This window comes from Kitasatospora sp. NPDC051702 (assembly GCF_040681575.1).
Classification (GTDB): Bacteria; Actinomycetota; Actinomycetes; order Streptomycetales; family Streptomycetaceae; genus Kitasatospora.
The window spans coordinates 1-112,071 of record NZ_JBFAZB010000026.1; the positions used below are offsets into that span (position 1 = coordinate 1).

Genomic DNA, 112,071 nt, shown 5'->3' on the forward strand with positions numbered 1-112,071 from the left:
GCGTCCCCCCCCCAAACGCGGCCCCCCCCACCCCCCCCGGGGGCGGCGCCCGGGGGGGGGGGGGGGGCCCGGGGGGGGGGGGGGGGGGGGGCGGCGGCCCCCCCCCCCCCCCACGCTCGTGGCCCGCGTCGTGACGGAGTCCGGTGCCGACCGACGCTACCGGTCACGGTGTGAACGGCGGGCGAGGGTGCCGAGGCCGACCACCGTGAGGGCGGTGGTGAGCAGGACCGCGGTGGCCCAGAACAGGTCGGTGCCGAGGTCGATCTCCTCGGGCCGCTTCGGTCTCGCGGTGCCGTCGAGGGCGAGACGGACGGTGACCTGGTCGCCGACCCGCAGGGTCTGGACGCGCTGGTTGAGGCGCCCGCCGGGGACGGGGGTGCCGTCGGCGGTCACCAGGGCGTAGTCCCAGGAGGGGTTGCGGGTGCCCGGGGTGCGTTCCACGCCGGTGATGCGGGCGGTCACCGTCGGCCCGCTGCTCAGCACCACGTCGTCGCGGACGTTTCCCGCCGCGGCGGCGGCCACCAGGAGCACGAGCGGGGCGATCAGGGCGGCGAGGCAACCCGGGGTCCCGCCGGCGAGCCTGCCGAGGCCCGCCGACAGGCCGGCCGTGCACAGGAGCAGGACGCCCAGGCCGGCCGGCCAGCCGTGGGACCCGTAGGCGGCCGCGGTGGCGACGATCGACAGCGGTGCGGCCAGTGCGAGGACGATGGTCAGCCCGACGGAGCCGCGGCGGGGTCCGGGCCCGGGACGCGGGGCGGCGGCCGTCATCCGAAGGCCTGGCGGATGGTGTCCCACTGGTCGGGGGGCAGGGCGTCGCGGCTCTCGTCGCGGGGAGGGTGGAAGGAGATCCCGCGGAGGGCGGTGGCCAGGAGGGGCAGCCACTCGTCCCAGTGGTCGACGTCCTCGGTGGTGAAGACGGCGGCGACGACGTGCGGGCTCCACGGGTGGGGGAGGAGCAGTTCGAGCTGACGCACCGTGCTGACGGTGGACTCGGTCACCCCCCAGACCGCGCCGGGGACGGGGACGGCGACCTGGCGGGCGCTGAGGGCGGCGCGGCCGGCCGGGTGGTCGACGACCCCGACGTCGGCGCCGGGCCAGAGCTCGGCCAACTCCTCGGCCACGCGGGCGGGGTAGCTTCCGACCGGGCCCGTGTCCTCGGGGCGGAGGAAGACGGTGAGCACGCCGTGGAGGGGTTCGCCGTCCACGGCCCGGACCAGACAGCTGGAGACGTGGACGGCGCCCTCGCGCAGCTGGGCCTGCAGGGCGGTCTCGGCGGCGATCACCGCGCCGAGTTTCTGCTCGGCGCCGACGCCGGGGAAGAGGGTGTCCAGTCGTTCGGCCGAGCGGGCCATCCGGTCGCCGGGGTCCTCGTCGAGGTCGATGGCGGTGAAGCCCCCGGGCAGGGTGATCCAGAGCGGCGGGGTGGCCTCATCGTCCATATCCGGCCGCCCATCCGCCGAGGCCCAGCAGGTTGCCGACCGTGGACACGGTGCCGATGACGGCGTTGGCCTTCCCCCCGCCGACGGCGGTGCCGGCCGAGCCGAGGACGGTGTTGCCACCGGTGGTGTAGTTGACGGCGCTGGTGAGACCGTCGCTCGGGTCGTCCTGGGTGAGCGCGTACGCGGTCGGGGCGTTGAGCCCGGCGGTGGTGACGGCCTGGACGCCGTCGGAGACGTCCATCGCGGTGGCCTTGGAGACCCCGAGCTTGACGGCCGGCTTCTCGATCGCCGCGGTGAAGAGCGGGTTGGCGGGGTCGACGGCGCGGGCGGCGGCCCTGGTCTCGGTCGTTCCGGCGCTGATGGTCCCGCGCAGGCCCGCGCCGGTGAGGCGGGCCTCGCGGGCGGCGGTCACGCCCTTGGCGGCGACGCCCACCCCGGGGATCGCGCCGAGCACGTCGCCGCCGAGGGTCAGCCAGTTGCCGATGTTCTTCTGCGGCGGCCACAGCTGGCCCTTGGCGGCGTACTGGGTCGCGTGCGCGCCCGCGGCAGCGGCGCTCAGCAGGATGGCGGGCAGTGCGAAGGCGGGGAAGAAGATCGCCGCGATCCCGCAGACTCCGGCCGCGACGGTGAGCAGGTCGGCGCCGTGGTTCTTGAGCCAGTTGCCGACCTTGCTGAGCCAGCCGGGCTCCGGTGGGGCCTTGCTGTCGGCGGCCTTGCGGATGGCGTCGGCGGCGTGGCGGGCGTCCCGCTCGTGCCCTTCGGCGAGTTCGTGGGCCTGTCCCCTGATGCCGGCGAGGTCGGCGGTGGCGCCGGCGACGAGTGCCGCGGCCGCGTCGAGGTGGCCCTTCGCCGTGGTGTAGCGCTGTTCGGCGGCGGCGAGGCTCGCGTCGTCGGGGAAGGTCCGGCCGGCCAGCCGGAGGTCGGGGGCGGCGGCCGCGGTGGCGTGTTCCCGGTCGGCCTGCGCCTTCTGTTCCGTGGCGGCCTTGGCGGCGCGCTCCAGCTCGGCGGCCTTGGGCCGGTGCTCGTTGAGCGCCCGGTACCAGGCGTCGAGTGCCTGGTAGGCGGCGGTGATCGAGTCGGCGGCGTCCTGGAGGTACCCGGGGAGCTTGCCGAACTGGTCGGCGAAGGCCTTGGCGGCCTCTCCCGTCCACTGGCCCTGGTCGGCGGAGATCTGGGCGAGGGTGGTGTGGACGTCGATCAGGTGTTGGGAGACCCTGCGCAGGCTCCCGCTGAGGCCGGAGACGGCGGACGGCTCGCCCGGGGCGGGGTTGAAGCCGAGCCCGGACCAGTCGGGCGCGGGGGTGGTCACGACTGCCCGGTCGGGGTGAGCGCCTTGGTGATGCTCCGTTCGGTGCCGTCGTAGCCCTGCTGCACCTTCTCCAGGCCGCCGTCGAGCACCTTGACGCACTCGCGGACCTTCTTGAGGCCGTACTCCCAGGTGCTCTGGAAGTGCCCGCAGGCCTCGTCGAGGAAGTCGTGGCCCAGCCCGCTGCGGCCCGCCTCCTTGAGGGCCTTCAGGCCCTGGTCGAGTTCGTCGCCGCAGCCCTTGAGGTCAGTGGCCAGTTTGGCGAGGAACTCCGTACTGACCGTGAAGTCGGCCATCTTCTCCCCCGGTGATCGCCGTGTCGGACCGGGTGAGCATAGTCGTGCTCCGCGGGCGGGCGAGGGGCTTCGGGGGCGGGTTCCGGCGGGTGTGACGGGATCTTTACGGGCCTTCGACGGAGCCTTTGCGTCCGCGGGGCCCGGGGTGCGTCGTGGGGGCGGGGTGGCGGACGGGCCGGGGCGGGGCGTCGGGTGGTCCGGCGCCCCGCTCCGGCCCGGGTCCGGTGCGGGCGGTTCAGCGGTGACGGGCCGTCACGTGGCCGGTCAGTGGCTGTTGCGGAGGTTGAGCACGACGACGCCGACGATCACCAGCGCGATCCCCAGCCACTGCAGGCGGCCCAGGGACTCGCCGAAGGCGACCACGCCGATCCCGGCGACCGCGGCCGTCCCGGCCCCCGACCAGACGGCGTAGGCGACCGAGACCGGGATGTGCTTGAGCGCCCGGCCGAGCAGGACGAAGGACAGCACGTAGCCGATCGCGACCCCGACGCTCGGCCAGAGGCGGGAGAACCCTTCGGTGAGCTTCAGGCAGCTGGTGGCGCAGACCTCGCTCACGATGGCGAGGGCGAGCAGGAGGTAGGGCATGGCGTCAGACGGCCCGGTCGGTGCCGAGCCGCCCGAGCAGCGCGAGGTCGGCCTGCTCGAGGCTGCCGAGCAGCGTGATCCGGGCGCCGTCCGGCATGGGCGTCGCGGTGGAGGGCACGGCGAGCACGGCGCAGCCGGCCGCGGAGGCGGAGGCGACCCCGGTGGGGGTGTCCTCGACGGCGACGCAGACGGCCGGGTCCAGGCCGAGCCGCTCGGCGGCGGCCAGGTACGGGTCCGGTGCGGGCTTGGTGCGCGGGGTGTCCTCGGCGGCGAGGGTGACGGCGAACCAGTCCCGGCCGATGGCGGACAGCACCAGTTCGACCACCCGGCGCGGCGAGGCGGAGACCAGCGCGGTGGGCACCCGGGCGTCCCGCAGCGAGGCGAGCAGGGTGAGCGCGCCGGGGCGCGGGACCGTCTCGGCGGCGACCTTGCCGGCGAAGGACTCGCCGAGGCGGTCGGCGAGTTCGGCCTCGCTGAGGTCGGTGCCGCTGACCCTGTGCAGGTGGGCGGCGGTGTGCTCGACGGCCTGGCCGAGCACCTCGGGGGCGTCCTGGTCGGTGAGCGGGCGGTGCAGCTCCTCGGCGAGCTCGGCGGCGGCCTGCCACCAGAGCTGTTCGGTGTCGACCAGGGTGCCGTCCATGTCGAACAGGACGGCGGCGGGCAGGACGGTCCCGGGGGGCGTCCCGGGGGCGGTTTCAGGCATGGCGGTACCTTCGGTGGTCCATCGGGTGGCGGTACGAGGGTTTCAGACGGCCGCGCGGCGGGCCATCCGGCCCCCCGGTGGGGGCTCGGCGGGGCCGGGCCGGGGGCCGGGCGGCCCCGCGGTCGGGCGCAGCGGTCGGGCAGGTCGGTCAGGCGCGGCGGTCCACCAGCACCGGGCGCTCCGGCAGGGACAGCTCGGCGCGCGAGCCGGCCGGCAGGGCGGCGGTGGCCTCGGTGGGCAGGTCGGCCTTGACCTCGGTGCCGTCGTCGAGGCGGACGGTGAGCCGGGTGACGGCGCCCAGGAAGGAGGCGGCGACGACCAGCGCCGGGCCGTGCTCGGCCGGCGTCAGGGTGACGTTCTCCGGGCGGACCAGCACCTGCAGCTCGCCGTCGCCCGGCAGCTCGCCGTCCACGGCGTGCCGGCGGCCGAGCACCTCGACGCCGTCGGAGGTGCGGGTGCACGGGATGCGGCTCATGGTGCCGACGAACTCGGCGACGAAGGCGGTGGCCGGGCGGCCGTACAGCTCGGACGGCGTGGCGCACTGCTCCAGCCGGCCGGCGCGCAGCACCGCGACGCGGTCGGCCATCGACAGCGCCTCCTCCTGGTCGTGGGTGACGAACAGGGTGGTGATCCCCAGCTCCTGCTGGAGACGGCGGATCTCCTCGCGCAGCTGGAGCCGGACCTTGGCGTCCAGGGCGGACAACGGCTCGTCGAGCAGCAGGACGCGCGGCTGCAGGGCGAGCGCCCGGGCGAGCGCGATGCGCTGCTGCTGGCCGCCGGACATCTGGTGCGGGTAGTGCTCGGCGCGGTGCGGCAGGCCGACCAGTTCCAGCAGTTCCTGGGCGCGCTTGCGGCGGTCGGCCTTGCCGGCGCCGCGCATCCGCAGGCCGAAGGCGACGTTGTCCAGGGCGCTCAGGTGCGGGAAGAGGCTGTACGACTGGAAGACCATGCCGGCGTCGCGCTTGTGCGCGGGGATCGCGGTGATGTCCTGGCCGTCGACCAGGACCTCGCCCGAGTCGTGCTGCTCGAAGCCGGCCAGGATGCGCAGCGCGGTGGTCTTGCCGCAGCCGGAGGGGCCGAGGAGGGCGAGCAGTTCGCCGGGGTGGACGGTGAGGTCCAGGCCGTCCAGGGCCGTGGTGGTGCCGAACGCGCGGCGCAGCGAGCGGAACTCGACGGTGGCGCCGCCGGGGGCGAGCGCGACTCCGGCGACGGGGGCGGGGGCCGTGGTCATGGCTGGTAACTCCTGGAAGGCGTGGGGTGGTTCGGGGTTCCTCGGACAAGCCCTAGGGGGGTGGTGCCTAGGAGCGGGCGGCCTTGCGGCCGCGGCCCGCGGCGGACATCAGCAGCAGGACGACCCAGACGATCAGCAGGCTGAGCATCGAGACGGCGACGGACATCTGGCCGTCGCTCTTGCCGTTGGAGTTGATCCACACCGAGAAGGGGGCGAAGCCGAGGATGGAGGCGGTGGTGAACTCGCCGAGCACCAGGGCGACGGTGAGCACGGCCGCGTTCAGCAGCGCGCTGCGCAGGTTGGGCAGCACGACGGTGAACACGGCGCGCAGCCAGCCGGCGCCGCAGTTGCGGGCGGCCTCGACCAGGGTGGTGACGTCCACGCCGCGCAGGCCCGCGTCCAGCGCCCGGTAGGCGAACGGCAGGGCCATCAGCACGTAGGCGATGACCAGCACGATCGGGAAGGCCGGGTCCTGGATGGCCACGATGGTCTGGAAGAACGGGGTGTCCTGCAGGTAGTCCGGGCCCCAGCGCAGCACGCCGATGATGCCGGTGGTGAGCGCGACCACCGGGACGACCAGCGGCATCGAGCACATCACCTCGATCACCGGGCGCAGCTTCGGCGCGCCGAGCCGGGCCGCGAGCATCGCGGGGACGAGCAGGAGCAGCAGCACCGCCACGGTGACGCCGGCCAGTTCGAGGCTCAGCACCAGGCTGTCCGTGAAGCCGGGGGCGTTCAGCAGTTCGGTGTAGGCGCGGAAGGTGACCCCGCCCTTGGTGTCGTCGACGCTGAAGTACACCGACGCGGCCATCGGGACGGCGAAGTAGACGCCGCAGAGCAGCAGGACGAGGCCGCGGCCGGGACGGATGCGGTTGATCAGGCGAGCCACTTGGCACTCCGGCGCTGAAGGGGCAGGTACACGGCCATCACCAGGCAGGCGACCACGATCATGTCGAGGCCGAGGGCGAGGGCGAGGTTGCCCTGGCCGACCAGGACGTTGCCGGACAGCGCGTCGCCGATCTGCATCGAGATCAGCGGCACCGAGCTGCCGACCATGGCCTCGGCGGTGGCGTACGCGGCGAAGGAGGCGCCGAACAGCAGCACGAAGCCGCCGAGCAGCGAGGGCACCAGCACCGGCAGGGCCACGTGCCGCCAGTACTGCACGACGGTGGCGCCGTTGTTGTACGCGGCCTCGCGCCACTGCACCCGCAGGCCTTCCAGGGCGGGGGTGATGGTGATGACCATCAGCGGGACGAGGAAGTACAGGTAGACCACCGAGAGGCCGGAGAAGGTGTAGAGGTTCCAGCCGTGCTTGGTCAGGCCGAGCCGCTTGGTGACCTCGCCGGAGTTGCCGAGGGTGGCGACGAACATGAAGGCGAGCGGCACGCCGCCGAAGTTGGCGAGCACCCCGGAGGCGGAGAGCACGGCCTCGCGGAAGACCCGGAACCGGGAGGTGGCGACGGCCTGGGCCAGCGGCAGGCCGACCACGGTGGCGATCAGCGCGGTCAGCAGGGAGAGCTTGACGCTGCCCCACAGGGCGGTGAAGTAGGCGCCCTGGAGCGAACCGGTGAGGTTGTCGGTGGTGAAGGTGCCGCCGCCGTCGGGGGCGTCGGTGGAGGTGGTGAACGCGCCGATGGCGATCGCGACGGCGGGCAGTCCGAAGCCGATCACGAAGAACAGCAGCAGGGGCAGGGCGGCCAGCCAGGCCCGGCTGCGGCCGGCCCGGCCCCTGGCGGGGCGGGGGGACCGGCGCCCGGCGGCGGTCCCGGTGGTGGTCGTGGGGGCGGGGGCCGCCGTGGCGGCCGGGGAGCTGGGGGAGACGGGGCCGGGGGCGCCCCCGCCGCGCTGGGCGGCGGAGGCGCTGGCCGGCACCGGGGTGGGAGCCGTGGTCATCGTCAGGTCAGCCCGCGATCGCCTTGGCCCAGTTCTCGGTCACGACCTTCTTGGCCGCGTCGGTCTGGTCCGGGGTCGGGAAGGTGGTGAAGGGCTTCTCGACCGGCGGCAGCTTCGAGGCGGCGTCGGCGTCGAGGGTGCCGGCGGTCTTCATGGCGTCGAACAGGGCCGGGGTGGCGAAGCCGCCCATGAAGCCGTTCTGGCCGGCGGCGCTGTAGAGGTACTCCTCCCACAGGCGGGCGGCGGCCGGGTGCGGCGCGTCCTTGTTGATGGCCTGGTTGTAGTACTGGGCGTAGGAGCCGTCCGACGGGATGGCCACCTGCCAGTCGAGGCCCTTGTCCTTGAACTTCACGGCGTAGCCGGCGTTCAGGTACGACCAGTCGATGCTGATCGGGGTCTCGCCCTTCTCGATGGTCGCCGGGGTGACCTCGACCGGGTTGAAGTTCCCGGCCTGCTTCACCTTGCCGAAGAAGTCGACGCCGGGCTGGATGTTGTCCAGCGAGCCGCCGTTGGCGAGGGCCGCGGCGTAGACGGCGCCGAACGCGGCACCGGCCTTGGTCGGGTTGCCGTTCAGGGCGACCATGCCCTTGTACTCGGGCTTGAGCAGGTCGGCGAAGGTCTTCGGGCAGGCGGCGACCTTCTTGGCGTCGCAGCCGATCGACATGTAGCCGCCGTAGTCGTTGTAGCTCAGACCGTTGGCGTCCTTCATGGTGGCCGGGATCTTGTCGAAGTCGACGACCTTGTAGGGGGCCAGCAGGCCCTGCTTGCCGGCGCTGATCGCGAAGGCGGAGCCGAGGTCGACGACGTCGGGGGCGCGGTCCTGGCCCTTGCGGGAGGTGATCGCGTTGATCTCGTCCTGGCTGGAGCCGTCCGGGTTCTCGTCCTCGATCTCGATGCCGTACTTCGCCTTGAAGTCGTCCATCAGCTTGCCGTAGTTCGCCCAGTCGCGGGGCAGCGTGATGACGTGCAGCTTGCCCTCCTTCTTGGCGGCGGCGACCAGGGCGTCCATCCCGCCGAAGTCGGCGATCGAGGTGGCGGTCTTGGCGCTCTTGCCGCCCGCGGCGTCGCCGGACTTCGCGGAGGAGCCGGCGGAACCGCAGGCGGTGAGGGACAGCGCAGCGGCGGTCAGGACGGCCGCGAAGGCGGCGGAACGGGCGCGGTGCACGGACACGGGTCAGTCTCCTGAGAAGGGGGAACTGCAGGGGGTGTCTTGATCGGGGGATCTGGCGAGTGGCCGTCCGGGTGAGGGGGGGTGAGCCGCCCGGAGCCGTCCCGGACTGCCGTTCGAGGCCGTCCGAGTTGACTAGCCAACTTCGCTGACGGAGGTAAGTACGCCGGAGTCCGGTGACGGGAAGGTGAACGGACGGCCCAGAACCGGGGTCGGCTGCGGGAACGGTGGAATCCGGCCGCCGGAGCGTGATCCGTTCGGTGCGATGCTTCGAAGGCGCAGCCGGATAGGGTCGGCCTGTCCGCGCCGGCACGGTTGCGCAGGACACCGCCCCAGGAGGGACATTGACTGACGTGGCACTTGAGCCCGAGCGCCCCGCGGCCGAGCAGCGCCCCGCCCCCGAGCGGCGGCCCGCCGCGACCGGGGACCGTGCGTCCGGCGCCCTGTACCGGAAGGTGGCCGCCGACCTGCGCGAGGCCATCACCACCGGCGCGTTCGGCGAGGCCGGGCGCCTGCCCGCCGAGGGCGCCCTCGCCGAGCAGTACGGCGTCTCCCGCGGCACCGTCCGCCAGGCGCTCGCCGTCCTGCGCTCCGACGGGCTGGTCACCTCCCGCCGCGGCACCCGGCGGGTGGTGCTGGGCGGCGCCCGGGTGCAGAGCTTCTCCGAGCTGCTCAGCTTCACGCACTGGGCCTACTCGATGGGCGAGGAGCCCGGCGGCATCCTGGACTCGCTGGTCCGCCGCCCGGCGGACGCCGCCGAGCGCGAGCAGCTGCGCCTGGAGCCCGGCGCCGACGTGTACGTGACGGTCCGCCTGCGGACCCTCTCCGGCGCGCCGGTGATGGTCGAGCGGACGGTCTACCCGCCGCGGGTCGGCGAGATCGTCGCCGAGCTGCCGCCGGACGTCGTCTCGCACACCGAGGTCCTGCGCGAGCACGGCATCCTGTTCACCGACGCCGACCACACCATCGACATCGTGGCCGCCAACGCCGAGGACGCCCGGCTGCTGGGCTGCCGGCGCGGCAGCCCGCTGCTGCGCGAGCGGCGGCGCACCACGGACCCGACCGGCACGCCGGTGGAGTGGTCCCAGGACCGCTACCTGCCCGGGACGGTGGCCTTCAGCGTGCACAACTCGCTGGCCACGTCGGCGCTCTCGCGGCACGCCCGGGAAGGGGACTGAGCCCCCTCCCGGGCTCCGGCCGGGCGGTCGGGCCGTGCACCCGGCGCATCAGCGTGCGGGCGCACCGCCACCGGGTGCGTCGCGGGCACCGGCGTCAGCGCATCAGGGCGGCGAGCAGCGGGCGGTAGTGGTCGAAGCCGGGCGTCCCGGCGCCGGCCACCTTCGCCTGCTCGTCCCAGCGGCGGACGGCCACCGCGTCGGCCGCGCCGGGCAGTTCGGCGAAGGCGGCGGCCTGCGGGCCGTCCATCGGGCCGCCCTGGACGGTGAGGGTGTACTCGGACGCCTCGGACAGCCGCTCCCGGTAGCCCGGCTCGACCGCGCACAGGTAGCGCTTGGCGGCGACGTGCAGCCGGACCGGCTCCGTCACCTCCGGGCCGAACCACTGGGCCAGCCAGTCGGCACCGGTGTCGCTGTGCCGGTTGTCCCGCCCCTCCATCAGGTCCCGCCCGTGCAGGGTGCCCCGGAAGTGGCCGAGGTCGTGCAGCAGTGCGGCGGCGACCAGGTGCTCCGGCGCGCCGGCCGCCTCCGCCGCGGCGGCGGCCTGCAGCATGTGCTCGGCCATGGTGACCTCCTCGCCCAGGTACTCCCCGGCACCCTCGTCGGCGAACAGGGCGGCGATCGCGTCCAGTGCGGCGGAGCGGCGGTGCAGCACGGCGAGGGTGCTGGCGAGCGAGTCCAGGTCGGCGTAGCAGCCCTGGAGGTGCCGGTGGCCGTCCTGCCGGAAGGCCGTCCGGGCGTGCAGCAGGCGGGTGTTGTCGAAGACCAGGCAGTCGCCGGGGCCGAGCCGGAAGGCGAGCTGCAGCTCGGGGCGCAGGGTGATCGCGGCGAACCGGCGGTACGCGGCGTAGAAGGCCTCCCGGTCGCCGACGCGCAGGGTGCCGATCGAGCGGTTGTTGAAGCGCACCTCGCGGATCCGGCCGAGCGCGTCCACGTCGATCAGCGGGCGGTCGGCGCGCAGCTCGGTGCGGCGGTCGCGGAAGACGAAGGGGACGGGTGTGCCGGTCAGCAGGGCGAAGTCGGCCGGTGACTCCGCGCGCAGCACGGCGGCCGCCTTGAACCCGTCGACCAGGCCGGAGTCGCCGCCGGTCGCCGAGTTCTCGAGGCAGTGCAGCAGCTGGAGCGTCGGCACCGGGTCGCGGTAGGGGTTGTCGGTGTGCGGGGCGATGGCGGCGCTGGTGAAGGCGAGGTTGTTCGGGTCCGGCTCGACCCGGACGTCGAACAGTTCGCCGTAGTTGGTGACCCGGACGTACCCGAAGCTCTCGGCGACCCGCAGGACCTGTCCCTCCACCGCGGGCACCCCGCGCAGCACGGCGAACCCGCTGTGCCGGACGGCGGCGAGGACGGCGGCCCGTTCGGCGGGGTCGGTCAGGTACTCCTCCCAGCCGGCCTCCGGGATGCCGCGGGCGAAGTCCGCCGCCGCCCAGAGCCGCTTGCCCTCCTCCGTCCGCCCGTCGCCGTGGTCGGTCTCCCCGAGCCAGGCCAGCGGGTAGCGCGACCGGTGCCCGTCCGACCAGAGCACCTCGAGGTCCGGACCGATCTCCTTGCTCGCGGCGATGGTCAGGTCCTCCGGCAGGTCGCCGACCCGGAACAGCTTCTGTCCGTTGCGGTGGTCCCGGCACTCGGTGCACGGGCAGTTGTCGCGCAGCCAGTAGGGCGGCAGCTCGGACATGGTGGTCTCCTCCTCGACGGTGGCCCAGCGGGCAAAGTTGTATAGCCAACTTTGCCCGTCGGCCTGGAGCCTGCCGCCCTTCGGTGAGTTCTGCGTGCCCGCCGGGTGAACGGCCGGGGAACTGTCCGTCGAGACCGTCCCCAAATCCCTTGCGCCCATCGCCCCGACCTGGTCGGATGTGCCGGTGCTCGATCAAGATCAGAATCCGGCCGAGGCCCTGGTGGACGTCACCCCGGCCGCTCCGCCCCTCCCCGCCGCCCCCCGCTCCCGCCGTCGGCTCTGGCTGACCCTGGCGGCGCTCGGCGTCGCCGCCGTCACCACCGCCGCGGTCGCCCTCGCCGACAACATCGCCGCCTTCGGCGAGTACCGCTACGAGCAGCCCGGGGAGTTCCTCGGGCTCCCCGGCGTCCCCGTGGACCAGGTGGTCAAGGCGTCGCCCCAGCTGCGCGACGTGAAGGTCGGCGGCTACCAGGCCGCGGACAAGTCCCGGAGCGTCGTCCTCACCGTCCGCGAGCTGCCCACCCTCGCCCCCTCGGGGCAGATCGACAGCGTGATCTCCGAGGCGACCAGGAACCTCCCCGTCGCGGACCTGCACGAGATCGACCCGGGCCCCCGCGGCGGCGTCCTGAAGTGCGGCCACACCACCGCGATCAGGAAGGCCGGCAAGGCCCAGGACGTCGGCTTCTGCGCCTGGGTCGACGGCAGCATGTGGGCCGTCTACGTCGAGCACATCGAGGACGTCACGATCACCGCGGAGAAGCTGGCCGACGACGTCCGCGCGTTCCGCGAGCTCGCCGAGGTGAAGGCATGACGACCGAGCCGACCGACCCGACCGGCGAGCCCGGCGCGTCCGACCGGACCGTGCCGCCCGGCGGGCAGCAGGGAGTCGCCGACGCCGACCTCGTCGTCGACGTCACGCCCGCCGCCCCGCAGCCGCGCTCCCGCCGCACGCTCTGGCTGACCGTCGCGGCCGTCCTCGTCCTCGGCGCCGGCGGCTTCGGCGTCGCCTTCGCCGACAACTTCGCGAACCTGGGCGCGTACGCGTACAGCGCGCCGAAGGAGTTCGACGGACTGGCACTCGTTCCGAAGGCGTCGGTGACCAGGAGGAGCCTCCGCGCGGGCTCCGAGTCCGGGGTCTCGGTCACCAACTACCGCAGCGCCGACGAGGAACGGGTCGTCATCGTCACCGTCTACGAGAAGCACATCTTCACGCCCTCCTCGGAACTCGACGACCTCCTGGCCCGTCAGCGCGCCAGTGGGGCGACCGTCACCGACCTGCACGACGTCGACCCCGGCGAACGCGGCGGTGTGATGAAGTGCGGCAACACCGACGACGACGGCCAGCAGCTCGGCTTCTGCGACTGGTCCGACGGCAGCATGTGGGCCACCTACCAGGAGGCGGTCCGGGACACCACCGTCGCGCCCGACACCGCCGCCTCCCACGCCCGAGCGTTCCGCGCGCTCGCCGAGGTGCCCTCCTCGTGACCTGAGTCGGACCGGCCCCGGGCCCGGCGCGGCCGTTCGGGTGAGGCGGCGGGCCCGGGGCGCGTCTCGCGGCGGGGGAGCCGTGCCACTGCGGCACTGTCGGGGTGGATTCCCCTGACGTGAGAGGCGATCGGCCCATGGCTCATCCCACTACTGAGGCCCCGACGGGTTCGGGGCACACCGGACTCAAACGCGAAGTCGGCGTGATCGGGCTGCTCTGGGCCTCGGTCGGGGCGATCATCGGCTCCGGCTGGCTGTTCGGGGCGCAGAAGGCCGCGGTGGCGGCGGGCCCCGCGGCGCTGGTGTCGTGGGGGGTCGGCGCGCTGGCGATCATCCTGCTGGCGCTGGTGCACGCCGAGCTGGGCGGGCTGTTCCCCGTGGCGGGCGGCACCGCACGCTACCCGCACTACGCCTTCGGCGGCTTCGCCGGGATGTCCTTCGGCTGGTTCACCTGGCTGCAGGCGGCGACCATCGCACCGATCGAGGTGCAGGCGATGATCAACTACGCCCAGCACTGGTCCTGGGCGGACGGCCTGCTGAACGAGAACCTGACCCTCACCGGCACCGGCTTCGTCGTCGCGGCCGCGCTGATGGGGCTCTTCGTCGCGATCAACTTCCTCGGCGTCCGGCTCCTCGCGCACACCAACAGCGTGGCCACGGTGTGGAAGGTCGCCATCCCCGTCCTGACCATCTTCGCGCTCGGGTTCACCGAGTTCCACGGCTCCAACTTCAGCGTGCACGGCTTCGCGCCGGAGGGTGCCAAGGGCGTGCTCGCCGCGATCAGCACCAGCGGGGTGATCTTCGCCCTGCTCGGCTTCGAACAGGCCATCCAGTGGGCCGGCGAGAGCCGCAACCCCCGCCGGGACATCCCGCGGGCCGTCCTCGGCTCGGTCGTCATCGGCACGATCGTCTACGTCATGCTGCAGGTGGTCTTCATCGGCGCGCTGCCCCCGGAGACCTTCGCCGGCGGCTGGGGGACGCTCACCTACCCCGGCATCAGCGGGCCCTTCGCGGGCCTGTCGACGCTGATCGGGCTGGGCTGGCTGGCCACCCTGCTCTTCATCGACGCGATCATCTCGCCGGCCGGCACCGGCCTGGTCTACATCACCTCCAGCTCCCGGGTGACGTACGGCCTGAGCCGCAACGGCTACGCGCCGCAGGCGCTGCAGTACACCGACAAGCGCTCGGTGCCCTGGCTCGGCCTGATCATCGCCTGGGTCGCCGGCGTGATCTGCTTCCTGCCCTTCCCGAGCTGGCAGCGGCTGGTCGGGTTCATCACCTCGGCCGTCGTGCTGATGTACGCGGGCGCGCCGCTGGCCTTCGGCGTGCTGCGCAAGCGGCTGCCGTCGATGGAGCGCTCGTACCACCTGCCCGGCGGCACGATCATCTCGCCGCTGGCCTTCGTGGTGGCCAGCCTGGTCATCTACTGGTCGGGCTGGGACACCCTGTGGCGGCTCGGCCTGGCGATCGTCATCGGCTACGCGCTGCTCGGCGGGTACTCGGTGTACGCCGCGCGGACCGGGGTCCCGAACGCGCCGCGGATGGACTTCCGGGCGGGGCAGTGGCTGCCGGTCTACCTGGTCGGCATGGGTCTGATCTCCTGGCAGGGCACCTTCGGCGAGGGCGCCCGGGGCAACCTGCCGCTCTGGTGGGACATCCTCGTCGTGGTGGTGTTCTCGCTGGTGATCTACTACTGGGCGCTGGCGATCGCGCTGCCGGCGGAGGAGATCGAGCGGAACATCCGCGGCGTCGAGGTGGTGGACGCGGGCGGGCACTGAGCCGACGCGGCGCGGCGGCCCCCGGGGACCTCTCCCCGGGGGCCGCCGCGCGTGCGTCACACGGCGGCCGTCCAGGCCTCCCCGGCGGCGGCGAGGGCGGGGGCCGCCGCGGCGCCGGTGGCGGCGGCGAGGGCGGTCAGGCAGGCCAGGACGGTGTCCAGCGAGGCGGCCGCCCCGTAGTGGTTGACGCGCAGCATCGACGCCGCGAGCGCGCCGCCGCCCGGCTGGAGGGGCAGGGCCGGCTCGAGCCGGGCGGCGAGGGCGGTGGCGTCGACGCCGTCCGGGGTGCGAAGGGTGGTGGCGACGGGGGCGGCGTGGGCGTCGTCCGGGACGAACGGGCTGAGGGTGCCGAGGGCGCGGACGCCGGCCCGGGTGGCGGCGGAGGCGGCGCGGTGGCGGGCGATCACGGCGGGCAGGCCGTCTGCGGCGATGCGGTCGAGGCAGGCGCCGAGCGCGAGCATCTCCAACTGGGCCGGGGCGTGCGGGAGCACGGTGCGTCCGGCGTCCGTCCAGCGCTCCTTCCAGTCCAGCAGGGAGAGGTAGGAGCGGCGCGGTGCGGCCGGGTTGGCGGCGATCCGCTCCCAGGCGCGCCCGGACACCGAGACCGCGGAGACCCCGGCGGGGCCGCCCATGGCCTTCTGCCCGCCGATCACGCAGAGGTCGACGCCCCACTCGTCGGTGAGCAGCGGCTCGGCGGCGACGGAGGCCACCGCGTCCAGCATCAGCAGGGCGCCGTGCTCGCGGACGACGGCCGCGATCTCCGCGACCGGGTTGGTGTTGCCGGTGGCGGCCTCCGCGTGGACCAGGGAGACGAAGTCGATCTCCGGGTGGGCCTCCAGCGCCCCGGCCACCTGCTGCGCGCTCACCGCGCCGTGGAAGGGGACGGCGAGGTCGACGACCTCGGCCCCGCAGGAGCGCAGCCAGCCGCCGAAGGTCTGCCCGTACGGGCCGGTGACGATGTTGAGCGCGGTGGAGCCCGGGTGCGCGGCGCCGCGGATCGCCGCTTCCAGCGGCAGCAGGGCCTCGCCCTGGGTGACGATGACGTCGGCGCCGGTGTGCAGCAGCGCGGCCACCTTGTCCTCGATCGCGGCGAAGTCGGCGGCGCCGAGCGGGGGGAGGTCGAGGAAGGCGCTCATGCTCCCGCCCCGCTTCGCTCGGCAGGGGCGTTCGCCCGTGCGCGCCTTTCCATGAATCGCTCGCTGCGCTCGCTCACGTCGCGGGGCCTCTCACACGGGTGGTTGGGACGGGAACGAGTCTGCCGCATGCGCACCGGTCACGGGGAACGCCCCCGTCGGTAGAGTGCGGCCATGAGCGATGGCGCGGTGCTGCACGTGCGGGGTCGGGTGCTGGTCGGTCCGGAGGACGTCCGGGACGAACTCTGGGTGGTGGACGGCCGGGTGAGCTTCACCCGCCCGCCCGGTGCCGAGGACGTCCGGACGGTGACCGGATGGGTGCTGCCCGGCCTGGTGGACGCCCACTGCCACGTCGGCCTGGACGCGCACGGCGCCGTCGACGCGGAGACCAGCGAGAAGCAGGCGCTCACCGACCGGGACGCCGGCACCCTGCTGATCCGCGACGCCGGCTCGGCCGCCGACACCCGCTGGATCGACGAGCGCGAGGACCTGCCGCGGATCATCCGGGCCGGCCGGCACATCGCCCGCACCCGCCGCTACATCCGCAACTACGCGCACGAGATCGAGCCCGGGGACCTCGCCGCGTACGTGCGGGCGGAGGCCCGGCGCGGCGACGGCTGGGTCAAGCTGGTCGGCGACTGGATCGACCGCGAGCGCGGGGACCTGGCCGCCTGCTGGCCGGGCGACGCGCTGGTCGAGGCGATCGCGGCGGCGCACGAGGAGGGTGCGCGGGTCACGGCGCACTGCTTCGCCGCCGAGTCGCTGCCGGACCTGCTGGCGGCCGGTATCGACTGCGTCGAGCACGCCACCGGGCTGACCGAGGAGCTGATCCCGGTCTTCGCCGAGCGCGGGGTCGCCATCGTCCCGACGCTGGTCAACATCGCGACCTTCCCGGGCCTGGCGGCGGGCGGCGAGGCCCGGTTCCCGGCCTGGGCGGCCCACATGCGGCGGCTGCACGAGCGCCGGTACGACACCGTGGGCGCGGCGCGCGACGCGGGCGTCCCGATCTTCGTCGGCACGGACGCGGGCGGCTCGCTCGCGCACGGGCTGGTCGCCGACGAGGTGGCGGAGCTGGTGAAGGCCGGGCTGAGCCCGGCCGAGGCGCTGTCGGCGGCGAGTTGGGGCGCCCGGGAGTGGCTGGGGAGGCCGGGGCTGGAGGAGGGCGCGCCGGCGGACCTCGTGGTGTACGGGGAGGACCCGAGGGCGGACGTCCGGGTGCTCGCCGACCCGCGGCTGGTGGTGCTGCGCGGGCGGCCCGTCGGGTAGGGCGGGTCCGACGACCGCCGCCGGGTGTGCGACGCGACCGGCCGGGCCCTCCCGGGGGCCGCGGCGCCGCCCGCGCCCGCGGCGGTCCTGGCCCCGGCATGATCATCCGCTGAACGCGCTGTCGGGGTAGGCCGATAGGGTGCCGTCATGGCACCGCGTCCACTGAACGAGATCGTCGAGCCCGGTTGGGCCACCGCCCTGGAGCCCGTCGCCGGGCGGGTCGCCGCCATGGGCGACTTCCTGCGCGCCGAGCTGGCCGCCGGCCGCACCTACCTGCCGTCCGGGCCGAACGTGCTGCGGGCCTTCCAGCAGCCCTTCGCCGACGTGCGGGTGCTGATCGTCGGGCAGGACCCGTACCCGACCCCGGGCCACGCCGTGGGGCTGAGCTTCTCGGTGGCGCCGGAGGTCCGGCCCGTCCCGGCGAGCCTGATCAACATCTTCCAGGAGTACGGCACCGACCTCGGCCTCCCGCAGCCGTCCAACGGTGACCTCACCCCGTGGACGCGGCAGGGCGTGCTGCTGCTCAACCGTGCGCTGACCACCGCGCCGCGCAAACCCGCCGCGCACCGCGGCAAGGGCTGGGAGGAGGTCACCGAGCAGGCGATCCGGGCGCTGACGGCGCGCGGCGGCCCGCTGGTGGCGATCCTGTGGGGGCGCGACGCCCGCAACCTGCGGCCGCTGCTCGGGGAGGTGCCGGCGATCGAGTCGGCGCACCCGAGCCCGTACTCGGCCAGTGGCGGCTTCTTCGGGTCGCGGCCGTTCAGCCGGGCGAACGAGCTGCTGGCGCGGCAGGGGGCGCAGCCGGTGGACTGGCGGCTGCCGTAGGGCGTGTCCCGGGCGGGCAGGTCCTGACAGAGTCCGGTCATCTGCGAACGTCGATCTCACTCCAACGGGTGAAATGGCGTTCTGTGTCACTCATATGACGGATCGTTTGAGAAGACTGGCGGCTCATCCTTTCAGCCCTGTGGGGGTACCGCCATGTCTGCTCGCCGAATCGTTTCCGCAGTCGCCGTCGCCGGAGTCTGCACCCTGCTCACCGTCCCGCCCGCCCAGGCCGCCCCGACGGCGCCCGCGCCCACCCCGTCACCCGGCAGGGCGCGGGCCGTCACCGCGGAGCTCGACCTGGACGTCAGCCTGCTGAACAAGGCCGTGGACGTCCCGGTGAACATCGCGCTCAACAAGGTCGAGACACCCGCACAGCGGACGGCCTCCCCGCGGCCCGTCACCGGCGGCGGTTCGATGCTCACCGCCACGGTGGACGGCGTCGACCAGCAGGGCCCGGTCACCCTGGTCAAGGCCGACGTCGGCACCTCCGTGGTGCGGGCCGACGCCCGGGGCACCGCCGCCTCCGTCAAGCTGGTCAACGCCGACGTGCACGCCCCCGGTCTGCCCGCCACCGCCCTGCTCGGCCTGGAGGCGATGAGCGCCGAGGCGACCTGCCCGGTCGACGGGCAGCCGACCGCCGAGGTCGTCGCCCCCGTCCGGCTGACGGTGCTCGGCAAGCCCGTCACCGTCGGCCTCTACGGCCCGACCAAGGTGGACGTGCCGCTGGTCGGCAGCGTGTCGGTGGAGTTCTCCAAGCGGACCACCACCTCGACCACCGCCGCCGCCTCCGCGCTGGAGGTGCGGGTGGAGGTGAACCCGCTGAACCTGAACGTCGCCAAGGTCACCGGCACGGTCACCGTCGCCTCGGTGAGCTGTGAGAAGCCCACCGCACCGCCCGCCACCCCGACCCCCACCGCCACGGCCGCGCCCACCACGGACGCCCCCGTCACCGCCGGGCCGACCACCGCTCCCGCCGTCCAGCCGGTCGCCGACACCACCACGGGCGCGGCCGCTCCCCGGAGCGCCCCGGCGAGCACCGGCAGGCCCGCCGAGGGCCTGGCCACCACCGGCGGCGGCAGCGCCACCGGCCCGCTGGCCGCCGGGGCCGCCGCGCTGGTCGCCGGCGGGGCGGGCGCCCTGTGGGCCACCCGGCGCCGCCGCGCCGCGCACGCCCGCCGGCACTGACCGACCGGGCCGGGCGGCGGGGCCGCCGCCCGGTGGCACCACGGGCCGCGGGAGTGCCGGGCCCGGCACTCCCGCACCGTAACCGTGCCGACGCGGACGGTTGGTTCACATGCGCGTTACACGAGAGGAACAACCGGGAAACGGCGGCTTGCGACGCTACGCGGGCACCCACCACCCAGCAATGCGAGGTACACCGCCGTGGCAATCAAGGCCGAGTACATCTGGATCGACGGCACCAAGCCGACCGCGAAGCTCCGTTCCAAGACTCGCGTCCTGCCCAACGCCGACAAGATCCCCACCTGGGGCTTCGACGGCTCCTCCACCAACCAGGCGGAGGGTCACGCGTCGGACCGCGTGCTGGAGCCGGTGAAGGTCGTCAAGGACCCGATCCGCGGCGGTGACAACATCCTCGTCCTGTGCGAGGTCCTGGAGACGGACGGCACCCCGCACGAGTCCAACACCCGCGCCCTGCTGCGCGAGGTCGAGGAGAAGTACACCGCGCAGGAGTCGATCTTCGGCATCGAGCAGGAGTACACCTTCTTCAAGGGCTCCCGCCCGCTCGGCTTCCCCGAGGGCGGCTTCCCGGCCCCGCAGGGCGGCTACTACTGCGGCGTCGGCGCCGAGGAGGTCTTCGGCCGCGAGATCGTCGAGCTGCACCTCGACCGCTGCATCGACGCCGGCCTGGCGATCTGCGGCATCAACGCCGAGGTCATGCCCGGCCAGTGGGAGTTCCAGATCGGCCCGGTCGACGCCCTGACCGTCTCCGACGACCTGTGGATCGCGCGCTACCTGCTCTACCGCACCGCCGAGGAGTTCGGCATCGACGCCACCCTCGACGCCAAGCCGGCCAGGGGCGACTGGAACGGTGCGGGCGCGCACACCAACTTCTCCACCAAGGCGATGCGCGAGGGCTACGAGGCCATCATCACCGCCTGCGAGTCGCTCGGCGCCTCGCAGGAGAAGGTCCTGGAGCACGTCAGCCAGTACGGCGACGACATCCAGTCCCGCCTGACCGGCAAGCACGAGACCGCCCCGTGGAACGTCTACAGCTACGGCGTGTCCAACCGCGGCGCCTCGGTCCGCATCCCGTGGCAGGTCGAGGTGGAGCAGAAGGGCTACATCGAGGACCGCCGCCCGAACGCGAACGTCGACCCCTACGTCGTCACCCGCCTCCTGATCAACACCTGCTGCGAAGCGCTGGAGAAGGCCGGCCAGGTCTGATCCGCCGCTCCCCGAGCAACCCGCCGGGCCTCCCCTCCACGCGAGGGGAGGCCCGGCCTCGTTCCGCCCCGGCCGTGACAAATTGGTGGCGAACCTCCGGGGGCCGCAACACAATTCACCCATGACACGGCCCCTGCTGCTCCTCGACGTGGACGGACCGCTCAATCCGTACGCCGCGCCGGCCACCCGCCGGCCGGACGGCTACGACACCCACCGGATGCTGCCCCCGTCGTGGCTGGCGCGCCGCCCGCCGTGGTCCGAGCGGCGGGTGCGGTCGCTGCGGGTCTGGCTGAACCCGGCACACGGGCCGGAGTTGCTGGCCCTGCCGTACGAACTGGTCTGGGCGACCACCTGGATGGACGAGGCGAACACCTACATAGCCCCCCTGATCGGCCTGCCCGAACTCCCCTACATCCGGTGGACGGAGGTCTTCGGCGCGGATCCGGACGGCCTGCACTGGAAGACCCGGGACGTGGTGGCCTGGGCGGCCGGGCGGCCCTTCGTCTGGGTGGACGACGAACTCGGCCCGCAGGACGCCGAGTGGATCGCCGCCCACCACCCCGGTCCGGCGCTCGCCCTCCACGTCAACCCCCGGATCGGCCTGCGCGCGGGCGACTTCGCGACCCTGCGGGACTGGGCGGCCGGTGACGGGGCGCTCGGCGGCGGGGTGGACGGCGGCGGGGCGGTCGGCGGAGGGGCGGCCGGCCGGTGATCGGGACGGTCGAACGGCTGCGGCGCTACCCGGTGAAGTCGCTGCTGGGGGAGGAGCTCGGCGGGTCCGTCGAGGTGACCGCGCGCGGCCTGGCCGGGGACCGCGGCCGCGCCCTGCTGGACGTCGCGACCGGCCGGGTCGCCAGCGCCAAGAACCCGCGCCGGTGGGCCGGACTGCTCGACTACACCGCGACGGCCACCGCGGGCGGCGGCGTGGCCGTCACCGGTCCGGACGGGCGGCCGGTGGACGAGGCGGAGCTGTCCGAGGCGCTCGGCCGCAAGGTCGTGCTGATCGCCGACCGGCCGCCCGGCGCGGCGATCGAGCGGGCGGTGCCCGAGGAGGTGCTGGCGCGCGGCGTCGCGGCCGAGGTCGAGGTCACCGTCAACGAGTTGGGCCGTGCCGCGCCGGAGGGCACCTTCTTCGACTTCGCCCCCGTGCACCTGATCACCACGGCCACGCTCGCCGCGACCGGCACCGGCGGGGAGGCGGAGCGCTACCGCCCGAACCTGGTGATCCGCGTCGAGGGCGAGGGCTACGTCGAGAACGCCTGGGTGGGGCGGGAGTTGGCGATCGGCCCGACGCTGCGGCTGCGCGTCCTGGTGCCGACCCCGCGCTGCGCCGTCCCCACCCTGCGGCACGGCCCACTGCCCCGCCGCACCGCGGCCCTGCGGGTGCCCGCCGAGCAGAACCGGCTGGTCCCGCTGGAGGGCATGCCCGCGCTGCCCTGCGCCGGGGTGTACGCGCAGGTGCTGGTGCCCGGGCGGATCGGGCCGGGCGACGCGGTAGGGCTGGTGGGTTAGGGCTGGTGGCGGAGAGCCTGGCTGCGTCGGGGCGTCGGGGTACGGGACCGGGGGAGCGGCCCGGGTCGGCGGCTCAGGCCTCGGTGAGCACCGCGGCGAGCGCGTCCAGGAAGCGGTCGGTGGTGGCCTCGTCCCGGACGGCGATGCGCAGCCACTCCTCGCCCAGCCCGGGGAAGGTGTCCCCGCGCCGGACCGCGAAGCCGTGCGCGCGCAGCCGCTCCCGGACGGCCGCCGCGCCCGGCAGCCGCACCAGCACGAAGGACGCGGCCGGCTCGCCGTACATCCGCACGGACGGGAACGCGGCCAGGCCCTTGCACAGGTGGGCGCGCCACAGCGCCAGTTCGGCGGCGGCCCGCTCCGCCTCGGCCAGTGCCGCCGCGGTGCTGCAGGCCTCGGCGGCCGCGAGGGCCGGGGTGGAGACCGGCCAGAGCGGCTGGGCGGCGCCGAGCGCGGCGATCAGCGGGGCCGGCCCGAGCACGTAGCCGATCCGCAGTCCGGCCAGGCCCCAGGTCTTGGTGAGGCTGCGCAGGACGACGACCCGTCCGGGCAGCCCGCGGGCGGCGGCGAGGGACTCCCGCTCGCCCGGCACGGTGTCCATGAACGCCTCGTCCACCACGAGGGTGCGCCCGGGCCGGGCGAGGGCGGCGACGGCCTCGGCGGGGTGCAGGACGGAGGTCGGGTTGGTCGGGTTGCCGAGCACGACGAGGTCGGCCTCCTCGGGCACGGCGCCCAGCCGGAACCCGTCCCCGGGGGAGAGCAGCACCCGGTGCACCCGGTGCCCGGCGTCCCGCAGCGCCGCCTCCGGCTCGGTGAACTGCGGGTGCACCACGGCGATGTGACGTGCCATCAGGACGCGCGCCAGCAGGACGAAGGCCTCGGCGGCCCCGGAGGTGAGCAGCACCTCGTTCGCCGGCCGCCGGTGCCGGGCGGCCACCGCGGCGCGGGCGGCGCCCTGGTCGGGGTAGGCGGCGAGGTCGCCGAGGGTGGCCGCGAGGCGCTCGCGCAGCCAGGCCGGCGGCGTGCCGGTGCGGACGTTGACGGCCAGGTCGACCAGGCCGAGCCCGTCGGCGCGCACCTCGGCGTCACCGTGGTGGCGCAGGTCGGGTTCGGTCGCGGTCACGCGGGGTCTCCTTGCGGGTGGCCGGGCAGGCCGGGGACGCGGTGGACGTCGTACGGGCCGGGCGGGACGGCGAGCCCGGTGCCGTCGCCGAGTGCGACCAGGGCGACGGCCTGTCCGAGCGAGGCGAGGTCGACGGCCGTCCGGGCGTGGTCCCCGGCGGTGATCCGCCGGGTGCCGGGCCGCAGCAGTCCGGCGATCGACTCGACTGCTCCGACGGCCTCGACGGGGCCCACGACGCTGTGGGCGCGCCGCAGTTCGGCCGCCGCGCGCGGCACCAGGAGGTCCGGTTCCCCGGGGCCGAGGCCGACCAGGGCGAGCCGCCCGCGCACCGCGGACCGCGCGACCGCGACCGTCGCCAGGGCCGACTTCCGCTTGGCGACGACGAGTTCACCGCCGGGCGCGCTGGCCAGTGCCGCCGCCTCGGCGACGCTGGGGGTGCCGACGGCCGCCCCGACCAGGTCGGAGGGGTTCGGCACCGCCACCGTGGCCAGGACGTCCGCCGGGTGTTCGTCCACGGGGACGGAGCCGAGGCAGAACGCCGCCCAGCGCACCGCCGGGTGGTCCGCCTTGCCCGTCACCGTCGCCAGCCGGGCGACCGACCCGCGGGACAGGCCCGCGTCCCGGAGCGCGTCCAGCAGCAGCCGGATCACCTCGGTCTGCTCGGCGCGGGCGCCCGCGCCGACCCCGACGACGAGGCTGCGCGGCTGCGTCGGGAGCCCGCCCTCGGCCGGGCGGGTCCGGTCGCCGTGCTGCTGGTCGCCGTGGTGCTGGTCGCGGTGCTGCCGGGCGCCGTGCTGCTGGTCGCCGTGCCGCCGGTCGGTCTGGCGCAGGCCGGAGGCGGGGGGTGCGTCGGCGGGTGCGTCGCCGCCGGCCGGAGCCGGCGTGCCGGTCAGGACCGCCCGCACGCCCAGCAGCGCGGCCAGTTCCACCGCCAGCTCCTCGGCACCGGTGTCGCGCCTGGTCAGCGGGACGGCGTACCGCAGGTCGAGGTCCAGGCTGACCAGGCCGGGGCGGCGCCGGCCTGGCGGGAGGCCGTCCGCGTACAGCCGCACGGTAACGGCTACGGGGGCGAGGCAGACCACCAGGTCGTGCCGGTCCAGGGCGTACGCCAGGGCCTCGGTCGGGCCGAAGCAGGCGGAGACGCGGGCCTGGTGGATGCGGGTGGTGTCGGGCCAGGCGGCGTGGATCTCCTCGGCCAGCAGGCGTCCGGACGCGCCGAGGGCGACCAGTCCGATCACGTACCGCTCTCCTTCGTCCCGGGGGCAGGATCCGCCGGGCGGGCCCGAGCCCCCGTGATCCCACCACGCCCGGGCGGAACGGGTCAATCCGGACGACTGTGACGTCGACCGCCCGCGGGCGGCAGGTGTTCGTCTGTTCTTCACCTGCCTTGTGCCGTACACGACACCGGCGCGATCCTACTGTTCTCGGCGCTCCAGCCAGGCAGCCCCGACGCACGGAGGACCCGATGGCCTTCGCACGACTCCGCACCCCCGGTACCGCCAACGCCACGGCCACCGCCGCCGTCGTCACCGACCTCCGGAACTGACGCCCGTGTACGTCGCGGACTCCCGCAGCTCCAAGGCTCCCGCCGGCCCTGGCCCTGGCCCCGGCCCTGCGCCCGGCCCCGGCCCGGCCGCCGCCCCCGGCCTCCCGGGGCGGCGCGGCGCCGCCTGGCGCGCCGTGCCGGGCACCGTCCTCGCCCTCGGCGCCGTCAGCCTGGTCACCGACGTCTCCTCCGAGATGGTCAGCGCCGTGCTGCCGCTCTACCTGCTCACCGGCCTCGGTCTCTCCCCGCTCGGCTTCGGCCTGCTGGACGGCATCCAGAACGGCTTCAGCGCCCTCGTCCGGCTCGCGGGCGGCCACCTCGCCGACCGTCGCGGCCGCGACGGGGCCGCCCGGCACAAGGCCGTCGCCGCCGTCGGCTACGGGCTGTCGGCGCTCTGCAAACCGCTGCTGCTGCTCGCCCACACCGTGCCGCTGATCGGCGCCGTGATCGCCGTCGACCGCACCGGCAAGGGCCTGCGCACCGCCCCCCGGGACGCGATGATCTCGCTCGCCACCGAACCCGCCCACCGCGGCCGGGCGTTCGGCGTCCACCGGGCGATGGACACCGCCGGCGCCCTGCTCGGCCCGCTCACCGCCTTCCTGGTGCTGCGGCTGGCCGGTGGCCCGCTGCTCGCCGACGGCGGCGAACGACACGGCTACGACGCGGTGTTCACGGTCAGCGCCTGCATCGCCGTCCTGGGCGTGCTGATCCTGCTGCTGTTCGTGCCCGGCCGGCAGCCGGCCGACGAACCGTCGGCCGCCGCCCCCTCGTTGCGCGACAGCCTCACCCTGCTGCGCCTGCCCGGGCTCCGCCGGCTCACCCTCTGCGCCGTACTGCTCGGCCTCACCACCGTCAGCGACTCCTTCCTCTACCTGCTCGTCCAGCGGCGGCTCGACCTCCCCACCCACCTCTTCCCGCTGCTGCCGCTCGGCACCGCCGCGGCCTTCCTGCTGCTCGCCGTCCCGCTCGGCGCGCTGGCCGACCGGATCGGCCGCCGCCGGCTCTTCCTCGCCGGGCACGCGCTCCTGCTGCTCGCGTACGGGCTACTGCTGTTCTCGCCGGTCAGCGGGGTGCCCGCGGTGGTCTGCGTGCTGCTGCTGCACGGCGCCTTCTACGCCGCCACCGACGGGGTGCTGGCCGCCGCGGCGGCGGACGCCGTCCCGGCCGAGCAGCGCGGCGCCGGGCTCGCGCTGGTCGGCACCGGGCAGGCGCTGGCCCGGTTCGCCTGCTCGCTGCTGTTCGGCGCGCTGTGGAGCGCGGTCGGCGGGACCGCCGCGCTGGGCTGGTCGGCCGGCGCGCTCGCGCTGTGCGTGCTCGGTGCGACGGCGGTGCTGCGCGAGGCCGGGGGGCCCGACGAGCCCGGGACGGCCGCGTCCACGCCGACCACGTCCGCGCCGCCCGCGTCCGCTCCGATTCCGTCCGAGACCGCCGCATCCGAGACCGTCGCCCCCGAGGACCCCAGGTGAACCGACTCCAGAACCGGACCAGAGTGCTCGTCCTGCTGGTCGCCGTGCTGCTGCTCGGGGCCGTCGGCACCGGGGCCGTCCTCCGCGCGGCCGACCGCACCGCCCGCCGCGACCAGGACCAGCCCGGCGGCCCCGCCGTCACCGAGGGCACCGTCACGCTCGGGGATCCCGCGGGCGGGCGACGACTCGTCTTCCGCAACATGGCCTGGGGGCCGCACCGCGACGAGCTGACCGCCGTCCCCGCGGACCGGCCCGACGGCCCGCGCACCGCCTCCGGCGTCCGGTGCCTGCGCTTCTACGCCGCCGCCGGCACCGGCATCTGCCTCCAGGCCCAGCACGGCGCCCTGGAGGACACCTACCGCGCGGTCGTCCTCGACGACCACCTGCGCGAGCGCCGCGCCTTCCCGGCCGCCGGCATCCCCACCCGCTCCCGGGTCTCGCCGTCCGGCCACCTCGCCGCCTGGACGGTCTTCGTCAGCGGCGACTCGTACGCGGGGACCGACTTCTCCACCCGCACCTCCATCGTCGACGTCCGCGACTGGAACCTGCGGGAGAACCTCGAGGAGTTCGCCGTCGTCAAGGACGGCAAGCCGTACCAGGCCCACGACGTCAACATCTGGGGCGTCACCTTCGCCGACGACGAAGCCTTCTACGCCACCCTCGCCAGCGGGGGCCGGACCTACCTGGTCCGCGGCGACCTCGCCGCCCGCACCCTCACCACCCTGCACGAGAACGTCGAGTGCCCCTCGCTCTCCCCGGACGGCACCCGCATCGCCTACAAGAAGCGCGTGCCCGGCCTGTCCGCCGACGCGCCCTGGCGCCTCTACGTCCTCGACCTCGCCACCATGACCGAGACCGCCACCGCCGAGCAGCGCAACATCGACGACCAAGCGGTCTGGTCCGGCCGGGGCGACCTGCTCTACGCCCTGCCCGGTGACTACGGCGCCGACCTGTGGACCGTCCCCGCCGACGGGAGCGGCGCCGCGCGGCGGGTCACCGAGGCGGCTCTAGCCCCCGCCTACCAGGGCTGAGGAACTCTCGGATACGGTCCCTCGTCGAGCACAATGACGTCCTGATCGAACGGGGGAACGAGAACCGTGGACGGCATCCCACCGGAGCGGACGGTCACCGACTCCTGGCCGGTCCTGCACGGCCGACCGGTCCTGCGGCGCACCGTCGCCGTCGGGCTGGTGCTCTGCGTCTCCGTCGCGGCGGCCCTGGTCGTGCGCGGCGTCAACTCGCTGACGATCGGGCTGGACGGCCGCGAGACGGACCGCGACCGCGCCGAACTGCTCGCCGGCCTCCACCCCTCCCAGCACCCGGGCGCCGACCGGTACTACGTCCCGGTCGGTGCCGTGTACACGCGCACCGCGGACGGCGCCCCCGTCGCCTACCTGCACTACCGGGTCACCGGCCGGGGCGTCGGCCTCGGCGACTTCCTGCGCACCTACGACCTCCCCGCCCCCGGCGCCGCGGCCCCGCTGCCGCCCGACCTCGCCGAGGCCCTCGGCGGCGACGAGCCGGTCGAGGCGCCGGAGCTCCCGGAGACCGCCGCGGACGTCCCGCCGCCCTCGCCGACCCCGGCGCCCACGCCCACGGCCATGCCCTCGCCGACCCTGACGCCCACGGCCACGCCGGCCCCGCTGGTCGCGGCGACGGTCACGCCCGGCTCGTCCCCGGCCACGGTGGCCGACGCGGCGTCCCCCGGCCTCCTGGCGGCCGACACCGATCCGGGTGCCCCGGACGGGGATCCGACCGGAGACCCGGACGCGGACCCGGATCCGGGCGCGGATCCGGACGCCGCCCCGGACTCCGAGCCCCGGACGGACACCGAGCCCCGGCCGGGCCCCGACGCCGGGACGGCCGACCCGGTGCCGCCCACCCCCGACCCGTCACCCACCCCCGCCCCTGAAGTGACGGTGACACCCTCGCCGGCGCCCACGACGACCGCCGGGCCGAGGCCGACGCCCGCCCGCACCCCGGCCACCGCCCGCCGCATCTACGTCGCCACCATCCCGGGCGGCCCCCCGGGCGCGGCCGACATCTACGTCCGGGCCAGCGGCTGAGCGCGGCACCACCCGCACGCCCGAGGCCCCGCCGGTGAACGGCGGGGCCTCGGGCTGTTCTGAGGGGGGGGTGGCGCGGGGGTGGGCCGTCCGGTGTCCGGCCGGGCGGCTCAGCCGGTCAGGCCGGCGACGGCCGCGACGGTGACGGGGTGTCCCATGGTCTCGATGCGCCAGGCCGCGAGGGCCTGGTAGGCGGGGGAGCCGTACCAGCCGTGGGCGTCGGCCTCGGTGGGGAACTCCAGGATCGCGGTCCTGGTGTACGCGGTGTCCCCCTCCAGCCGGGCCGGGGCGCCGAAGGCGAGCAGTCGGCCCCGGTAGGGCTCCATCGTGGCGCCGACGTTGGCGAGGTAGTGGCCGAGGGCGGCGTCGGGGGTCAGGTCGGTGCGGGTGATGACGACGTAGTGCACGGTGTGTTCCTCGTGTTCCTTGATCCGGGTCAGTCGGTCAGTCGGTCAGTGGGGCGGCGGGTCAGCGGGCGGCGGGTACGACGGGGGTGACGGGTACGGCGGGTGTGCGGGGCGCGGCGGCCGTGCGGGGGGTGACCCGTTCGGCGGTGCCGGTCGCTGCGGCGGCCTCGCCCGGTGCCGCGGGGGCCGGCCGCCGGGCCGGTGCCTGGCCCGCGAACATCGCGCCGAGGGCGAGCAGCAGCCCGAGGAGCTGCCATCCGGTGAGGGTCTGGCCGAGGACGACGAGGCCGCCGACGGTCGCGACCACCGGGTTGACCAGTCCGAGGAAGGAGGTCGGCCCGGCACCCAGCCGTTCGATGCCGCGGAACCAGAGCACGTACCCGAGGGCGGTGCTGAACAGTCCGAGGTAGGCGAAGCCGGCCAGGTTGGCGGCGCTCAGTGCGGGCGGCGCACCCTCGACCAGGCCGGCGAGCGGTACCAGGAAGAGCGAGCCGGCCAGCAGCTGCCAGGCCGTCAGGTCGAGCAGCGTGGCACCCTCGGGGCGGCCCCAGCGCCGGGTGAGGACGGTCCCCGTGGCCATCAGCGCGATCGCGGTGACCATCGCGGCGATCCCGACGCCGTCCAGCCGGGCGCCGGCCTTCAGCACCAGCAGGGCGACGCCGCCGAGGCCGGCCAGCCCGGCGAGCAGTGCCCGCCGCCCCGGCCGCACCCCGAGCACGCCGGCCGAGAGCCCGGCGACGAGCAGGGGCTGGATCGCCCCGATGGTGGCCGCGACGCCGCCGGGGAGCCGGTAGGCGCCGACGAAGGTGAGCGGGAAGAACAGTCCGATGTTCAGCATGCCGAGCACCGCCGCCCGCCCCCACCAGCGCCCCTTGGGCAGTCTGCGGCCGATCAGCAGCAGGAGCAGCCCGGCCGGCAGGGCGCGCAGGGCGGCGAGCAGCAGCGGCCGACCGTCGGGCAGCAGCTGGGTCGTCACCAGGTAGGTCGTGCCCCAGGCCGCCGGTGCGAGCGCCGCGGTGACCGCTACTCCTGCTCGGGTCCCGAACATGGAATCCCCCTCAACGTTGATTATCTGAACGTTGAGATAAGTTCTACGCCCCGAAGTGAGTGAACGTCAAGTATGTGAATGTTAAGATAGTTGTCGGCGGTCCGCCCGGGCCGTAGGGAGGTGGCCGACCATGCAGCAGCGCGACACCGTCGACGACATCGTGGACCAGTGGACCAGGACCCGCCCGGACCTCAACGCCGAGGCCATCGGTCTGATCGGCCGGATGCGACGCCTCAACATCCGGGTCGACGGCGCCCTGCGGGAGTACTTCGCCTCCTGCGGTCTGGACTCCTCCGAGTTCGACGTCCTGGCCACCCTCCGCCGCTCCGGCGAGCCCTACGAGCTCAACGCCCGCGCCCTGCTCAAGGCCGCGATGGTCACCTCCGGTGCCATCACCAACCGGGTCGACCGGCTGTCCGCCAAGGGCCTGGTCGAGCGCGGCCCCTGCCCGGACGACCGCCGCGCCGTCCTGGTGCGCCTCACTCCGGCGGGCAAGGAGCTCATCGACTCCGCCCTGGACGGCCACGTCCGCAACGAGGAGCGCATCCTCGCCGCCCTCGACCCCGCCGAGCGCGCCCGGCTCGACGCCCTGCTGCGCAAACTCCTCATCGCCCACGGCGACACCGAGCCCCTCTAGCCGCACCCTCCGCGGCGGCGCACGGGTCGTCCACCCGCGCGCCGCAATCGCGATTGACTTCGGATCGTGTTCCGAACTAGCGTCGATGCATGGCGACCCTCACCGTGTCCTTCTCCGACCTGTCGAAGAACTCCAAGCGCGTCGCGGACACCGTGGCGCGGGCCCAGCGCGTGCACGTCACGCGGCGTGACGGCGAGGACCTGTACCTCACCACGGAGCGTCATGACCGTCAGCGCGAGGAGACGGCGGACGTCACCGCCCGGCTGTTCACCGCGCTGATCGGCAGCGACGAGGGCGCGCGGGCCGTGCTCCTGGCCCTGCCCGCCGTCTTCCCCTGGGTCAGGCACCTGTCCGCGCAGGAGGTGCGCGAGTTCGTCGTCGACCTGGTCGACGCCACGCGCGACGTCGTCGAGCTCGACGTGCACGCCAATCTGCACCGCGTGATAGCGGAATGGCGCGCCACCGCCAGAGTGCTGGCGGATCCCGACCTGGCCGCCGAGCTCGGCAGCCCCCTGCCCGGCCTCGATCACGGAGAGGTGATCGAGCCGTGAGCCCCAAGCGAGGAGAAGACGTCGCACCGCCGGCGGTCGGCGCCGAGTGGCGGCTGCGCTTCGGCACCAGCGAGGCGGCCAAGGGCTGGGGCGAGCTGTGCGCCGAGGCCCCGGGCAACACCCGCCGCTGCTTCGAGGCGCTGCGGGCGAACCCCCTCGCCAGGTCCGACCCCGATCGGCAGCACCGCCTCCGTGGGCGCCTGGCGACCCGGGTCTTCGGGGGTGTCGAGCTGCCGCAGTGGGAGTACGAGGTGACCGCCGGCGGCCGGGTGCGGTACCTGGTGGACGAGGCGGCCCGCACCGTGCACCTCGTCTACGCCTCGCCCCGGCACCCGAAGGACACCGACACGTAATCGGCCGCCGGGGCAGGCCGCCTGACGGGAAGTCGACAGGGGTGGGTCTGGGGTCGCCCGGGAGCCCTATACTCCGGGTGCGCGATCGGCCAAGGGGGAGAGCATGAGCGTGGTCGTCCTCGTCGTACCGGTGGTCCTGCTGCTCGTGCTGCTGGTGGTGCGGGTGGTGTCGCTGCCGCTGCTGGTCTGGATCCAGCGGGGGGAGCGGCAGCGGGCGGCGGCCGCCGTGGGCGCGGGTGCGCCGGCCAGTCTGGCGCCGTTCATCGCCGCGCCCGTCGTGGGGCTCGTCTGCGTGGTGGGGCTGGAAGTTCTGCTGTTCGCCGGCGAAACGCCCCTCCTGCGGATGCTGCGGGAGCCGATCGACCCCGACAACGCGCGCTACCTGGGCGTGGCGGCGCACCTGGCGCTGCACACGGCGGAGCCCTGGTACCTCGCCCCGGCGGTCTCGGCCCTGGTGCTCTGGTTGCTGTTCTGGTACCTGACCCAGCGCAACCTGCTGACCCGCCGCATGCCGGCACGGGTCTGGGCGGCACGCGCCACCCGGCTCCGGGTCCTGGCCCTGCTCGCCGCCCGTGCGGTGATCGGCGCGTTCGTCCTGCCGTACTGGCTGATCCTGGCCGTCATGCTGTTCCAGATCGGCGCGACGGTCACCAGCAGGAAGCACGAGCCGGTCGTCGCCGGGCCGGACACCGCCGCGCCGGCCGCACCGACCGCGCCGACGGCACCCGTGAGCCACGCGGTCGCGGCCACCCCGCCGCCGCCGTACGTCCCGACGCAGCACGTTCCGGCGGCCCAGCCCGCCCAGCCCGCCCAGCCGTTCGCGGCGCCCGCCCAGCCGGCCCGGCCTCTCGCCGGGCAGCCCCTCGGGCAGCACGAGCCGCGGACGATCGGCGGCTACCAGCTGCTCGGGCGGATCGGCTCCGGCGGCATGGGCACGGTGTACCTGGCGCAGCGCCAGGGCTCCGCCACGCAGGTCGCGCTGAAGACCATCAACCTCGAACTGCTCACCGACACCGAGCTGTTGCGCCGCTTCCAACGGGAGTCCGAGGTGCTGGCGATGGTGCCCGGCGCCTACACCGCCCGGGTGCTCGACTCCGGGGTGGACGCCGGCCGGCCCTTCCTGGCCATGGAGCTCCTGGACGGCCGCCCGCTGGACGTCCACCTGCGCGAGCAGGGGCCGATCCGTTCCGCGGAGGCGTTGCGCGCCCTCGCGCTGGCGCTGGCGGTGGCCCTGTCCGGAGTGCACCGGCTCGGGCTCGTCCACCGGGACCTCAAGCCCGCCAACATCATGCTGACCACGGCCGGCCCGCGGCTGCTCGACTTCGGCATCGCGGCGATCGTGGACGGCACCCGGCTGACGATGACCGGCGGCGGGCCGGGCACGCTGACGTACATGGCGCCGGAGCAGTTCGGGGACGAGCCGGTCGGCACGGCCGCCGACGTGTGGGCCTGGGCGTGCTGCGTGGTGTGCGCGGCGCACGGCGCCAGCCCGTTCGCGGCGACCAGCACGGGGGCGGTGATCCGCCGGATCGTGGACACCGGGCCCGAACCGGCCGCGCTGGCGGCGGTCCAGGCCCTCGACCCGGCGCTCGCGGCCGTCGTCACCCGTGCCCTGGCCGTCGACCCGGCGGAGCGCCCGGCGGACGGCACCGGCCTGCTGGCCGCGCTGGAGGCGGCCCGGTCGACGGCGCCGGACCCGGCGGCCCTCCACGAGCAGATCACCCGGGGCTGGCGGACCCTCGCGCTGTAGGGTCCGACCTCAGGCTTGCGCGGGTGCGGCCAGTCGTGCGGCGATCAGCCCGGCGCAGTCGCCGGGTGCGGTCCGGGAGGTGTCCACGAGCAGGTCGTACGAGACGCCCCGGTGGACGGACTCGGCCTGGGCGGCCGCCATGCCGGGGACCCGGTCGCCGCGCGCGGCCTCCCGGGCGGCGGCCACGGCCGGCTCGCAGCGCACGCCGACCCAGAGCACGTCCAGGCCGTCCAGCGCGGCGCGCCACCGCTGCTGCGAGGCGGCGCCGCCGAGGAAGACCTCGTCCACCACGATCCGCGCCCCGGCCCGGGCCATCGCCGCGACGCCGAGCGTCCAGGCGGCGTCCAGGGCCGCGAAGGCCGCTCCGACGCCGACCGTGCCGTCGCCGTCCGCCAGGCCGCCGATGCCCTCGCCGCCGTCCCGCAGCCGGGCCGGCAGCGCGTCGACCAGGGTGTCCGCGCCGAGGTGCAGCCACGGGTCCGGGAGCCGTTCCTGGAGGAGCCGGGCGATGCTGGACTTGCCGGAGCTGGAGCCGCCGTTGAGGACGATCACGTGCATGCCCACATCCTAAGGACGCTCCCTAGGGGCGGGCGTCCCGTTCCGTCCCGGCGTCGAACGCCGCCGCGGCCGCCGCGAACGAGGCCGCCAGGGCGGGCGATCCGGCCCAGTGCAGGTGGAGGTAGGAGGCGTGCACGGTGCCGCCGGCGAAGCCCTCGGTGCGCGGGCCGGTGGGCAGGTGCCAGCCCCAGGCGGGGTGGTCGCCGGCGCCCGGTTCGCAGACCGTCCGGTGGAACTCGTGGCCGCGCAGGCGGGTGCCGGCCGGGGCGAGCGGGGAGTCGTGCAGGGCGACGGCCTCCCGGTAGCCGAGGGTGAGGCGTTCGGTCATCCGGGCGCCGGTGTCCAGGACGCCGCACATCGGCAGGCCGTCCAGTTCCCGCCCCAGGTAGAGCAGTCCGGCGCACTCGGCGGCGATCGGGCCGCCGTCCGCGGCGAACGCGGCGATGGCGCCGCGCAGTTCGGCGTTCCCGCTGAGCTCCCGCACGTAGAGTTCGGGGAACCCGCCGCCGATGACGAGGCCGGCGGTGCCCTCCGGCAGCGCGGAGGCGTGCAGCGGGTCGAACGGGACGACCTGCGCGCCCGCGGCGGTGAGCAGTTCGGCGTTCTCGGCGTACGAGAAGGAGAACGCGGCCCCGCCGGCCACGGCGATCCGCGGCGCCCCGGGGACGGGTGCGACCTCGGCGGTCGGGTCCCACGGGTCGGCGGCCAGGTCGGGTGCGGTGCGGGCGAGTTCGAGCAGCGCGTCCAGGTCGACGGAGGAGGCGACGAGCTCGCCCATGTCGGCGACGGCCTTGAGGGCCTCCGCCGAGCGTTCCACCGCGGGGATCAGCCCGAGGTGGCGGGAGGGCGTGGCGACGGCGGCGGAGCGGCGCAGCGCGCCGAGGACGGGGACGCCGGAGCCCTCCTCCAGGGCCTCCCGCAGGAGGTGCTCGTGCCGGTCGGAGGCGACCCGGTTGAGGATCACCCCGGCCAGCCGGACCTCCGGGTCCCAGGAGGCGAAGCCGTGCACCAGCGCGGCCACCGAGCGGGACTGCGAGGAGCCGTCGACCACCAGCACCACCGGGGCCCGCAGGAGCTTGGCGACGTGGGCGGTGGAGGCCAGCTCGCCGCGCCCGGACGCCCCGTCGAACAGGCCCATGACCCCCTCGACCACCGCCACGTCCGCCCCGGCCGCGCCGTGCAGGAACAGCGGTGCGACCCGTTCCGGCCCGCAGAGGAAGGCGTCCAGGTTGCGGCCCGGGCGCCCGGCGGCGAGCGCGTGGTAGCCCGGGTCGATGTAGTCGGGGCCGACCTTGTGCGGGGACACCGCCAGCCCGCGCGCGGCGAGTGCCGCGATCAGGCCGGTGGCGACGGTGGTCTTGCCGGCGCCCGAGGAGGGCGCGGCGATGACGAGGCGGGGGATGTTCACGTTCTCGGGGCTACCACTCGATACCGCGCTGGCCCTTGCGGCCGGCGTCCATGGGGTGCTTCACCTTGGTCATCTCGGTGACCAGGTCGGCGGCGCCGGTCAGCGCCTCGGGTGCGTACCGGCCGGTGATGACGACGTGCTGGCTGCCGGGGCGGTCCTCGAGCACGGCCACCACCTCGGCCGGGTCGATCCACCCCCAGTGCATCGGGTAGGTGAACTCGTCCAGCACGTAGAAGCGGTAGGTCTCGGCGGCGAGGTCGCGCTTGACCTGCTCCCAGCCCTCCTTGGCCGCCTCCTCGCTGGTCATCTCCTGCTCGGCGGAGCGCTGGATCCAGGACCAGCCGGAGCCCATCTTGTGCCAGTCGACGGTGCCGCCCTCGCCGGAGGCGCCGAGGACGCGCAGTGCGTTCTCCTCGCCGACCTTCCACTTGGCGGACTTCACGAACTGGAACACCCCGACCGACCAGCCCTGGTTCCAGGCCCGCAGCGCCATGCCGAAGGCGGCCGTGGACTTGCCCTTCCCGGGGCCGGTGTGCACGGCGGTGATCGGCTGGGTACGGCGCTGACGGGTCGTCAGGCCGTCGTCGGGGACGCTTTCGGGGACACCCTTGGGCATGTCGGCTCAGGCCGCCTTTCGCATCGAGGTGGTGACGGGTCGGTTGGCGCGGACGAGCGAGGCGACGCCCTCGGCGCGCAGCTCGTCCAGGCTGACGGCGCTGCCGCCGAGCAGCCCGGCCAGGGTGCGGGCGAGGCCGAGGCGGACGGGGCCGGACTCGCAGTCCAGCACGACGCTGGCGGTGCGCTGGGCGGCGAGGAGCCCGGCGGCACGCCGGGAGTCGGCGAGCGCGTCGCGTCCGCCGGTGGCGCGGCCGTCGGTCACCAGGACCAGCAGCGGCCGGCGGTCGGGGTCGCGGAGCCGTTCCACCCGCAGCACCTCGTGCGCGCGCAGCAGCCCGGCGGCCAGCGGGGTCCGGCCGCCGGTGGGCAGCGACTCCAGCCGGGCCGCGCCGACCTCCACGGACGAGGTGGGCGGCAGGGCCAGCTCGGCGCCGGTGCCGCGGAAGGTGATCATGCCGATCTTGTCGCGGCGCTGGTAGGCGTCCATCAGCAGGGACAGCACGGCGCCCTTGACGGCGGTCATCCGCTGCCGGGCCGCCATCGAGCCGGAGGCGTCCACGACGAACAGCACCAGGTTGGACTCGCGGCCGCGGCGCACCTGCTCCCGGAAGTCGTCCTTGTGCAGCACCAGGGCGCGGCCGTCGCGCCCGCGGGCGACCTGGTGCGGCGCGGCGGCCTGCAGGGTGGCGGTGAGGTGCAGCCGGCTGAGGGTGCCCTGCGGCCGGCGGGCGCGCACGGTGTGGCCGGCGCTGGTCTCGGCGGGGGAGCGGCGGCCCTGGGCGCCGCGGCCGGTGCCCTGGACGGTGAACAGCCGGGTCCGGTACGGGTCGCCGGCCGCGACCGGCGCCGACTCCCGGGCGGGGGCGGGGTGCTGGGCCGGGACGGGCTGCGGCTCGGGTGCTCCGGCCTCCGCCGGGGCGTCCGCGGGGGCGGGCTCCGGGGCGGAGGTCTCCGGGGCCGCGTCGCCGGTCGGCTCGGGTGCGCCGCCGCCGTCGGGGCCGCCGTCGCCCGGGCCGCCGTCACCGCCGCCGTCCGGGCCGTCCCCGTCCGGGTCGCCGCCGTCGGGGCCGTCGCCCTCCGGCTCGGGTTCGGGCTCGGTCTCCGGCTGGGCGTGCTCCTCCAGCGTCCGTTCCAGCTGCTCCTCGTCCAGCCCCGGGGCGTCGAAGGGGTTGCGGCGGCGCCGGTGCGGCAGGGCCAGCCGGGCGGCCTTGCGGACGTCCTCCTCCAGCACCTCCGTGCGTCCGTCCCAGGCGGCGAGCGCGACGGCGGTGCGGGCCATCACGATGTCGGCGCGCAGCCCGTCCACCTCGAACGCGGCGCACACCGCGGTGATCTGCCGCAGTGCGGTGTCGGTCAGCTCGACCTCCGGGAGCAGCTCCCGGGCGGCGGTGATGCGCCCGGCGAGCGCCCGCTCGTCCTCGGCGAACCGCGCGGCGAAGCCGGCCGGGTCCGCGTCGTAGGCGAGCCGGCGGCGGACCACCTCGGCCCGCTCGGCGGGCTCCCGGGTGGCGGCGATCTCGACGGTGAGGCCGAAGCGGTCGAGCAGCTGCGGCCGCAGCTCGCCCTCCTCCGGGTTCATCGTGCCGACCAGCAGGAAGCGGGCCGCGTGCCGCACCGACACGCCCTCGCGCTCGACGTAGGAGCGGCCCATCGCGGCGGCGTCCAGCAGCAGGTCCACCACGTGGTCCTGCAGCAGGTTGACCTCGTCGATGTAGAGCACGCCGCGGTGCGCCTTGGCGAGCAGCCCCGGCTCGTACGCCTTGACGCCCTCGGCCAGCGCCCGCTCGAGGTCGAGCGAGCCGACGATCCGGTCCTCGGCCACGCCGACCGGCAACTCGACCAGCTGGGACGGGCGTTCGTGGCTGCCGGCGGCCGGGTGCGGGCCGTCCGGGCACTGCGGGTCCGGCCCGGCCGGGTCGCAGGCGAAGCGGCAGCCGTCGACGGCGGCGATGGACGGCAGCAGGCCGGCCAGGGCGCGCACCATCGTCGACTTCGCGGTGCCCTTCTCGCCGCGCACGAGCACGCCGCCCACGGCCGGGGAGACCGCGTTGAGCAGCAGCCCGAGCCGCAGGTCGGCCATGCCGACGATCGCGGTGAACGGATAGCGGACGTCACTCATGCATACTCCCCAGGTGCCCCGGGCGCCAGGAACGGCAGCGATCCGGCCGCCGGCACCCCGCCCTCGATCAGCTTCCAGAGCGCGTCGGTGTCCGCGTGCTCCTCGATCAGGTCGCCCAGCCGGTCCAGCCGGGCCTCGCGCGCCTCGGCGAAGGACGTGTCCGGCGCGGGCACGAACGCGCGGCCCGCCGATCCGGCGACCTCGCGCAGGAGTTCGCGGCGGAACCCGTCGTTCTCCAGCGCGCCGTGCCAGGTGGTGCCCCAGACCTGGCCGACCCGGCAGCCGTCCAGGAAGGGCTCGCCGCCCTCCACCTCGACCACCCCGTGGTGGATCTCGTAGCCCTCGACCCGGTGCCCGTACGCCTCGCCGACCGGCCGGCCGAGCACCTTCTCGGCGCCGAACCGCACGCGCGTCGGCAGCAGTCCGAGACCGGCGACCTCGCCGGCCCCGGACTCCACCTCGTCGACGATCGAGCCCGCCAGCATCTGGTAGCCGCCGCAGACCCCGAGCACCGGCAGCCCGGCCGCCGCGCGGGCCTTCAGCGCCGGTTCCAGGCCGCGCTCGCGCAGCCAGGCCAGGTCGGCGACGGTGGCCCGGGTGCCGGGCAGCACCACCAGGTCGGCGTCGGCCAGCTCCTCCGGCCGGGTCGCCCAGCGCACCAGCACGCCCGGCTCCTGCGCGAGCGCGTCCACGTCGGTGAAGTTGGAGAGCCGGGGGAAGCGCACCACGGCCACCCGCAGCACGTCCGCGCCGAGCGGGCCGCGGCCGTCCACCCGGTCCACCACGGTCGACAGGTCCAGCGAGTCCTCGGCGTCCAGCCACAGGCCCGGCAGCATCGGCAGGGTGCCCAGCACCGGGCGGCCGGTCAGCCCGTGGAGCATCTCCAGCCCGGGGGCGAGCAGCCGGGCGTCGCCGCGGAACTTGTTGACGAACCAGCCGGCCACGTGCCGCTGGTCCTCCGCGGACAGCAACGCCAGCGTCCCGTACATGGCCGCGAAGACGCCGCCGCGGTCGATGTCGCCGACCACCACCACGGGCAGTCCGGCCGCGGTGGCCAGGCCCATGTTGGCGATGTCCCGGTCGCGCAGGTTGATCTCGGCGGGCGAGCCGGCGCCCTCGCAGACCACCACGTCGTAGCGGCGGCGCAGGTCCGCCAGGCACTCCAGGGCCCGCTCCAGCAGGACGGGCTTGCGCTCGCGGTAGTCCAGCGCACCGACCTCGGCGACCGGCCGGCCGAGCAGCACGACCTGGCTGCGGCCGTCGGCGCCGGGCTTGAGCAGCACCGGGTTCATGGCCGCCTCCGGCTCCACCCGGGCGGCCTGCGCCTGCATCGCCTGGGCCCGGCCGATCTCGGCGCCGTCGGCGGTGACGAAGGAGTTCAGCGACATGTTCTGCGCCTTGAACGGCGCCACCGCGACCCCGCGGCGGGCCAGCCAGCGGCAGATGCCCGCCGTCACCACGCTCTTGCCCGCGTCCGAGGTCGTCCCTGCGACCAGCAGCGCGTTGCTCATGCCCGTCCCTTTCCGCTTCTGCTTCCGCGGCCGGCCAGCAGTCGCAGTGCGACGTGCCCCGCCACGGTCGTACCCAGGGCCAGCGCGCCCACCCTCCGGGAGAGCACGCAGGCCCGCTCGATGTCGTCCACCGTGACCGGCCGCAGTTCGGCGCCCAGGACGGGTCGGTGCTCGACCCGCTCGCCGTACTGCAGGGTGCCGCCCAGCCGGACGCCGACCGCGCCCGCGAAGGCGGACTCGGCCTGGCCGGCGTTCGGGCTCGGGTGCGCCGAGCCGTCCCGGCGCCAGACCCGCCAGGCGGTGCGCGGCTGCGGCGCGGCGGCGACGGTCAGCAGGGCGGTCAGCCGGGCGCCCGGCCAGCCCGCCACGTCGTCCAGCCGGGCCGAGGCCCAGCCGAACCGGGCGTGGCGCGGCGAGCGGTGGCCGACCATGGCGTCCAGGGTGTTCACCGCGCGGAACGCCAGCAGCCCCGGCGTGCCCGCCAGCGCGCCCCAGACGAGCGCGTTGACGACGGCGTCGGCGGTGTTCTCGGCCACCGACTCGACCACCGCGCGGGCGATCTGCTGCTCGTCCAGCGCGCTCGGGTCGCGGCCGCACAGGTGCGGCAGCCGGGCCCGGGCCGCCGTCAGGTCGCCCGCGGCCAGCGAGCGGCCGATGGTGCGGGCCTCCCGGGTCAGCGAGGTGCCGCCGAGCACCGTCCAGGTCGCGGCGGCGGCCAGGGCCGCGCGGCCGAGCGGGCGCCGGCCCGCGGTGCGGTCCAGGGCCACCGCGGCGGCGGCCACGGTGCCCGCGCACAGGGCCGTGTAGCCGGCGCCGGTCGCCCGGTCGTCCCGCCAGAGCCGGCGCTCGAGCCTGGCCGCGGCGGAGCCGAAGACGGCCACCGGGTGGCCGCGGCGGGGGTCGGCGTAGCGGGCGTCGGCGGCGTAGCCCGCGAGGGCGCCCAGCGCGAACGCCGCCGCGCGGGTCAGCGGGCGCACGTCGGGTGCGGCGGGTTCGCGGGGGCGGCGGCCGGGTGCGGCGGGACCGGGGGGTGCGGCGGAAGGCAGCGTCGGGTCCGGCGGGGCGGGGCAGCCTGCATCGCGTGCGTGTCCTCACTCAGGGTCCGCGCCCTGGCTCGACGTAGCGGGGGCGAGAGTCTCCTGGCTTCCGGGTCGGACGCACCCCCGGGCCTTCCAGCGGCTTCTGACGGCGCGCCGTGGCAACCTGCCGAGCGTGCTCCCCGGTGACAGTGGCGGGACCGCGCCGGACTCGCACCGGCTTCCTCTGCATGCCTCCGTTTGGCCCCCGGATCCCATCACGCGGCCGAACCGGGAGTCAACCGAGGTCACGGAGGGGTTGGTCACACGGGACCGGGGGCCGCGGGGCGGCCGCGGGCTCCCGGCCGGGCGGCGGCGACGGGCGGCGGGGCCCGCGTCGGCACCTCCGTCGGTACCTCCGATCCGCCCGCCCGCAGGGGCATGACACCCTGTGCGATCGTCCAGCGGTCCGTAGGGACCTCCAGGGCCGCTTCGTGTGTTCGGCGGCTGGGGCCCGCCGCCACCCGCACCTACCGTTCGTTCCCATGCGACGCAGACAGCCCCCCGCCCTGCCCCCGGTGCCGTTCTCGCCGGGCGCCGCCCGAGCCCACCGGGCCGGCCTCGGCCTGACCCCCGACCAGGTCGTCGGCGGGATGGCCGCGCACGGCGTCCGCCTGCTGCCCACCCACGTCCTCGCCTGGGAGAGCGGCGAGCTGCGGCCGACCGAGGAGGAGTTCATCGCGCTGGCCCGCGCGCTCTGGTGCCCCGCCGTCCAGTTGATGGGCACCCGCCCCACCCGGCTGCGGGACTTCCGGGTCGCCCGCGAACTCCACCAGGACGCCGCCGCCCGCCGGATCGGGGTCGCCCTGCGCCGCTACCAGGACGCCGAGCTGACCGGCCGGTGGGACGGCGACGAGGCCCAGACCCACGCGCTCGCCCAGGTGCTCGGCCTGCGGCTGCGCGAGCTCGTCGACGTCACCGGCCGCCGCGAGGAGCTCGACCGGTGCCTGCGCCAGTGCGTGGACGGCCGCTGGCAGGCCCACGTCCGGGCCGTCGCCCGGATCGTGCCGGTCCACGAGGACGACCTGGCGGCCGTGCTGACGGCCCTCCAGCAGGAGAACCAGGTCTCCTCCCACTGGGGCAGCGGCAGCTGGGGCTCCCCGGCCGCCGCGGTGCCGGACCCGGTCCGCGAGCAGCCGTTGGCGGAGCGCTTCTGGGAGCTGCTCGGGCGGCGCCGGACCGACATCCCGGTCTGACGCCGCGGCCCGCCCCCGCCCGCCCCCGCCTGCCCGCGCCGAACCGCCGCCCGTACCCCTCCAGCCCGCCCGTCTCCCGCCCGCCGCCCACACCCCCGCCGGCCGCCCCGTCGTGCCCCGGACGGCCCAGCCCGGTGGCCGCCCGCCCGCCCTCCCGGTGAACTGGTGCTCGAACACCGTCCGGTCCAAGACCGTCCGACCGTCAGAGCGGGGAGCGATATGCGTTGGGGAACCGCGGCCGTCGTGGCCGCCGCCGCCGTCGGTGCCGGGGCCGCCGTCCTGGTCATCGGCCGCCGGGCCTCCGAACGGACGGTCCGCCCGGCCGCCGCCGTCGAGGGCTCCGGCCCCGTCCTGGTGCAGAGCCTGGCGGCCGGCCGGATCACCTTCACCCGGCGCCCCGCGAGCCTGCGCCCGGGCCGCTGGGCGGTCGAGTGGGACGACCACGGCCACGCCGTCGTCGAGGACGTCCTGCACAGCGACGAGCAGGGCGTGACCCGCAAGCTCCTGCGCGCCGACCGCGGCACCCTCACACCCGGCACCGAGGTCCGCTTCACCCCGCGCGTCCACCTCGGCGACCCGACCGCGGCGCTCGGCCTCCCGTACCGCGAGACCGCCGCGGACGGCGAGCTCGGCGCGCTGCCGGTCTGGTTCCTCGGCGGCAAGCGCGGCACCTGGGTGATCCTGGTGCACGGCCCCGGCGGCGACCGGCAGCAGACCCTCCCGGTGCTCCCCGTCCTGGACCGGCTCTCGCTGCCCGCCCTGGCGGTCACCTACCGGGGTGACGAGGGCGCCCCGGCCTCGCCGGACGGGCTCAGCCACTTCGGCGAGACGGAGTGGCGCGACGTCGAGTCGGCGATGCGCCTGGCGCTGGACAACGGGGCCGGCCGGGTCATCCTGTACGGCTGGTCGGTGGGCGCCACCATGGTCCTGCAGGCGGCGGCCCGCTCCTCCTGGGCGCACGCGATCAGCGGGATCGTGCTCGACTCGCCCGTCCTGGACCTGCCCGCCACCGCCCGCCGCCGCGCCGCGCGGGCCGGGTACACCGGCCCCGCCGCCGAGCTCGGCGCGCTGGCCGCGGAGGGCCGCACGGGGGTCGACCTCGCCGACTTCACCCGGATCGCCGAGGGTGCCGACCTACGGGTGCCCACCCTCCTGATGCACAGCCCGGACGACCAGCTCGCCCCCTTCCGCAGCGCGGAGCGCCTCGCCGGGCTCCGCCAGGACGTGGTCAGCCTGCAAACCTTCCCGGGGGCCGACCACGCCGCGCTCTGGAACTCGGCCCCCACCCACTACACCGAACTCCTGCGCCGCTGGCTCACCCCCCTGCTCTGATCCGTCCGGGCGGCGACCGCCCCCCGCGGCCGCCCGCGGGAGGCGCGGCCGGTGCGGAAACGCCGGCGCGCAAAGGCGGCTGCGGAAAGGCGGGGTGGAGAGGCGGGGTGGACGCGGCCGGCGGCACCCCGGGGCCGGTGTCGTTCGAACGGCCGACTTCCGACGGCACCCGCTCCCCGCCGGCCCTCGTCGGCCGTGTGCGGAAAGTCGGCCGGGCCGACTTTCCACGCCATTCCCGGTGGTCGCGCCGGGCCGTTCCGGCGGCTCCGGAATTCCTCGCGGCGGCCGGTTCCGGACGGGTGCGGAATGCCGTTTCAGCCGGATTTCCGCACCGTCACCCGCATGATCGGCAAACGCCGTCAATCGTCCCCGAAGATCCTCGCCGCGGCCCGTGCCGGGGTGGCCGACGGGCACGGAAAGTGACCGGACGGACGGGGAGCGCGACCGGCGCCGAGGCCCTCCCGCCGGGCTGGCATGGCCCCGCCACACGTTTCCGGCCAGGCGGTTTGCCTCTGTTGCCCGATCTTGTGGAGGTGCTGTGGACGACAGCCCGTCCGTACGGCCAACCGGATGTGACAGAAGGCCGGTACAAGGGGAAGACTGCTCGACGTGACGTCTCGGAATCCGCGCGACCGTGATGCCCCGCTCCCGCCGACGATCGGTACCGGTGCGACGGTGACCCGTCTCCCCGGTACGGCCCACCGGCCCGCCGGTGGCAGGCCGGGCGGGGCCGGGGTACCCCGCCGACGAGGTCCGGCTCCTGCGCCCGGTCGCGGCCGGGTCCCGGTGCCCGAGGGCTTCCCGGCGCCGGCCGAGCTGGCGCCGCTGGCCCGCCGGATGCTGGTGGACGCCGTCCGGATCGCCCGCTGGGCGGGCGATCTGGAGGAGGTCGACAAGCGCGGCGAGCTGCTGCCGGACGACGCCCGCGCGGCCGGCCGGGCGCTGGCCATGACGGTCGGCGCCGCCACCAAGGCGTGGGGTCAGGCCCTGCTGGTCGGCCTGGTCGAGGCCCGCGACGGCGGTGCCGGGCCGGGCTGGCGCCTGCACGCCTGGGAGCACGACGACGAGGCGGTGGTGCGCGGCTGGTCCGCGCTGTTCGACGCCTGGACGCTGCTCGCCCCGGTGCCGCCGGCCGCCCTGCGCGGCGTGTTCGCGGTGCTGGCCGGCCAGGCCGTGGACCAGGCCCCGCAACTGCTCTCCTTCCTGCACCTGGTGGCCGCCCCGGTGGCGGACAGCGAGCTGCTGGAGCTGCTGCGCCGCGGCCTGGACGAGCGCCGGGTGGGCGGGACGGACGGTTCCGGCCTGTCGCCGGTGCCGCACGCGGCCTCCGCCGTGTCGGCCGTCCGCGGCACCTGCCGGGAGCCGCAGATCGACACCCCGCCGTCGCCCGCCGACGTCGCCGCCGTCCTGGACTGGATGCTGGACGGCCTGACGGCCGTCGGCGCGGTGGAGCGCCGGGACGACGCGGCCGAGCTGTCGCCGCTGGGCCACTGGGCGGTGCGGGCGAAGCTGGAGGAGATCTGCACCGTCGCGCAGACCGCGGCCGGGCACATCGAGCAGAGCGCCTTCGAGCTGCTGAACGCCTGCGCGGACTACTCGCCGGGCCCGGCCCGGGCGGAGTTCCGCGCCTGGGTGGCGGCCCGTCCGGCGGACCGCGCGGTGGCGGAGCTGCTGGACGCCGCGCAGGGGGACGACGCGCTGGTGCGCGGGCTGGCCTTCGAGGCGCTGCGGGTGGCCGGCGGCCCGGCCGAGCAGGCGGTGCGGGCGGCGGTCGACGAGCCGGTGCTGCGCCCCTACGCGCTGCTGTGGCTGGCCGAGCGGGCCGACGAGGGGGTGTCCCCGGCGGACGTGCTGGGGGCCGAGGACGCGGCCTGGCTGTGGGTGGACACCGCGGCGGCGGTGCTGGACCACGGCGAGACGGAGCTGCTGGTGGGCCACGTCGAGGGCGCCTCGGCGGGTGATCCGGTGCGGCTGTTCGCCCGGGCCCGGCAGTCGGGGCACCCGCGGGCGGCCTCGGTGCTGACGGCGGTCTCGGGCGTGCACCCGGATCCGGGCGTGGCGCGGGCGGCCCGTCGTTCGGCCTTCAGCGTCCACACCGGCGGCGCGTAGCCCGGCGTCCGCACCGGGCCACGCGTGGCGCGGCGCCCGGACGGAGCACAACGGGAAGGGCCCCGGATCCTGGTGGATCCGGGGCCCTTCCCGTTGTGCTCGGGGCGGGCTCAGCCGAGCCGGGACTCCGCCCGCCGGGCGCGGACGTCGCCGACCTTCTGCCCGACCTTGCGCCGGATGACCAGCAGCGGGGCCATCGCGGCGAGCGTGATCTGGGCGAACGCGCCGACGTGCATCAGCGCGTCGCCACCGGGCAGGCCGGTGGCCCAGGCCGCCAGGCAGCCGATCGAGACGACGATCCAGCAGAGCGTCGCGGTGGCCAGCAGCCCCTGCGGCTTCGGGTACTCGATCCGGCTGACCATCAGGTACGCCGCGCCGAAGATGGCGAGCAGACCGGGCAGGAACGGCGGGTCGAGCAGCACGATGGCGATGACCGTCATCGCGCCCATCGGGCAGGGCATGCCCTGGAACACCCCGGGCCGCATCTTCACGGCCGAGAAGCGGGCCAGCCGCAGGACGACCGCGAGCAGCACGGTCAGCGCGATCAGTGCCGAGAGCTTGCTGTTGGAGCCCTGGGAGACCATGCCCCAGACCGCGACGAAGTAGGCCGGCGCGATGCCGAAGCTGATCAGGTCGGCCAGGTTGTCGAGTTCCGCTCCGAGGGCGGAGGAGCGCAGCTTGCGCGCCACCAGGCCGTCGAAGAGGTCGCACATCGAGCCGATGAGCAGCAGGGTCACCGCGGTGGCGGCGCTGTGCCGGTCGGGTGCGGCGTCCGGGTTGGTGATGTGCGGGACGAGGACCCCGGTGGTGATCGAGTAGATCGCCAGGAAGCCGCAGACGGCGTTCCCCAGGGTCAGGAAGTCGGCGGTGGACAGGTGCTGGGGAGAGCGCGGGGCGCGCAGCTCGCGGTCGCGCGCCCAGCGGCGGCGGCGCAGGGCCGTCTCCTCGTCGTCCAGGCCGACGATTGTCTCAGGATCAGTCACGGTCAAGGCGCGTCACCCCGGCTGTGGTCTTCTGGCCGACCTCGACGCCGACCTCGACGCCGGCCGGCAGGTAGGTGTCGACCCGGGAGCCGAACCGGATCAGGCCGATCCGGTCGCCCTGCTCGACCTTGGTACCGGCGGCCACGTACGGCACGATGCGGCGGGCCACGGCCCCCGCGATCTGCACCATCTCGATGTCGCCGAGCTCGGTGTCGAAGTGCCAGACGACCCGCTCGTTCTGGTCGCTGTCCTTGTTGAACGCCGGGACGAAGCCGCCGGCGACGTGCTCGACGGAGGTCACCGTGGCGGGCAGCGGCGCGCGGTTGACGTGGACGTTGAGCGGGCTCATGAAGATCGCGACCCGGGTGCGGCCGTCCGGCCAGGCGTCGATGCTCTGCACCACGCCGTCGGCGGGCGAGATCACTCTGCCCGTGCCGATCTCACGCTCGGGGTCGCGGAAGAACCACAGCATGCCGGCGCCGAGCGCGCAGGCGGGAACCGCCGCCAGGGCCCACTTGCCGCTGCGCCGGGTGAGGGCGGTGGTCACGGCGGCCGTGGCGAGGGTGGGGACGAACCAGGGGGTGGCTCCGCGCGCGATGGTCACGCGGGGTCGCCGACCGGCCGTCGTGGCTGCGAGGGCATCGCGGTCCGTGACGGAGGAGTGAGGGGACGGGCTGATGGGCATCGAAGACCTTTGTCGCGGGGGATCATGGCCGCTGGACGGGGGCCACCGCGGGATCGGGTAATAGAGGGACGGCTTGCTGTCCCGGTGGATGCTATCGGGAGCACACGGTGGGTGGGCAACCCGCCTGCTCGTTCATGTGTCCGGGGGAGGCGCGTCTGCGCGTCCCACCCCTACGACCGTAGCTCGACCCGGTCCGGTTCCCAAGGGACCGGACGCGGCTGGTGACTCTTGTCTCAGCGGGGGTGCCGGCGGAACCCGGGGGGCGGAGCGGCCCGTACGCGCCCTGGCGAGGGTGTGCGGAAGCGGCCGCAGGGCGCGTCGTTGCAGCTGTACGCCCTGCGGCCGCTTCCGGCGGGCCGTGCCGGACCCCAGGCGGACCAGGCCGGGGCCGTGGTGGGCACGGCGGGGTGCCGGGACGGGCCCGCACGCCCGTCGACCGGCGGTTCGGAGGTGCCGACCCGGCCGTCCGCGGCGGCCCGGGGGCCACGTCGTCCGGGCGGGTCGACCGGGTGCTCAGTCGGCGATCCGGTACTCCTCCAGGAGCCGGCGTCCGACGATCATCTTCTGGATCTCCGCAGTTCCTTCACCGATGAGCAGCATCGGGGCCTCGCGGTAGAGCCGCTCGATCTCGTACTCCTTGGAGAAGCCGTAGCCGCCGTGGATGCGGAAGGCGTCCTCGACGACCTCCTTGCAGTACTCGGAGGCGAGGTACTTGGCCATGCCGGCCTCGAGGTCGTTGCGCTCGCCGCTGTCCTTCTTGCGGGCGGCCATGACCATCATCTGGTGGGCGGCCTCGACCTTGGTGGCCATCTCGGCGAGCTTGAACTGGATGGCCTGGTGCTCGGCGATCTTCTTGCCGAAGGTGGAGCGCTGCTGGGCGTAGGAGATGCCGAGCTCGAAGGCGCGGCGGGCGACGCCGCAGCCGCGGGCGGCGACGTTGACGCGGCCGACCTCGACGCCGTCCATCATCTGGTAGAAGCCGCGGCCGGGCACGCCGCCGAGGACGCGGTCGGCCGGGATCCGGACGTCCTGCAGGACGAGCTCGGTGGTGTCGACGCCCTTGTAGCCCATCTTCTCGATCTTGCCGGGCACGGTCAGGCCGGGAACCTTCGGGTTCGGGCCGAAACCGGCCTCCTTCTCGATCAGGAAGGTGGTCATGTTCTTGTACGGCGTGTTGCCGCCCTCGTCGGTCTTGCACAGGACCGCGACGAGGGTGGAGGTGCCGCCGTTGGTGAGCCACATCTTCTGGCCGTTGAGGACGTAGCAGTCGCCGTCCCGGACGCCCTTGGTGGAGATGGCCGAAACGTCGGAGCCGAGGCCGGGCTCGGACATCGAGAAGGCGCCGCGGATCTCGCCGGCGGCCATCCTCGGCAGGAAGTGGTCCTTCTGCTCCTGGGTGCCGTGGGCGTTGATCATGTGCGCCACGATGAAGTGCGTGTTGACGATGCCGGACACGCTCATCCAGCCGCGGGCGATCTCCTCGACCACCAGGGCGTAGGTGAGCAGCGACTCGCCGAGGCCGCCGTACTCCTCGGGGATGGTCAGGCCGAACAGCCCGAGCTGCTTCATGCCCTCGACGATGGCGGTCGGGTACTCGTCCTTGTGCTCCAGCTCGGTCGCGACCGGAATGATCTCCTTGTCGACGAAATCCCGCACGGTGGCGAGGATGTCCCGCTGGATCTCGGTGAGGCCGTCGGTCTGTGCGAGGCGTCCCATCGTGCGGCTCCGAAAGGTCTGGGGGTCGGGGGGAAGTCGTGGATCCCCCGGGGGGGGGGGGGATTTCCGGGGGCCCCGCCGGCGTGGCGACGGGGCCCCCGGTACCGGGGTGGGGATCGGCCGATGACGGCGGCCTACCCGTCCGGGGTCAGGAGGGGTCAGGAGAGCGGGGTGGGGCGGCCGGGCTGCTCGCCGCCGCGCTCCTCGATGTACGTCCCGGTCGGCACCATCACCTTGCGGCGGAAGATGCAGACGACCGTGCCGTCCTGCTTGTACCCCTTGGTCTCGACGTGGACGATGCCGCGGTCGTTCTTCGACTTGGACGGCCACTTGTCGATGACGGTGGTCTCGCCGTAGATGGTGTCGCCGTGGAAGGTCGGTGCGACGTGGCGCAGCGACTCGATCTCCAGGTTGGCGATGGCCTTGCCGGAGACGTCCGGGACGGACATGCCCAGCAGCAGCGAGTAGACGTAGTTGCCCACCACGACGTTCCTGCCGAAGTCCGTCGTCTTCTCCGCATAGTTGGTGTCCATGTGGAGCGGGTGGTGGTTCATGGTGAGCAGGCAGAAGAGGTGGTCGTCGTACTCGGTGACCGTCTTGCCGGGCCAGTGCTTGTAGACCGCGCCGACCTCGAACTCCTCGTAGGTGCGTCCGAACTGCATGGCTCAGGCTCCCGGGATCTCGAACTTGGTGGTGCGCTGCATCCCGGCGGCCCGGCCCTTGCCGGAGATGACCAGGGCCATCTTGCGGCTGGCCTCGTCGATCATCTCGTCACCGAGCATCGCGGAGCCCTTGGCGCCGCCCGCCTCGGAGGTGCAGTAGTCGTAGGCGTCGAGGATCAGCTCGGCGTGGTCGTAGTCCTCCTGCGAGGGCGAGTAGATCTCGTTCGCGGCGGCGACCTGGTCCGGGTGCAGCACCCACTTGCCGTCGAAGCCCAGGGCGGCGGAGCGGCCGGCGACCTCGCGGTAGCCCTCCTGGTTGCGGATCTGCAGGTACGGGCCGTCGATGGCCTGCAGGTCGTTGGCGCGGGCGGCCATCAGGATGCGCATCAGGATGTAGTGGTAGGCGTCGGCCGGGTAGCCGGGCGGCTGCTCGCCGACCACCAGGGACTTCATGTTGATGGAGGCCATGAAGTCGGCCGGGCCGAAGATGATGGTCTCCAGCCGGGGCGAGGCCTCGGCGATGGCGTCGACGTTGATCAGGCCCTTGGCGTTCTCGATCTGCGCCTCGATGCCGATCCTGCCGACCTCGAAGCCCATGGTCTTCTCGATCTGGGTGAGCAGCAGGTCGAGCGCCTTGATCTGCCCGGCGTCCTGGACCTTGGGCAGCATGATGCAGTCGAGGTTGGGGCCGGCGCCCTCGACGACGGTGATCACGTCGCGGTAGGTCCAGTGGGTGGTCCAGTCGTTGACCCGGACGACCCTGGTCTTGCCGCCCCAGTCGCCGTTGTTGAGGGCGTCGACGATGGTGTGGCGGGCGCTCTCCTTGACGAGGGGGGCGCAGGCGTCCTCCAGGTCGAGGAAGACCTGGTCGGCGGGGAGGCCCTGGGCCTTCTCCAGGAAGCGCGGGTTGCTGCCCGGCACGGCGAGGCAGGAGCGGCGCGGGCGCAGTCGGTTCGTGGTGGTCATGAGGGTCGTTCGGTTCCTTCCCAGTGGTCAGCTGGTGGTCGCGGGTGCGGGCGTCCAGGGCTGGAGCTTGTTGGCGAGCCGGATCTCGTCCACGATCCGGCCGATGATGGTCGTGATGCCGAAGTCCTTCGGGGTGAACACGGCGGCGACGCCGGCGGCCTTGAGGGCCTCGCCGTCCGCTGCCGGGATGATGCCACCCACGATCACCGGGACATCCTGCACCCCGGCCCGGCGCAGCCGCTGCAGGACGTCCGGGACCAGCTCGGAGTGCGCGCCGGAGAGGATCGACAGGCCGACGCAGTGCACGTCCTCGGCGACGGCCGCGGAGACGATCTGCTCGGGGGTCAGCCGGATGCCCTGGTAGACCACCTCGAACCCGGCGTCGCGGGCCCGGACGGCGATCTGCTCGGCGCCGTTGGAGTGGCCGTCGAGGCCGGGCTTGCCGACCAGCAGGCGCAGCTTGCCGGCGCCCAGCTCCTCGGCGGTGGCGGCGACCGCGGCGCGCACCGCGGCCAGTTCGCCGCCGGGCTCGGCCGCGACGGCGACCGGGGCGCCGCCGACGCCGGTGGGTGCGCGGTACTCGCCGAAGACCTCGCGCAGGGCGAAGGACCACTCGCCGGTGGTGACGCCGGCCCGGGCGCAGGCGAGCGTGGCCTGCATCAGGTTGACGTCGGTGGCGGCGACGGCCTTGAGCTCGGCCAGCGCCGTCTGCGCGGCGGCCTCGTCGCGCCCGCCGCGCCAGGCCTCCAGCGCGGCCAGCACGGACTGCTCGGAGGCCGGGTCGACGACCATGATCGCGGTGTCGAGGTCGGCCGTGAGCGGGCTCTCCTCGGTGGTGTCGAAGCAGTTGACGCCGATGATCTTGTCCTCGCCGGACTCGATCCGGGCCCGGCGGGCGGCGTGCGAGGCGACCAGGTTGGACTTCAGGTAGCCGGACTCGACGGCCGGGATCACCCCGCCCATCTCCAGCACCTTGGCGATCTCCGCCTCGGCGCCGGCCAGCAGCGCGGCGGTCTTGGACTCGACCACCTCGGAGCCGTTGAAGAGGTCGCCGTACTCCAGCAGGTCCGACTCGTAGGCCAGCACCTGCTGGATCCGCAGGGACCACTGCTGGTCCCAGGGCCGGGGCAGGCCGAGCGCCTCGTTCCAGGCGGGCAGCTGGACGGCCCGGGCGCGGGCGTCCTTGGAGAGGGTGACGGCCAGCATCTCGAGCACGATCCGCTGGACGTTGTTCTCCGGCTGGGCCTCGGTCAGGCCCAGCGAGTTGACCTGGACGCCGTAGCGGAACCGGCGCTGCTTCGGGTCCTGGACGCCGTAGCGCTCCAGCGTGACCTTCTCCCACAGCTGGGCGAAGGCGCGCATCTTGCACATCTCCTCGACGAAGCGCACGCCGGCGTTCACGAAGAAGGAGATCCGGGCGACGACGTCGCCCATCCGCTCGGCCGGCACCTGGCCGGAGTCGCGCACGGCGTCGAGCACCGAGATGGCGGTGCACATCGCGTAGGCGATCTCCTGGACGGGCGTCGCGCCGGCCTCCTGCAGGTGGTAGCTGCAGATGTTGATCGGGTTCCACTTGGGGATGTTGCCGACCGTGTAGGCGATCATGTCGGTGATCAGGCGCACCGACGGGCCGGGCGGGAAGACGTGCGTCCCGCGCGACAGGTACTCCTTGACGATGTCGTTCTGGGTGGTGCCGGTGAGCAGGGCGATGTCGGCGCCCTGCTCCTCGGCGACCACCTGGTAGAGCGCGAGCAGCCACATGGCGGTGGCGTTGATCGTCATCGAGGTGTTGGTCTGCTCGAGCGGGATGCCGTCGAACAGGGTGCGCATGTCGCCCACGTGGCCGACCGGGACGCCGACCCGGCCCACCTCGCCGCGGGCGAGGATGTGGTCCGAGTCGTAGCCGGTCTGGGTCGGCAGGTCGAAGGCCACGGACAGACCGGTCTGACCCTTCGCCAGGTTCCGCCGGTAGAGCGCGTTGGAGTCGCTCGCGGTGGAGTGTCCGGCGTAGGTGCGCATCAGCCAGGGCCGGTCGCGCTTCTGCTGCTGCTCGGTCATCGGAGGGGCCTCAGACGTTCCGGAAGCGGTTGATGGCGTCGACGTGCTTGGCGCGGAGCTCCTCGTTGCGCACGCCCAGGCCCTCCTCGGGGGCCAGGCAGAGCACGCCGACCTTGCCCTGGTGCTTGTTGTGGTGCACGTCGAGGGCGGCCTGGCCGGTCTCCTCCAGCGAGTAGACCTTGGACAGGGTCGGGTGGATCTTGCCCTTGGCGACCAGCCGGTTGGCCTCGAAGGCCTCGCGGTAGTTGGCGAAGTGCGAACCGACGATGCGCTTGAGCGACATCCACAGGTAGCGGTTGTCGTACTGGTGCATGTAGCCGGAGGTGGAGGCGCAGGTGACGATGGTGCCGCCCTTGCGGGTGACGTACACCGAGGCGCCGAAGGTCTCCCGGCCCGGGTGCTCGAAGACGATGTCGACGTCCTCGCCGCCGGTGAACTCGCGGATCTTGGAGCCGAGCCGCTTCCACTCGCGCGGGTCCTGGTTGTTCTCGTCCTTCCAGAACCGGTAGCCCTCGGCGGAGCGGTCGATGATCGCCTCGGCGCCCATGGCGCGGCAGATGTCCGCCTTGGCCTCGCTGGAGACCACGCAGATCGGGGTGGCGCCGCCGGCCAGGGCGTACTGGGTGGCGTACGAGCCGAGGCCGCCGCTGGCGCCCCAGATCAGCACGTTGTCGCCCTGCTTCATGCCGGCGCCGTTCTGGGAGACCAGCTGGCGGTAGGCGGTGGAGTTGACCAGGCCGGGGGAGGCGGCCTCCTCCCAGGTGAGGTGCTTCGGCTTGGGCAGCAGCTGGTTGGTCTTCACCAGGGCGATCTGGGCCAGGCCGCCGAAGTTGGTCTCGAAGCCCCAGATGCGCTGCTCCGGGTCCATCATCGTGTCGTTGTGGCCGTCCGGGGACTCCAGCTCGACGGAGAGGCAGTGCGCGACGACCTCGTCGCCCGGCTTCCAGGCGTTGACCCCGGCGCCGGTGCGCAGCACCACGCCCGCCAGGTCGGAGCCGAGGACGTGGTACGGCAGGTCGTGGCGCTTGGTGAGCGGCGACAGCCGGCCGTAGCGCTCCAGGAAGCCGAAGGTGGAGACCGGCTCGAAGATCGAGCTCCACACGGTGTTGTAGTTCACCGAGCTGGCCATGACGGCGACCAGGGCCTCGCCGGGGCCGAGCTCGGGCAGGGCCACCTCGTCGAGGTGGAGGGACTTCCGGGGGTCCTTGTCGCGGCTGTCGAGGCCCGCGAACATCTGCTCCTCGTCCTTGTGGAGCGTGACCGCCCGGTAGGACTCGGGGAGCTTGACGGCGGCGAAGTCCTCCGACGTGGCGTCGTTGCTGAGGATCGCGTCGAGGATTTCCTGCATGGCTGCCTCCGAAGGCGTACCTGTGTTGAGGGCGCACAGGGCGTCTGGGGGAGCCGGGAGCGGACACCGGCTTCGCTGAGGTGGGTGGGTGGGTGCTGCTGGGCGCCCGGACTGGGCCGGGCCGATCTGGCACTGCTCCCGGGGTGTGGGAACGCCGGACGACGGCGCGCCGAGGTGGGGAGCCGCGGCGCCGCGACTGGTGAGTAACAAGGTAGTGGCACCCTGTGCCACTCGTAAAGACACCGGGTGTCAGGAATTCCGGGGCGTCGCGGCGGGGTGTGACGCGCGTTGAGCGGGCATGCGAAGGGCCCGCGCCGACTGTTCGGCGCGGGCCCTCGAAACTGCCCTGACCTGCGAATACTCCGGGCTCAGGACTCCCTGGCGCCGCTCAGCGCGGCCCGGATGCTGTCCACCACGACGTCCAGTGGAGCGTCCGTCCGGGCGACTGTGATGAGTACCTCACCTCCGGGGCTGGCACTCAGTGCGCTTTCCGCCACCCCTTCCACGCCCGCCCCACTGGCACCGGGTGCCACCAGGGAGCCCCGGCGTCTGGCACCCGGCTCGCTGGAGGCCCAGAAGGTCCGCCGGATGACCTCGAAGGAGTGGTCCAGCTGCGCCTCCACGTCCCCCCGGCCGCCGGCCCGCAGCCAGCGCCGCAGCACGTGGTTGTGCGCCGCGACGACCGCCGCCGCCGACACCTCGGCCAGCATCGAGTCGTCCTCGCCGCCGCGCTGCCAGCCCGACGGGATCGACTCGCCGGTGTCGAAACGGCCCAGCAGGTAGCGGGTGAACAGCCGCTCGTACCGGGCCACCACGGCGATCTCCCGCTCGCGCAGCGCCGGGACCTGCCGGATCAGCTGGTACCGCGCGACCGACACCCCCGGCGTGGAGGCGTACATCCGCAGCACCTCCTTGATGCCGCGGCAGACCACGTCCAGCGGGTGCTCCTCCGGCTCGGCGCTGGCCAGCAGGTCGGCGACCCGGACGAGGGTGTCGTCGTGGTCCGGGAAGATCGCCTCCTCCTTGGACCGGAAGTACCGGAAGAAGGTCCGCCGGGCCACCCCGGCGGCGGCCGCGATCTGGTCGACCGTGGTCTCCTCGTAGCCCTGCGAGGCGAACAGCTCCATCGCGGCGGTGGCCAGGTCCTGGCGCATCTGCTGGCGCTGCGCCGCCGCCCGGCGGCTGCCCGGCCCGGCGTCCGGGCCGGTGCCCCCGGTCGAGGAGGTCGTCCGGTCTGCGCCGCGCGGTCCGGCGGAGTGCTGCGGGGTGGCTGCCTGAACCCGATCCATGTCCGGAACGCTACACGGCCCGGCGGGCGCGGCCGCGGCCCTTCCCCGGCGGACCGGGGTGACCGGCCCGGTGACGGCGGGCCGGGGCCAGCGCGCGGACACCGTGCCCGGGTTCCAGCCCGGCGGCCGGGACGCTCCGGAGCTGCCGTAGGGCGCCGACTCCCGCGCGGCGGCGCCCCCGGTCGGCGGCGTGGTCACCGGCGGGCGTGGTCGCGGAAGCCGCGGCCGGTCTTGCGGCCCAGGCACCCGGCCGCGACGAGGTGCTCCAGCAGCGGCGCGGCGGCCAGGCCCGGCTCGCGGAACTCCTGGTGCAGCACCTGCTCGATGGTCAGCGAGACGTCCAGGCCGACCACGTCCAGCAGCTCGAACGGGCCCATCGGGTAGCCGCAGCCCAGCTTCATCGCGGTGTCGATGTCGTCCACCGTCGCGTAGTGCTCCTGGAGCATCCGCACCGCGTCGTTCAGGTAGGGGAAGAGCAGCGCGTTGACGATGAAGCCGGCGCGGTCCCCGCACTCCACCGGGTGCTTGCGGACCTTGGCGGCCAGCTCCAGCACGGTGGCCGTGACGTCCGGCGCGGTCAGCACGGTGGAGACCACCTCGACCAGCTTCATGGCCGGGGCGGGGTTGAAGAAGTGCATGCCGATCACGTCCTGCGGCCGCGAGGTGGCGGTCGCGCAGCTGATCACCGGCAGCGAGGAGGTGGTGGTGGCGAGCACCGCGCCCGGCTTGACGATCTTGTCCAGGACGGCGAACAGCTCCCGCTTGACCGCCAGGTCCTCGGCGACCGCCTCGACCACCAGGTCCACGTCGGCCAGTTCGGCGTACTGGCCGACCGGGGTGACCAGCTCCAGCGCGGCGTCGCGCTGCTCGGCGCCCATCCGGCCGCGCTCGACCGAGCGGTTCAGCGACTTCGACAGCTGTGCCTTCGCCGCGTCGGCCTTCTCCTGGCTGCGGGCTGCCAGCAGCACCGGGTACCCGGCCTTGGCGAACACCTCGACGATGCCGGTCGCCATGGTGCCCGAGCCGCAGACGCCGACCGTCCGGACCTCCCGGCCGGCGACCTTCGGCGTGGCCGGGCCGGTGGCCGCGTCCACGGCCCGGGACGATCCGGGCGCCTCGTAGGTGTAGAAGCCGCGGCCCGACTTGCGGCCCAGCAGCCCGGCCGAGACCAGCTGGCCGAGGATCGGGGCGGGCGCGTGCAGCCGGTCGCGGGACTGCTCGTACATCGCCTCCAGGACGGTCCGCGCGGTGTCCACGCCGATCAGGTCCAGCAGCGCCAGCGGGCCCATCGGCAGGCCGCAGCCGAGCCGCATCGCGGCGTCGATGTCCTCCCGGGACGCGTACTTGGACTCGTACATCGCGGCGGCCTGGTTCAGGTAGGCGAACAGCAGGCCGTTCACCACGAAGCCGGCCCGGTCGCCGGCCGCCACCGGCTCCTTGCCGAGGTCGCGGGCGAACGCGGCGGCGTCCTCGGCGGTCTGCGGGGAGGTCAGCACCGTGCGGACCACCTCGACCAGCTTCATGCTGTGCACCGGGTTGAAGAAGTGCAGGCCCAGCACCCGCTCCGGACGGGCGGTCGCGGCGGCGATCCTGGTCACCGACAGCGCGGTGGTGCCGGTGGCCAGCACGGTGGTCTCCGGGCAGATCCGGTCCAGCTCGGCGAAGAGCTCCCGCTTCAGCTCCAGCTGCTCGGGCACCTCCTCGATCACCAGGTCCGCGGCGGCGGCGGCCGCCAGCTCGTGGCCGACCGAGATCAGCGCGAGCAGCGCGGTGCGCTCCTCGGCGGTGATCCGCTCCCGGTCCACGGCGTGCGCGGTGGTCTCCTCGATCCGGGCCAGCGCCCGGGCCGCCGAGTCCTCGGTGGCCTCGATGCCGATCACCCGGCGGCCGCTCCTGGCGACGGCGACCGCGACACCGGCACCCATCGTGCCGAGGCCGACGACGGCGACCGTGGGAAAGGGACGCTCCATGTGTCCTGCACTCCTAGTCATGGGTGGCCCGCGCGCGCTCCGGCGGGCGCGCCGCCGCGCCCGGCCGTGGGCCGGGGGCGGCCGCCGCCGGAGGAGGGTCCGCGCGCGGGGGCTGGGGAGATGACGGGTCCGGCGCACCGGCGCAGCGGCCGGTCCGCTCCGGCCGAACTGCGGGTGTGCCGTGGTACTCAGGCGCTCAGGGTGGAAGGAAGCGGCTCTGATACGAGGAAGGGGGCCCGGCTGGCCGCGGTTCGCGGCACCGGCCGGTGAAGTCGCACCGCGCGGGCGCCGCAGATACGGCGACCGCAGGCCCCCGTCGGTGCGGCTCCCGAAGCCCGACGGTGGTGCGTCCGGCCACTGTAGCGAAGCTACCGACGGGTAGGAAAGGGGGCGTCGGCGGGAAATCCGCCCGGATCCGCGGGCGCCCGGGTCGGCCGGGGCCCCGCCCGACCCGCCCGCCCCGAACGGGTGAACGGATGGACGGACGTCCGTTTCGACCACCCGATAGGGGAGTTACGCGCCCCCGGCGGTCGGGGCAGCATGGAGGCATGACCATCGGAACCGTCACCGCCGGCCCCACCGCGTCCGGCCCGGGCGGCCCGGGCGACCAGCCCGTCGGCCCGGCCGGCCCGCTCGCCGCCGTCGCGCTGCCGCCGCGGGCCGAGCGCGCCGAGCGGGCCTCGGCGGCCGCCGACCGGCTGCGCGCCGCCGGGGTCGAGGCGGTGGCCGTCACCTGGGTCGACAACGCGGGCATCGCCCGGGTCAAGGCCGTCCCCCTCGGCGGCCTGGTGCACGCCGCGCAGTGGGGCGTCGGCGCCGCCCCCTGCTTCGACGTCTTCCTCGCCGACGACGCCGTCACCACCAGCCCGGTCATCGGCGGCCCCACGGGGGACCTCCGGCTCTACCCCGACGTCGAGCGCGTCGTCCCGCTGGCCGCCCAGCCGGGCTGGGCCTGGGCCCCGGGGGACCGGCACACCCAGGACGGCGCCCCGCACCCCGGCTGCCAGCGGCTGTTCGCCCGCCGGATGGAGGCCGCGGCGGCCGCGCGCGGGCTGGGCCTGCTGGCCGGCATCGAGGTCGAGTGGGTGGTCGCGCTCGCCGGGGATCCGCAGGAGGAGCCGCGCTACCCGACCCACGGCCCCGCCTACGGGATGCACCGGCTCACCGACCTCTCCGACTACCTGCGCGACGTCCTGCGTGCGCTCGGCGAGCAGGGGCTCACCGTCCTGCAGATCCACCCCGAGTACTCCCCGGGCCAGTTCGAGGTCTCGGTGGCCCCCGAGGGCCCGGTCGGTGCCGCCGACACCTCCGTCCTGGTGCGGCACACCGTCCGGGCCGTCTCCGCCCGGCACGGCCTGCGGGTCTCCTTCGCCCCCGTGGTGGAGGCCGGCGCGGTCGGCAACGGCGGGCACCTGCACCTGAGCCTCTGGCGGGACGGCCGCAACCTCGGCCACGGCGGCCCCGGCCCGCACGGCCTCACCGCGGAGGCCGAGGGCTTCCTCGCGGGGGTGCTCGGCGCGCTGCCCGAGCTGCTGGTGCTGGGCTGCTCCAGCCCGGCCGGCTACCTGCGGCTGGTGCCCTCGCACTGGGCCGGCGCCTACCAGTGCTGGGGCCTGGAGAACCGCGAGGCGGCGCTGCGCCTGGTGACGGGCTCCACCGGGGAGCGGGCGGCCGCCGCGAACGCCGAGGTCAAGTGCTTCGACGCGAGCGCCAACCCCTACCTGGCGGTCGGCGCGGTGCTAGCGGCCGGCCTGGCCGGGCTCGACCAGCGCCGGGCGCTGCCCCCGGAGTTCACCGGGGACCCGGCCGCCGCCGAGCCCGGCACGGTGCCGCGGCTGCCCGCGTCCCCGGCCGAGGCGCTGGCCGCGTACGAGCGCTCGGCGGTGCTGCGCGAGGCACTCGGCGAGCCGCTGTACGAGGCGGTGCTGGCGGTGCGCCGGGCCGAGGCCGAGCAGTACGCCGGGGCCGCGCCCGAACGGCTGGTGGCGGCCACCCGCTGGCGGTACTGAGCGGTGCCCCCGTCGCCGGTGCCGGCGTTGGTCGACCACCACTGCCACAGCGTGGTGGCGGCCGAGCTCTCCGACGACGCCCTGGCCGGGCTGCTCACCGAGTCCGACCGCCCGCCCGCACCCGGCTGCTCCCCGTTCGACAGCGCGCTCGGCCTGGCCGTGCGGCGCTGGTGCCCGCCCGTCCTCGGGCTGCCCGCGCACGCCCCGGTGGCCGAGTACCTGGCGCGCCGGCGCGAGGTGGGCGCCGCGGAGGCCGCCGCCCGGCTGCTGGCGGCGGCCGGGCTGGGCGCCTGCCTGGTGGACACCGGGCTGACCACCGCGGCCGGGCTGCCCCTGCTGTCGCTCGGTGAACTCGCCGCAGCCACCGGGGCGGTGGTGCGCGAGGTGGTCAGGCTGGAGTCGGTGGCCGCGGCGGTCACCGGGCCGGCCGGAGCCTGGCCGCAGGCCGTCGGCGAGGCCCTCGCGGCGGCCGCCGCCGGCGCGGTCGCGGTCAAGTCGGTGCTGGCCTACCGCGCCGGGCTGGCCGCCCCGGCCGAGCGCCCCGCGCGGGCGGCCGTGGTGGCCGCGGCCGGTGCCCGGCTGCGGGGCGGGCCCGGCCGGCTGACCGATCCGGTGCTGCTGCACCACCTGCTCTGGACGGCCGTGGACGTCTGCGCCGAGCTCGGCCTGCCGCTCCAGCTGCACACCGGTTTCGGCGACCCGGACCTCACCCTGCACCGGGCCGATCCGTCGCTGCTGACGGACTTCGTGCGCGCGGCCGAGCCGAGCGGCGTCCCCCTGGTGCTGCTGCACTGCTACCCCTACCACCGGCAGGCCGCCTGGCTGGCCCAGGCGTTCCCGACGGTCTACACCGATCTCGGGCTGACGGCCTCCTACACGGGGCCGCGGGTGGCCGCGGTGCTGGGGGAGATGCTGGAACTGGCGCCGTTCGGAAAACTGCTGTTCTCCACCGACGCGTACGGGCTGCCCGAGCTGTTCCTGGTGGGTGCCGCCCAGTTCCGGCACGGGCTGGGGTCGGTGCTGGCCGGCTGGCGGGCGGACGGCGCCTGTTCGGCGGCGGACGCGCAACGGCTGGAGCGGCAGATCTCGGCCGACACGGCGCGCCGGCTCTACGCGCTGTAGGGCGGCGTCCCCGTCGATGACGGTCGGCGGTCAAGGGCGTCAGCTCGTCGGCACACCAACACTTTTTAACAATATGACTGACTGTTTTTCCTGTTGATGCCTGGAACCTGGCGTTCCGCTGTTGGTTGAGATGTGACGATTAGATGTCTGCCTCTTGCGCATCTAATCGGATATTCATTAGCGTCCCGATCATTACATCGCACCTGCCACACCGCAGCTGCTGCATGACGACTCGGGAGGGCCAACCCCAATGAGAGTTTCTCGGATCAGCCGGACCCGGTACGCGGCGGTGGGCCTGGTGCTCGCCACCGCCGGCGCCCTCGCGCTGCCGGCCGGCACCGCCGTCGCGGCCCCCGTGGCCGACTCGACGACCGGTCCGCTGCTCAGCTACGTCGTCAACACCAAGGCCAACCACGGCCAGGTGCAGAAGGTCGAGCAGGCCGTCAAGAGCCTCGGCGGCACGGTGGTCTACTCGTACGACCAGATCGGCGTCGTCATCGCGCGCTCGACGGACACCAAGTTCGCCGAGAAGCTGCGCCTGGCCAAGGGCGTCGACTCGGTCGGCGCCAGCCGCACCAAGGGCATCACCGCCGCCGACACCCAGAAGGCCGAGGTCGCCCCCGCGCCCGCCGCCGCCCCGGCCCCCGGCCAGGAGCCGCTCGAGGCCAACCAGTGGGACATGCGCCAGATCGGTGTCGACAAGGCGCACAAGATCTCGCTCGGCAGCCGCAACGTCACCGTCGGCGTGCTCGACTCCGGCATCGACGCCACCCACGAGGACCTCGCCGCCAACGTGGACGCCTCGCAGTCGGTCTCCTGCATCGACGGCGGCAAGCCGAACACCGACTGGAAGGCCTGGCAGCCGGGCCCCGACGGTGACCACGGCACCCACGTCGCCGGCACCATCGCCGCCGCCAAGAACGGCAAGGGCATCGTCGGCATCGCGCCGAACGTCAAGCTGGCCGCGGTCAAGGTCGTCGACGACGGCGGGTTCATCTACCCCGAGTACGCGATCTGCGGCTTCGTGTGGGCCGGTGAGCACCAGTTCAAGGTGACCAACAACAGCTACTACGTCGACCCGTGGATGTTCAACTGCCCGAACGACAAGGACCAGGCGGCCATCACCGCCGCCGTCCGCAAGGCCGTCGCGTTCTCGCAGCGCAAGGGCGTCCTCAACGTCGCCGCGGCGGGCAACGAGAACATCGACCTGGCGCACAAGACCACTGACGTCTCCAGCCCGGACGACACCACCCCCGGCACCCGCCCGGTCACCAACGACTGCCTGTCGCTGCCGACCGAGCTCCCGGGCGTCATCGCCGTCTCCTCGGTGGGTGTCAAGGGCGACAAGTCGTACTACTCCAGCTACGGCAAGGGCGTCGTCACCGTCGCCGCGCCGGGTGGCGACCGCCGCTTCCAGCTGCCGGACACCCCGGACAAGGACGGCCGCATCCTGTCGACCATCCCGGGCGGCAAGTACGGCTACATGCAGGGCACCTCGATGGCCTCCCCGCACACCACCGGTGTGCTCGCCCTGCTCGCCAGCACCTTCCCGTGGGCCAGCCCCGAGGAGCTGACCGAGATGCTGACCAGCCAGGCCGAGTCGCACCCGTGCCCGAGCGGCGAGTTCAACCCGGGCGGCACCGGCCAGTGGAAGGCCACCTGTGAGGGCGGCGCGGACGACAACGGCTTCTACGGCGCGGGCATCATCAACGCCGAGAAGGCGGTCCAGTGGTGGCGCTGACGCGCTGACCGCGGCACCACCTGAACACTGAGCCGGGGAGCGGGACCACTTGGTCCCGCTCCCCGGTCGTTTCTGAGTAGTCGTACTCAGGCCGCCGGGCGACCGGCTCGCCAGGATGGACCCGTACCCCACGGAGTCCTCCCAGGAGTTGAGCAGCATGGCGCAGACCTTCCCCGGCTGGCAGGCCCCGCCGGTCCGCCCGTCCGCCCCCGCGGGCCGCGGCCGGCGCTGGCCGTGGCTCGTCCTGGGCTTCGTCGAACTGGCCGCCGCCGGGCCGATGCTGGTGGCGTTCGCGATGACCGGGCTGGTGGCCGGGGTGATGGGCCTGGCGGCCGGCGGCACCGCGAACGCGGCCGTCGGACTGGTGCTGATGCTGGCCGCGGGCCCGGTGGCCGGGCTGGCCGCGGCGGCGGTGGCGATCGCGCTGTTCGCCCCGGCGGTGAGCAGGTTCAGCCGCTCGGTGGTGTTCGCCGTCCTGATGGGCGGACTGCTGGCCGGCACCGCGGTCGAGTACGTCGGCTGGGTCGCCCCAGCCCTCGGCTGAGCACCCGCGGGCTCGAGGAGGCCCGCCCGGGGACGGAGACGGCCGCGGGGACGGGCTACGGCTCCTGGTCGACGTGCGGGTCCCAGACCGTCGCCACCGACGGCTTGCCGTGCAGGTCGGGGACCTCCTGCAGCCAGGCGGGCCGGCCGGCGCGGGTCCGGGCCTCCCGCCGCCGCTCGGCCTCGCGCAGCTGCTCGGGGGTGGCGAAACCCTCCGGCAGCCACTGCCCGGAGAGCGCCGCCCGGGCGGCCAGGTGGGTGACGTAGGCGTCCCGGACGGCGGCCACCGAGTCGAATCCCGGCTCGTCGGCCAGCCACTCGTCCGGGACGAGGGCCAGCACCTCCTCCAGCAGCGCTGCGGTGACCAGCGGGCCGAGCTCCTCGTCGGCCAGCCGGACGTCCGGGGAGCAGCCGCCGAGGGCGTGCGCACTGAGGTCGTAGCGCTTGCCGACGGCCGCCCCGGCGGTGGCCCAGCGGTGGTGGAAGATCAGCGCGGCGCCGTTGTCGATCAGCCAGAGCCGCCCGTGCCAGACGACCAGGTTGGGGTTGTGCACGGTGCGGTCCACGTTGCCGGTGAGCGCGTCCAGCCAGACCACCCGTCCGGCCTCGGCGGAGCCCACCGGGATCATCCCGGGCCGGTAGTCCCGGGCGCCGGGCAGCAGGTCCATCCCGAGGTTGAGGCCGCCGCTGGCCCGCAGCATGTCCTGGATCTCGGTGTCCGGTTCGTCCGCGGCGACGGCCGGGTCGAAGTCCACCAGCCGCAGCTCGGGGACGCGCAGGCCGAGGCGCCGGGCCAGTTCGCCGACGATCACCTCGGCGACCAGCGCCTTGCGGCCCTGGGCGGCGCCGGTGAACTTGACCACGTAGGTCCCCAGGTCGTCGGTCTCCACGACGCCGGGGACGGAGCCGCCGGCCCTCAGCGGGTCCACGTAGCGCACTGCTGTCACCAGATCGAGCACACCGGCCACCCTATCCCGCCCGGCCGGCGGGCGGCCGGGCCGGTGCGAGCCCCGGAGGGCCGCGCCCGCGGCGCTGTGATTGGCTTGCCGCTGAGACCGGAGACCCACCAGACAGAGGAGAGCACGTCCATGGGACAGGTGCAGGCCACCACGGCGCGGGACTACGACGCCGCCCCCGAGCGGGTGTACGAGGCGCTGGCCGACTACCAGGTGACCCGCCCGAAGCTGCTGCCCGCGCAGTACAGCGAGTACGAGGTGCGGGTCGGCGGCACCGGTGCCGGCACCCAGGTGCACTGGAAGCTCCAGGCCACCGAGAAGCGTGTGCGGGACTGCCTGTTCACCGTCTCGGCGCCGGCGCCCGACCAGCTGGTGGAGAAGGACGCCAACTCCACCATGGTGATCACCTGGACCGTCTCGGCGGTCGGCGAGGGCCGGTCGAAGGTCACCGTCTCCGCCACCTGGCAGGGTGCGACCGGCATCGGCGGCTTCTTCGAGCGGACCTTCGCCCCGAAGGGCCTGAACCGGATCCACGACCAGGTGCTGGCCAACCTGGCCGCCGAGGTCCGCTGACGGATCCCCCCCCGGAGCCACCCCCCGGGCAATTCGCCCGGGGTTTCGAGTGGTTCGTCCGCCCGTACGAGCGGAAAGCCGTACGGGTGGACGGCCCGCCACCTCCGGGTGACGAGGGCCGCCCGGCGCGCTGGAGCCACCCTAGGCTCGCCGCCGTGCATATGACGATCCTTCACATTTCGCAGCCGGTCGACGGCGGCGTCGCCCGCGTCGTCGTCGATCTGGTCCGGGGACAACGGGAGGCGGGCCACCGGGTCCTGGTGGCCTGCCCGCGGGGCGGCCGGCTGGCCGAGGAGGCCGCCGCGGTGGGCGCGCTCGTCCGGGACTGGCCGGCGGAGCGCTCACCGGGGCCGGGCTCCGCCGCGGAGGTCTGGCGGCTGCGCCGGATCGTCCGGTCCGCGGCGCCCGACGTGGTCCACCTGCACAGCGCCAAGGCCGGTCTGGCCGGTCGGCTGGCGGTGCGCGGCACGGTGCCCACGGTCTTCCAGCCGCACGCCTGGTCCTTCGCCGCCGTCGACGGTCCGATGGCCACCGCGACCCTCAACTGGGAGCGATTCGCCAGCCGTTGGGCGCACCGGCTGCTCTGTGTCAGTGTCCAGGAGCGCGCCGACGGCGTCGCCGCGGGCGTGAGCGCGGACTGGGCGGTGGTGCCCAACGGCGTCGACGTCCGCCACTACGCGCCCGCCGACCGCCGGGCCGCGCGGATCGCGCTCGGCCTGGACCTGGACGCCCCGCTCGCGGTCTGCGTGGGCCGGCTGTGCCGGCAGAAGGGCCAGGACGTGCTGCTGGCGGCGTGGCCGCAGGTGCTGCACGCGGTGCCGCAGGCCCGGTTGGCGCTGGTCGGCGGGGGCCCGGAGGAGCAGCGGGTGGCGGAGCTGGTCCGGGAGTCGGCGGAGCCGTCCCGGGTCCGGCTGGTCGGGGACGTGCCGGACCCGCGGCCGTGGCTGGCGGCGGCGGACCTGGTGGTGCTGCCCTCGCGCTGGGAGGGCATGGCGCTGGCCCCGTTGGAGGCGATGGCCGCCGCCCGTCCGGTGCTGCTGACGGACGTGCCGGGGGCCCGGGAGTGCCTGCCGCAGGCCGAGCGGGCGCAGGCGGTGGTGCCGCCGGAGGACGTGACCGCGCTTGCCACCCGAATGGCCGAAGCGTTGTCCGATCCGATCGAGTGCGAGCGGCGCGGTGCCCGACTGCGTGACCACGTGGTGGCCCGTCACGACGTCCGCACGGTGGTCGAACAGGTGGACGTCCTCTACCGCCATCTACTGGGTGCCGGCCCGGCCGCGGGGCGCCGCCGCACCCGTGTCCCAGAGCCGATCTGATCGTTTCACATGCCGTGAATGCCCGCCGTTCCGGGGCCGGCATATTCGCACCCTCAACCGGATAAGGGTGAGGCGTCAATCCGAAATACCTATTAATGGGCGGCTGGAATGAAATGGCAAGTCACCTTCCGGCCTGCAAGTCCCGGTTCGGTATTGTCGGATTTCGCCTGCTTCATTTCGACTTCACGCCGGGAATTCGCGAGTGAGCACGTCGCGACCGGGCCCGCCGGGCCCCGCGCGCGAGAGCCGAAGGCCGCCGGCGGCAGCAGGTGCTGTCAGGACCGCGCCCACCGGCCCGGGACGACCGCTCCGCGCCATCCGGTGCCGGGGCACCGCCGCCCCGGGCACACAGCAGGGGAGTTCGTGCGCTGATGACCATTGACCACGACAGCGTGCCGCGGTCCGACCAGTCCCTCTCCGGCCCGTGGCGGCCCGGCACCGGGCTGCTCGACCGCCCGGCCGGATCGGCCCGGACCGGTACGGTGCCGACGCCCCGCCGGCACCGCAGGGCCGTCCGCTCCCGGCTCGCCCTGCCGCTCGCACTGGTCCAGGTCGACGCGATCGCGCTCTGCACCGCCACCGGCCTCGCCAACCGGGCCATCGACCCCGCCGTCCCGCTCGCACCGCTGCTCGGCGTCGCCGCCGTCCTCCCGCTGCTGCTCGCCCTCAACCTCGCCGGCGGCCTCTACCGGACCCGGCTCACCCTCTCCGTCCTGGACGAACTGCCCGCACTGGCCGTGCGCGCCGTCGTCGCCACCGCCTTCGCCGTCACCCTGGCCGGCTGCCTGGACGGCCGCTGGCCCGACTGCGGCCCCGCCACCCCGGCCCGTCTCACCGTCCTGCTCGGCGCCCAGCTGCTGATCGCCGCCCTCGGCCGCGGCGTGCTCTACCACCTGGTCCGGCGGATCCGCCGCAGTCGCCCCAGCCCCGTCCTGGTGCTCGGCGCCGGCCGGCTCGGCCGCCGGGTCGCCGCCGCCCTCAGCGAGCGGGGCGAGTACGGGATGCGCCCGGTCGGCTTCCTCGACGCCGACCCGCCGCTGCTCGCCACCGACACCGACCTGCCCGTCCTCGGCGGCCGCGAGGTGCTGGAGCGCGAGGTCCGCCGGCACCGGGTCCACCACGTCGTCGCCACCGCGGGCGCCGCCGACGAGGGCGAGACCGCCGCCGCCCTGCGCGACGCCGCCCGGCTCGGCTGCCAGGTCTGGCTGGTGCCGGCGCTGCGCGAGTTCGGCGCGCTGCCCACCTCCCGGCTCCCCGGCGCCGACCACCTCTGGGGCTTCCCCTGCCTGCGGGTCGACCGCCCGGCGATGCGCCGGCCCGGGTGGGCCGCCAAGCGCGCCCTGGACGTCACCGCCGCCGGGCTCGGCCTGCTGCTGCTCGCCCCCGTCCTGGCGCTCTGTGCCCTCGCCGTCCGCTTCGACACCGGCCCCGGCGTGCTCTTCCGCCAGCAGCGCACCGGGCTGGACGGCCGGATCTTCACCGTCCTCAAGTTCCGCACCCTGCGCCCCAGCAACGAGCACGAGTCGGCGACCCGCTGGAACATCTCCCAGGACCACCGGATGGGCGCCGTCGGCCGCCTGCTGCGCCGCAGCTCGCTGGACGAGCTGCCGCAGCTGTGGAACGTCCTGCGCGGCGACATGAGCCTGGTCGGCCCGCGGCCCGAGCGCCCCTACTTCGTCATGCGGTTCAGCCAGGCCTACCCCGAGTACGCCGACCGCCACCGCGTCCCGGTCGGCCTCACCGGCCTCGCCCAGGTCAACGGCCTGCGCGGGGACACCTCCATCGAGGACCGCGCCCGGTTCGACAACCGCTACATCGAGAGCTGGAGCTTCTGGCAGGACGTCAAGATCCTGTGCCGCACCGCGGTCCTGATGCTCCACCCGGACGGGAGCTGACCCGCGTGGCCCTGACCCTCCCCGCCGACCCCGCTCCGAACTCCCCGGGCACCCCGCGGGCGGACGGGCGCGCGGCGGCGGCCTTACGCAGGTCCCTCGCCGCCGCCGCGGACCGCCCCAGCCTGCTCGCCGCGGCCACCGTGCTGCTGGTCTGCGTGCCCACCGGCGAGAAGGACGTCACCGCCGCCGTCCACGTCACCGCCGCCGACATCGCCTCGCTGGCGCTGGTCGCCCTCACCGCGGTCAACCTGCTGCGCGGCCGGCTGCCCGCGCTCAGCCGCGCGAGCTGCGTGCTGTTCGGCGGGATCGTCGTCGCGGCCGCCGTCGCCACCGTCGGCTCGATCGACCCGGCGACGAGCCTCACCGGCTTCGTCCGGCTCACCCAGATCTTCGTCCTGGTGCCCGCCGGGGTGCTCTGCTCGCTGCGCGACCGCGCCGACCAGCGGTTGGTCCTCGGCTCCTTCGTGCTCGCCGCGCTGATCCAGGGCGTGGTCGGCGCCCACCAGTACCTCACCCGCACCGGCGCCTCCTACACCGGCCAGCCGATCCGGGCCGTCGGCACCTTCGGCGCGCTCGACATCATGGCGATGTCCACGGTCGTCAGCTACGGGCTGCTCGCGGCCCTGGCGCTCGGCCTGGCCGAACGGGGGGAGCGCGGCAACGCCCGGCTGCGCCGGGCGATGTTCGCCGCCGCCGCCTTCCTGACCTTCCCGCTGGCCGTCTCGTTCAGCCGCGGCAGCTGGATCGCCACCGGCGCCGCCGCCACCGTGCTGCTGCTGCGCGCAGACGCCCGGCTCGCCGTGCGCGGAGCCGTCCTCGGCACGGCCGCCGGGATCGTCCTGGTCGGCGGCCTCGGCCTGGGCGCCTCCGGCGTCACCGAGCGGCTCAGCTCGATCGGCTCGGTCTCCGCCGCCCCCGACCAGTCCGTCTCCGACCGCTACGACCTGTGGGCCACCGCCGGGCGGATCTGGCAGGACCACCCCGTCCACGGCGCCGGCCCGAAGGCCTTCCAGCAGCTGCGCGACAGCCACGCCCCGCTGCGGCTCTCCTCCGGCAGCGACGCCGCCGACGCCACCATCGGGTTCCAGCGCGAACCGCTGCTCTCCCCGCACAACATGTACTTCCTGGTGCTCAGCGAGCAGGGCCTGATCGGGATCGTCGCCTACACCGCGCTCTTCCTCGGCCTGCTCCTCGGCTGCCTGCGCCACTCGCGCGGCCCGGCCCTGGCCGCGCTGGCCCTGCTCACCTGGGTCCTGGTCGACTTCCTGTACGCCGACATCGGCGGCACCACCACGGTGCTGACCTCCGTCGTCCTCGGCCTCGCGGCCCGCGCCTGCGTGCAGGAGACGGCGTGACCACGGACCAGCCCGTGCCGACCCTCGCCGCACTCCCCGCCCCCCGCAGCGCCCCCGCCGACGACCGGATGCCCGGGCCCGCCGCCGGCCCCCGGCGCGGCTTCCTGGCCAAGGCCTTCGGCGTCACCGCCGTCCTCAGCGCCGCCGGTTCCGGCCTCGGCCTGCTCCGCGACCTCCTGCTCGCCCGCTACTTCGGAGCCGACCAGGGCACCGACGCCTTCCTCGTCGCCTGGACCGTCCCGGAGACGGCCGCGCCGCTGCTGATCGAGGACGCCATGTCCTTCCTCATGGTGCCCGCCTTCGCCCTCGCCCTGGTGCTGCGCGAGGAGCACCCGGACGCCCCCGACCCGGTCCGCCAGCTCGTCCGCGCCACCCTGCCCCGGCTGCTGCTCGCCCTCAGCGGGCTCGCCGTGGCCGTCGCGCTCGGCGCCCCGCAGCTGGTCGACCTGCTCGCCCCGGGCCTGGCCGACCCCGGCCTGGCCGTCGCCTGCACCCGGATCACCGCGATCACCGTGCTGCCCTTCGGGGTGGCCGGCTACCTCGGCGCCGCGCTGCGCGCCCACCACCGCTTCACCGCACCGGCCGGCATCTACGTCGCCTACAACCTCGGCATCCTCGCCGTGCTGCTCGGCTGCCACGCCTTCCTCGGGGTGCGCTCGGCCGCCCTCGGCGTGGCGCTCGGCAGCCTGCTGATGGCCGGTCTGCTGATCGGGCCCTTCCTGCGCCGGCTGCGCCGGGGCACGTCGGCGGCCGGGGCCCGCGGCTCCCGCCAGGCCCTGGTGCTGATGCCGCTCGCCCTGCTGCCGGTGGCCGCGTTCACCCTGACCCGCCAGGCGCAGGTCTTCGTCGAGCGCTACCTCGGCTCGACCCTGCCGCCCGGCACCATCTCGCACCTCAACTACGCCGCCAAGGTCTCCCAACTGGCCATGACCGCCGGCATCCTGATCTGCACCGTCACCTTCCCGCTGGTCGCCCGGGCGCTGGCCGCGGGGGACCTCACCGCCGCCCGCGACCGGGTCGAGAAGGACCTCGGCCAGGCCGCGGCGGTCGTCCTGCTGGGCACCGCCTTCCTGATGTCCTGCGCACCCGCGGTGGTCGCGCTGCTCTTCCAGCGCGGCGCCTTCGGCCCGCAGGACACCGCCGCCACCGCCGCGGTGATCCGCGTCTACAGCTTCGGCCTGCCCGCCCAGGCGCTCATCGGCGTGATGGTCCGCCCGTACTTCTCGCTGCGCCCGGTGGTCCGGCGGGCCGACGACCCGGGGACCGAGGACGGCGGCCGCCGGCTGCTGGACTGGTACCCGGTCGCCGCGATGCTGCTCGGACTCGGCGTCACCGTCGCGGTCGGCCTGCTCGCCACCCCCCGCTTCGGCGCCCCCGGGCTCGCGGCCGGCAACGCGGCGGGCATCACCGTCGCCGCCGCGCTGCTGCTGCGCGGCCTGGTGCTGCGCGGCATCCCGCTGCGGCTGCGCAGGGTGCTCGGCGGCCACGGCCGGCTGGTGGCCGCCGCCGCGGGGGCCGCCGCCCTCGGCGCGGCCGCCTCCGGGCTGGTCGCCGATCCGCTGCTCTCGACACTCCTCGGGGGCCTGACCGTGGCGCTGGCCTTCGCCGCTCTCGGCACCGGCCTCGGTGCGCACGAGGTGCGCGGCCCGGTCCTCGCCGCCGCCCGGGTCCTGAACCCGGCAACCGTCGCCGATGAAGGGAAGCCCCCCCATGGACAATGAACGGGGAACCGTCCGTCCGGCCCGGGCGGGCGTGCACCGCCGGGCCGCACCGGCCGTGGCCGGACCCTGCGGCGACCTCCGCTCCGTCGGCCCGGCGCGGTCGGAGCCGGGGCCGCCGCGCAGCCGCCGCCCGGCCGGCGAACCGCCCGGGCCGCGCCCCGCCTGGCCGTGGATCCCGATGTACCACTCGGTGCAGGCCCGGGAGAGCCGGCGCCTCCTGGAGGAGGTCGTCGGCGGCCCGGTCACCGGCTTCTGCTACCCGTACGGCGCCGTCGACCCGCCCGCCGCCCGGGCCGTCCACGAGGCCGGCTACGACCACGCCTGCGCGATCGCGCACTCGCCGCTCACCGGCCGTCTCGCACTGCCCCGCAGCTACGTCGGGGACCGCGACGGCGCCTGGCGGCTGCGGGCCAAGGAGGTCCGGCACCGGCTGCGCGGCACCGTCACCGAGCTGCGCCGGACCACCGCCCGGAGGGCGGCCGGGTGAGGGTCCTGCACATCGTCACCGGGCTCGCCTCCGGTGGCGCCGAGCGCCAGATCCAGCTGCTGATCCGGCACCTGCCGGCGCACCAGCAGTGCGAGGTGGTCGCCCTGACCAACCCCGGGACGGTCGCCACCGCGCTGCGCGCCGACGGCGTGACCGTCCACCACCTCGGCATGCGTGGCAACCGGGACCTGAGCGCGCTGCCCCGGCTCGTCCGGCTGGTCCGCTCCGGCCGCTACGACCTAGTGCACACCCACCTGTACCGGGCGCAGCTGTACGGCCGGCTGGCGGCCCGGCTCGCCGGGGTCCGCGCGGTGGTCTCCACCGAGCACTCGCTGCACGCCGGGGTGATCGAGGGCCGCACCGTCACCCGGGGCGTGAAGGGCCTCTACCTGGCAGCGGAGCGGCTCGGCAGCACCACCGTCGCGGTCTCCCGCCAGGTCGCCCAGACGCTGCACTCCTGGGGCGTGCCGCCCGGCCGGGTCGAGCTGATCCCCAACGGCATCGACACCGCGCGGTTCCGCCGCCCGGCCGCCGACCGGGCCGCCGTCCGCCGCCGGCTGCGGGCCGAACTCGGCCTGCCGGAGCAGAGCTGGGTGATCGGCGGGGTGGGCCGGCTGGTCCCGGGCAAGCGCTTCGAGGTGCTGGTGGACGCGCTCGCCGAACTGGACCCGGCCAGCCGACTGGTACTGGTCGGGGCAGGCCCGGAACGCGCCGCGCTGGAGCGCCGGGCCGTCGACCTCGGCGTCCGGGAACGGCTGGTGCTCACCGGTGAGCGCGAGGACGTCCCCGACCTGCTCGCCGCCCTGGACGTCCTGGCCGCCCCCTCCACCGCGGAGACCTTCGGGCTCGGCGTGCTGGAGGGCCTCGCGGCCGGACTGCCGGTGCGGCACAGCGCCTGCCCGGCCCTCGACGAACTGCCGCCGAGCGCCGCCCCGCAGGCCCGCCGGATCCCGTCCGAGGCCGCCGCCTACGCCGCGGCGCTGCGCGACCTGCGGCACCTGAACGACCACACCGCGGACCCGCTGCCGCACCCCCCGGCGGTCGGCCACTACGACATCGCCCGGGTCGCCGCCGACCTGAGCGCCCTGTACGACCGGCTGGCCCGCGCCTGACCGCCCGCCGCCGGAACCGCCGTCACATTCCCAAGGAGTCACACCCATGACCACACCGCGCCGAAGCGCCCGCCACCTGGTCCGCCGCTGGTGGCCGGTGGCGCTCGCGGTGCCGCTGGGCGCCGCGGCCGGAGCCGGGTACGCCGTCGTCTCGCACCCCTCCTACGCGGCCAGCGCCTACGTCCTCGTGGTGCCGGAGAGCCCGGGGGAGGCCGCCACCGCGACCAACTTCGCCCAGGCGTACGGACGGCTGGCGGGCCAGCCGCAGGTGCTCGCCGTGGCGGCCGCCGAGACCGGCCACACCCGCTCCGAGCTGGAGTCCCTGGTGCACGGGACGACCTCCCCGGACGCCCCGATGATCGAGATCACCGGGACCGGGACCCGGCCGCAGGAGGCCTCCCGGACCGCCGACGCGGTGGCCCGCTCGCTGGTCTCCTTCGCCAACACGAGCAGCCGGGACACCAACGTCCGGCTGGTCACGCTGGCGCCGGCCGCCGAGCCGGACAAGCCGACCACCCCGTCCGGGCGCCTGGACGTCGCGGTCGGCGGAGCGGCCGGCCTGCTGATCGGCGCGCTGGTGATGATGACCCGCCGCCGCGGCGGGGCGGACGCCGAGCCGCCGGCCCCGCCGGCCCCGGAGGCCCCGGCGACGCCGGCCGCCCCGGCCGACCGCTCGACCACCCCCCGGCCGCGGACCGAGGAGCCGGCGGCCGCCGGCGCCGCAGCGTCGGAGGAGACGGGGCAGAAGGCCGCGCAGAAGTCCGGAGGGAAGTCTGCGGAGAAAACCCCCGCGGAGGCCCCCGCGAAGGCCGCCGCGACGGTCGCGGAGCCCCCGGCCAAGGCGAAGAGCGCCGCCGGGAGCCCGCGATGAGCACCGAGACCCGGCGGGCCGGCCTGCCGCACCGGGCACCGGCGCCGGTGTGGACCACCGAGCTGCGCCGCGAGGACGACGCCCTGGACTCCCTCGCCGAGGAGTGGGACGACCTGGCCGCCCGCTGCCGGACGGCCACCTTCTTCCAGGCCGTCGACTGGCAGCGCTCCTGGTGGCGCCACTACGGCAGCCCCGGCGGCCTGCGGGTGGTGCTGGTCCGCCGGGACGGCCGGCTGGTCGGCGCCGGCGCCTTCATGCGCCGCGGCGGCCCGCTCGGCGGCCTGACCGGCCTGGGCGCCGGGCTGGCCGACTACACCGACGTGCTGCTCGACGACGACTGCGCCGACCGGGCCGCCGCCGAGTTCGCCGCCGCCCTCCCGCTCACCCGCCCGTGGCACTGCCTGGAGCTGCGCGAGGTGCACCCCGAGGCCGCGGTGCAGCGGGTGTACGAGCACTGGCGCGGCGGGCGCCGCCGCTACCAGGACTCGCTCTGCCAGTACCTGCCGGCCGTCCCGATGGAGCGGCTGCTCAAGCGGGTGCCCGGGAAGACGGCGCAGCGCAGCCGGGTCAAGCTGCGCAAGATCGCCGAGGCCGGGGTGGAGGTCTCCTCGACGCCGCCCGCCGAGGTGCCGGAGGCACTGCGCCACCTGCTGCGGCTGCACTTCCAGCAGTGGCAGGAACGGGGCGTCACGCCGGAGCACCGCACCGAGCGGTTCGCCCGGCACCTGACCGAGTCCACCACCGGGCTGGTCGCCACCGGCCGGGCGGCCGTCCACCAGTTCCGGCTGGACGGCGAGCTGGTCGCGGTGAACCTGCTGCTGCTCTGCCCGTCCTTCGGCGGCCTCTACCTGTACGGCGCGCACCCGCTGCTGCGCGAGCGGCTGGACATCGCCGGGCTGCTGTTCGGCGCGGCGCTGGACGAGACGGTCGGCGCGGGCATTCCGGTGCTCGGCCTGCTGCGCGGCCAGGAGCCCTACAAGCAGCGCTGGCGGCCGGACCGACTGCCCAACCAGCGGCTGCTGTTCGGCCCGCCCGGGCCGGCCCCGGCCGCCGCCGCCCGGGCCGGCGCGGTGCGCGCCCGGCAGACGGCGGCGGAGGTGCTGAGCACCCGCTTCCCCCGGCTCAAGGAGACCCTGCTGGCCCGGCGCCGAGGCTGACCGGGCCCGCCCCCGGGGCTCACCGCCGCGCGGGCGTCCCGGCGGCCGACGGACGGGGCGACGGGTCGGCCGCCGGGCCGGTGGCCGCGGTGGACGGGCTCGGCGAGGGGCCCGGGCCGGTGGCCGCGGCCGGGCTCGCCGCAGGGCTCGTGGCCGCGGTCGCGGTCGGCGTCCCCGGCTGGGCGGGCCGGTTCGGCGGGGTGGGGGCCGCGGGCGCCGTCGGCACCACCGCCGGCGCCCCCTTCGAGCCGGACATCAGCCGCTTGAACCGGTCGGCCGAGCGCGGGTTGCGGTCGCACTGGAAGAAGCCGTGCGGGCAGTAGTCGGTGATGGTCTGGTAGGCCGTGTCGTGGGTGCGCATCCACTCGACCATCCGCTGCACGAACTCCGGGTTGTCGCCGTTGCGGAACAGCCCCCACTCCGGGTACGAGACCGGCTTCCCGCGCCTGGCGGCGAACTCCACCTGGTCCTGCAGCCCGTACGGCTCGCGCACGTACTCGTCGAAGGTGCCCCCGGCGGGCTGGTCGTAGCTGTCCATGCCGATGATGTCGACCACGTCGTCGCCGGGGTAGCACTTGGTCCACGGGATGGCGTCCAGGCCCCGGTTCGGGGTGAAGTCGAAGCGGAACCGCTGCCCGGGCACCGAGCGCATCACGCCGACGATCCGCCGCCAGTAGGCCTTCCAGGCGCTCGGGTCGGGCTTGCAGCGGTGGGTGTAGGTGACACCGTTCATCTCCCAGCCGAGGGTGAGCACGGTGTCCGCGCCGCCGAGGGCGACCAGCCTGCGGGCGAGCCGCAGGAAGTGCCGGTCGAAGTCCCCCCGCGCCCCTTGGGCGAGCAGCTTCGCGACCTCGCCGTCCGGCACGTTCGCCTCGTTGGGCACCAGCATCGGGACGCCGAGGACGAGCGTCCTGGACGGGTCGGCCAGCCGCCACTGCGACCACATGCCGAGCACCACCGGCTCGCCCTCGACGTCGGCCCAGCTGTTGCCCGCCAGATAGGTGTGGCCGACCTGGAGGTTGGCGTCGCCCAGCCACTGCGCGTACCGCCCGATCTGCGGGATGTAGCTGTCCCAGGAGCCGACGAAGGCACCGAACGGGGGCTCGTGCCGGGGCCGTTGCACGGCCGGGCGGGGCGCGGCGCCGCGCGGCTCGAAGGCGTCCGAGGAGAGGGAGTGCCGCTCGGTCTGGCTGAGCGGGGTCCCGGTCGGGACACTGGCGGTGGCCAGCAGCAGCAGCGCGGCGGCGGCCAGCGTCAGGCGGCCGATTCGCATGGTCTCTCCTCCGGGCGTCGCGGGGCGGGGGCGCGGTGGACGGACCGTGGCGCCCCGCTCGCCGACAGTAGGCCCGGCGGGCGTCGGAAAAGCCGAATGTCACCCTAAAGTGGGCGCCATTCGAACGCCGTCTGCCGCAGCGGCCACCCGGGTGCACCGCGTGTATCAGCTCTGTAACGGTCGATCCGACCCTCCGGGCCTGACTCCGGAGCGGTCGGCGACCCGGCCGCGCCCCCGACGGCGCAGGTCGGCGGGCGGGTGCGCGGGGAGGGCGCGCACGCCCCTGCGCGCGGTCCGCAGTGCGGACGGCGGGCGATTCCAGGCTGACTCGCGTGCCCGGTGCCGGGTACGCTCCGGCCGTGTCCTGGAAGCCGCTGCGTGTACTGACCCCCCGCTCGATCCTGCCTGCCCTGGCGGTGATGCTGGTCCTTGCGGCCGGAGCGGCGGCCCACGCGAACAAGCCGGTGCCGTTCGGCGACCGGGTGGCGGGCCCCGGGGACGCGGAGGCCACGCCGGTGAACTCGCAGTCGCTGAGCTCGGCCGACCTCGAGCTGAAGGTGGGCCCCGGGCTGGAGGCCTTCCACCGCGCGACCGGCGAGCAGGCCTGGTCCTACCGCCGCGAGGGCGCCACCGCGTTGTACCTGTCGATGGCGGGCGACAATGCCGTCGTGGTGTGGGACGACGGGCTGATCACCTCGGTGCGCCCGGGCGACCACGAGGTCCGCTGGCACCGGGCGGTGCCCGGCCTGGCGGACTGGCTGCGCGGCGACGGCGAGCCGGGCGCGGACAAGCGGACCGACGAGCAGCGCAGACAGCTCGCCCAGGACCGCGCCGCCGCGGCGATGCACACCGTCCAGCAGGGCGGCTCCGCCTGGGTGGCGGTGGTCACCCCGAACCTGACCATGGGCCTGCGCGAGGCCGACGGCGACCTGCGCTACAACTCCAAGCCGCCCGGCAACTGCGTCTACGACCCGCTGCGCACCGTCGGCACCGAGTACGCGGTGTTGGTGCCGCGCAGCTGCACCAACAGCTCCGGGCAGGCCGTCTCCGGCGGAATCAGCGGCTACCGGCTGGACAGCACCGGCTGGCAGCTGAACACCGGCCCGGCCGCCGCCATCAAGGCGCTGGACGGCAGCCGGGTGCTGATCACCGACGGGCCGATCGTGCCGCCCCGGGTCTTCGACACCAAGGCGGCCGCCCCCGAGGCGGCCTGCGGCAGCCCGTCCGTCCCGTTCGCGGCGGTGCGCCCGCAGGGCGGCTGCGCGGACCCGGCGGCGAGCCCGTCGACGGACGTCCCGGTGCCGGACCAGCCGGCCGCCCAGCCGCCGGTGCAGGACCAGTCGTCGCAGGCGCCGCAGCCGTCCCAGCAGCCGCAGCAGTAGCACCGGCGCCGGCGGTGGAGGCGGTGCCCCGGGGCGTTCCCGCGCGGCCCGGTAGACTTGCCGCCATGGCTGACTTCTCCGGGCACTAGCAGGCGTTGCGGCGCCGCGCTCCGCGCCGTGCCGAACACCGACGAAGCCCCTTTCCCGCTGCTCGGCCCCGGGCCCCGCCCGCCGCCCGCCCACGTCCCAGGAGTAGTCCACCGCCATGATTTCCGCCAACGCCCTCGAGCTGCGCGCCGGTGCCCGGATCCTGATCGAGTCCGCGAGCTTCAAGGTCGCCGCCGGCGACCGGATCGGTCTGGTCGGGCGCAACGGCGCCGGCAAGACCACCCTCACCAAGGTGCTGGCCGGCGAGGGCCTGCCCGCCGCCGGCACGGTGATCCGCTCCGGCCAGGTCGGCTACCTCCCGCAGGACCCGCGCACCGGTGACCTGGACGTCCTCGCCAAGGACCGCATCCTCTCCGCCCGCGGCCTCGACACCGTGCTGAAGAAGATGCGCGAGAACGAGGACCGGATGGCCAACGGCAAGGGCGCCACCCGCGACACCGCGATGAAGAAGTACGCCCGGCTGGAGACCGAGTTCCTCACCAAGGGCGGGTACGCCGCCGAGGCCGAGGCCGCCACCATCGCCGCCGCGCTCGGCCTGCCGGACCGCATCCTGAACCAGCAGCTGCACACCCTCTCCGGTGGTCAGCGCCGCCGCGTCGAGCTGGCCCGGATCCTCTTCTCGGACTCGGACGTGCTGCTGCTCGACGAGCCCACCAACCACCTGGACGCCGACTCGATCGCCTGGCTGCGGGACTTCCTGAAGACCTACAAGGGCGGCTTCATCGTCATCTCGCACGACGTCGACCTCGTCGAGACGGTCGTCAACAAGGTCTTCTACCTGGACGCCAACCGCTCCGCGATCGACGTCTACAACATGGGCTGGAAGCAGTACCAGCAGCAGCGCGAGGACGACGAGAAGCGCCGCAAGCGCGAGCGGGCCAACGCCGAGAAGAAGGCCGCGACCCTCAACGCGCAGGCCGACAAGATGCGCGCCAAGGCGACCAAGACGGTGGCCGCGCAGAACATGGCCCGCCGCGCCGAGAAGCTGCTCTCCGGCCTGGAGCAGGTGCGCCAGAGCGACAAGGTCGCCAAGCTGCGCTTCCCGGACCCTGCGCCCTGCGGCAAGACCCCGCTGACCGCCGCGGACCTGTCCAAGTCCTACGGCTCGCTGGAGATCTTCGCCGGCGTGGACCTGGCGATCGACCGCGGCTCGCGGGTCGTCGTCCTGGGCCTCAACGGCGCCGGCAAGACCACCCTGCTGCGGATGCTGGCCGGGGTGGAGCAGCCGGACACCGGCGAGGTGATCCCGGGCCACGGCCTGAAGATCGGCTACTACGCCCAGGAGCACGAGACGCTGGACCCGGACCGCACGGTGCTGGAGAACATGCGCTCCTCGGCCCCGGACACCGACCTGGTCCAGATCCGCAAGATCCTCGGCTCCTTCCTGTTCTCCGGCGACGACGTGGACAAGCCGGCCGGGGTGCTCTCCGGCGGTGAGAAGACCCGTCTGGCGCTGGCCTCGCTGGTGGTCTCCAGCGCCAACGTGCTGCTGCTCGACGAGCCCACCAACAACCTCGACCCGGCCAGCCGGGAGGAGATCCTGGGCGCGCTGCGCGAGTTCTCCGGCGCGGTCGTGCTGGTCACCCACGACGAGGGCGCGGTGGACGCGCTCCAGCCGGAGCGGATCATCCTGCTGCCGGACGGGGTCGAGGACCTCTGGAGCCCGGCCTACGCCGATCTGGTCTCGCTCGCCTGACCGGCAGTAGACACGGGATCCTCTTTTCGGACCAGAAAAACTAGTCCTTACGGCGTGTCCGGGAATGAAGTAGGCCTGGATTCCGTTTAAGGACTTCTTGTCGGCCCGCCACTCGATCGTGGTCGGGCCGACACTGCTGATCAGCCCTTTCACGGCGGTCGGCGCAATCCGCCCGGGGGCGTGCACTCTGCGTGAGCGCCCTGGTGCGCTCGGATCACCACCGTAGGACGGCACATTCCCGACATCGACCTTGTCGAATGGGTGGCCAGGACGCGGTGGATGGGTGATCATGGGAATCTGACCGAGCAACGCTACGAGGAGGCACGGGTGGCCGAGACTCTGAAAAAGGGCAGCCGGGTGACCGGTGCCGCGCGTGAGAAGCTCGCGGCCGATCTCAAGAAGAAGTACGACTCCGGGGCGAGCATTCGCGCTCTCGCGGAGGAGACCGGTCGTTCGTACGGCTTCGTGCACCGGATGCTGAGCGAGTCCGGAGTGATCCTCCGGGGCCGCGGCGGTGCCACGCGGGGCAAGAACAAGGCGACTGCAGGGGCCGGTTCCTGACGGTCCGTCAGCACATGGCTGGATGACGCGGCGGCAGGGCGCCGGCCGAGGAGACGACAGCTGACCGTCAGCTGGGCGTCCGCCCTCGGGTCGAGTGGACCGGCCGCCGATCGTCATGCCCGGGGTGTCGACCGCCCCCGGGCATTTTTCGTGCCCCGATCTTTCCCTGTCGGTGGCCTGCCGCCGCGCCCCCAGGTTTGTTACTCTCCGGTAGCCAAGCCCCTCGCCACCGGAGGTCCCCGCATGACCGCCCCCGTCACCGACCCGCAGGCCCCGAGCTGGGAGCAGGACGGCGTCCGCCTGGAGATCGACGGCGAGCTCGCCGTCGTCACCCTGTGTCAGCCCAAGCGGCGCAACGCCCAGTCGCCCGCCATGTGGCGCGCCCTCGCCGCCGCCGGCCGTGACCTGCCCGGCACCGTCCGGGTCGTCCTGCTGCGAGCGGAGGGCGTCTCCTTCTCGGCCGGCCTCGACCGCGCCATGTTCACCCCCGAGGGCATCCCCGGCGAGCCCAACTTCCTCCGGCTCGCCGCCGCGCCGGACCAGGAGCTCGACGACACCATCGCCTTCTACCAGGAGGCCTTCACCTGGTGGCGCCGCCCCGACCTGATCTCCATCGCGGCCGTCCAGGGCCACGCCGTCGGCGCCGGGTTCCAGCTCGCCCTCGGCTGTGACCTGCGGGTCGTCGCCGACGACGCCCAGTTCGCGATGAAGGAGACCTCGCTCGGGCTCGTCCCCGACCTGGCCGGCACCAAGCCGCTCACCGAGCTCGTCGGCTACGCCCGGGCGCTGGAGATCTGTGCCACCGGCCGCTGGGTCGGCGCCGAGGAGGCCGCCGCGATCGGGCTGGCCAACCTGGCCGTGCCCGGCGCCGAGCTGGACGCCGCCGCCCGCGACCTCGCCGCCGCGCTGCTGGCCGCACCGCGCAACGCCGTCACCGAGACCAAGGCCCTGCTCCAGGGCGCCTCCGGGCGGAGTTTCGAGGAGCAGCGCGCCGCCGAGCGGGCGGCGCAGGCCCGCCGACTGCGCGACCTCGCCGGGATCGGCGACTGACCTTCGGCCGTTCGAACGAGGCCCGGCCCCGGGGCGCCACCCGGGAGCCGGGCCTCCGCCGTTCCCGGCGGGCGCGAAACGTGGCGAAATGCCAGAGTTGGGGGGATCTGCGATATAGCTGGAGCCGTGACGACGGGAGACCCGCCCCATGCCTGACACTCCGACACCCGCCACCATGCACAAGAACGCCGGAGCCGCCGCCCCCGCCGCCCCCGCAGCGGCCGAGAGCCGGAGGGCGGTCGGCGAACGGGGCCGCACGGCCCTGGCCGTCGGCGTGGTCGAGAAGATCGCCGGCATGGCCGCCCGCGAGGTCTCCGGGATCCACGCCCTCGGCTCCGGCCTCGCCCGCACCTTCGGCGCGATGCGCGACCGGGTGCCCGGCGGCAAGTCCAGCATCGGGCGGGGCATCAAGGCCGAGGTCGGCGAGAAGCAGACCGCCATCGACATCGCGCTGGTCGTCGAGTACGGCGTGGTCATCCCCGAACTCGCCCGTCAGGTGCGGGAGAACATCATCGACGCGGTCGAGCGGATGACCGGCCTCGAGGTCGTCGAGGTCAACATCGCGGTCAACGACGTCCACCTCCCCGACGAGCCGGACGTCGAGGAGGAGGAAGAGGAGACCGTTCCGGCGGGGCAGCGGCCCAAGCTCAGATAGCGGGTTCAGGCGGCGCCCGACGGCGGGCGGCAGCGGGAGACGAGGAGTGAGCGGATGAACCTGGCCATCGTCGGCCTGGTGGTGGGCATGGCCCTCGGCTTCGCCGGGTACTTCGGCGGGTTCGCGGCGTTCCTGCTGGTGGCCGCCCTCGGGCTGGTCGGCTTCGTGGCCGGGCGCCTCCTGGAGGGCGACATCGAACTCGGTGACCTCGGCGACCTGCTCCGCGGCCGCGACCGGCGCCGCTGATGGCGGCCCCGGCCCCCGCTGCCCGCCGCCGTGAACCCGCCGTCCGGGGGCGCCTGCGGATCGCCGACCGGGTGTACGCCCGGATCGCCGCCCGCGCCGCCCGGGAGGCGCTCGCCGACGTCTGGACCGGCCGCAGCGCCGAGGGCGCGCCGCCGAGCGTCACGGTCGCCACGCCCGGCAGCACCGTGACCGTGCGGGTCGCCGTCGAGCTGCCCTTCCCCGCCGACCTCGCCGCGCTCGCCCGGGCCGTGCGCGAGCGCGTCGCCGCCCAGGTCGCCGGGTTCACCGGGACCAGGGTCTCCGAGGTGGTCGTCGTCGTCGAACGGCTGGTCGCCGGGGGAGCGTCGTGACCGCGGACGGGCCCGGGGGCCGGCCGGCCGGCGGGTCCGCGGACGGGCCGGTGCAGGCGCAGGGCCCGGTGGCGGAGGGGCCTCCGGAGGCGCCGCCGGACGGCCCGGGGGGCCCGGAGGACGAGGCGGCGCCCAGGGTGCGGCGGCCGCGGGCACCCCGGACCACCGCGGCGGTGATCGTCGCCACCGTCGTGCTGGTGGTCGCCGGGGCACTGCTCTACGACGTGATCGCCGTCCGCGCCGGGCTCCCCGCCCGGCGGTGGCGCGCCCGGATCGCCGACGAACTGGCCACCCGGCACCTGGACGACCCGTGGGTCCTGGTGGGCGCTGGCGTCGCCGTGCTGCTCGGCGGCACCCTGCTCTGGCTCGCCCTCGCCCCCGGGCTCGGCCGCTGGCTCCCGTTGCGCCCGCACGGCGGGACCGGTGCCACCATCGACCGGGCCGGCATCGGACACCTGCTCGCCGACCGGGCCGCCGGGCTCCCCGGCGTCGACCACCTGAAGATCCGTCTCAGCCGCCGGCGGATCCGGGTCACCCTCACCGGGAGCGCCGATCCGGCGCTGGTGGAGCGACAACTGCGCGACGAGCTGGCCCGGGTGACCCTGGCCCGGCCGCCGCAGCTCGACGTCCGGTCGGCAGGCGGAGCGGCACGGGACGTCGCGCCCGAGCCGGAGACGGGGACGTCCGAGACGGAGACTCCGGGGACGGGGACGTCCGAGACGGGGACGGAGATGCCCGAGACGGAGACTCCGGGGACGGGAACGGGAACGGGGGCCGCGGGATGAGACGGACGACCGTCAACCGGGTGCTGCTCGGGGTGGTCGGCGCGGTGCTGCTGGCCGTCGGGCTCCTGGTCCTCGCCGGAGGGCTCGACCTGTACGGGCGGCTCGGTGTCCACCCGCCGGGCCGGTGGCCCCTCGCCGCGCCCGGCCGGCCGGTGCTCAGTGCCGCCGCGCGCGGCCGCTGGTCGGGCGCCGTCTGGTGGTGGCCCGTCGTCATCGGCGGGCTGACCGTGATCGTCGTCGGCACCGCCTGGTGGCTGGTGGCCCAGCTGCGGCGCAGCGGCCCGGGCGACATCTCCGTGCCGACGCCCGGTGCCACCGGTCTGCGGTTGCGGATCCGCACCCGGGCGCTGGAGGAGGCGCTCGAGACCGGGACGGCCACTCTCCCCGAGGTGGAGCGGGCCGGGGTGCACCTGGTGCGGGCGTCCGGCCGCCACCGGCTGCGCGGCGCCGTCCGGCTCACCCCGGGCGGCGACCCGGCGGCGCTGGTCGAACACTTCGAGACCGGCCCCAGGGCGGACGCCTGCAGCAGTCTCGGTCTGCCGGAGCTGCCGGCCGACCTGCGGATCAGGGTCCTCCAGGCCGCCCCGACCGAGCCCGCGCGGCGCCGCGGACGGCGCCGCGGGCACCCTCGGGTGGAGTGAGCCGGAGGCGCGGGGGCCCGTCCGACCGGGCGGCCGCCCCGCGCCCCGAGCGCTCCTCAGAGGGTGCGCAGGGCGCCGCCGTCCACGGGCACCATCACGCCCGTCAGGTAGGAGGCGGCGGGGGAGAGCAGGAAGGCCGCGACCTTGCCGAACTCCTCCGGGGTGCCGTAGCGGCCGAGCGGGATCGCGGCGGAGGCCTGGGCGCGGGCGCCGTCCGGATCGCCGCCCAGGGAGTCCAGCTCGCGGACGCGGTCCGTGTCGATCCGGGCCGGGAGCAGCCCCACCACCCGGATGCCGCGCGGGCCCAGCTCGTCCGCGAGGGACTTGGCGGCCATCGCCAGCCCGGGGCGCAGGCCGTTGGAGATGCCCAGGCCGGGGATCGGCTGGCGCACCGAGCCGGAGAGCACGAAGCCGATCACGCCGCCGTCGCCGAGCGCCTCGGCGGCCGCGCGGGCGATCCGCAGGGCACCGAGGAAGACCGACTCGAACGCGTCCCGCCAGGCCTCCTCGGGCGCGCCGACCACCTGGCCGGCCTGCGGGCCGCCGACGCTGATCAGCACGCCGTCGAGCCGGCCGAAGTGGGCGGTCGCCTCCGCGACCAGGCGCCCGGCGGTGGCCGGGTCGGCGTTGTCGGCGACCAGGCCGTGGGCGCGCCCGCCGCCGAGGGAGTCCAGCTCGGCGACGGCCGCGTCCACCGACTCCTTGCTCCGGCCGCTCACCAGCACCCGCGCGCCGTCGGCGGCCAGCTCCCGGGCACTGGCGAGGCCGAGGCCCCGGGTTGCGCCGGTGACCACGTACGCCCTGTCCTTCAGTCCAAGATCCATGGGCCCATCCTGCCGGGTGGCGGGTGACCGGGACAGCAGGCGGGGTGGGTCGGTGGTGCCGCCGCGGAGGCGGGGAGGGCGCCCGAGGCGCTGGCGTTGACGTCGGCGTCAAGGTCTACCGTCGGACGTGGCGGCGCGCGGAGGCGGTCGGGAGAGCGGGGGCGGGCATGCGGATCGGGGAGCTGGCGGAGCGCGCGGGGACGACCACCCGGGCGTTGCGCTACTACGAGCAGCTCGGTCTGCTGCCGGCCCGGCGGGCGGGCAACGGGTACCGGGCGTACGACGAGCGGGACCTGCGGCTGCTGCGGCAGATCCGGACCCTGCAGGACGCCGGGTTCGGCCTCGAGGAGACCCGGCCCTTCGTGGAGTGCCTGCAGGCGGGCCACCCCGAGGGGGACTCCTGTCCGGCCTCGCTGGAGGTGTACCGGCGCAAGCTGGCCGAGCTGGACGAGTGCATCGCCCGGCTGCAGGAGGCCCGGGAGCGGGTCGCCGGGCAGTTCGAGCGGGCCGTCAGGGCCCGGGACGGGCTCGCGGCCGAGGCCTCCGGGCAGCGGCCGCCGCAGTGTGGACTGTCGACCGAGTGGGTGGAGGAGTAGACGATGGTGCGGATTCCCGGAGTGCCGGCGGTGACGGACGACACGTTCGCCGAGCAGGTGCTGCAGGCCGAGGGGCCGGTGCTGGTGGACTTCACGGCGGACTGGTGCCCGCCCTGCCGGATGATGGCGCCGGTGCTGGCGGACATCGCCCGCGAGGAGGCGCACCGGCTGCGGGTGGTCAGTCTGGACGTGGACCACAATCCGCGCACCCAGGCGGCGTACGGGGTGCTGTCGATGCCGACGCTGATGGTGTTCCGCGCCGGTGAGCCGGTGCGCTCGGTGGTCGGTGCCCGGGCGAAGGCGCGGCTGCTGCGCGAGCTGGCCGACGTCCTGTGAACCGGCCCGGCCGGCGGCGATCAGGAGCGGCGGCGCCCGGCTAGGCCGCCGGGACGGGCTCGACCGGGGCCGCGGCCTCGGCGGCCTGCTTGGCGCGGTCCCTGGCCTCGCGGCGGGCCAGGACCCAGACCCCGACCGGGATCATCGCGGTGAAGAGCCACCACTGGATCGCGTACGCCATGTGCGGGCCGATGTCGGAGTGGTTGGGCTCGGGGATCAGCTGGGGCTGGTCGGCCGGGGCCGGTGCGGTGGCGGTGAGCTCCAGGTAACCGCCGAGCAGCGTGGCGCCGGTGTCCTCGGCCTGCTGGGCGGTGCTGATCAGGTTGAACTGGCGGTCGGGCAGTCCGGCCCGGTCCCTGATGCCGCTGCCGGCGCTGGTCTCGTCGGCGCGCAGCCGGCCGGTCAGGGTGACCTCGCCGCCCGGGGCGGCCGGGACCGGCGGGTAGGCGGTGGCGTCGTCGCCGGAGGCGACCCAGCCGCGGTTGACCAGGACGTCGCCCCGGCCGTCGGAGAGCTTCAACGGGGTGACCACGAAGTAGCCGATGGTGCCGTTGCTGTCGGTCCGCTTGCGGACCACGAACTCGTGCGCCGTGTCGTACCGACCGGTGGCCGTCACCGCGCGCCAGGTGAGGTCCTTGGGCACCGCGGTGCCGGGCGCGGTCGACAGGGTGTCGAACGGCACCGGGGCGGCGGTGAGGGCCCTGCCGATCAGCTCGTTGCGGGCCACCCGCGCCTCGTGGCGGTGGAGCTGCCAGAAGCCCAGCTCGATCGTGGCGGGGATCAGCAGCAACGCGATCAGCATGGTGATCAGCCACTGCCGGGTCAGCAGAAAACGGTACACATGGGCACGGTACGCCGACCTCACAACGGGCTCACGCACCGGGGTGCGGGGCTACCTCGCGCAGCAGCTGCAGGAAGGCGTCCTCGCCGACCACCGGGGTGCCGACCTCCCGGGCCCGGCGGGCCTTGCCGCTCCAGCTGCCGGGTTCGTTGGTGACCAGCAGGCTGGTGAGCCGGCTCACCGAGGTGGCGATGTGCAGGCCGGCCTCGACGGCGCGGTCCTCCAGCAGCTCGCGGTCGGTGGCGGTGTCGCCGGTGAAGGCCACCCGCATGCCCTGCACGAGCGGCTTGCCGTCCTCCCAGCGCCCCGGGTTGGGGTACGGGCAGGGCGGGCGCTTCTTGGCCTGGCGGTAGGCGGCGCCGGTCCAGGAGGCGCGGCCGGGGGCGGCGGGCTCCTCCTCGCCGAGGTCGGTCACGGCGACGCAGGTCTGCAGCGGCAGCGGGACTCCGCCGAGGCGGGCCAGCCGCAGGCTGGGGCGGAACGCCTCGGCGAGCACCCGGGCGTCGTCGAGGGCGTTGTGCGCCTGCTGCTGCCGGACGCCGAAGTGGGCGGCCAGCGAGGACAGCTTGCCGTTGGGCAGCGGCAGGCGCAGGTCGCGGGAGAGCACCATGGTGCAGATCCGCTGCTCGACCGGGGCGCGCAGGCCGGCCCGGGAGAACTCGCGGGAGATCATGTTCCAGTCGAAGAGCGCGTTGTGGGCGACCAGCACGCGGCCGCGGAGCCGGTCGGCGAAGTCGTCGGCGATCTGCGGGAAGGTCGGGGCGCCGTCGAGCAGCTCGGCGGTGAGCCCGTGGATCCAGACCGGGCCCGGGTCCCGCTCGGGGTTGACCAGGGTGTACCAGTGGTCGGTGACCTCGCCGTCGTGGTCCAGCTGGTAGACACCCGCCGAGATGACGCGGTCCGAGCGGCCGAGGCCGGTGGTCTCGACGTCGACCACCGCGAACCCCGGGGAGGGGTCGGCGGAGCGCTGGGCGGGGACCGGGGCGGTCCGCGGCGCGCCGTGGGTCTCGGGCTGGATCGGTTGCATGGTCCAACAGGATAAGCGCCGCCGGGCACCGCCCCGGTCGAAATGTTGCCGCCGACCGGCCGGAATAGAGTGGTCCGCATCGGTGTCGTACATCCGGTCGACCCCGATCCCCAGGCCGCCGACACCCCTGACGGCCGTCTCCGTAAGGACGAACACCCATGCGCGCCACCGTGATCCACGGCCCCAACGACATCCGGATCGAAGAGGTCCCGGACCCGGTGATCCAGCACCCGACGGACGTGGTGGTCCGGGTGGTGAACGCCTGCATCTGCGGCAGCGACCTGTGGGCGTACCGCGGGGTGGCCCAGCGGGTGGCGGGGCAGCGGATCGGGCACGAGTTCCTCGGCGTGGTCGAGGAGGCCGGTGCGGAGGTGCGCGGCTTCGCGCCCGGGGACCTGGTGGTGGCGCCCTTCGTCTGGTCGGACGGCAGCTGCGACTTCTGCCGGGAGGGCCTGCAGACCTCCTGCCCGCACGGCGGGTTCTGGGGCCAGGTCGGGTCGGACGGCGGTCAGGGCGAGGCGGTGCGGGTGCCGTTCGCCGACGGCACGCTGGTGAAGCTCCCGAAGGAGGCCGCGGGCGACGAGAAGCTGCTGCCGGGCCTGCTGGCGCTGTCGGACGTGATGGCCACCGGGCACCACGCGGCGGTGTCGGCGCGGGTCCGCCCGGGCGCGACGGTCGCGGTGGTCGGTGACGGCGCGGTAGGCCTGTGCGGCGTGCTGGCGGCGCACCGGCTGGGCGCGGGCCGGATCATCGCGCTGGGCCGGCACGCCGCCCGGACCGATCTGGCCCGGCGCTTCGGCGCGACGGACGTGGTGGCCGAGCGCGGCGAGGCGGCGATCGAGGCCGTGAAGGAGCTGACCGGCGGGCAGGGCGCGCACGCGGTGCTGGAGGCGGTCGGGACCGAGGAGTCGATGCGCACGGCCGTGTCGATCACCCGGGACGGCGGTGCGGTGGGCTACGTCGGCGTTCCGCACGGCGGCAGCGCGGGCGTCGACATCGGTCAGATGTTCGGCCGAAACGTTTCGCTGAACGGTGGGGTCGCCCCGGCCCGCGCCTACATCCCGGAGCTGCTGCCCGACGTCCTGTCCGGTGCCATCGAGCCGGGCCTGGTCTTCGACCGCACCGTGGACCTCGACGGCGTCCCGGACGGCTACCGGGCGATGGACGACCGGTCGGCGCTGAAGGTCCGCATCGCGTTCTGACGATCCGTCAGAAGGGGTGGCACCGCTGGGCGGTGCCACCCCTTCCGCGTGTGCGGGTGGTGTGCCGGACGTGACGCGAGTGGTGGTTTTCGGCCAATTGGATAGTGCGAGGGGGTGAACGGCTGGCTGATCGCGGTCAACCCCTTTCGGGGCGGGCACGACGCTCCTAGCATTGCGCGGCGCGCACACGGAATGTGACGCCCCTCACGTCGGATCGTTCCTCATGTGCGACCGCTACGCCGAAGGAGTGAGGAGACCAGAGAGTGGATTCGCCGCCGATCACCACTGCCCCTACGGATGTCCAACTCATCGATGACAGTGCGGAGTTCCGCGCCCTACGGCGCTCGTTCCGGAGCTTCGCCTTCCCGGTCACCATCGGCTTCGTGCTCTGGTACCTGCTCTACGTCCTGCTCTCCTGCTACGCCCCGGGCCTGATGGGCACCAAGGTCCTCGGGCACGTCAACGTGGCCCTGGTGCTGGGGCTCCTGCAGTTCGTCACCACCTTCGTCATCGCCGGTTGGTACGCCCGCTACGCGGACCGGCGGATCGACCCGCCCGCCGCCGCGATCCGCGAGGCCCACGGCGCCGTCGTCCACGCCCCCCGGGAGTCCGCCGAATGACCTTGCTCGCCAGTTCCGCCACCGAGCACCGCGGCCTGACGATGACCCTGTTCGGGCTCTTCGTCCTGGCCACCCTGGGCATCACCGTCTGGGCCGGACGGCAGACCCGCAGCGCCGCCGATTTCTACGCCGGGGGTCGAGGCTTCACCGGCTTCCAGAACGGCCTGGCCATCTCCGGCGACTACATGTCCGCCGCCTCCTTCCTCGGCATCGCCGGCACCATCGCGCTGGCCGGCTACGACGGCTTCCTCTACTCGATCGGCTTCCTGGTCGCCTGGCTGGTCGCGCTGCTGCTGATCGCCGAACCCCTGCGCAACTCCGGCCGGTTCACCATGGCGGACGTGCTCGCCTTCCGGATGCGCCAGCGCCCGGTGCGCACCGCGGCCGGCGTCTCCACCATCGTGGTGTCGATCTTCTACCTGCTCGCCCAGATGGTCGGCGCCGGGACGCTGGTCGCCCTGCTGCTCGGGGTCAACGGTGACGCGGCCAAGCGCTGGACCATCGTCGCGGTCGGCGCGCTGATGGTGGTCTACGTGGTGATAGGGGGCATGAAGGGCACCACCTGGGTGCAGATCGTCAAGGCGGTGCTGCTGATCGCCGGCGCCGCGCTGATGACCGTCATGGTGCTCGCCAAGTACCACTTCAACCCCTCCGAGCTGCTGGGCGCGGCGGCGAGCGCCAGCGGCAAGGGCGAGGCCTTCCTCCAGCCGGGGCAGAAGTACGGCAGCGGCACCGCCAAACTCGACTTCATCAGCCTCGGCATCGCGCTGGTGCTCGGCACCGCGGGCCTGCCGCACATCCTGGTCCGCTTCTACACCGTGCCCACCGCCAAGGTCGCCCGGAAGTCGGTGCTCTGGGCGATCGGCATCATCGGCGTCTTCTACCTGATGACCCTGGCGCTCGGCTTCGGTGCCGCGGCCCTGGTCGGCTCCAAGGCGATCAAGGCGGCCAACCCGGCCGGCAACACCGCGGCCCCGCAGCTGGCCGAGGCGCTCGGCGGGGTCGGCACCACCGGCGGCGCCGTCCTGCTCGCGGTGATCTCGGCCGTGGCGTTCGCCACCATCCTCGCCGTGGTCGCCGGTCTGACCCTGGCCTCCTCGGCCTCCTTCGCGCACGACCTGTACGCCAACGTGATCCGCCGCGGCAAGGCCAGCGAGAAGGAGGAGGTGCGCTCGGCGAAGTGGGCCGCGGTGGCGATCGGCGCCGTCTCGATCGTGCTCAGCCTCTTCGCGGACAAGCTCAACACCGCCGCCCTGGTCGCCCTGGCCTTCGCGGTGGCCGCCTCGGCGAACCTGCCCACCCTGCTCTACTCGCTGTTCTGGAAGCGCTTCACCACCGTCGGCGCGGTCAGCTCGGTGTACGCCGGCCTGATCAGCTCGGTGCTGCTGGTGGTCTTCTCCACGGTCGTCTCCGGCGGGGAGAAGTCGCTCTTCCCGCACTCCGACTTCCACTGGTTCCCGCTGGAGAACCCCGGCCTGGTCTCCATCCCGGTCGGCTTCCTGGCGGGGTGGATCGGCACCCTGCTGTCGAAGGAACGAGCCGACCCGGCGAAGTACGCTGAACTGGAGGTCCGCTCGCTGACCGGGCTGGGCGCCCACTGATCATCCGGGGATGACTATGCTGGCCCGGCCCCGCCGTGACGGTGGCCGGGCCGGCCGCATTCTCGGGAAGGGACGCACGTGCTGCTCGACACCTTCGGACGACAGGCCGTCGACCTGCGGGTATCCCTCACCGACCGGTGCAACCTGCGGTGCACCTACTGCATGCCCGAGGAGGGCCTGCAGTGGCTGGCCAAGCCCGACCTGCTCACCGACGAGGAGATCGTCCGGCTGGTCACCGTCGCCGTGCGCGACCTGGGCGTCCGGGAGGTCCGCTTCACCGGTGGCGAGCCGCTGCTGCGCCCCGGGCTGGTCGCCGTCGTCGCGGCCTGCTCCGAGCTGGAGCCGCGCCCCGAGCTCTCCCTCACCACCAACGGCATAGGCCTGGCCAGGACGGCCACCGCGCTGCGCACGGCCGGGCTCGACCGGGTCAACGTCTCCCTGGACACCCTCGACCCGGAGGTGTTCCACACCCTCACCCGCCGCCACCGCCACCAGGACGTGCTGGACGGACTGGCCGCCGCGGAGGCGGCCGGGCTGGCGCCGGTCAAGCTGAACGCGGTGCTGATGCGCGGGGTCAACGACCACGAGGCGGCCGACCTGCTGTCCTGGTGCCTGGAGCGCGGCTACGAGCTCCGCTTCATCGAGCAGATGCCGCTGGACGCCCAGCACGGCTGGGACCGCTCCTCGATGGTCACCGCCGAGGAGATCCTGGACCTGCTCCGCGCGCGCTTCACGCTCACGCCCGAGCCCTCCGCGCGCCGCGGTGCGGCGCCCGCCGAGCGCTGGGTGGTGGACGGCGGCCCGGGCCGGGTGGGCGTGATCGCCTCCGTCACCCGCCCGTTCTGCCGGGCCTGCGACCGGACCCGGCTGACCGCCGACGGTCAGGTGCGCAACTGCCTGTTCGCGACCGGGGAGACGGACCTGCGCACCGCCCTGCGCTCGGGCGCGGACGACGCCGAGCTCGGTGCGCTGTGGCGGGCGGCGATGTGGGGCAAGAAGGCCGGGGCCGGCATCGACGACCCGGAGTTCCACCAGCCCGAGCGGCCGATGTCGGCGATCGGCGGCTGAGCCGGCGTCAGGAGGCCTCGGAGGTCCCGGACGTCTCGGAGGTCTCGGGAGTCCAGTCGGCGAAGGCGACGACCTCCTTGAGGAAGCCGCGCACCCCCAGGAACTGGGACAGCGACTCGCGGTGCTCCTCGCAGGCGAGCCAGGTCTTGCGGCGGTCCGGGGTGTGCAGCTTCGGGTTGTTCCACGCCAGCACCCAGAGGGCGTCCGCCCGGCAGCCCTTGGCGGAGCAGATCGGGGTCTGCGGGGTGTCCATCGGGCCGTCCTCGAACGTTGGCGGGTGGTCTGCACCGCCAGTCTTTCACGTGCCTCCGGCCGCCCGGGTCGGGGCCGTCCGGATCGGGGCATGGCGACGCCGGGCAGCCACGGGGGGAGCCGCCCGGCGTCGGTCCGTCGCTCCGACGGGGGATGCGGAGCGCGTACGCAGTATGTCACGCCGGGGGGCCCGCTTGGGGAGGTCCTGCATGATTAATCTGAGCTTCTTTTGAGCTTTCCCTGAGCCGAACCGCCAGCAACCCCCGTGAACCGGGCGCTCAGCCCGCGTTCTGTGAAGGATCGGTGGCAGCCCCCGCGGCCCCTGCCGCACCGGTGGCCGCACCCGCCGCACCCGCCGCACCCGCCCCACCCGTCCCGCCCGGGCCGAGCATCAGCGGGGTGTCGGCCGGGATGTCGAAGGTGCTCGGCAGACCGGGGGCCCGCTCCCGGCCGGCATTGGCTATCAGCACGGCGAAGTAGGGCAGCAGCACGGCGCCGGCCAGCGCCCCGAACGCCAGCCAGCGCTGGACGTCCCACAGCACCACCGCGAGCAGCACGCAGACCGTCCGGAGCAGCATGGAGACCACGTAGCGGCGCTGCCGCCCGCGGACGTCCTCGGTGAGGCTGCTGCGAGCCTCCGTGATCCGGTGGACCTGCCCACCGCCGGCGCCCTTGCCCATGTCCTACCGCCCTCGTCCACGCACCCGCGCGCCTCGCCGCGCGGCCTCCTCACGGTACGCCCGGGCGCGGGCGGCGACGAGACCGGGTGGGCGGGGCCCACCCGGTCGGGTCTGCTACTGGCCTGTCCGGCGCAGTCGGGGAGGGCGGGCGGCGCGTCCGGGCCCGGCGGGGCCGGCGGCCGGGGCCGTCACGGCCGTCGGGAGAGGTACTGCGGGGGGACGGCGTCGGTGAGCCAGACCCCGTTGTCGCTGATCCGGAACTCGTGGCCGGCCGCCGACATCGCGGCCGCGTTCACGGTGAGCACGACCGGGCGGCCGTGCCGGGCGCCCACCCGCACCGCCGTCTCGGTGTCCGCGGACAGGTGGACGTCCTGGCGCGCCATCGGGCGCAGGCCCTCGTGGAAGATCGACGCCAGGTGGCGGTCGGCGGTGCCGTGGTACAGGACCGGGGGCGGCACGGTAGCGGACAGACCGAGGTCGACCGCCACCGTGTGCCCCTGGTTGGCGCGGATCGAGAGACCGTCCGCGGAGTAGCCGAAGCGGCGCTTGTTGTTGGTGGCCACCACGTGGTCGAGCTCGGCCCTGGTCAGCCGGTTGCCCTTGGCCGCGAGCGCGCCGAGCAGCACGTCGATGCCGACCCAGCCGGCCCCGTCCAGGGTGATGCCCACCCGGTCGGGGTCGTGCCGCAGGATGCGCGACAGCATCTTGCTCGTCTTGACCAGCCGCTTCTCGTCCATCATGTCTCTCGTATCCCCCCGTCGGCCGCCGGCTATGAGGCCTGGCTGACCGAACTCATGTTGAAGTCCGCGACACGCACGGGTGGCATCGCGGTGCGGGTGAAGTAGTCGTTCCACTCGCGGGGCAGGCAGCGTTCGGTGCGGCCCGCCTCGGTGATCCGGCCCAGCAGGTCCACCGGGGACTCGTTGAACCGGAAGTTGTTGACCGCGCCGACGACCTCGCCGTCCTCGACCAGGTAGACGCCGTCCCTGGTCAGGCCGGTGAGCAGCAGCGTCGCCGGGTCCACCTCGCGGATGTACCAGAGGCAGGTGAGCAGCAGGCCGCGCCGGGTGCGGGCGATCATCTCGTCCAGGGTCGGCGCGGCGTCCTGGTCGGCCGCCTCCAGCACCAGGTTGTCGCCGGCCGGGCGCAGCGGCAGCCCGCTGAGGCCGGCGGAATGCCGGCTGGTGACCAGGTCGGCCAGGGCGCCCTCGCGGATCCACTCGGTGGCGGTGATCGGCAGACCGTTGTCGAAGACCGAGGAGTCGCCGCCGGTGGAGTGGGTGAGGACGAACGGGGCCGTCTCCAGGCCGGGTTCGGCCGGGTCGGAGCGCAGCGTCAGGGGCAGGGCGGCGAGCTTGTCGCCGATCCGGGTGCCGCCGCCGGGCCGGGAGAAGACCGTCCGGCCCTCGTGGGCATCCCGGCCGCCGGAGGACCAGTGCATGTAGATCATCAGGTCGGCCACCGCCGAGGGCGGCAGCAGCGTCTCGTACCGGCCGGCCGGCAGGTCCACCCGGCGGGCGCCCCAGCCGAGGCGCTTGGTCAGCTCGGTGTGCAGGGCGGCGACGTCCACGTCGGTGAAGTCCCGGGTGGCGGCGCCGGCCCAGGCCGAGCCGGACAGGTCGGCGGTCTTGGCGTTGATCTCGACCATGCCGGTCGGCTGGTCGTGCCGCAGCCGCAGGCCGGTCGAGGTGCCCAGGTAGCTGGTGACGATCTCGTGCCGGGCGAAGCCGTACAGCAGCTCGCCCTGCGCGGCCGCCCGGGCGAAGGCCTCGCCGAGGGCCGGACCGAAGGCGTCGAACACCTCGATCGAGGTCTCGCGGGGCGGCTCGGTGAAGTGCGGCGAGGACGGCCGCCCGGTGGGCAGCGGCTGGGCGTCCTCCGCCGGGCCGGCCGCGCGGGCGGCCTCCTCGGCGGCCCGGACCAGGCCCTCCACCTCCTCCGGGGCGACGGCCTCGCGGGAGACCACGCCGGACGCGGTGCCCTCGGCGCCGGCCACCGTGGCGATCACGGTGAGGCTGCGGCCGCGGGTGACGCCGTTGGTGGTCAGCGCGTTGCCGGCCCAGCGCAGGTTGGCGGTGGACTCCTCGTCGGCGATCACCACGCAGCCGTCGGCGCGGGAGAGGCCGAGTGCCAGCTCGACGAGTTCGTGGGGCTGCATCGCGGTCATCAGTGACCCGCCTCCTGCTGGGTGTTGAGCACGTTGACGTTGCGGAACAGCGCCGACGGGCAGCCGTGGCTGACCGCCGCGACCTGGCCGGGCTGCGCCTTGCCGCAGTTGAAGGCGCCGCCGAGGACGTAGGTCTGCGGGCCGCCGACCGCCGTCATCGAGCCCCAGAAGTCGGTGGTGGTCGCCTGGTAGGCGAAGTCCTTGACCTGGCCCGCGAGTTCGCCGTTGCGGATGGCGTAGGCGCGCTGGCCGGTGAACTGGAAGTTGTAGCGCTGCATGTCGATCGACCAGGAGCGGTCGCCGACGATGTACAGGCCGTTCTCCACCCCGGCGAACAGGCCCTCGGTGTCCGGGCCGCCCGCGGCGGGCTGGAGCGAGACGTTCGCCATCCGCTGCACCGGCACGTGCGCCGGGGAGTCCGCGAAGGCGCACCCGTTGGAGCGCTCGAAGCCCTTCAACCGCGCCATGCCGCGGTCGAGTTGGTAGCCGACCAGGATGCCGTCGCGGACCAGGTCCCAGGACTGGGTGGCGACGCCCTCGTCGTCGTAGCCGATGGTGGACAGGCCGTGCTCGGCGGTGCGGTCGCCGGTGACGTGCATCAGCTCGGAGCCGTACTTCAGCGAGCCCAGCCGGTCGAAGGTGGCGAAGGAGGTGCCGGCGTAGGCGGCCTCGTAGCCGAGCGCGCGGTCCAGCTCGGTGGCGTGGCCGATCGACTCGTGGATGGTCAGCCAGAGGTTGGACGGGTCGATCACCAGGTCGTAGCGGCCGGCCTCGACGCTGGGCGCCCGCATCTTCTCGGCGAGCAGGGACGGCAGTTCGGCGAGCTCGGCGTCCCAGTCCCAGCCGGTGCCGCGCAGGTACTCGAAGCCGCGCCCGACCGGCGGGGCCAGCGTGCGCATCGAGTCGAAGGCCCCGGTGCGCTCGTCCACCGAGGTGGCCTCCAGCGTCGGGTGCAGCCGGATCCGCTGCTGGGTGGTGACGGTGCCGGCGGTGTCCGCGTAGAACTTGTTCTCCTGGACGGTCAGCAGGCTCGCCTGGACGTGCGAGACGCCCTCGGCGGCCAGCAGCCGCGCGCTCCAGTCGGCGAGCAGCGCCGTCTTCTCCGCGTCCGGCACCTCGAAGGGGTTCTCCCGGTAGGAGGAGACCCAGGTGGCGTCCCGGTGGACGGGTTCGTCGGCCAGCTCGACCCGCTCGGTGGAGCCCGCGGTCCGGCTGATCCCCCCGGAGAGCCGGGCCACCGCGACGGCCTGCTCGGCCACCCTCGCCGCCGCGGCGGGGGTGAGGTCGACCCCGGCGGCGAAGCCCCAGGCGCCGTCCAGCAGGACCCGGACGGCGAAGCCCAGCTGCACGCTGTCGGAGGTGCCGGCCGGGCGGGCGTCACGCAGTCGCCGGGAGGCGCTGCGGACCCGCTCCAGGCGGAAGTCGGCGTGGCCGGCGCCGAGTTCGCGGGCCCGGGTGAGGGCGGCGTCGGCGAGGGTGCGCAGCGGCAGCTCGAGGAACAGCGGGTCGACGGCGCGCCCGTGCGGGGCGCCGACGCTGTCGGCCGGAGGGATCGGAGGCAATCGGGCTCCCTGGTCGCGGAGGGTGACGGTGCGGCGCCGCACAGGGGCGCCCGCACCGCATCATGGCCCGTCCAGGGGGTTTCGGCCAGCGCATTTCGACCGGTGCGCCGCCGTCATGCCGGCCGGGTCAGCCGACCGCCTCCCACCAGCCGTCCAGCTCCGGCGGGTTGTCCACGTCGACCCGCTCGCCGGGGCGCGGCACGGCCAGCGGGACGGCCTGCGTCTTCGCCTCGGCCAGCAGCCGCTCCACCGGCTCGGCCCACGGGTGCAGGCCGAGGTTGAAGGTGCACCAGTGCACCGGCACCAGCAGGCCGGCGCCGAGGTCGCGGTGGGCGAGCACGGCGTCCTCGGGGGTCATGTGGATGTCGGCCCAGGCCGCGTCGTAGGCGCCGATCTGCACCAGTGCGGCGTCGAAGGGGCCGTGCTGGGCGCCGATCCTGGCGTAGCCCTCGAAGTAGCCGGAGTCGCCGGTGTAGAAGACCTTGCGGGTCGGGCCGGCGATCACCCAGGAGCCCCACAGGGTGGTGTTGCGGGTCAGGCCGCGGCCGGAGAAGTGGTGCGCGGAGGTGAGGGTGAGCACCAGCTCGCCGAGCGTGCAGGTCTCGTCCCAGTCCAGCTCGATGATCCGGTGCTCCGGGACGCCCCAGCGGCGCAGGTGGCCGCCGATGCCCAGCGGCACCGCGAACGGCGCGGACTGGCTGCGCACCAGGCGCTTGACCGTCGCCATGTCCAGGTGGTCGTAGTGGTCGTGCGAGATCAGCACCGCGTCGACCTGCGGGAGCTCCTCCAGCTCGACCGGCACCGGGTGCAGCCGCTTGGGCCCGACGTGCGCGGACGGGGAGCAGCGATCGCTCCAGATCGGGTCGAGCAGCACCCGGGCGCCCTCGATCTCGACCAGCGCCGAGGCGTGCCCGTACCAGGTGATCGCGACCCCCTCGGCGCAGGCGTCCGCGGCCCCGGCCGGGCGGACGGTGGGCACCGGGTTGGCGGGGACGCGGCCCTCGCGCTCGAACAGCATCCGCCGGGCCGTCCCGCGGTCGAAGCCCGGCCCGGCGGCGGCGCGGGCGAGGGTCGAGGGGGCGTTGTGGAAGACGCCGTCGCGGTACTGCGGGGAGTCGCGCACCCGCTCCTCGCGCTCGCCGTCGGGCCGGCGCCCGAACGCCGCCGGCAGGTCGCGCAGCGACCAGGCGGCCGCTCCCAGGCCGGCCGCCAGGGCGGTCAGGGCCAGCAGTCGTCCGCGCCGGGGGGTGCTCCCGGGCCGTGCCTTGGTCATGCGCCCTGCCTTCGTTCCTCGCCGGGACTCACGGGGGGAGGCGGTACGGCCGGTCCCGGGTCGGTCCGCACCACGGGGGCAACGGGTGCGCCCGGGGGTGTTGTTCCCGTACGGTACCCCCGGCCCGGCTCCGGCCTCGACCCGATCGGGGCAGGTGAGCGGGCACCGGGCGCTCCGGGTACGGATTGTCGGATTGCGACAGTTCCGATCGTGCGGCGCTGTGGGAGCTCGATGCGTCGACACCGCCGACCGCCCGATAGCGTCACACTGCGTACGCGTTTCCGACGTACGCGCTCACACACGGAGAGAGGTGGATCGTTGAGCCGCTCGGTTCTCGTCACCGGAGGAAACCGGGGCATCGGCCTCGCGATCGCCCAGGCCTTCGCCGAAGCCGGCGACAAGGTGGCCATCACCAGTCGCTCGGGCGAGGTGCCCGAGGCCCTGGAGAAGTACGACGTCCTCGCGGTGCGCTGCGACATCACGGACGCCGCCCAGGTCGACGCCGCGTTCACCGAGATCGAGGAGAAGCACGGCGCCGTCCAGGTGCTGGTCGCCAACGCGGGCATCACCAACGACACCCTGCTGCTGCGCATGTCCGAGGAGGACTTCACCTCCGTCCTGGACACCAACCTGACCGGTGCCTTCCGGGTCGTGAAGCGCGCCTCCAAGCTGATGATGCGCGCCCGCAAGGGCCGCGTGGTGCTGATCTCCTCGGTCGTGGGCCTCTCCGGCTCGCCGGGCCAGGCGAACTACGCCGCGTCCAAGGCGGGCCTGGTCGGCTTCGCCCGTTCGCTGGCGCGCGAGCTCGGCCCGCGCAACATCACCGTCAACGTGGTCGCCCCCGGCTTCGTCGACACCGACATGACCGCCGTGCTCAGCGACGAGCGCCGCGCGGAGATCGTCTCGGGCGTGCCGCTGGGCCGCTACGCGTCGCCCGCCGAGGTCGCCTCCACCGTGCGGTTCCTCGGTTCGGACGAGGCCGCGTACATCACCGGAGCCGTCATTCCCGTCGACGGCGGATTGGGCATGGGTCACTGATCATGAGTGGAATCCTCGAGGGCAAGCGGATCCTGATCACCGGTGTGCTGATGGAGTCCTCCATCGCCTTCCACACCGCCAGGCTGGCGCAGGAACAGGGCGCGGAGATCATCCTCACCGCCTTCCCGCGCCCGAGCCTGACCGAGCGGATCGCCAAGAAGCTGCCGAAGCCGGTCAAGGTGCTGTCGCTGGACGTCTCCAGCGAGGAGGACCTGGCGGGCATCGCCGACCAGGTCCGCGAGACCCTGCCGACCCTGGACGGCATCGTCCACTCGATCGGCTTCGCCCCGCAGGACGCGCTGGGCGGCAACTTCCTGGACACCCCGTGGGAGTCCGTGGCCACCGCGATGCAGGTCTCGGCCTTCTCGCTGAAGTCGCTGACCATGGCGCTGCTGCCGCTGATGCAGGACGGCGGCTCGGTCGTCGGCCTCACCTTCGACGCGCAGTACGCGTGGCCGCAGTACGACTGGATGGGCCCGGCCAAGGCCGCCCTGGAGTCGACCAACCGCTACCTGGCCCGCTACCTGGGCTCGCGGGACATCCGCTGCAACCTGATCTCGGCGGGCCCGATCGGTTCGATGGCCGCCAAGTCCATCCCGGGCTTCGGCGACCTGGCCGACACCTGGAACCACCGTTCCCCGCTGAAGTGGGACCTGAGCGACCCGGAGCCGGCCGGCCGCGGCGTCGTCGCGCTGCTGTCGGACTGGTTCCCGAAGACCACCGGCGAGATCGTCCACGTCGACGGCGGTCTGCACGCCATCGGCGCCTGACCGCTCCGCCGTACGCCGCTGCCCGGTACCCCGTGGGGGTGCCGGGCAGCGGCGTTCCCGCGTCCGGGGCCGCTCAGGCGTCGGCCGGGCCGCAGGCGCCGATGGCGCGGCCGGCCTCGACCGAGGCGCGCTGGGCGTCGCCCGCCCGGATGGCGTCGAGGATGGTGTCGTGGCCGATGTAACGCTCGGCGATCAGCTCCGGGCCGACGTCGTGCCGCAGGTGGGCGCGGGTGACCTCGCCGAGGTCGGCGTACACGGCGGCGAGCACGTCGTTGTGGGCGGCGGCCACCACGGCCTGGTGGAACGCGGCGTCGGCCTGGACGAAGTCCTCCGCGTCGCCGGAGTGCCAGGCGGCCTCGCGGCGGTCCAGCGCGGCGTCCAGCAGGCCGAGGTCGCGGTCGGTGCGACGGGCGGCGGCCAGGCCGGCCGCCGAGGTCTCCAGGGCGGCCCGCAGCTCGGCGACCTGGGCCTGGTCGGCGTCGGCGAACCGGCGGTGCATCACCCCCGCGAGTTCGCTGGTGGCGAGCACGTAGGTGCCGGACCCCTGGCGGATGTCGAGCAGCCCGTTGTGCGCGAGGGCGCGGACGGCCTCGCGGACGGTGTTGCGGGCGACGCCGAGCTGCTCGACCAGCGCGGCCTCGGTCGGGATGCGCGAGCCGACGGGCCACTCCCCGGAGGTGATCTGGGCGCGCAGCTGCGCGATCACCTGGTCGGACAGGGGGGTGCGCCTCGGCGAGGACAGCGCCACGGGGACTCCTTGCGGCTGCGGGTGGGAGGACGAACGGGTCCGGTCGGTGGGGGCCGACGTCCGGTGGGGGAACGAACGGGGTCGGCACATCATGCCAAGTCCGAGGTGCATCAATTCATCCCATCATTCTATGATGGCGCCATGCCTCCCGCAGCAGACACCGCCGCCTCCCCACGAACCGAGGCCCGGCCGCAGACCGAGCGGCCCTCCCACCCCTCCCGCTACCTGGGTGTGCTGTTCGCCGTCGCGATCGCCGCCGCCGCCTTCAACCTGCGCCCCGTGGTCACCAGCCTCGGGCCGCTGATGGACCCGGTCCGCTCCGAGCTCGGGATGAACCCCACTCTCGCCGGGCTGCTCACCGCCGTCCCCTCGCTCTGCTTCGGGCTGTTCGGCTTCGCCGCGCCCTCGATGGCCCGGCGGATCGGCCCGATCGCGGTGATCACCGCGGGCATGGGTGCGATCACCGCGGGCGTGCTGGCCCGCTCCTTCGCCGGCGGCACCGCGGTGTTCCTGCTGCTGACCGCGCTCGCGCTGGCCGGTGTGGCCGTCTCCAACGTGCTGATCCCGGTGGTGATCAAGCGCTACTTCCCGGAGAAGGTCGGGCCGATGATCGGCCTCTACTCGATGTCGCTGTCGGCCGGCACCTCGCTGGCCGCCGCCGTCACCGTGCCGATGACCAGCGCGCTCGGCGGCGACTGGCGCGTCGGCCTGGGCGTCTGGGCCGGCCTCGGCGCCCTTGCCCTGCTGCTCTGGCTGCCGGTGCTGCGCGCCAACCGCGAGCGGCGCGAACGCGCCGACGGCCCGCCCGCCGTGCCCGCCAGGCTGCCGATCACCCGCAGCCGGACGGCCTGGGCGATGGCCTGCTTCTTCGGCCTCCAGGCCACCGGCGCCTACGTGGTGATGGGCTGGCTGCCGAAGATCTTCCAGGACGCCGGGGTCGACGAGGGCACCTCGGGGGTGCTGCTCGCCGTGACCATGGTGATCGGCGTGCCGGTCTCCTTCGTGCTGCCCAACCTGGCCGCCCGCCGCCGCGACCAGCGGCTCTTCGTCGTCGTGCTGGCGGCCTTCGGCATCGCCGGTTACGCCGGGCTGGCGCTGGCCCCGGCCGGTGCCCCCTGGGTCTGGGCGGTCCTGGTGGGCCTGTCCAACTGCGCCTTCCCGCTGGTGCTGACCATGATCGGACTGCGCGCCCGGACCGCGGGCGGGGTCGCGCAGCTGTCCGCCTTCGCCCAGGGCGTCGGCTACCTGATCGCCGTCCCCGGCCCGATTCTGATCGGTCGGATCTACGGCCTCACCGGCGAGTGGTACCTGCCGCTGGGCTTCCTGGCGCTGCTGCTGGTGCCGCAGATGCTGTTCGGGCTCCGGGCCGCGAGGGCCCGGCACATCGAGGACGAGGCGGTCCACCCCGCGGAGCGGGTCAGGGCCTGACCGCTCGGGTCAAGGCCTGACCGCTCGGGTCAAGGCCTGACCGCTCGGCGGGGTCCGACCGCTCGGGTCAAGGCCTGACCGCTCGGCGGGGTCCGACCGCTCGGGTCAAGGCCTGACCGCTCGGCGGGGTCCGACCGCGCGGGGCGGGGCCGGACCCCGCCCCGTCCGGGTGCGGGTCCGGCCGCGTCGGTCAAGGTCCGGCCAAGCGCGGGCCAACGGCTGCCCCGGATCGAGGGGCCGGTGCCGGGCGGGCGCGTTCGGGGTGGGAGAATTCCGGACATGCCCGTTCTCGATCCCAACCCCACCGACGGCCGCAAGCAGCTCGGCCGCCTCGCCCTCGCGATCGCCGGCGTCGTGGTGCTGGTGGCGGTCATCGCCTCCGTCGCCTCGTCCATGGGCTGACCCGCCCGCCCGTCGGAGCCCGCCCGCCGCCGTACCCGGGGTGACCCGGCGGTGAACGGCGCGTGACGGCACCCGCCACGCCTGGGAGTGGCGGCGGCCGGGAGCGTCGCGCCGCCGAGCGGCTTTTCTGCCAAGCTTGCTGGGTATGAGCGCCGACACGCCCCGCAGGATCATCGTTCTCCGCCACGCCAAGGCCGACTGGCCCAACGGCGTGGACGACCACGAGCGGCCGCTGGCCGACCGGGGCCGTCACCAGGCCCCGGACGCCGGCCGCTGGCTGTCCGACTCCGGCATCAACCCCGACTACGTGCTCTGCTCCACGGCGCTGCGCACCCGCGAGACCTGGAAGCTGGCGGCGCACGAGCTGCCCAAGCGGGCCCGCAAGACGGTGTACGAGGACCGGATCTACGAGGCCAGCCCGGGCGAGATCATCGCCGTCCTCCAGGAGACCCCGGAGGAGTACTCGGACGTGGTGCTGGTCGGGCACAACCCCGGCGTGCTGGGCCTGACCCAGGTGCTGGCCGGGGACGAGGGCGACCGGGACGCGCTGGAGCGGCTGCGCCTCGGGGGCTTCCCGACGGCGGCGATCGCGGTGCTCGACTTCAACGGGTCCTGGAAGGGCGTCGAGCCGGGCGCCGCCGCGCTCGTCGCGTACCACACGCCGCAGGACTGAGATCCGCCGGAGCGGCCCCCGCCGGAGCGCGGCGGGCCGGCCTGGCCGGGCACGGGAGTGGGGCGCGCGGACCAGTCCGCGCGCCCCTCTCGTACGTCCTCGGGCCCTACTCGGTCGGGGTACCGTCGAGCGCGTCGGCCGCCTCGACCTCCTCGCGGGTGATGCCCAGCAGGTACAGCACGGTGTCCAGGAACGGCACGTTCACCGCGGTGTCGGCGGCCTCGCGCACCACCGGCTTGGCGTTGAACGCCACGCCGAGCCCGGCCGCGTTCAGCATGTCCAGGTCGTTGGCGCCGTCGCCGATCGCCACCGTCTGCTCCAGCGGCACCTTGGCCTGCTCGGCGAACCGGGCCAGCCAGCGGGCCTTGCCGGCGCGGTCCACGATCTCGCCGACCACCCGGCCGGTGAACTTCCCGTCCACCACCTCCAGGGTGTTGGCGGCCGCGAAGTCCAGCCCCAGCTGCTCCACCAGGTGGTCGGTGACCTGGGTGAACCCGCCGGAGACCACCGCGACCTGGAAGCCCAGTCGCTGCAGCGTGCGGATCAGGGTGCGGGCGCCCGGCGTGAAGCGGACCTCCGCGCGCACCTTCTCGGTCACCGAGGCGTCCAGGCCGGCCAGCAGCGCCACCCGGGCCCGCAGCGACTCGGCGAAGTCCAGCTCCCCGCGCATCGCGGCCGCGGTCACCCCGGCGACCTCCTCCTCGCAGCCCGCGTGGGCCGCGAACAGCTCGATCACCTCGTCCTGGATCAGCGTGGAGTCGACGTCCATCACCACCAGGCGCTTGGCCCGGCGCTCCAGCCCGGCCGCGACCACCGCGACGTCCACCCGCTGGGCGGCCGCCTCCTGGGCGAGCTCGGCCCGCAGCTCGTCGGTGGCCACGCCGGACACGGCGAGCTCGACCGCCGTCACCGGGTACTTGGCGAGCCGGAAGACGCGGTCGATGTTGCCGCCGGCGGCGGTGATCCGCGAGGTGAGCGCGGAGACCGCGGCGGAGGTCAGCGGGTTGCCGAGCACGGTGACGTGCGAACGGCCCTCGCGGCGCGGCCGGTTGTCGCCGATGCCGGAGAGGATCTCGGCCTGGAGCTTCTGCTCCTCGGCCCAGCGGTGCACGGTGGCCCGCAGACCGCCCTCGGCGCCGGGGGCGGTGGGCGGGGTGACCAGGGCGCACAGGGTGATGCGGCCACGGGTCACGACCTGTTCGATGTCGATCACGTCGACGCCGAAGCCGGCCAGGGTGGCGAAGAGGCCGGCGGTGATGCCGGGGCGGTCCTTGCCGAACACCTTGACGAGCAGGGTGCGCTCGTCCGCGGTCCGGGGCTGGGCGGCGGGGAGGGGCTCAGCGGCCAGGGGCGATGCGTTCATGGTGCCTCCCACGCTACCCGTCGGCCGCGGGCCCCAGAGCACCCGTCCCACGTCGCGGACGCGCGCCCGGGTAGCAGCCTGGTCACAGTCACCCGGGGTGACTTTTATTGGCGGTCGGCGGGCTGGAATGATTCCCCCCGTCAGTTTCAGGAACATCGCACCCCTGGTCGGGGGCCACAATTCGGGGGACCGAGAGAGCGGGGCAGGCGAGCAGTGCCGCAACTCGTCATTGAGATCAACGGACAGCAGCGGACTCTGGAGCCCGGGCGGTCCTACACCATCGGGCGCAACCCGCAGTCGGACTTCCCGTTCGACGACGCCAGGGTCTCCTGGCACCACGGGACCATCACCTTCAACGGCAGCGGTTGGCAGCTGGACGACCACGGCAGCACCAACGGCACCTACGTCGCCGGTGCCCGCACGATGCAGGCCCAGCTGTTCCCCGGTGCCGCCGTCAACCTCGGCAACCCGGAGAACGGCCCCCGGCTCGGCTTCTCCGCGCCCGCCCAGGCCGCCGCCCCGCAGGCCCCCGCCTGGCACGAGGCCGCCACCAGCCGCAGCGCCACCCCGACGCCGCAGCCGCCGGCCCCGCAGCAGGGTTGGTCGCCGCAGGCCCCGTACGCCCCGCAGCCCGAGCCGCAGCAGGGGTGGGCGGGCCAGCAGCAGCCGTTCCCGCAGCAGCAGGGCGGCCTCCCGCCCCAGCAGGGCGGTTTCCCGCAGCAGCAGGCCTTCCCGTCGGCGCCGCAGCACGGCGGCGGCGGCGGTCCGCAGCCGACGATGATCCGCAACCTGACGTCGGCCATGCGCACCGTCCGGATCGGTCGTGCGCTCGACAACGACATCGTGGTCTCCGACCTCCAGGTCTCCCGCCACCACGCCGAACTGCATCAGCTGCCCGACGGCCGCTACGAGATCGTCGACCTCGGCAGCCACAACGGCATCTTCCTCAACGGCCAGCGGGTCCAGCGCCAGCTGATGGGCCCGCAGGACCGGCTGACCGTCGGCCACTCCAGCTTCGTCCTGGTCGGCGACCAGCTGCAGGAGTTCGTCGACACCGGTGCGGTCTCCTTCTCCGCCCGCCACCTGACCGTCGAGGTCGAGCACAAGGGCGCCAAGAAGATCCTGCTCAACGACGTCAGCTTCGGCGTCCCGGAGAAGTCCCTGGTCGCCGTCATCGGCCCCTCCGGCTCCGGAAAGTCGACCCTGCTGCGCGCCCTCACCGGTTACCGCCCGGCCGACCGCGGCGACGTGCTGTACGACGGGCGCAACCTCTACAAGCAGTTCGCCGAACTCCGCTCGCGGATCGGCCTGGTGCCGCAGTCCGAGATCCTGCACAAGGAGCTCACCGTCCGCACCGGCCTCAAGTACGCGGCCCGGCTGCGCTTCCCCGGCGACACCGAGGCCCGCGAGCGCGAGGCCCGGATCGACGAGGTGCTCTACGAGCTGCGCCTGGACAAGCGCGCCGACAACAAGATCACCGCGCTCTCCGGCGGCCAGCAGAAGCGCGTCTCGGTCGCCCTCGAACTGCTCACCAAGCCGTCGCTGATCTTCCTGGACGAGCCCACCTCGGGCCTCGACCCGGGCATGGACCGCGAGGTCATGCAGATGCTGCGCGGCCTCGCCGACGACGGGCGCACCATCCTGGTCGTCACCCACTCGGTGGCCGAACTCGCGCTCTGCGACCGCCTGCTGGTCATGGCGCCGGGCGGCTCGGTGGCCTACTTCGGGCCGCCGGACGAGGCGCTGCACTTCTTCGGGTACGAGACCTGGGCCGACGTCTTCCAGGCCTTCGAGAACTACCCGGACCACGACTGGGCCGGCCGCTACCGCGGTTCGGTGCACTACCAGCAGTACTCCGCCCCCGACGTGGAGTCCGGCGAGGTGCAGCACGCCCAGGTCGCGCAGGAGGCCGTCCGCCCGCCGAAGCCGCAGAGCTGGGGCTCGCAGCTGTGGACGCTGATGCGCCGCTACATGTCGGTGCTCGCCTCCGACCGGGGGTTCCTGGCCCTGTCGGTGCTGCTGCCCGCGGTCATCGGCGCGGTCAGCGTGCTGATCCCGAACGAACCGGGGCTCGCCCCCAACCCGAAGACGCAGCTCCACCTCAACAGCGGGGCCGCGACGATCATGCTGATCCTGGCGATCGGCGCCTGCTTCTCCGGCGCGGCCAACTCGGTCCGTGAGCTGATCAAGGAACGGGCGATCTACGAACGGGAACGGGCCACCGGGCTCTCCCGGTCGGCGTACATGATGTCCAAGATCATCGTGCTGGGCATCTTCAGCGTGATCCAGGGCGCCATCATCTCCGCCGTCGGCTTCCTGCCGCGCAAGCTGCCCGAGCACGGCCTGATCGTCAAGGACGTGCCGCTGATCGAGATGACCATCGGCATGATCCTGCTCAGCTTCGCCGCGATGATGTTCGGTCTGATGATCTCCGCGCTGGTGAAGACCGCCGAGAAGACCATGCCGCTGCTGGTCATGTTCGCCATCGTCCAGGTCGTCTTCACCGGCTGCCTGTTCCAGATCTTCAGCAAGCCCGGCCTGGAGCAGGTCGCCTGGCTGATGCCGGCCCGCTGGGGCACCGGCATCGTGTCCACCACGCTCGACCTGTCGAAGCTCATGGGCCCCTGGAACAAGGACTTCCAGAACCCCGAGTACGACCCGCTCTGGACGCACAGCGTCGCCCAGTGGGCGATCGACGCGGGCGCCCTGGTGGTCATCTCGATCGTCATCGGCGTCGTCGTCACCAGGCTCCAGCGCCGCCACGAGCCCGAGGTCATGCAGAAGGGCTGAGCCCCGCCAGCCCGGCCAGCAGAGGGCGGCCCTCCCACCCGGGGAGGGCCGCCCTCCGGCGTTCCCGGGGCGGGCCCCGCCCGGCCCGGGCCCGGCAGCCCCCGTCGCCCCCGGTCGCCCGTCGCCCCCGCCGCCCGGCCCGGGCCCGACGACCTAGGTCCCGGGACCTGCGTCCCGCGCGGCCGTGGACGGACGCGGCCGCCCCCGCGACGGCGGTAGTTTGGCGTCATGCCCAGCACGCCCAGTGACCAGCGGAGCCCGGCCGGCCCCGTGCCCGCCTGCGACCCCTGCCTGGCCGGCATCGAGGAGGTCAGCCAGGCGCTGCTCGCGATGAGCCGGCACCTGGAGGTCCGCGAGGTGCTGCGCCGCATCACCGCCTCCGCCCGCGACCTCCTCGGCGCCGAGTACGCCGCCCTCGGAGTGCCCGACGACCACGGCGGCTTCGCCCAGTTCGTCGTCGACGGCGTCACCGACGAGCAGTGGCGGGCGATCGGCCCGCTGCCCCGCCAGCACGGCGTGCTCGCCAAGATGCTGCACGAGACCGGCTCCACCCGGCTCGCCGACGTCCGCCGGGCACCCGCCTTCGGCGGCTGGCCCGCCGCCCACCCCGAGATGGACGCCTTCCTCGGCATGCCGATCCTCGACGCCGAGGCCGCCGATGACGAACCCCAGGTCATCGGTGTCGTCTTCCTCGCCAACAAGCGCGGCGGCGGCCTGTTCACCGACCACGACGAGGAACTGCTGCGGATCCTCGCCGCGCACGCCGCCCTCGCCCTGTCCAACGCCCGCCTCTACGAGCGCAGCCGCGAACTCACCCTCGCCGGCGAGCGCGCCCGGATCGCCCACGACCTGCACGACGCCGTCTCGCAGAAGCTCTTCTCGCTGCGGCTCACCGCCAAGGCCGCCGCCACCCTCGTCGACCGCGACCCGGCCCGGGCCCGCGCCGAACTCGCCGAGGTGGCCCGGCTGGCCGCCGAGGCCGCCGACGAACTGCGCGCCGTCGTCGTCGAACTGCGCCCGGCCGCCCTCGAGGAGGACGGGCTGAGCGCCACCCTCGCCTCCCAGGTGCAGGTCCTCGACCGGGCCCACACCGCCGACGTCGCCTTCGCCGCCGACGGCGTCCGCGCCCTGCCGCCCGCCCAGGAGGCCGCACTGCTGCGGGTCGCCCAGGAGGCGCTGCACAACGCGCTGCGCCACTCCGGCGCCGGCCGGGTCACCGTCACCCTGGCCGGCACCCCGGGGCGCGGCGCCGTCCTGCGGGTGCGCGACGACGGGCGGGGCTTCGACCCCGAGTCCGTCCGCCGGGCCGGCCGCCACCTCGGCCTCGCCTCGATGCGCGACCGCGCGGCCGCCGTCGGCGGCACGCTCATGCTGGATTCCGCCCCCGGTCGGGGGACGCTCGTCGAGATGGAGGTCCCCGGTGCCTGACAGCGCTGCGTCGATCCGTGTCCTGCTGGTCGACGACCACCAGGTGGTCCGCCGCGGCCTGCGCACCTTCCTGGAGGTCCAGGACGACATCGAGGTGGTCGGCGAGGCCGCCGACGGCGCGGAGGGCGTCGACCGCGCCCGCGAACTCGACCCCGACGTCGTGCTGATGGACCTCAAGATGCCCGGCGTCGACGGCATCGAGGCGCTGCGCACGCTCAAGGGCGAGGGCAGTCGGGCCCGGATCCTGATCGTCACCAGTTTCACCGAGCACCGCACCATGGTCCCGGCACTGCGGGCCGGCGCCGCCGGGTACGTCTACAAGGACGTCGACCCCGAGGCGCTGGCCGGTGCGATCCGCTCGGTGCACGCTGGCCACGTCCTGCTCCAGCCGGAACTGGCCGAGGCACTGCTCGCCGACGAGGGGCCGCGGGCCCCGCAGGGCCGCGGCGGCACCCTCACCGAGCGCGAGCGCGAGGTCCTCGGCCACATCGCCGACGGCCGCTCCAACCGGGAGATCGCGCGCAGCCTGCACCTGTCGGAGAAGACGGTGAAGACCCACGTCTCCAACATCCTGATGAAGCTGGACCTCGCGGACCGCACCCAGGCGGCGCTGTGGGCCGTCCGCAACGGCGAGGCCCGCTAGCGTCCGAGTCCCGCGCCGGCCCCGGGCGGTCAGCGCGCCTCGCGCTCGTCCACCAACGCGTTGTAGGCGGCCACCTGGGCCCGCCGGGCGGTGCGGCGCAGCGGCGCCAGCACCGCCCCGCGCGCGGCCATCTCGGAGGCGCTCACGGCCGCGCCGTGCCCGCCCGCGGCGATCGCCAGCAGCGCCGACACCTGCCGGGCCGACTCCAGCACCCGCACGGCCCGCGGCGGGTAGCCGGGCGCCAGCAGCTCGACGTGCCCGCGCCGCCGGTGGGCCTCCAGGGCCCGCAGCGCCTCCGGGCCCGCGCCCGCCACGTCCAGCCGGGTCAGCAGCAGCGTCGCCTCGCGCAGACCGTCCACCAGCTCCCGCTCGGCCTCGTGCAGCGAGGGCACGTCGGCCGGCGGGGCGTCCTCGACCTCGGTGCAGCGCCACAGGACGGTGGCCGAACGGTCACCGGCGGGGCCGAACACCTCCACCTCCGGGACCAGGCCGAGCGGCACCCCCACCGCCAGCACCGCTTCGCCCGCGCCCATGGCGCGCTCGTTGAACGGCGCCGGGCCGGTCAGCCCCAGCGGGTGCCCGGCGGACGGCAGGGCCAGCCGCAGGCCCTTCACGCCGAGGACCCGCAGCCGCCCCAGGGCCCAGGTGAGGCCGTGCAGCTCGCCCGGTCCGTCCCCGGGCAGACCGGTGACCCGATGGCTCTCGTCGTCGCCCAGCACGGCCGCGGCGGCGTCGTCGGGCGGCACCAGACCGGCCAGCAGGGCGTTGCCCCAGGCGGTCAGCCGCCCCGAACGGGGTTCTTCGTACGGATTGTCGGCAGGAGTCACGAGCATCCGGCCAGCCTACGGAATCGGCGGTCATCCGCGTGGCGTAGGTTTGCCCATGCGTGTGCGGCGCACCCACCCCGTGCCCACCGGCTGCCGGAGTAGGCTCGCCGCCCGCACCGACGGCCGAAATTCTTGTATTGGGGAAGGCGTAGGCATGAGCGACGTGCTGGAGCTGGTGGACGTATCCGTGGTCCGGGAGGGGCGCGCGCTGGTCGACCAGGTCTCGTGGTCCATCTCCGAGGGGGAGCGCTGGGTCATCCTCGGCCCCAACGGCGCCGGCAAGACCACGCTGCTGCAGATCGCCGCCACCTACCTGTTCCCGACCGCGGGCAAGGTGTCCGTGCTGGGCGAGAAGCTGGGCGAGGCCGACGTCTTCGAGCTGCGCTCGCGGATCGGGCTGGCCGGCGCCGCCATGTTCGACAAGCTGCCGGCCGAGCAGACCGTGCTGCAGACCGTGCTCACCGCCGCCTACGGCATGACCGTCAGCTGGCAGGAGACCTACGAGCAGTCCGACGAGTCCCGCGCCCTCGCGCTGCTCGACCGCCTCGGCATGGCGGGCCTGACCGGCCGCAAGTTCGGCACCCTCTCCGAGGGCGAGCGCAAGCGCACCCTGATCGCCCGCGCCCTGATGACCGACCCCGAGCTGCTGCTGCTCGACGAGCCCGCGGCCGGCCTGGACCTCGGCGGCCGCGAGGACCTGGTCCGCCGGCTCGGCGCGCTCGCCCAGGACGAGTTCGCGCCCGCCATGGCGATGGTCACCCACCACGTGGAGGAGATCGCGCCGGGCTTCACCCACGTCCTGATGATCCGGCAGGGCAAGGTGCTCACCGCCGGCCCGATCGACACCGAGCTGACCGCCCGCAACCTCTCCAAGTGCTTCGGCCTGCCGCTCACCCTGGAGCGCCACGGGGACCGCTGGTCGGCGCAGGGCCTGCCGCTGGGCTGACCCGCCGTCCGCGACGCCGCCGGGAGACCGCGGAGACCGGTCGCACGTGCGACCGGTTTCCGCCCCTCGACCTGCGGGAACTGTCCGCCTGGAAGACCCTTCGCTCCCTAGGATGGACGCGTGGACAGCTGGATCTGGTGGCTCCTGGCCGCCGTCGGGCTCGGCATACCGCTGGTGCTGACCGCGATGCCGGAGTTCGCCATGTTCGCGGTCGGTGCGGCGGCCGCCGCCGGCGTGGCCGGGCTGGGTGCGGGAGTGGTCTGGCAGACCCTGGCCTTCGTCGGGGTCTCGGTCGCGATGCTGGTGGTGGTGCGCCCGATCGCGTACCGGCAGCTGCGCCGGGGCCCGCACGTGAAGATGGGCATCGAGGCGCTCCAGGGCGCCACCGCGGTCGTCGCGGAAACCGTCGACGGGGAGGGCGGCCGGATCAAGCTCAACGGCGAGATCTGGTCGGCCCGCGCGCTCCACCCGGACAGCGTGTACCAACCGGGGCAGCAGGTCGACGTCGTCGAAATCCAGGGCGCGACCGCCCTGGTCGTCTAGGGGAGAGTCCGTGGAACCCGTCCTTATCGTTTTGGTCGTCCTGGTCGTGGTGGCCTTCATCGCGCTGATCAAGACGATCCAGGTCATCCCGCAGGCCAGCGCCGCGATCGTGGAGCGCTTCGGCCGCTACACCCGGACGCTCAACGCGGGGCTGAACATCGTCGTCCCGTTCATCGACAGGGTCCGCAACCGCATCGACCTGCGCGAACAGGTCGTGCCGTTCCCCCCGCAGCCGGTGATCACCCAGGACAACCTGGTCGTCAACATCGACACGGTGATCTACTACCAGGTCACCGACCCCCGCGCGGCCACCTACGAGGTCGCCAGCTACATCCAGGCCATCGAGCAGCTGACCGTCACCACGCTGCGCAACATCATCGGCTCGATGGACCTCGAGTCCACACTGACCTCGCGCGAGGTCATCAACGCGGGCCTGCGAGGCGTCCTGGACGAGGCCACCGGCAAGTGGGGCATCCGCGTCAACCGCGTCGAGCTGAAGGCCATCGAGCCGCCGACCTCCATCCAGGACTCGATGGAGAAGCAGATGCGCGCCGACCGTGACAAGCGCGCCGCGATCCTCACCGCCGAGGGCCAGCGCCAGGCGCAGATCCTCAAGGCCGAGGGTGAGAAGCAGGCCGAGGTGCTCAAGGCCGAGGGTGAGGCGCAGGCCGCGGTGCTGCGCGCCGACGGTGAGGCGGCCGCGATCCGGACGGTCTTCGAGGCCATCCACGACGGCGACGCCGACCAGAAGCTGCTCGCCTACCAGTACCTGCAGACCCTGCCCGAGCTGGCCAAGGGCGACTCCAACAAGCTCTGGATCATCCCGAGCGAGGTCGGCGACGCGCTGAAGGGCCTCGGCGGCGCGTTCACCGGCATGACCGGCAACGGCGGCGCGGTGAACGGTGGCGCGGTCGCCGCCCCGACCGTCCCGCCGGTGGCGCCCGCCTCCACCCAGGTGCCGATCGACCCGGCCTCCGGCCCGCGCCCGGTGGACACCGAGAAGGGCGCCGCCCGTCCCCGGGTGGACCCGGCGCGCGAGTACCGCAAGATCGACCCGGAGTGACCGGCTGAGCCGTCCCGCTCCCGGGGCCCGTCGCCAGGTGGCGGCGGGCCCCCGTCGTTGCGCGGGCGGTGGGGCACCGCCACGCGCGGGCGGCGGTGCCCCGCCACGCGGGCGCGGCCGGTCCGGGGGAGCCGGCCCGGTGGGCGCCCGGGCCGCGGTGTGGCGTGCGTCCCGAATCGTGGGCGGCTCTGGTCCGGCCGGTGGGCCGTCCGGCATGATCCGTTCGGACAGGACCGAGAGGAGAGGTGACCCATGACGCTCTGGGAGGCCGTCGCCGTCCTGGTGGCGGGCGTCGGCGCGGGGATGATCAACGTGATCGTCGGCTCCGGCACCCTGATCACCTTCCCGGTGCTGCTCGCCGTCGGCATCCCGCCGGTCACCGCCAACGTCTCCAACTCCTTCGGGTTGGTGCCCGGTTCGCTCAGCGGCGTGATCGGCTACCGGCGCGAACTGGTCGGCCAGGGCCGCCGGCTGCTGCGCCTGGGCAGCGCCTCGCTGCTCGGCGGACTGCTCGGCGCGCTGCTGCTGACCAAGCTGCCCAGCGCCGCCTTCGACGCCATCGTCCCGGTGCTGATCCTGCTCGCCCTCGTCCTGGTGGTCGTCCAGCCCCGGGTCGCCAAGGCCGTCGCCGCCCGCCGCCGCCCCGGCGGCGACCCGGACGGCGGCCCGGTCCTGCTCTTCGGCGTCTTCCTCACCGGCATCTACGGCGGCTACTTCGGCGCTGCGCAGGGCGTCCTGCTGATGGCGCTGATGGGCATGCTGCTCCAGGAGGACCTGCAGCGGATCAACGGCGTGAAGAACGCGCTGGCGATGATCGTCAACGCCGTCGCCGCGTTGTTCTTCCTCTTCACCTCGACCGTGAACTGGGCCGCCGCCGGGCTGATCGCGGTGGGCTCGCTGGTCGGCGGACTGGCCGGCGCCAAGGTCGGCCGCCGCCTGCCGCCGTCCGTGCTGCGCGCGGTCATCGTGGTGGTCGGCCTCGCCGCCGTCACCAAGCTGCTGCTGGCCTGACCGGCCGTCAGAACGCCCCGGCCGCGGGGCCGTCCCGCCGGCCCCCGACTCCCGAGGAGTACCCCCGTGGCCCTGGAGATGCGCGAGACCTGCGAGCGCTGCGCGGTGTCGCTGACCGCCGACGGCCCCGCCTCGATATGTTCCTTCGAGTGCACCTTCTGCCCGGACTGCACCGAGGCCATGGCCGGTGGCTGCCCCAACTGCGGCGGCGAGCTGGTGGCCCGTCCGCGGCGGAGGGCCGCCTGACCCCGCACCTGGACCCGACGACGAACGGGAGCGCTTCGATGAGCAACAGAGCACGGCTGAGCGAGGACGAGATCACC

General features: G+C 74.5%; 107 protein-coding genes and 1 riboswitch (1 of these 108 only partly in view). Of the genes, 62 read left to right on the forward strand and 45 right to left on the reverse strand.

Features of this window, described 5'->3' with window-relative positions:
• Positions 1–156 precede the first annotated feature (156 nt).
• The 10 genes from AB0N04_RS21670 to AB0N04_RS21715 form a co-directional block, all read right to left on the reverse strand.
• The gene (locus AB0N04_RS21670) at positions 157–768 is read right to left on the reverse strand and encodes a hypothetical protein (protein ID WP_360218415.1); all 612 of its coding nucleotides are present in this window, start codon (positions 766–768) and stop codon (positions 157–159) included.
• Entirely contained in the window at positions 765–1,439 is a 675-nt protein-coding gene (locus AB0N04_RS21675; protein ID WP_360218413.1) for a hypothetical protein, read from the reverse strand. The genes AB0N04_RS21670 and AB0N04_RS21675 overlap by 4 nt, the downstream gene beginning before the upstream one ends.
• A complete protein-coding gene (locus AB0N04_RS21680; protein ID WP_360218411.1) occupies positions 1,429–2,748 on the reverse strand; it encodes a putative T7SS-secreted protein in 1,320 nt (439 codons plus the stop codon). Before AB0N04_RS21680 ends, AB0N04_RS21675 begins: the two co-directional genes overlap by 11 nt.
• The gene (locus AB0N04_RS21685) at positions 2,745–3,041 is read right to left on the reverse strand and encodes a hypothetical protein (protein ID WP_360218408.1); all 297 of its coding nucleotides are present in this window, start codon (positions 3,039–3,041) and stop codon (positions 2,745–2,747) included. Before AB0N04_RS21685 ends, AB0N04_RS21680 begins: the two co-directional genes overlap by 4 nt.
• A gap of 264 nt (positions 3,042–3,305) precedes the next feature.
• The gene (locus AB0N04_RS21690; RefSeq protein ID WP_360218405.1) at positions 3,306–3,626 is read right to left on the reverse strand and encodes a multidrug efflux SMR transporter; all 321 of its coding nucleotides are present in this window, start codon (positions 3,624–3,626) and stop codon (positions 3,306–3,308) included.
• Between the two features lie 4 nt (positions 3,627–3,630).
• A complete protein-coding gene (locus tag AB0N04_RS21695; RefSeq protein ID WP_360218402.1) occupies positions 3,631–4,329 on the reverse strand; it encodes an HAD family phosphatase in 699 nt (232 codons plus the stop codon).
• Positions 4,330–4,477: 148 nt separating this feature from the next.
• Complete coding sequence (locus tag AB0N04_RS21700; RefSeq protein ID WP_360218399.1) at positions 4,478–5,560, reverse strand: ABC transporter ATP-binding protein; 1,083 nt, start codon at positions 5,558–5,560, stop codon at positions 4,478–4,480.
• Between the two features lie 67 nt (positions 5,561–5,627).
• Positions 5,628–6,371, reverse strand: a complete 744-nt coding sequence (locus AB0N04_RS21705) for an ABC transporter permease subunit (RefSeq protein WP_360218492.1) — start codon at positions 6,369–6,371, stop codon at positions 5,628–5,630.
• A 65-nt stretch (positions 6,372–6,436) separates the two neighbouring features.
• A complete protein-coding gene (locus AB0N04_RS21710; RefSeq protein ID WP_360218396.1) occupies positions 6,437–7,453 on the reverse strand; it encodes an ABC transporter permease subunit in 1,017 nt (338 codons plus the stop codon).
• A gap of 7 nt (positions 7,454–7,460) precedes the next feature.
• The gene (locus tag AB0N04_RS21715; RefSeq protein WP_360218393.1) at positions 7,461–8,624 is read right to left on the reverse strand and encodes an ABC transporter substrate-binding protein; all 1,164 of its coding nucleotides are present in this window, start codon (positions 8,622–8,624) and stop codon (positions 7,461–7,463) included.
• Between the two features lie 350 nt (positions 8,625–8,974).
• On the opposite strand from AB0N04_RS21715, the gene AB0N04_RS21720 reads away from it, so the two are divergent.
• The gene (locus AB0N04_RS21720; protein ID WP_360218390.1) at positions 8,975–9,799 is read left to right on the forward strand and encodes a GntR family transcriptional regulator; all 825 of its coding nucleotides are present in this window, start codon (positions 8,975–8,977) and stop codon (positions 9,797–9,799) included.
• 94 nt (positions 9,800–9,893) lie between these two features.
• Here the strand turns inward: AB0N04_RS21720 and AB0N04_RS21725 are convergent, their stop codons facing one another.
• Positions 9,894–11,468, reverse strand: a complete 1,575-nt coding sequence (locus AB0N04_RS21725) for a TauD/TfdA family dioxygenase (protein ID WP_360218387.1) — start codon at positions 11,466–11,468, stop codon at positions 9,894–9,896.
• Positions 11,469–11,652: 184 nt separating this feature from the next.
• Between AB0N04_RS21725 and AB0N04_RS21730 the strand changes: the two genes are divergently transcribed.
• From AB0N04_RS21730 to AB0N04_RS21740, 3 genes are all read left to right on the forward strand, one after another.
• Positions 11,653–12,279 carry a hypothetical protein gene (locus AB0N04_RS21730; protein WP_360218384.1) on the forward strand — a complete coding sequence of 209 codons (627 nt, stop codon included), beginning with the start codon at positions 11,653–11,655 and terminating at the stop codon, positions 12,277–12,279.
• Positions 12,276–12,953, forward strand: coding sequence for a hypothetical protein (locus tag AB0N04_RS21735; RefSeq protein ID WP_360218382.1), 678 nt, complete (start codon positions 12,276–12,278; stop codon positions 12,951–12,953). The genes AB0N04_RS21730 and AB0N04_RS21735 overlap by 4 nt, the downstream gene beginning before the upstream one ends.
• Before the next feature lie 137 nt (positions 12,954–13,090).
• Positions 13,091–14,731: an amino acid permease gene (locus AB0N04_RS21740; RefSeq protein WP_360218379.1), complete on the forward strand. Its 1,641-nt coding sequence runs from the start codon at positions 13,091–13,093 to the stop codon at positions 14,729–14,731.
• Positions 14,732–14,787: 56 nt separating this feature from the next.
• Here AB0N04_RS21740 and AB0N04_RS21745 read toward each other — a convergent pair whose 3' ends face one another.
• Positions 14,788–15,867, reverse strand: coding sequence for an aminotransferase class V-fold PLP-dependent enzyme (locus AB0N04_RS21745; protein WP_360211673.1), 1,080 nt, complete (start codon positions 15,865–15,867; stop codon positions 14,788–14,790).
• Between the two features lie 171 nt (positions 15,868–16,038).
• On the opposite strand from AB0N04_RS21745, the gene AB0N04_RS21750 reads away from it, so the two are divergent.
• The 6 genes from AB0N04_RS21750 (at position 16,039) to AB0N04_RS21775 (ending at position 21,873) form a co-directional block, all read left to right on the forward strand.
• Positions 16,039–17,130: an amidohydrolase family protein gene (locus AB0N04_RS21750; protein WP_360211675.1), complete on the forward strand. Its 1,092-nt coding sequence runs from the start codon at positions 16,039–16,041 to the stop codon at positions 17,128–17,130.
• Positions 17,131–17,277: 147 nt separating this feature from the next.
• On the forward strand, positions 17,278–17,955 hold the full coding sequence (locus AB0N04_RS21755; RefSeq protein ID WP_360211677.1) for a uracil-DNA glycosylase: 678 nt from the start codon (positions 17,278–17,280) through the stop codon (positions 17,953–17,955).
• A gap of 153 nt (positions 17,956–18,108) precedes the next feature.
• On the forward strand, positions 18,109–19,140 hold the full coding sequence (locus AB0N04_RS21760) for an SCO1860 family LAETG-anchored protein (protein WP_360211679.1): 1,032 nt from the start codon (positions 18,109–18,111) through the stop codon (positions 19,138–19,140).
• Positions 19,141–19,338: 198 nt separating this feature from the next.
• Positions 19,339–20,361, forward strand: coding sequence for a glutamine synthetase GlnII (gene glnII / locus AB0N04_RS21765; RefSeq protein ID WP_360211681.1), 1,023 nt, complete (start codon positions 19,339–19,341; stop codon positions 20,359–20,361).
• A gap of 121 nt (positions 20,362–20,482) precedes the next feature.
• Positions 20,483–21,073, forward strand: coding sequence for a hypothetical protein (locus tag AB0N04_RS21770; protein ID WP_360211683.1), 591 nt, complete (start codon positions 20,483–20,485; stop codon positions 21,071–21,073).
• Positions 21,070–21,873, forward strand: a complete 804-nt coding sequence (locus tag AB0N04_RS21775) for an MOSC domain-containing protein (protein WP_360211685.1) — start codon at positions 21,070–21,072, stop codon at positions 21,871–21,873. The genes AB0N04_RS21770 and AB0N04_RS21775 overlap by 4 nt, the downstream gene beginning before the upstream one ends.
• Before the next feature lie 73 nt (positions 21,874–21,946).
• Here AB0N04_RS21775 and cobC read toward each other — a convergent pair whose 3' ends face one another.
• Both cobC and AB0N04_RS21785 read right to left on the reverse strand, forming a co-directional pair.
• Positions 21,947–22,993, reverse strand: coding sequence for an Rv2231c family pyridoxal phosphate-dependent protein CobC (cobC, locus tag AB0N04_RS21780; RefSeq protein ID WP_360211687.1), 1,047 nt, complete (start codon positions 22,991–22,993; stop codon positions 21,947–21,949).
• Positions 22,990–24,231: a cobalamin biosynthesis protein gene (locus AB0N04_RS21785; RefSeq protein WP_360211689.1), complete on the reverse strand. Its 1,242-nt coding sequence runs from the start codon at positions 24,229–24,231 to the stop codon at positions 22,990–22,992. The genes cobC and AB0N04_RS21785 overlap by 4 nt, the downstream gene beginning before the upstream one ends.
• A 313-nt stretch (positions 24,232–24,544) precedes the next feature.
• On the opposite strand from AB0N04_RS21785, the gene AB0N04_RS21790 reads away from it, so the two are divergent.
• The 3 genes from AB0N04_RS21790 to AB0N04_RS21800 all read left to right on the forward strand — a co-directional run bounded on the left by AB0N04_RS21790 (position 24,545) and on the right by AB0N04_RS21800 (position 28,071).
• The gene (locus tag AB0N04_RS21790) at positions 24,545–26,005 is read left to right on the forward strand and encodes an MFS transporter (RefSeq protein WP_360211691.1); all 1,461 of its coding nucleotides are present in this window, start codon (positions 24,545–24,547) and stop codon (positions 26,003–26,005) included.
• Positions 26,002–27,036: a TolB-like translocation protein gene (locus AB0N04_RS21795; RefSeq protein ID WP_360211693.1), complete on the forward strand. Its 1,035-nt coding sequence runs from the start codon at positions 26,002–26,004 to the stop codon at positions 27,034–27,036. Before AB0N04_RS21790 ends, AB0N04_RS21795 begins: the two co-directional genes overlap by 4 nt.
• 66 nt (positions 27,037–27,102) lie before the next feature.
• Entirely contained in the window at positions 27,103–28,071 is a 969-nt protein-coding gene (locus AB0N04_RS21800; protein WP_360211695.1) for a hypothetical protein, read from the forward strand.
• A 110-nt stretch (positions 28,072–28,181) separates the two neighbouring features.
• Here the strand turns inward: AB0N04_RS21800 and AB0N04_RS21805 are convergent, their stop codons facing one another.
• Positions 28,182–28,478, reverse strand: a complete 297-nt coding sequence (locus tag AB0N04_RS21805) for a DUF1330 domain-containing protein (protein ID WP_360211698.1) — start codon at positions 28,476–28,478, stop codon at positions 28,182–28,184.
• Positions 28,479–28,539: 61 nt separating this feature from the next.
• On the reverse strand, positions 28,540–29,526 hold the full coding sequence (locus AB0N04_RS21810; RefSeq protein ID WP_360211701.1) for an EamA family transporter: 987 nt from the start codon (positions 29,524–29,526) through the stop codon (positions 28,540–28,542).
• Between the two features lie 130 nt (positions 29,527–29,656).
• On the opposite strand from AB0N04_RS21810, the gene AB0N04_RS21815 reads away from it, so the two are divergent.
• From AB0N04_RS21815 to AB0N04_RS21830, 4 genes are all read left to right on the forward strand, one after another.
• Entirely contained in the window at positions 29,657–30,163 is a 507-nt protein-coding gene (locus AB0N04_RS21815) for a MarR family transcriptional regulator (RefSeq protein ID WP_360211704.1), read from the forward strand.
• Between the two features lie 89 nt (positions 30,164–30,252).
• Positions 30,253–30,714: a prevent-host-death family protein gene (locus AB0N04_RS21820; protein WP_360211707.1), complete on the forward strand. Its 462-nt coding sequence runs from the start codon at positions 30,253–30,255 to the stop codon at positions 30,712–30,714.
• Positions 30,711–31,067, forward strand: a complete 357-nt coding sequence (locus tag AB0N04_RS21825) for a hypothetical protein (protein ID WP_360211710.1) — start codon at positions 30,711–30,713, stop codon at positions 31,065–31,067. The genes AB0N04_RS21820 and AB0N04_RS21825 overlap by 4 nt, the downstream gene beginning before the upstream one ends.
• 103 nt (positions 31,068–31,170) lie before the next feature.
• Entirely contained in the window at positions 31,171–32,817 is a 1,647-nt protein-coding gene (locus tag AB0N04_RS21830) for a serine/threonine-protein kinase (RefSeq protein ID WP_360211713.1), read from the forward strand.
• 9 nt (positions 32,818–32,826) lie between these two features.
• Here the strand turns inward: AB0N04_RS21830 and cpt are convergent, their stop codons facing one another.
• From cpt to AB0N04_RS21860, 6 genes are read right to left on the reverse strand one after another with little or no spacing between them, the layout of a single operon-like run.
• Complete coding sequence (cpt, locus tag AB0N04_RS21835; RefSeq protein WP_360211888.1) at positions 32,827–33,369, reverse strand: chloramphenicol phosphotransferase CPT; 543 nt, start codon at positions 33,367–33,369, stop codon at positions 32,827–32,829.
• A gap of 28 nt (positions 33,370–33,397) precedes the next feature.
• Complete coding sequence (locus AB0N04_RS21840; protein WP_360211716.1) at positions 33,398–34,783, reverse strand: cobyrinate a,c-diamide synthase; 1,386 nt, start codon at positions 34,781–34,783, stop codon at positions 33,398–33,400.
• 10 nt (positions 34,784–34,793) lie between these two features.
• On the reverse strand, positions 34,794–35,399 hold the full coding sequence (cobO, locus tag AB0N04_RS21845) for a cob(I)yrinic acid a,c-diamide adenosyltransferase (protein ID WP_360211719.1): 606 nt from the start codon (positions 35,397–35,399) through the stop codon (positions 34,794–34,796).
• 6 nt (positions 35,400–35,405) lie between these two features.
• On the reverse strand, positions 35,406–37,520 hold the full coding sequence (locus tag AB0N04_RS21850; RefSeq protein ID WP_360211722.1) for a putative cobaltochelatase: 2,115 nt from the start codon (positions 37,518–37,520) through the stop codon (positions 35,406–35,408).
• Positions 37,517–39,031, reverse strand: coding sequence for a cobyric acid synthase (locus AB0N04_RS21855; protein WP_360211725.1), 1,515 nt, complete (start codon positions 39,029–39,031; stop codon positions 37,517–37,519). The genes AB0N04_RS21850 and AB0N04_RS21855 overlap by 4 nt, the downstream gene beginning before the upstream one ends.
• Entirely contained in the window at positions 39,028–40,008 is a 981-nt protein-coding gene (locus AB0N04_RS21860; protein ID WP_360211728.1) for a cobalamin biosynthesis protein, read from the reverse strand. The genes AB0N04_RS21855 and AB0N04_RS21860 overlap by 4 nt, the downstream gene beginning before the upstream one ends.
• 155 nt (positions 40,009–40,163) lie before the next feature.
• Positions 40,164–40,296: riboswitch (cobalamin riboswitch) on the reverse strand.
• A gap of 296 nt (positions 40,297–40,592) precedes the next feature.
• Between AB0N04_RS21860 and AB0N04_RS21865 the strand changes: the two genes are divergently transcribed.
• From AB0N04_RS21865 to AB0N04_RS21875, 3 genes are all read left to right on the forward strand, one after another.
• Positions 40,593–41,303 carry a transcriptional regulator gene (locus tag AB0N04_RS21865; RefSeq protein ID WP_360211731.1) on the forward strand — a complete coding sequence of 237 codons (711 nt, stop codon included), beginning with the start codon at positions 40,593–40,595 and terminating at the stop codon, positions 41,301–41,303.
• A 219-nt stretch (positions 41,304–41,522) separates the two neighbouring features.
• Positions 41,523–42,635, forward strand: coding sequence for a prolyl oligopeptidase family serine peptidase (locus AB0N04_RS21870; protein WP_360211734.1), 1,113 nt, complete (start codon positions 41,523–41,525; stop codon positions 42,633–42,635).
• 786 nt (positions 42,636–43,421) lie between these two features.
• The gene (locus AB0N04_RS21875) at positions 43,422–44,744 is read left to right on the forward strand and encodes a hypothetical protein (protein WP_360211737.1); all 1,323 of its coding nucleotides are present in this window, start codon (positions 43,422–43,424) and stop codon (positions 44,742–44,744) included.
• 110 nt (positions 44,745–44,854) lie between these two features.
• Here AB0N04_RS21875 and AB0N04_RS21880 read toward each other — a convergent pair whose 3' ends face one another.
• The 9 genes from AB0N04_RS21880 to AB0N04_RS21920 all read right to left on the reverse strand — a co-directional run bounded on the left by AB0N04_RS21880 (position 44,855) and on the right by AB0N04_RS21920 (position 56,421).
• Complete coding sequence (locus tag AB0N04_RS21880) at positions 44,855–45,679, reverse strand: CDP-alcohol phosphatidyltransferase family protein (protein WP_360211890.1); 825 nt, start codon at positions 45,677–45,679, stop codon at positions 44,855–44,857.
• 40 nt (positions 45,680–45,719) lie between these two features.
• On the reverse strand, positions 45,720–46,412 hold the full coding sequence (locus tag AB0N04_RS21885) for a phosphatidylserine decarboxylase (protein WP_360211740.1): 693 nt from the start codon (positions 46,410–46,412) through the stop codon (positions 45,720–45,722).
• A gap of 513 nt (positions 46,413–46,925) precedes the next feature.
• Positions 46,926–48,128 carry an acyl-CoA dehydrogenase family protein gene (locus AB0N04_RS21890; protein ID WP_360211742.1) on the reverse strand — a complete coding sequence of 401 codons (1,203 nt, stop codon included), beginning with the start codon at positions 48,126–48,128 and terminating at the stop codon, positions 46,926–46,928.
• A gap of 158 nt (positions 48,129–48,286) precedes the next feature.
• A complete protein-coding gene (locus tag AB0N04_RS21895; protein ID WP_360211745.1) occupies positions 48,287–48,790 on the reverse strand; it encodes a MaoC family dehydratase in 504 nt (167 codons plus the stop codon).
• A 3-nt stretch (positions 48,791–48,793) separates the two neighbouring features.
• Positions 48,794–49,756 carry a CoA ester lyase gene (locus tag AB0N04_RS21900; RefSeq protein ID WP_360211748.1) on the reverse strand — a complete coding sequence of 321 codons (963 nt, stop codon included), beginning with the start codon at positions 49,754–49,756 and terminating at the stop codon, positions 48,794–48,796.
• 27 nt (positions 49,757–49,783) lie between these two features.
• Positions 49,784–51,814, reverse strand: a complete 2,031-nt coding sequence (locus AB0N04_RS21905; RefSeq protein ID WP_360211751.1) for a protein meaA — start codon at positions 51,812–51,814, stop codon at positions 49,784–49,786.
• A 10-nt stretch (positions 51,815–51,824) separates the two neighbouring features.
• Positions 51,825–53,162: a crotonyl-CoA carboxylase/reductase gene (ccrA, locus tag AB0N04_RS21910; protein WP_360211754.1), complete on the reverse strand. Its 1,338-nt coding sequence runs from the start codon at positions 53,160–53,162 to the stop codon at positions 51,825–51,827.
• Positions 53,163–53,530: 368 nt separating this feature from the next.
• Complete coding sequence (locus tag AB0N04_RS21915) at positions 53,531–54,451, reverse strand: TetR family transcriptional regulator (protein WP_360211757.1); 921 nt, start codon at positions 54,449–54,451, stop codon at positions 53,531–53,533.
• 194 nt (positions 54,452–54,645) lie between these two features.
• Positions 54,646–56,421 carry a 3-hydroxybutyryl-CoA dehydrogenase gene (locus AB0N04_RS21920; RefSeq protein ID WP_360211760.1) on the reverse strand — a complete coding sequence of 592 codons (1,776 nt, stop codon included), beginning with the start codon at positions 56,419–56,421 and terminating at the stop codon, positions 54,646–54,648.
• A 548-nt stretch (positions 56,422–56,969) separates the two neighbouring features.
• Between AB0N04_RS21920 and AB0N04_RS21925 the strand changes: the two genes are divergently transcribed.
• The 4 genes from AB0N04_RS21925 (at position 56,970) to AB0N04_RS21940 (ending at position 61,837) form a co-directional block, all read left to right on the forward strand.
• Positions 56,970–58,430, forward strand: coding sequence for a glutamine synthetase family protein (locus AB0N04_RS21925; protein WP_360211763.1), 1,461 nt, complete (start codon positions 56,970–56,972; stop codon positions 58,428–58,430).
• Between the two features lie 18 nt (positions 58,431–58,448).
• Positions 58,449–59,552, forward strand: a complete 1,104-nt coding sequence (locus AB0N04_RS21930) for an amidohydrolase family protein (RefSeq protein ID WP_363365094.1) — start codon at positions 58,449–58,451, stop codon at positions 59,550–59,552.
• Between the two features lie 250 nt (positions 59,553–59,802).
• Positions 59,803–61,293, forward strand: a complete 1,491-nt coding sequence (locus tag AB0N04_RS21935; protein WP_360211769.1) for a S8 family serine peptidase — start codon at positions 59,803–59,805, stop codon at positions 61,291–61,293.
• Positions 61,294–61,408: 115 nt separating this feature from the next.
• Positions 61,409–61,837 carry a hypothetical protein gene (locus AB0N04_RS21940; protein WP_360211771.1) on the forward strand — a complete coding sequence of 143 codons (429 nt, stop codon included), beginning with the start codon at positions 61,409–61,411 and terminating at the stop codon, positions 61,835–61,837.
• A 55-nt stretch (positions 61,838–61,892) separates the two neighbouring features.
• On the opposite strand, the gene AB0N04_RS21945 is transcribed toward AB0N04_RS21940, so the two are convergent.
• Positions 61,893–62,795 (reverse strand): HipA family kinase, encoded by a 903-nt coding sequence (locus tag AB0N04_RS21945; RefSeq protein ID WP_360211774.1) that lies wholly within the window; start codon positions 62,793–62,795, stop codon positions 61,893–61,895.
• A 129-nt stretch (positions 62,796–62,924) separates the two neighbouring features.
• On the opposite strand from AB0N04_RS21945, the gene AB0N04_RS21950 reads away from it, so the two are divergent.
• The 9 genes from AB0N04_RS21950 to AB0N04_RS21990 all read left to right on the forward strand — a co-directional run bounded on the left by AB0N04_RS21950 (position 62,925) and on the right by AB0N04_RS21990 (position 73,279).
• Complete coding sequence (locus AB0N04_RS21950) at positions 62,925–63,365, forward strand: SRPBCC family protein (RefSeq protein ID WP_360211777.1); 441 nt, start codon at positions 62,925–62,927, stop codon at positions 63,363–63,365.
• A 161-nt stretch (positions 63,366–63,526) separates the two neighbouring features.
• Positions 63,527–64,681 carry a glycosyltransferase gene (locus AB0N04_RS21955; RefSeq protein ID WP_360211780.1) on the forward strand — a complete coding sequence of 385 codons (1,155 nt, stop codon included), beginning with the start codon at positions 63,527–63,529 and terminating at the stop codon, positions 64,679–64,681.
• Positions 64,682–65,052: 371 nt separating this feature from the next.
• Complete coding sequence (locus AB0N04_RS21960; protein ID WP_360211783.1) at positions 65,053–66,576, forward strand: exopolysaccharide biosynthesis polyprenyl glycosylphosphotransferase; 1,524 nt, start codon at positions 65,053–65,055, stop codon at positions 66,574–66,576.
• A 5-nt stretch (positions 66,577–66,581) separates the two neighbouring features.
• On the forward strand, positions 66,582–67,931 hold the full coding sequence (locus tag AB0N04_RS21965) for an O-antigen ligase family protein (protein ID WP_360211786.1): 1,350 nt from the start codon (positions 66,582–66,584) through the stop codon (positions 67,929–67,931).
• Positions 67,928–69,652 (forward strand): lipid II flippase MurJ, encoded by a 1,725-nt coding sequence (locus AB0N04_RS21970; RefSeq protein ID WP_360211789.1) that lies wholly within the window; start codon positions 67,928–67,930, stop codon positions 69,650–69,652. Before AB0N04_RS21965 ends, AB0N04_RS21970 begins: the two co-directional genes overlap by 4 nt.
• Entirely contained in the window at positions 69,642–70,139 is a 498-nt protein-coding gene (locus AB0N04_RS21975) for a polysaccharide deacetylase family protein (RefSeq protein WP_360211792.1), read from the forward strand. Before AB0N04_RS21970 ends, AB0N04_RS21975 begins: the two co-directional genes overlap by 11 nt.
• Complete coding sequence (locus tag AB0N04_RS21980) at positions 70,136–71,251, forward strand: glycosyltransferase (protein WP_360211794.1); 1,116 nt, start codon at positions 70,136–70,138, stop codon at positions 71,249–71,251. Before AB0N04_RS21975 ends, AB0N04_RS21980 begins: the two co-directional genes overlap by 4 nt.
• 46 nt (positions 71,252–71,297) lie before the next feature.
• Complete coding sequence (locus AB0N04_RS21985; protein WP_360211797.1) at positions 71,298–72,122, forward strand: Wzz/FepE/Etk N-terminal domain-containing protein; 825 nt, start codon at positions 71,298–71,300, stop codon at positions 72,120–72,122.
• On the forward strand, positions 72,119–73,279 hold the full coding sequence (locus AB0N04_RS21990) for a GNAT family N-acetyltransferase (protein ID WP_360211800.1): 1,161 nt from the start codon (positions 72,119–72,121) through the stop codon (positions 73,277–73,279). The genes AB0N04_RS21985 and AB0N04_RS21990 overlap by 4 nt, the downstream gene beginning before the upstream one ends.
• Positions 73,280–73,298: 19 nt before the next feature.
• Here the strand turns inward: AB0N04_RS21990 and AB0N04_RS21995 are convergent, their stop codons facing one another.
• Entirely contained in the window at positions 73,299–74,552 is a 1,254-nt protein-coding gene (locus tag AB0N04_RS21995) for a glycosyl hydrolase (RefSeq protein ID WP_360211803.1), read from the reverse strand.
• 359 nt (positions 74,553–74,911) lie between these two features.
• Between AB0N04_RS21995 and AB0N04_RS22000 the strand changes: the two genes are divergently transcribed.
• From AB0N04_RS22000 to AB0N04_RS22040, 9 genes are all read left to right on the forward strand, one after another.
• Positions 74,912–75,934, forward strand: coding sequence for a hypothetical protein (locus tag AB0N04_RS22000; RefSeq protein WP_360211806.1), 1,023 nt, complete (start codon positions 74,912–74,914; stop codon positions 75,932–75,934).
• 205 nt (positions 75,935–76,139) lie between these two features.
• Positions 76,140–77,738 carry a ribosomal protection-like ABC-F family protein gene (gene abc-f, locus AB0N04_RS22005; RefSeq protein WP_360211809.1) on the forward strand — a complete coding sequence of 533 codons (1,599 nt, stop codon included), beginning with the start codon at positions 76,140–76,142 and terminating at the stop codon, positions 77,736–77,738.
• Positions 77,739–78,065: 327 nt separating this feature from the next.
• Complete coding sequence (locus AB0N04_RS22010) at positions 78,066–78,299, forward strand: helix-turn-helix domain-containing protein (protein ID WP_030059940.1); 234 nt, start codon at positions 78,066–78,068, stop codon at positions 78,297–78,299.
• Positions 78,300–78,542: 243 nt separating this feature from the next.
• Complete coding sequence (locus tag AB0N04_RS22015) at positions 78,543–79,349, forward strand: enoyl-CoA hydratase/isomerase family protein (protein ID WP_360211812.1); 807 nt, start codon at positions 78,543–78,545, stop codon at positions 79,347–79,349.
• 148 nt (positions 79,350–79,497) lie between these two features.
• Positions 79,498–80,004 (forward strand): Asp23/Gls24 family envelope stress response protein, encoded by a 507-nt coding sequence (locus tag AB0N04_RS22020; RefSeq protein ID WP_360211815.1) that lies wholly within the window; start codon positions 79,498–79,500, stop codon positions 80,002–80,004.
• A 54-nt stretch (positions 80,005–80,058) separates the two neighbouring features.
• Entirely contained in the window at positions 80,059–80,250 is a 192-nt protein-coding gene (locus AB0N04_RS22025) for a hypothetical protein (protein WP_063349611.1), read from the forward strand.
• Positions 80,250–80,600 carry an Asp23/Gls24 family envelope stress response protein gene (locus AB0N04_RS22030; RefSeq protein ID WP_360211818.1) on the forward strand — a complete coding sequence of 117 codons (351 nt, stop codon included), beginning with the start codon at positions 80,250–80,252 and terminating at the stop codon, positions 80,598–80,600. Before AB0N04_RS22025 ends, AB0N04_RS22030 begins: the two co-directional genes overlap by 1 nt.
• 173 nt (positions 80,601–80,773) lie before the next feature.
• Complete coding sequence (locus tag AB0N04_RS22035; protein WP_360211821.1) at positions 80,774–81,385, forward strand: DUF6286 domain-containing protein; 612 nt, start codon at positions 80,774–80,776, stop codon at positions 81,383–81,385.
• A complete protein-coding gene (locus tag AB0N04_RS22040; RefSeq protein WP_360211824.1) occupies positions 81,382–82,026 on the forward strand; it encodes an alkaline shock response membrane anchor protein AmaP in 645 nt (214 codons plus the stop codon). The genes AB0N04_RS22035 and AB0N04_RS22040 overlap by 4 nt, the downstream gene beginning before the upstream one ends.
• Positions 82,027–82,082: 56 nt before the next feature.
• Here AB0N04_RS22040 and AB0N04_RS22045 read toward each other — a convergent pair whose 3' ends face one another.
• On the reverse strand, positions 82,083–82,850 hold the full coding sequence (locus AB0N04_RS22045; RefSeq protein WP_360211827.1) for an SDR family oxidoreductase: 768 nt from the start codon (positions 82,848–82,850) through the stop codon (positions 82,083–82,085).
• 167 nt (positions 82,851–83,017) lie between these two features.
• Between AB0N04_RS22045 and AB0N04_RS22050 the strand changes: the two genes are divergently transcribed.
• A complete protein-coding gene (locus AB0N04_RS22050; protein ID WP_360211829.1) occupies positions 83,018–83,446 on the forward strand; it encodes a MerR family transcriptional regulator in 429 nt (142 codons plus the stop codon).
• Between the two features lie 3 nt (positions 83,447–83,449).
• Positions 83,450–83,782 (forward strand): thioredoxin, encoded by a 333-nt coding sequence (gene trxA / locus AB0N04_RS22055; RefSeq protein WP_360211831.1) that lies wholly within the window; start codon positions 83,450–83,452, stop codon positions 83,780–83,782.
• A gap of 40 nt (positions 83,783–83,822) precedes the next feature.
• On the opposite strand, the gene AB0N04_RS22060 is transcribed toward trxA, so the two are convergent.
• Both AB0N04_RS22060 and AB0N04_RS22065 read right to left on the reverse strand, forming a co-directional pair.
• Positions 83,823–84,623, reverse strand: coding sequence for an SURF1 family protein (locus AB0N04_RS22060; protein ID WP_360211833.1), 801 nt, complete (start codon positions 84,621–84,623; stop codon positions 83,823–83,825).
• A gap of 31 nt (positions 84,624–84,654) precedes the next feature.
• A complete protein-coding gene (locus AB0N04_RS22065) occupies positions 84,655–85,650 on the reverse strand; it encodes a DEDDh family exonuclease (protein WP_360211835.1) in 996 nt (331 codons plus the stop codon).
• Between the two features lie 158 nt (positions 85,651–85,808).
• On the opposite strand from AB0N04_RS22065, the gene AB0N04_RS22070 reads away from it, so the two are divergent.
• The 4 genes from AB0N04_RS22070 (at position 85,809) to moaA (ending at position 90,141) form a co-directional block, all read left to right on the forward strand.
• Positions 85,809–86,852 carry a zinc-dependent alcohol dehydrogenase family protein gene (locus AB0N04_RS22070; RefSeq protein ID WP_360211837.1) on the forward strand — a complete coding sequence of 348 codons (1,044 nt, stop codon included), beginning with the start codon at positions 85,809–85,811 and terminating at the stop codon, positions 86,850–86,852.
• A gap of 263 nt (positions 86,853–87,115) precedes the next feature.
• A complete protein-coding gene (locus AB0N04_RS22075) occupies positions 87,116–87,472 on the forward strand; it encodes a DUF485 domain-containing protein (protein WP_360211839.1) in 357 nt (118 codons plus the stop codon).
• Positions 87,469–89,073 (forward strand): cation acetate symporter, encoded by a 1,605-nt coding sequence (locus AB0N04_RS22080; RefSeq protein ID WP_360211840.1) that lies wholly within the window; start codon positions 87,469–87,471, stop codon positions 89,071–89,073. The genes AB0N04_RS22075 and AB0N04_RS22080 overlap by 4 nt, the downstream gene beginning before the upstream one ends.
• 78 nt (positions 89,074–89,151) lie before the next feature.
• Positions 89,152–90,141 (forward strand): GTP 3',8-cyclase MoaA, encoded by a 990-nt coding sequence (gene moaA / locus AB0N04_RS22085; protein ID WP_360211842.1) that lies wholly within the window; start codon positions 89,152–89,154, stop codon positions 90,139–90,141.
• Positions 90,142–90,148: 7 nt separating this feature from the next.
• Here moaA and AB0N04_RS22090 read toward each other — a convergent pair whose 3' ends face one another.
• The 6 genes from AB0N04_RS22090 to AB0N04_RS22115 all read right to left on the reverse strand — a co-directional run bounded on the left by AB0N04_RS22090 (position 90,149) and on the right by AB0N04_RS22115 (position 96,075).
• Positions 90,149–90,394: a hypothetical protein gene (locus AB0N04_RS22090; RefSeq protein ID WP_360211844.1), complete on the reverse strand. Its 246-nt coding sequence runs from the start codon at positions 90,392–90,394 to the stop codon at positions 90,149–90,151.
• A gap of 277 nt (positions 90,395–90,671) precedes the next feature.
• Positions 90,672–91,073 carry a DUF3099 domain-containing protein gene (locus tag AB0N04_RS22095; protein WP_360211846.1) on the reverse strand — a complete coding sequence of 134 codons (402 nt, stop codon included), beginning with the start codon at positions 91,071–91,073 and terminating at the stop codon, positions 90,672–90,674.
• Between the two features lie 188 nt (positions 91,074–91,261).
• On the reverse strand, positions 91,262–91,810 hold the full coding sequence (locus AB0N04_RS22100; RefSeq protein ID WP_360211892.1) for an RNA 2'-phosphotransferase: 549 nt from the start codon (positions 91,808–91,810) through the stop codon (positions 91,262–91,264).
• A gap of 32 nt (positions 91,811–91,842) precedes the next feature.
• Positions 91,843–93,240, reverse strand: a complete 1,398-nt coding sequence (locus tag AB0N04_RS22105; RefSeq protein WP_360211848.1) for a metallopeptidase TldD-related protein — start codon at positions 93,238–93,240, stop codon at positions 91,843–91,845.
• On the reverse strand, positions 93,240–94,793 hold the full coding sequence (locus AB0N04_RS22110) for a TldD/PmbA family protein (RefSeq protein ID WP_360211894.1): 1,554 nt from the start codon (positions 94,791–94,793) through the stop codon (positions 93,240–93,242). Before AB0N04_RS22110 ends, AB0N04_RS22105 begins: the two co-directional genes overlap by 1 nt.
• Before the next feature lie 136 nt (positions 94,794–94,929).
• The gene (locus AB0N04_RS22115; RefSeq protein WP_360211850.1) at positions 94,930–96,075 is read right to left on the reverse strand and encodes an MBL fold metallo-hydrolase; all 1,146 of its coding nucleotides are present in this window, start codon (positions 96,073–96,075) and stop codon (positions 94,930–94,932) included.
• Positions 96,076–96,393: 318 nt separating this feature from the next.
• Here AB0N04_RS22115 and fabG point away from each other — a divergent pair, with 318 nt between their 5' ends.
• Both fabG and fabI read left to right on the forward strand, forming a co-directional pair.
• Positions 96,394–97,113 carry a 3-oxoacyl-[acyl-carrier-protein] reductase gene (gene fabG / locus AB0N04_RS22120; protein WP_360211852.1) on the forward strand — a complete coding sequence of 240 codons (720 nt, stop codon included), beginning with the start codon at positions 96,394–96,396 and terminating at the stop codon, positions 97,111–97,113.
• Between the two features lie 2 nt (positions 97,114–97,115).
• Positions 97,116–97,883, forward strand: coding sequence for an enoyl-ACP reductase FabI (gene fabI, locus AB0N04_RS22125; protein ID WP_360211854.1), 768 nt, complete (start codon positions 97,116–97,118; stop codon positions 97,881–97,883).
• 73 nt (positions 97,884–97,956) lie between these two features.
• Here fabI and AB0N04_RS22130 read toward each other — a convergent pair whose 3' ends face one another.
• On the reverse strand, positions 97,957–98,631 hold the full coding sequence (locus AB0N04_RS22130; protein WP_360211856.1) for a FadR/GntR family transcriptional regulator: 675 nt from the start codon (positions 98,629–98,631) through the stop codon (positions 97,957–97,959).
• 141 nt (positions 98,632–98,772) lie between these two features.
• On the opposite strand from AB0N04_RS22130, the gene AB0N04_RS22135 reads away from it, so the two are divergent.
• The 3 genes from AB0N04_RS22135 to AB0N04_RS22145 all read left to right on the forward strand — a co-directional run bounded on the left by AB0N04_RS22135 (position 98,773) and on the right by AB0N04_RS22145 (position 101,134).
• Positions 98,773–100,059 (forward strand): MFS transporter, encoded by a 1,287-nt coding sequence (locus tag AB0N04_RS22135; RefSeq protein WP_360211858.1) that lies wholly within the window; start codon positions 98,773–98,775, stop codon positions 100,057–100,059.
• A 279-nt stretch (positions 100,060–100,338) separates the two neighbouring features.
• Positions 100,339–100,461, forward strand: a complete 123-nt coding sequence (locus tag AB0N04_RS22140; protein WP_360211860.1) for an SGM_5486 family transporter-associated protein — start codon at positions 100,339–100,341, stop codon at positions 100,459–100,461.
• Between the two features lie 145 nt (positions 100,462–100,606).
• Positions 100,607–101,134 (forward strand): histidine phosphatase family protein, encoded by a 528-nt coding sequence (locus AB0N04_RS22145; protein ID WP_360211862.1) that lies wholly within the window; start codon positions 100,607–100,609, stop codon positions 101,132–101,134.
• A 106-nt stretch (positions 101,135–101,240) separates the two neighbouring features.
• Here AB0N04_RS22145 and serB read toward each other — a convergent pair whose 3' ends face one another.
• Positions 101,241–102,497 (reverse strand): phosphoserine phosphatase SerB, encoded by a 1,257-nt coding sequence (serB, locus tag AB0N04_RS22150; RefSeq protein ID WP_360211864.1) that lies wholly within the window; start codon positions 102,495–102,497, stop codon positions 101,241–101,243.
• Positions 102,498–102,710: 213 nt separating this feature from the next.
• Here serB and AB0N04_RS22155 point away from each other — a divergent pair, with 213 nt between their 5' ends.
• The 3 genes from AB0N04_RS22155 (at position 102,711) to AB0N04_RS22165 (ending at position 107,358) form a co-directional block, all read left to right on the forward strand.
• Complete coding sequence (locus AB0N04_RS22155; protein WP_360211866.1) at positions 102,711–105,287, forward strand: FHA domain-containing protein; 2,577 nt, start codon at positions 102,711–102,713, stop codon at positions 105,285–105,287.
• 330 nt (positions 105,288–105,617) lie between these two features.
• Positions 105,618–106,715, forward strand: coding sequence for a GAF domain-containing sensor histidine kinase (locus AB0N04_RS22160; RefSeq protein ID WP_360211896.1), 1,098 nt, complete (start codon positions 105,618–105,620; stop codon positions 106,713–106,715).
• Entirely contained in the window at positions 106,708–107,358 is a 651-nt protein-coding gene (locus tag AB0N04_RS22165; protein ID WP_360211868.1) for a response regulator transcription factor, read from the forward strand. The genes AB0N04_RS22160 and AB0N04_RS22165 overlap by 8 nt, the downstream gene beginning before the upstream one ends.
• A 29-nt stretch (positions 107,359–107,387) precedes the next feature.
• On the opposite strand, the gene AB0N04_RS22170 is transcribed toward AB0N04_RS22165, so the two are convergent.
• Positions 107,388–108,191: a hypothetical protein gene (locus AB0N04_RS22170; protein WP_360211870.1), complete on the reverse strand. Its 804-nt coding sequence runs from the start codon at positions 108,189–108,191 to the stop codon at positions 107,388–107,390.
• A gap of 148 nt (positions 108,192–108,339) precedes the next feature.
• Here AB0N04_RS22170 and AB0N04_RS22175 point away from each other — a divergent pair, with 148 nt between their 5' ends.
• The 6 genes from AB0N04_RS22175 to AB0N04_RS22200 form a co-directional block, all read left to right on the forward strand.
• Positions 108,340–109,131, forward strand: a complete 792-nt coding sequence (locus tag AB0N04_RS22175; protein WP_363365090.1) for an ABC transporter ATP-binding protein — start codon at positions 108,340–108,342, stop codon at positions 109,129–109,131.
• Positions 109,132–109,251: 120 nt separating this feature from the next.
• On the forward strand, positions 109,252–109,674 hold the full coding sequence (locus tag AB0N04_RS22180; protein WP_360211874.1) for an NfeD family protein: 423 nt from the start codon (positions 109,252–109,254) through the stop codon (positions 109,672–109,674).
• 10 nt (positions 109,675–109,684) lie between these two features.
• Positions 109,685–110,737: an SPFH domain-containing protein gene (locus AB0N04_RS22185; protein ID WP_360211876.1), complete on the forward strand. Its 1,053-nt coding sequence runs from the start codon at positions 109,685–109,687 to the stop codon at positions 110,735–110,737.
• A 252-nt stretch (positions 110,738–110,989) separates the two neighbouring features.
• Complete coding sequence (locus tag AB0N04_RS22190; protein WP_360211878.1) at positions 110,990–111,748, forward strand: sulfite exporter TauE/SafE family protein; 759 nt, start codon at positions 110,990–110,992, stop codon at positions 111,746–111,748.
• 66 nt (positions 111,749–111,814) lie between these two features.
• Positions 111,815–111,994, forward strand: coding sequence for a DUF1272 domain-containing protein (locus AB0N04_RS22195; RefSeq protein WP_360211880.1), 180 nt, complete (start codon positions 111,815–111,817; stop codon positions 111,992–111,994).
• Positions 111,995–112,032: 38 nt separating this feature from the next.
• Positions 112,033–112,071: the 5' portion of a 4a-hydroxytetrahydrobiopterin dehydratase gene (locus AB0N04_RS22200; RefSeq protein ID WP_360211882.1), read on the forward strand. It continues 267 nt past the right edge of the window; the window shows 39 of its 306 coding nt (coding positions 1–39); the start codon lies at positions 112,033–112,035; its stop codon lies beyond the right edge, outside the window.

Bases quoted from the DNA above. Each gene is read 5' to 3' on its own strand.
- AB0N04_RS21670 (WP_360218415.1), bottom strand. From the start codon at position 768: ATGACGGCCGCCGCCCCGCGTCCCGGGCCCGGACCCCGCCGCGGCTCC.
- AB0N04_RS21675 (WP_360218413.1), bottom strand. From the start codon at position 1,439: ATGGACGATGAGGCCACCCCGCCGCTCTGGATCACCCTGCCCGGGGGC.
- AB0N04_RS21685 (WP_360218408.1), bottom strand. From the start codon at position 3,041: ATGGCCGACTTCACGGTCAGTACGGAGTTCCTCGCCAAACTGGCCACT.
- AB0N04_RS21690 (WP_360218405.1), bottom strand. From the start codon at position 3,626: ATGCCCTACCTCCTGCTCGCCCTCGCCATCGTGAGCGAGGTCTGCGCC.
- AB0N04_RS21695 (WP_360218402.1), bottom strand. From the start codon at position 4,329: ATGCCTGAAACCGCCCCCGGGACGCCCCCCGGGACCGTCCTGCCCGCC.
- AB0N04_RS21700 (WP_360218399.1), bottom strand. From the start codon at position 5,560: ATGACCACGGCCCCCGCCCCCGTCGCCGGAGTCGCGCTCGCCCCCGGC.
- AB0N04_RS21705 (WP_360218492.1), bottom strand. From the start codon at position 6,371: ATGGCCGCGTCGGTGTACTTCAGCGTCGACGACACCAAGGGCGGGGTC.
- AB0N04_RS21710 (WP_360218396.1), bottom strand. From the start codon at position 7,453: ATGACCACGGCTCCCACCCCGGTGCCGGCCAGCGCCTCCGCCGCCCAG.
- AB0N04_RS21725 (WP_360218387.1), bottom strand. From the start codon at position 11,468: ATGTCCGAGCTGCCGCCCTACTGGCTGCGCGACAACTGCCCGTGCACC.
- AB0N04_RS21735 (WP_360218382.1), top strand. From the start codon at position 12,276: ATGACGACCGAGCCGACCGACCCGACCGGCGAGCCCGGCGCGTCCGAC.
- AB0N04_RS21740 (WP_360218379.1), top strand. From the start codon at position 13,091: ATGGCTCATCCCACTACTGAGGCCCCGACGGGTTCGGGGCACACCGGA.
- AB0N04_RS21745 (WP_360211673.1), bottom strand. From the start codon at position 15,867: ATGAGCGCCTTCCTCGACCTCCCCCCGCTCGGCGCCGCCGACTTCGCC.
- AB0N04_RS21750 (WP_360211675.1), top strand. From the start codon at position 16,039: ATGAGCGATGGCGCGGTGCTGCACGTGCGGGGTCGGGTGCTGGTCGGT.
- AB0N04_RS21755 (WP_360211677.1), top strand. From the start codon at position 17,278: ATGGCACCGCGTCCACTGAACGAGATCGTCGAGCCCGGTTGGGCCACC.
- AB0N04_RS21760 (WP_360211679.1), top strand. From the start codon at position 18,109: ATGTCTGCTCGCCGAATCGTTTCCGCAGTCGCCGTCGCCGGAGTCTGC.
- AB0N04_RS21770 (WP_360211683.1), top strand. From the start codon at position 20,483: ATGACACGGCCCCTGCTGCTCCTCGACGTGGACGGACCGCTCAATCCG.
- AB0N04_RS21810 (WP_360211701.1), bottom strand. From the start codon at position 29,526: ATGTTCGGGACCCGAGCAGGAGTAGCGGTCACCGCGGCGCTCGCACCG.
- AB0N04_RS21815 (WP_360211704.1), top strand. From the start codon at position 29,657: ATGCAGCAGCGCGACACCGTCGACGACATCGTGGACCAGTGGACCAGG.
- AB0N04_RS21820 (WP_360211707.1), top strand. From the start codon at position 30,253: ATGGCGACCCTCACCGTGTCCTTCTCCGACCTGTCGAAGAACTCCAAG.
- AB0N04_RS21830 (WP_360211713.1), top strand. From the start codon at position 31,171: ATGAGCGTGGTCGTCCTCGTCGTACCGGTGGTCCTGCTGCTCGTGCTG.
- cobO (WP_360211719.1), bottom strand. From the start codon at position 35,399: ATGCCCAAGGGTGTCCCCGAAAGCGTCCCCGACGACGGCCTGACGACC.
- AB0N04_RS21850 (WP_360211722.1), bottom strand. From the start codon at position 37,520: ATGAGTGACGTCCGCTATCCGTTCACCGCGATCGTCGGCATGGCCGAC.
- AB0N04_RS21855 (WP_360211725.1), bottom strand. From the start codon at position 39,031: ATGAGCAACGCGCTGCTGGTCGCAGGGACGACCTCGGACGCGGGCAAG.
- AB0N04_RS21865 (WP_360211731.1), top strand. From the start codon at position 40,593: ATGCGACGCAGACAGCCCCCCGCCCTGCCCCCGGTGCCGTTCTCGCCG.
- AB0N04_RS21870 (WP_360211734.1), top strand. From the start codon at position 41,523: ATGCGTTGGGGAACCGCGGCCGTCGTGGCCGCCGCCGCCGTCGGTGCC.
- AB0N04_RS21885 (WP_360211740.1), bottom strand. From the start codon at position 46,412: ATGCCCATCAGCCCGTCCCCTCACTCCTCCGTCACGGACCGCGATGCC.
- AB0N04_RS21890 (WP_360211742.1), bottom strand. From the start codon at position 48,128: ATGGGACGCCTCGCACAGACCGACGGCCTCACCGAGATCCAGCGGGAC.
- AB0N04_RS21895 (WP_360211745.1), bottom strand. From the start codon at position 48,790: ATGCAGTTCGGACGCACCTACGAGGAGTTCGAGGTCGGCGCGGTCTAC.
- AB0N04_RS21900 (WP_360211748.1), bottom strand. From the start codon at position 49,756: ATGACCACCACGAACCGACTGCGCCCGCGCCGCTCCTGCCTCGCCGTG.
- AB0N04_RS21905 (WP_360211751.1), bottom strand. From the start codon at position 51,814: ATGACCGAGCAGCAGCAGAAGCGCGACCGGCCCTGGCTGATGCGCACC.
- ccrA (WP_360211754.1), bottom strand. From the start codon at position 53,162: ATGCAGGAAATCCTCGACGCGATCCTCAGCAACGACGCCACGTCGGAG.
- AB0N04_RS21915 (WP_360211757.1), bottom strand. From the start codon at position 54,451: ATGGATCGGGTTCAGGCAGCCACCCCGCAGCACTCCGCCGGACCGCGC.
- AB0N04_RS21920 (WP_360211760.1), bottom strand. From the start codon at position 56,421: ATGGAGCGTCCCTTTCCCACGGTCGCCGTCGTCGGCCTCGGCACGATG.
- AB0N04_RS21925 (WP_360211763.1), top strand. From the start codon at position 56,970: ATGACCATCGGAACCGTCACCGCCGGCCCCACCGCGTCCGGCCCGGGC.
- AB0N04_RS21935 (WP_360211769.1), top strand. From the start codon at position 59,803: ATGAGAGTTTCTCGGATCAGCCGGACCCGGTACGCGGCGGTGGGCCTG.
- AB0N04_RS21940 (WP_360211771.1), top strand. From the start codon at position 61,409: ATGGACCCGTACCCCACGGAGTCCTCCCAGGAGTTGAGCAGCATGGCG.
- AB0N04_RS21950 (WP_360211777.1), top strand. From the start codon at position 62,925: ATGGGACAGGTGCAGGCCACCACGGCGCGGGACTACGACGCCGCCCCC.
- AB0N04_RS21955 (WP_360211780.1), top strand. From the start codon at position 63,527: ATGACGATCCTTCACATTTCGCAGCCGGTCGACGGCGGCGTCGCCCGC.
- AB0N04_RS21960 (WP_360211783.1), top strand. From the start codon at position 65,053: ATGACCATTGACCACGACAGCGTGCCGCGGTCCGACCAGTCCCTCTCC.
- AB0N04_RS21975 (WP_360211792.1), top strand. From the start codon at position 69,642: ATGGACAATGAACGGGGAACCGTCCGTCCGGCCCGGGCGGGCGTGCAC.
- AB0N04_RS21985 (WP_360211797.1), top strand. From the start codon at position 71,298: ATGACCACACCGCGCCGAAGCGCCCGCCACCTGGTCCGCCGCTGGTGG.
- AB0N04_RS21990 (WP_360211800.1), top strand. From the start codon at position 72,119: ATGAGCACCGAGACCCGGCGGGCCGGCCTGCCGCACCGGGCACCGGCG.
- AB0N04_RS21995 (WP_360211803.1), bottom strand. From the start codon at position 74,552: ATGCGAATCGGCCGCCTGACGCTGGCCGCCGCCGCGCTGCTGCTGCTG.
- abc-f (WP_360211809.1), top strand. From the start codon at position 76,140: ATGATTTCCGCCAACGCCCTCGAGCTGCGCGCCGGTGCCCGGATCCTG.
- AB0N04_RS22015 (WP_360211812.1), top strand. From the start codon at position 78,543: ATGACCGCCCCCGTCACCGACCCGCAGGCCCCGAGCTGGGAGCAGGAC.
- AB0N04_RS22020 (WP_360211815.1), top strand. From the start codon at position 79,498: ATGCCTGACACTCCGACACCCGCCACCATGCACAAGAACGCCGGAGCC.
- AB0N04_RS22025 (WP_063349611.1), top strand. From the start codon at position 80,059: ATGAACCTGGCCATCGTCGGCCTGGTGGTGGGCATGGCCCTCGGCTTC.
- AB0N04_RS22030 (WP_360211818.1), top strand. From the start codon at position 80,250: ATGGCGGCCCCGGCCCCCGCTGCCCGCCGCCGTGAACCCGCCGTCCGG.
- AB0N04_RS22040 (WP_360211824.1), top strand. From the start codon at position 81,382: ATGAGACGGACGACCGTCAACCGGGTGCTGCTCGGGGTGGTCGGCGCG.
- AB0N04_RS22045 (WP_360211827.1), bottom strand. From the start codon at position 82,850: ATGGATCTTGGACTGAAGGACAGGGCGTACGTGGTCACCGGCGCAACC.
- AB0N04_RS22050 (WP_360211829.1), top strand. From the start codon at position 83,018: ATGCGGATCGGGGAGCTGGCGGAGCGCGCGGGGACGACCACCCGGGCG.
- trxA (WP_360211831.1), top strand. From the start codon at position 83,450: ATGGTGCGGATTCCCGGAGTGCCGGCGGTGACGGACGACACGTTCGCC.
- AB0N04_RS22065 (WP_360211835.1), bottom strand. From the start codon at position 85,650: ATGCAACCGATCCAGCCCGAGACCCACGGCGCGCCGCGGACCGCCCCG.
- AB0N04_RS22070 (WP_360211837.1), top strand. From the start codon at position 85,809: ATGCGCGCCACCGTGATCCACGGCCCCAACGACATCCGGATCGAAGAG.
- AB0N04_RS22080 (WP_360211840.1), top strand. From the start codon at position 87,469: ATGACCTTGCTCGCCAGTTCCGCCACCGAGCACCGCGGCCTGACGATG.
- AB0N04_RS22090 (WP_360211844.1), bottom strand. From the start codon at position 90,394: ATGGACACCCCGCAGACCCCGATCTGCTCCGCCAAGGGCTGCCGGGCG.
- AB0N04_RS22095 (WP_360211846.1), bottom strand. From the start codon at position 91,073: ATGGGCAAGGGCGCCGGCGGTGGGCAGGTCCACCGGATCACGGAGGCT.
- AB0N04_RS22100 (WP_360211892.1), bottom strand. From the start codon at position 91,810: ATGGACGAGAAGCGGCTGGTCAAGACGAGCAAGATGCTGTCGCGCATC.
- AB0N04_RS22105 (WP_360211848.1), bottom strand. From the start codon at position 93,240: ATGACCGCGATGCAGCCCCACGAACTCGTCGAGCTGGCACTCGGCCTC.
- AB0N04_RS22115 (WP_360211850.1), bottom strand. From the start codon at position 96,075: ATGACCAAGGCACGGCCCGGGAGCACCCCCCGGCGCGGACGACTGCTG.
- fabI (WP_360211854.1), top strand. From the start codon at position 97,116: ATGAGTGGAATCCTCGAGGGCAAGCGGATCCTGATCACCGGTGTGCTG.
- AB0N04_RS22135 (WP_360211858.1), top strand. From the start codon at position 98,773: ATGCCTCCCGCAGCAGACACCGCCGCCTCCCCACGAACCGAGGCCCGG.
- AB0N04_RS22140 (WP_360211860.1), top strand. From the start codon at position 100,339: ATGCCCGTTCTCGATCCCAACCCCACCGACGGCCGCAAGCAGCTCGGC.
- AB0N04_RS22145 (WP_360211862.1), top strand. From the start codon at position 100,607: ATGAGCGCCGACACGCCCCGCAGGATCATCGTTCTCCGCCACGCCAAG.
- serB (WP_360211864.1), bottom strand. From the start codon at position 102,497: ATGAACGCATCGCCCCTGGCCGCTGAGCCCCTCCCCGCCGCCCAGCCC.
- AB0N04_RS22160 (WP_360211896.1), top strand. From the start codon at position 105,618: ATGAGCCGGCACCTGGAGGTCCGCGAGGTGCTGCGCCGCATCACCGCC.
- AB0N04_RS22170 (WP_360211870.1), bottom strand. From the start codon at position 108,191: ATGCTCGTGACTCCTGCCGACAATCCGTACGAAGAACCCCGTTCGGGG.
- AB0N04_RS22175 (WP_363365090.1), top strand. From the start codon at position 108,340: ATGAGCGACGTGCTGGAGCTGGTGGACGTATCCGTGGTCCGGGAGGGG.
- AB0N04_RS22190 (WP_360211878.1), top strand. From the start codon at position 110,990: ATGACGCTCTGGGAGGCCGTCGCCGTCCTGGTGGCGGGCGTCGGCGCG.